The organism is Rhodococcus sp. 14-1411-2a, assembly GCF_002259485.1.
GTDB lineage: Bacteria > Actinomycetota > Actinomycetes > Mycobacteriales > Mycobacteriaceae > Rhodococcoides.
Genome location: NZ_NPGA01000019.1, coordinates 230,686 through 345,726, shown reverse-complemented (window position 1 = coordinate 345,726; position 115,041 = coordinate 230,686). Strand labels below are relative to the sequence as shown.

Below are 115,041 nucleotides of genomic sequence, written 5' to 3'. Positions count from 1 at the left end.
GGTGGATCGGTGCGAAGCAAAAGCCGATGCCGACCTGCTCGACGCTCGACGCGACTGCGTCGGCCCCGAGGGTCACTCGGACCCCCAATGCTTCGAGCACGTCGGTCGTGCCGCTCTTCGACGACGCTGCGCGGTTGCCGTGCTTGACGACTCGGATCCCGCTGGCAGCGACGACGACGGCTGCCATGGTGGAGATGTTGACGGTGTCCGCTCCGTCTCCTCCGGTCCCCACGACGTCGACGGCGTCGGTGTCGGTGTGCACCAGCACTGCGTGCGCCAGCATCGATTCGGCGAGTCCGTTGACCTCCGCCGGCGTCGGACCTTTCATCTTCAGCGCTACTCCGAAGGCTGCGATCTGCGCGGCTGTCGCGTTGTCGGCCATGATCTCGTCCATGACCCAGCCGGTGTCGGCGCTGGACAGGTCGGTGTGGTTCGTCAACGCGCCGAGGATTCGACGCCAGGTTCGCGGCTGTTCGTCGCTGATCGCTGCGGTCATGGTGGTTCTGCCGTGCCCTTCTGCCGTCGATGCACTCGGTGCGGTGGAAGCTTAGCCAGACGCTGCGTCGGGCTGCGCGGGCTGCAGTGCGTCCCACCCCAGTACTGCTCCCCCTCGACGCTGAGCAAGGCCGGCCATGCGAGAACGCTCCTGCGAGCAGTGCAGAGCGTCGAGTACCTGAACACGTTGCAGAACCAGCGGCACGCCGCCTTCCACCCGAGGGCGGTAGCCGGTGCTCTCCGGTAGTTCGGCGGCCGGCCCCACTTCGTAGTCGTCCTGAGCCGCAACCGCTGCTGCGTCCTCCACTTGGTCGGAAGGCAACACGAGATGATGCCGTAGCACCACCTCCGCCGATTCCGTCCACAGCGGTCGGGTCCTCGCTGCTTCGTCGAGCACGGCCGAGCATGCCTGTGCATCGTCGAAGCAACTCGCCACTGTCACGAGGTCCTCGCGAGTGGGGTCCAGACGTTCGGCCGTCGATCGCGAGAACAGTCTCCGAAACCATCCACCTTCGGTGCGCTTTGCCATGAGGCCAGCCTTGCACGACTGGACCCTACCGGCCCGTACAGAGGCTCTGACCAGCACGGGAACAAGGACGTACGCGGATTCGTTCCGACACGACGCGCCAAGAGCGGACCCGGATATGCCTTCCGTACTACGACGGGTCATACTTCTCTTTGTGACGAGCGCTGTAGGGACTCAAGGATCGGCAATCACCCAACGCGTGCACTCGCTGAACCGTCCCAATATGGTCAGCGTCGGCACGATCGTGTGGCTGTCTAGTGAACTCATGTTCTTCGCCGGGCTGTTTGCGATGTACTTCGTCGCACGCGCCCAGGCGAATGGAATCTGGCCGCCGGAGCCGACGGAGCTGAACCTCGCTCTCGCTGTGCCGGTGACCGCGGTGCTGATCGCATCGTCGTTCACCTGCCAGCTGGGCGTGTTCGCCGCCGAGCGAGGTGACGTCTTCGGACTGCGCCGCTGGTACATCATCACTCTGGTGATGGGCGCGTTCTTCGTGGCCGGCCAGGCGTACGAGTACTACCACATGGTGCACGAGGGCACGACGCTCTCGAGCAGCGTGTACGGCTCGGTCTTCTACATCACGACCGGTTTCCACGGATTGCACGTCATCGGCGGACTCATCGCCTTCGTCTTCCTGATCACCAGAACGCTGGTCAGTAAGTTCACGCCCGCGCAGGCCACCGCGGCCATCGTCGTTTCGTACTACTGGCACTTCGTCGACATCGTCTGGATTGCCCTCTTCGCAACGATCTACTTCATCCGCTAGTGACAGTCAGCACACCAAAGATAACGAGCGAACGGAATCAGCCCCCGACGTTCGGTCCGTCCCGACACGACAAGGGATAGAAGATGAGTACATCTCCCCCAGCAGCATCCGACGACAACGCCGCCTCCAAGACGAGACGGCAGCGTAGGACGCGCCGACGCATCACCGGTGCTCTCGTTCTGATGATGGGCCTCCTGAGCGCAGGGTTCCTCGCCTCGGCCCTGACGCCGGCTCCTCAGGTCGCGACTGCCGATACCGATTCGGCAGCGCTCATCCGCGAGGGCAAGCAGCTCTACGACACGTCCTGCGTCACGTGCCACGGTGCCAACCTGCAGGGTGTTCAGGATCGCGGACCGAGCCTCATCGGCGTCGGCGAAGCAGCCGTGTACTTCCAGGTGTCGAGCGGTCGTATGCCCGCTGTTCGCAACGAGGCACAGGCGATGCGCAAGCCGCCGAAGTTCAACGACAAGCAGATCGACGCCCTCGGTGCCTTCATCAACGCCAACGGCGGCGGACCGACGGTCATCCGCGACGAGAACGGTGAGATCGCTCAGGAGTCCCTGCGCGGTGGCGACATCGGACGCGGCAGTGAACTGTTCCGACTCAACTGCGCTTCCTGCCACAACTTCACCGGTGAAGGCGGCGCTCTGTCCTCGGGCAAGTTCGCACCGTCCCTCGGCCCTGCCAACGAGCAGGAGATCTACACCGCGATGGTCACCGGCCCGCAGAACATGCCGAAGTTCTCCGATCGTCAGCTGACGATCGAGGAGAAGTCCGACATCATCGCGTACGTCAAGTCGGCCCAGGAAACCCTTCCCGCAGGCGGTTGGAGCATCGGAAGTTTCGGTCCCGGTACCGAGATGATCGCTATCTGGACGGTCGGCATCATCGCCGTCGTCGGAGCAACTTTGTGGATCGGAGCTAGATCATGACCGACGGCGATTCCGGCCGTAAGGACGCGGGCAACGACGACGAATCCGGACGCAAGGATGCGCCCGGTGCCGACGGCGTGAACGCGGACAAGAAGTACACCGACGAGGAACTCGCCGCGATGAGCCGCGACGAACTGGTCGAGCTCGGCACCAACCTCGACGGTGTCGATGTCGCTTTCCGCCGCAACCGTTGGGCTGTGGAAGGTACCCGCGCCGAAAAGCGTGCCGAGCGCAGCGTCGCGATCTGGTTCGCGATCGCCGGCCTCGCCGCTGTCGCATTCATCGGCATCTACCTGTTCTGGCCGTGGCAGTACTCCGGTATCGGCGAAGAGAACTACCTGGCCTACTCGCTGTACACCCCGCTCATCGGCGGCACGATGGGCCTGGCGATCCTCGCGGTCGGTATCGGCGCGGTGCAGTTCACCAAGAAGTTCATCCCCGAAGAGGTCTCCATCCAGGACCGTCACGACGGCGGCTCGTCCGAGCTGGACCGCAAGACTCTCGTGGCAGAGCTGGGCGATTCGCTCGACACGTCGACCATCGGTCGCCGCAAGGTGATCAAGCGTTCGCTCGTCTTCGGTGGTGGCGCGCTCGGCGTCATGGCGCTGCTCCCCCTCGGTGGACTGATCAAGAATCCCTGGGCCAAGGGCGAAGATTCGCCGTTGTGGGTATCCGGCTGGACTCCTCGCTACGATGGAGAGACCATCTACCTCCGACGAGACACCGGGCGACCGGAAGATGTCGTTCTCGTTCGGCCCGAGGACTTGGACGCTGGTGCCATGGAGACCGTCTTCCCGTTCCGCGAAGCGGACCGCGAGAGCGAGCACGATCTGCTCGTCTCGCTGCGTGGAGTTCGCAACTCGGTCATGCTCATTCGCCTTCGCCCGGATGCCGCCAGCACCGTCATCAAGCGCAAGGGTCAAGAAAGCTTCAACTACGGCGACTACTTCGCCTACTCGAAGATCTGTACGCACCTGGGTTGCCCGACATCGTTGTACGAGCAGCAGACCAACCGAATTCTGTGCCCTTGCCACCAGTCGCAGTTCAACGCGCTCGAGTACGGCAAGCCGATCTTCGGACCGGCTGCGCGTGCGCTGCCCCAACTTCCCATCACTGTCAACGAAGAGGGATTCCTCGTCGCTTCGGGAGATTTCACCGAAGCTCTGGGGCCCGCCTTCTGGGAACGTCGTCCGGAGCGTGACTCATGAGTACATTGCAAACCCTCGCCGCCAAGCAGGCCGACGGCGTAGACAGTCGTTACCACCTGGCGCCGGGATTGCGTCGCCAGATCAACAAGGTCTTCCCCACGCACTGGTCGTTCCTGCTCGGTGAGATCGCGCTGTACAGCTTCGTCATCCTGCTGATCTCGGGCGTGTTCCTCACCCTGTTCTTCGATCCGTCGCTCAGCGAGGTCGTGTACGACGGTGCGTACACCCCCCTCAACGGTGTGACGATGTCCAGGGCATACGCCACCGCTCTCGACATCACGTTCGAGGTTCGTGGCGGTCTGTTCATGCGGCAGATTCACCACTGGGCGGCCCTGATGTTCGCCGCCTCGATCATCGTGCACATGATGCGCATCTTCTTCACCGGTGCGTTCCGTCGCCCGCGCGAGGCCAACTGGGTCATCGGTTGTTTGCTGCTCATCCTGGCGATGTTCGAGGGCTTCTTCGGCTACTCGCTCCCCGACGATCTGCTTTCCGGCACCGGCCTCCGCGCCGCTCTCGGTGGCATCACGATGAGTATCCCGATCATCGGCACGTGGATGCATTGGCTCATCTTCGACGGCGACTTCCCCGGCACGATCATCATTCCGCGCCTGTACGTCGCTCACGTTCTTCTTCTACCGGCCATCATCCTGGCGCTGATCGCAGCCCACCTGGCCCTGGTCTGGTACCAGAAGCACACGCAGTTCCCCGGCCCCGGCCGCACGGAGCAGAACGTCGTCGGCGTTCGTATTCTTCCGGTCTTCGCGGTCAAGTCCGGTGCTTTCTTCGCCGTCACCTTCGGTGTGCTGGCAGCAATGGGCGGACTCATCCAGATCAACCCGATCTGGAATCTCGGACCGTACAACCCGTCGCAAGTGTCGGCAGGCGTGCAGCCCGACTTCTACCTGATGTGGACCGACGGCATGGCACGACTGTGGCCTGCCTGGGAGATATACATCGCCGGGCGCTACACCATCCCGGCAGTGTTCTGGGTGGCAGTGATCATGGGTCTCGTCTTCACCGTGATGATCGCGTACCCGTGGATCGAGAAGCGTCTGACCGGAGACACTGCGCATCACAACCTGCTTCAGCGTCCCCGTGACGTTCCGGTGCGTACTGCGATCGGCGCGATGGCCCTCACGTTCTACGTGATCCTCACGCTCTCGTGCATCAACGACCTCATCGCCTACAAGTTCGACATCTCGCTCAACGCGATGACGTGGATCGGTCGTATCGGAATTCTCACCATGCCTCCGCTCGCGTACTTCATCGCGTACCGATTCTGCATCGGACTGCAGCGCAGCGATCGGGCAGTTCTCGAGCACGGCATCGAAACCGGAATCATCAAGCGACTCCCGCACGGCCAGTACGTGGAAATCCACCAGCCGCTCGGACCGGTCGACGATCACGGACACCCGATTCCCCTCGATTACCAGGGCGCAGCCGTTCCGAAGAAGATGAACAAGCTCGGCTCGGCCGGAAAGCCCGGCTCGGGATCGCTGTTCAGTCCGGATCCGGTGGCACAGAGCAAGGCTCTCGAAGATGCCCTTCACAAGGGTGAACACGAGCAGCTGACGATGCTCCGCAACTACCAGGCGGGCATCCACGGCAACGGCCACTCGAACGGCAACGGCCATGCCAATGGCAACGGGCACTCGAACGGCAACGGCCACTCCAATGGCAACGGCCACTCGAACGGCAACGGCCATGGACTCCACTCGGATGAGGACACCGCTATGGCTTCGGGTCGAAGCGACAACGACAGAGAACACTGACATCTGACAGAGTCTCGAAAAGGGCGACACCGGCAACGGTGTCGCCCTTTTTGTTGTCTGCGAACACGATCCGGGCTGGAACACTTCGCATCACCCTCCGAGGCAGCACGGCCGGCTGCTCGTCGTCGGGAGATCCGATAGCCCTCCCCTCCCCCACCGTCGGATGACCCATCCATATCCCAGGTACATCGACCGGTCTCAGCTCCGGGGTTCGCGACGACCGGTATTACTATCGGTGTCATGGTCCGTGTTCCACTCACCCCCGGCGAACTCGCCCGCGGTGCCAGGCTCGGCTCCGCTCTCCGTCATGCCCGCGGTGGCCGAACCATGACCGACGTCGCCGATACAGCAGGCATCTCGGTCGAAACTCTGCGCAAGATCGAGACCGGCCGAATTCCGACGCCGGCGTTCTTCACCGTCGCCGCGTTGTGCGGCGCGCTGAACATCTCCCTCGATTCGCTTGCCGATCAGGTGCCCCGTGCCGTTCGGTCCCACTCGGAGGCCGACGTTTCCTGAGGGTGCGTGCCACCTCGTTCACCGCAGCGCGCTCGACCTCCACACGCTCGCTCTCCGTGTCACCTCACAGCGCCATGAGCGGACCATCCTGTTCGGCCGGTATGCGGACAGCAGAAAAGGGCCCCGGTCGCTCGTGAGAACAACCGGGGCCCTTTTCGGGTGGAGCAGATGGAGTTAGTGGCGCTCGGCACCGACGTGGTACTCGAACACCAAACCTGCGGCCGCAGCGATGACGCTCACCACGCCGAGGGCGATGAGCCACGGCTGGAAGAAGGCGAATCCGATGGCGGTGATGGACGCGGCGCCTGCGAGCACGATCGGCCAGAAGCTACCGGGGCTGAAGAAGCCCAGGTCTCCTGCGCCGTCGCTGACCTCGGCGTCGTCGAAGTCCTCGGGTCGGGTGTCGAGGCGTCGTGCGACGAATCGGAAGTAGGTTCCGACGATCAACGTCAGACCGACCGACAAGAAGATCGCGGTGACTCCGGCCCACTCGACTCCTGTGCGGCTCAGGCCCGTGAACAACGCGTACACGATGCCGACCAGGAGAAAGAAGACAGTGAGGATTTCGAAGATCTTGGCTTCGATTTTCATATCAGCATGCTTCCTTGGTCAGTTGCCTTCAGCGACAGCGGCTGTGCGGAGGGTGCGGTCGGTCGAGAACGGAGCGGTGCTCGTTGCGAGAGGGCTTTCGCCGATGGCTTCGAGTGCCTGCGCGTTGGTCAGCGCATCTCCACCTTCGGACAGAGGCTTGCGAAGCTCGATGTACTGCTCGAACCGCTCGGGAGACACGGCACGAACCTCGAAGTTCATCATCGAGTGGAAGGTGCCGCACATTTCGGTGCACCGTCCGACAAAGGAGCCTTCGCGTTCGATTTCGCTGATCTGGAAGACGTTGTCGGAGTGGTTCTCCTCGGGGTTCGGGAGAACGTCACGCTTGAACAGGAATTCCGGAACCCAGAATCCGTGGATGACGTCCGAGGACGCGAGCACGAATTCGATGCGCTTACCGGTCGGCAGAACCAGGACCGGGATCTCTTCGCTCGAGCCGACCGTTTCGATCTTGTTGTAGTGCAGGTACGACAGATCCTGCGTGGATGCTCCGTTGATCGGTCCCGGAACGAACTCGCCGTCCTCGCTGCCCTCGGCACCTTCGCCCGGAGTGGCAGCGGCCTCGGCGGCAGCCTGCTCCTCCTCGTCGGTGCCCTCGTACTTGGCGGCACCGTCCTTGAGGTCGATGGTGCGGTAGCCGAACTTCCAGTTCCACTGGTAAGCCGTGACATCCACCTGGACGTCGGGATCGGCCTGCTTCTCGTCGACGTAGTTCTGCACCACGACGGTGAAGTAGAACAGGACGGCGATGATCACGAACGGGACCGCCGTGTAGAACAACTCGAGCGGAACGTTGTAGGCCGTCTGGCGAGGGAACTCCGGTGAGCTCTTCTTCTTACGGTGGAACAGCACCACCCAGAAGATCAGAACCCACACGATGATGCCCATGACCAGGGCGGCAATGACCGACCACGTCCACAGGTCGCCGATGCGTCGCCCCTGCGGGGTGACGCCCGAGGCGAAACCGAAATTGAGTACGTTGTCGCTGCTGATGGAACAGCCCGACAGCATCAACGCGGCTACACCGAGAAATGCTGTCAGCCCCGCTCGCCGAAGGATCCGACTATGCGCCACGTTCACGCCTTCCTGATTGCCCACCACTGAAGAATAAGGGCTTCCACATGGAGATGCCCGAGTACTACGCAGCGTAGACCAAAGCTGACGCGGAGCCACCCTTGGGTCGTTACCTAGGTTCGAGCGTGTCTGCGGCATACTCGGTTGCTGATCGACCGTCCCGCTGACGACACGCGGAGATCCGGCCCCCGGCATTGTCCCCAACTGCGAGAAGAGGTAGCAGACGCTGTGTGTGGACTGCTCGGAGTACTGACATCTCACGGAACGACCGCCGCCGGCGTCGAGCTGGTGAGCTCGGCGACTCACTGCATGCGCCATCGTGGCCCGGACGAGCCCGGTGGCACCTGGCACGACGACGACGTCGTATACGGCTTCAATCGACTCTCGTTCATCGACATCGAACACTCGCACCAGCCGATGCGGTGGGGTCCGCCCGAGTCGCCGAACCGGTACGCACTGGTGTTCAACGGTGAGATCTACAACTACCTCGAGTTGCGTGCCGAGCTCGCGCGCGATCACGGGGCAGAATTCGCCACCGAAGGTGACAGCGAGTCGATCGTTGCGGCGTTCCACTACTGGGGCGCTGCCGCCGTGCAGCGTCTGCGAGGAATGTTCGCCTTCGCCATCTGGGACACCGAGACGCGCGAGATGTTCGTTGCACGCGATCCCTTCGGCATCAAGCCACTGTTCCTGGCCACCGGTCCCGGAGGCACCGCGTTCGGTAGCGAGAAGAAGAGCGTGCTCGAGCTGATGGATCTGCTCGGCGTCGGCACCGATCTCGATCCGCGTGCCATCGAGCACTACACGGTGCTGCAGTACGTCCCCGAGCCCGAAACCCTGCACGCAGGCGTTCGGCGGCTCGAATCCGGTTGCTACGCCACGCTGTCACCGGGCACGCCGCCGAAGGTCACTCGCTACTTCGCCCCGAAGTTCCCGGTTCAGCCATTCGCACCCGGCAGCGAGAAGGCGCGGTACCAGGAAATCGCCGAGGCACTCGAAGACTCGGTTGCCAAACATATGCGCGCCGACGTCACGGTCGGCTCCTTTCTCTCGGGCGGAATCGATTCGACGGCCATCGCAGCTCTGGCGATCCGTCACAACCCCGACCTGATCACGTTCACCACCGGATTCGAGCGCGAGGGCTACTCCGAGGTGGACGTGGCAGCGGAGTCGGCCGCGGCAATCGGTGCTCGGCACATCGTGAAGGTCGTCGGACCCGAGGAGTTCGCGGCGTCCATCCCCGAGATCGTCTGGTATCTGGACGATCCAGTGGCCGACCCCGCGTTGGTGCCGCTGTACTTCGTCGCCAAGGAAGCCCGCAAGCACGTGAAGGTCGTGCTCTCCGGCGAAGGTGCGGACGAGTTGTTCGGCGGTTACACCATCTACCGCGAACCGCTGTCGTTGAAGCCGTTCGAGTCGCTTCCCGCATTCCTTCGACGTGCGGCCGGCTCGTTGAGCGAGCGAATCCCCGAGGGCACTCGCGGCAAGAGCCTGCTCAACCGCGGATCCATGACTCTCGAAGAGCGGTACTACGGCAACGCACGCAGTTTCAACGACGCGCAGTTGCGGTCGGTGCTGCGCGAGTTCCGATCCGAGTGGACCCATCAGGACGTCACCGCGCCGATATACGCGCAGTCGCAGGGATGGGATCCGGTGGCTCGCATGCAGCATCTGGATCTGTTCACTTGGTTGCGCGGCGACATTCTGGTGAAGGCCGACAAGATCACCATGGCCAACTCACTCGAGTTGCGCGTTCCGTTCCTCGACTCCGAGGTCTACAAGGTCGCCGAGAAGCTCCCGCTCGACCAGAAGATCACCAAGAGCACCACCAAGTACGCTCTGCGTCAGGCGCTGGAGGGAATCGTTCCCGGTCATGTACTGCATCGCGCCAAGCTGGGATTCCCTGTGCCACTGCGCCATTGGCTGCGCGGACCGGAACTCTTCGATTGGGCCCACCAGCAGATCGCCGACTCGCAGACCGATCACCTGCTCAACAAGGCCGCCGTCGTGGCGATGCTCGACGATCACCGCGCCGGCAAGTCCGATCACAGCCGTCGACTGTGGACGCTGCTGATCTTCATGGTGTGGCACGGCATCTTCGTCGAGAAGCGCATCGTGCCGCAGATCGCCGAACCGGAGTATCCGGTCAACATCTGACCTGGCCGACCGTCCCCGCCGGATCAATGCGACTTTCGGTCGCTCGGAGTGCAACGAAGCCACATTGATCCGGTGGGCGAACGAACAACCTCGATCAGGCGGGGAGCAATGCCCCGATTTCCTCGCCCGCTTCTTCACCGTAGGCAGAGGTCAGACGCTTGATCGCGTCGTCGCGGTTGAGATCCCACTCCTGCGTGCCGGTGGTCTCGAGCACCAGCACGGCCACGAGCGAACCCAGTTGCGCTGCACGTTCGATGCTGGCTCCGGCCATGTGGGCGGTGAGGAAACCTGCTCGGAAGCCGTCGCCGACACCGGTCGGATCGACCTTGCTCGTCTCTGGCACGACACCGACATGGGTGTGCACACCACCCTTTTCGACGATGTCCACGCCACGCTTGCCCAGGGTGGTGACGCGCAGATCCACCTTGTCGGCGATGTCAGCGTCGGACATGCCGGTCTTCTGCTTGAGGAGCGCCCATTCGTACTCGTTGGTGAACAGGTACGCGGCACCGTCGATCAAGTCGGTTGCCTGCGCGGCGTCGAGCCGAGCGAGCTGCTGCGACGGGTCGGCCGCGAACGGGATGCCTGCAGCGCGGCACTGCGCCGTGTGCGCCGTCATCGCGTCGGGGTCGTTGGCACCGATCAGAACCAGGTCCATCGCGTGCTGCGCCGCGAGTGCCTCGATGGAGATGTCCCGGGCCTCGCTCATCGCTCCGGGGTAGAACGACGCGATCTGCGCCATGTCCTCGTCCGTGGTGCAGACGAAGCGAGCAGTGTGTGCGGTAGCGGACACGCTCACACCACTGCAGTCGACACCGTGCTCTTCGAGCCAGGTCCGGTACTCGGCGAAGTCCGGTCCCACGGCCCCGACGAGCAGCGGCGCGCCGCCGAGAACTCCGAGTGCGTACGCGATGTTTCCGCCGACGCCTCCCTTGCGAATGACCAGATCGTCCACCAGAAAGCTCAACGAGATGTTCGAGAGCTGATCGGCGACGATCTGCTCGGCGAACCGTCCGGAGAATCGCATCAGATGGTCGGTCGCTATCGAGCCGGATACCGCGAGTGTCACGAAGGAAGGCCTTTCGGTTCGTAGATGCTGTGGAGTCGACGGGCAGACACGACTGTGACCGGTACACGCATGCGTGTACCGGTCACAGTCGAGTACGAGTCAGCTCAGTTGAACGAGTCGCCGCACGCGCACGATCCCGTGGCGTTCGGGTTGTCGATCGTGAAACCCTGCTTCTCGATCGTGTCCACGAAGTCGATGGATGCACCCTCCACGTAGGGAGCGCTCATCCGGTCCACTGCGAGGGTGACGCCGTTGAAGTCGACCGCGAGGTCGCCGTCGAGGCTTCGGTCGTCGAAGAAGAGCTGGTAGCGCAGTCCTGCGCAACCACCCGGCTGCACGGCGATGCGCAGCGCGAGGTCGTCACGGCCTTCTTGATCCAGCAGCGCCTTGGCCTTGGTCGACGCGGTCTCCGTCATGGTGACCTTGTGTGCCGTGGTTTCGGTCGTTGCGGTCTCATTCGAAACGGTCATGGGTTCTCCCTATCAGTCGTACAACCCGTGAATGACTCAACCGTACTCCCGGTAGCTCTATTCCTCACGCTCGCCGCCTCCCTTGCACACCGGTGTCGACCACGTCGGCCGCGACGCGCGCGGCCAACTGTTCGAGCTGATTCGCCGCATCCGACATCGCCAGCTCGACCGAACCCGCGAACTCACTGATCGAGTGCGCAGCCGAGATGCCCGCCGACTCCAGTTCGTCCTTCGACAACGTGACCTGCCCCGCGAGCACGATCGTGTCGATGCCCGTCGCGCCGCCCGCGGCAGCGATTCTGGTCACCAGCTTGCCGCGCAGCGATTGCGAGTCGAATTTGCCCTCACCGGTCAGCACCAGGTCGACAGAGTCGAGCAGTTCCTGCTGGCCGGTTCGTTCGGCCACCACGACGGCACCGGGTAGCTGCCTGCCGCCGAGTGCGAACAGTGCCGCCCCCAGACCTCCTGCGGCTCCGGCTCCCGGTCGGTCTGCCACGTCGTAGCCGGCGGCAGACAGCACTGCAGCCCAATCGGTGTTCGACTCCTCCAGCCGAGCGACGGTGTCTGCGTCGGCACCTTTCTGTGGACCGAACACGCGGGCCGCACCGGCGTCGCCCAGCAGCGGGTTCTCCACGTCCGACGCGGCGACGAGGTCGATGCCCGACAATCGCGCGACCGCCGATCCGAGTCCGCCCAGCGCACGAATCATCGCGCGCCCGCCGTCGCTGCAGCTGCTTCCGCCGAGCCCGACGAACACCGTTCGCGCCCCGGCGTCGAGAGCGGCGTCGAGCAGCTGACCGACGCCGTAGCTGCTCGCCTTCAGTGCTGACAGTGGAGTGGGCGGGCCGTCGAGAAGATGCAGTCCGCAGGCCTGAGCCGATTCGATGTACGCCGCCGTACCGTCGAGCAGCCAGTGGGCTCGGACCGGGTTGCCGAGGGGCCCGTCCACGTCTGCGGTCTGCACGGTGCCGATGCGCGAGGCCAGGACCTCGACGAACCCTGGGCCGCCGTCGGATTGGGGCGCGAGTTCGAGTTCGTCGGTCTCACGAACCGAGGCCCATCCCCTGGCGATGGCGTCGGCCGCGGCCGCGGCAGTCAAGGTGTCTCCGAACGAATCCGGCGCAATCATCACTCGCATCGTCGGAAGTCTAGGGCTGCAGCGCCGGAACGGCATCCGCTGTTTCGCCGCTGACCTGGCCGGTGTTCGTCGGCAACGGGCCATCCCATACTCTGAGTGCGTGAAGCTGCTACGCCGTGGAAACTCTGACAATTCGGACGGAAACGACTCGAACGAATCCGAGTCGACGACGGCCGGGAGCGACGCAACCCCTTCGGTGTCTCTCGGCAAGGGCCGACCGACCCCCAAGCGCCGTGATGCCGAAGCTCGGCGTCGCGGACCGGTTGCTCCTGCTCCTCTGACGAGCAAAGAGGCACGCGAGCGCCGCAAGGCGAACAAGGGCAGCAAGGAAGACCGCAAGGCCGCCTCCAACGAGCGACGTGCCGCCGCAGCCGAACGACGCGCACGGATGCTGGCGGGCGAAGACAAGTATCTGCTCCCCCGCGACAAGGGTCCGGTGCGTGCATACGTACGCGACATCGTCGATGCACGACGCAACCTCGTCGGCCTGTTCATGCCGCTGGCGTTGATCCTGATCTTTGCGCTGTTCCTGCAGCCTCAGGTACAGCAGTACGTCACCCTCGGCATGTTCGTGATGATGCTCTTCATGGTCGGCGAGGGCATCTACCTCGGCAAGATGATCAACAACAAGATCCGGGTGCGGTTCCCCGAGACCACCGACGGCGGTTTCAGGATCGGGTGGTACGCCTTCGTCCGTGCGTCCCAGATCCGCAAGATGCGCGCACCCAAGCCGCGAGTCAGCGCCGGCGAGGCCGTCTGACGTCGGTGGGCGAACCGAGACGAACCCTCGTGCTCGGTGGAGCCAGATCCGGCAAGTCCGGGCACGCGGAATCGCTTGCCGTTCTCGAGCCGGTTCGCTATCTCGCGACCGGTCGGCGGGACGCCACCGACGAGGACTGGCAGCTTCGTATCGAGCGTCACCGTGCGTCGAGACCGAGACACTGGTCCACCGTCGAAACCGTCACGTCACTGTCCGGTGTCGTCTCGCAGCCCTGGGACGGCACCACCGTCGTCGACGATCTGGGAACGTGGCTGACGGGAATGCTCGACGATGCACAGGCCTGGGAGCTCCCCCGCGGCACGATCGCACCGGCTGTCGACGACCTGGTTCGGGCAGTCGCGGACTGCCCGTCCCGCCTTCTGCTCGTCAGCCCCGAAGTCGGCTTGTCCGTGGTGCCAGAATCCCGTTCCGGTCGCCTCTTCCGAGACGAGCTGGGATTACTCAATTCTCGGCTCGCGGCAGTATGTGACAGGGTTCTGCTGGTCGTCGCAGGACTCGCGCTGACCCTCAAGGACCCTCCGGCGGACTTCATCACCGCGAAAGGCACAGTGTGACAATTCTTTCGGAAGAGGCTTCGGCGTCGTCGCCGTTTCGTCCGGTGACAGCTCCGTCGGACTCGGCTCGATCGGCCGCCGCCGACCGGCAACAGGAATTGACCAAGCCTGCCGGAAGCCTCGGTCGCCTCGAGGCGCTCGGTGAGTGGATCGCCGCCTGCCAGGACGCCTGCCCGCCGCGGTCTCTCGAACGAGTGCGTGTCGTCGTCTTCGCCGGCGATCACGGCGTGGCCGCACACGGGGTCTCTGCCTACCCTCCCGAGGTGACGGCTCAGATGGTCGCGAACATCCGCGCCGGCGGCGCAGCGGTCAACGTACTCGCGGCCATAGCCGGTGCCGCGGTTCGGGTTGTCGACATCGCGGTCGACGCCGATACGGATTCTTCGGTGTCCGCGTTCAAGATTCGACGGTCCAGTGGATCGATCGACCGCGAGGATGCACTCACCGAGGACGAGGTTCAGGCCGCGATCGCTGCCGGAGCCGCCATCGCCGACGAAGAGGTCGACGGCGGCGCGGATCTTCTCATCGCAGGCGATATGGGTATCGGAAACACCACTCCTGCAACGGTATTGATCGCCACCCTGACCGACACCGAGCCGGTCGCCGCTGTCGGTCGCGGCACCGGAATCGACGATGCGGGATGGATCAGGAAGACCGCAGCGATCCGGGACGCGATGCGTCGAGCCCGGCCGGTCGCGAAGAACCCCACCGATCTGCTGCGAGTCGCGGGCGGTGCCGACATCGCGGCCCTCGCCGGCTTTCTGGCACAGGCAGCGCATCGGCGAACCCCGGTGATTCTGGACGGCCTGGTGGTGACCGCGGCCGCATTGGTGGCCGAGGACGCGGCGGCCGGGGCACGCAACTGGTGGGTTGCCGGGCATCGCTCGGCAGAGCCTGCCCATTCACTTGCGTTGCGGCACTTGCGTCTCGAACCGATCGTGGAGCTCGGGATGCGACTGGGCGAAGGTTCGGGAGCGCTGGCGGCGTTGCCTCTGGTTCGTGCGGGTGTCGGCACCCTCAATTCGATGGCAACCTTCGCCGACTCCGGTGTCAGTACCGGCGACAGCGAAGCCCGCAGCACTGCCGAAGACCGCAGCACCGCCGAAGACCACTGACTGTGCGCAGCCCAGCCGACTCACTGGTGCTCGCGTTCTCCTGGCTGACGGTGCTTCCCGTGCGCGGCCCCGACGAGGTCGACAGGGACTCCGCCGGGCGCGCGATAGCGCTCGCTCCAGTCGTCGGTATCGCCCTCGGCAGCATCAGCGCGATCGTTCTGTGGGTGTCGATCACTGCGGGCCTGACGCCTCTCCTCGGCGGACTGCTCGCCGTCGCGGCCTCGGCATTGCTCACTCGCGGCATGCATCTGGACGGCTTGGCCGACACCGCGGACGGACTGGGCTGCTACGGACCTCCCGAGCGCGCGCGAGAAGTCATGAAGTCCGGCAGTGCGGGGCCGTTCGGAGTTGCGACCATCGCACTCGTTCTGGCAGTACAGGCCGCGAGCCTGGGCCAGCTCGCGCACCAACAGCTGTGGTGGGCCATTGCAGTTCTGCCGGTGATCAGCCGGGTGTCGGTGGTCCTGGCCTGCCGCCGGGGTACGGACGCGTCGTCGCCGAACGGTTTCGGCGCTCTCGTCGCGGGCACGCAGTCGAACATGGCACCAGCGCTGTGGGTGGTTGTCGCAGTGGCGATCTCGGTGTTCGCACATCCCGACCGCCCGTGGCAGGGCCCCCTGGTGGTCATCGCCGTACTCGCCCTCGCGATGGTTCTCACTCGCCACTGCGTGCGACGCTTCGGCGGGCTCTCCGGCGACGTGCTCGGAGCCGGAATCGAGGCCACCACCGCGCTGGCCGCGGTCGGCCTGCTTCTGGGAAGCTAGCGGAGCGTGGTCATCCAGCCGTGCGTATCGGCGAACGTTCCTCGCTGAATACCGGTGAGCGTGTCGCGCAGTGCGAGCGTGATCTCGCCGGGCTCGCCGCCTGCGATCTCGAACGCCCCCTCGGTGGACTTGACGCTACCCACCGGTGTGATGACCGCTGCTGTGCCGCAAGCGAACACCTCGGTGATCTCGCCGGAGTCGGCCCCCTTGCGCCACTCCTCGGTGGAGATCCGACGCTCTTCGACGGGGATGCCTGCGTCGGTCGCCAGGGCCAGCAGCGAGTCACGAGTGATGCCGGGGAGCAGTGACCCGGACAGCGACGGCGTCACCAGTCGTGCGTCGGAGCCCGAGCCGAAGACGAAGAACAGGTTCATCCCGCCCATCTCCTCGACGTACCGGCGCTCGATGGCATCGAGCCAGACCACCTGATCGCATCCTTCGTCGCTGGCCTGTGCCTGCGCCAGCAGAGATGCGGCGTAGTTGCCCGCGAACTTCGCGTCTCCGGTGCCGCCCGGTGCGGCCCGGACGTATTCGGTCGACAGCCAGACGCTCACCGGCTTGACGCCTCTGGGGAAGTACGCACCTGCGGGAGAGGCGATCAACATGTAGCGGTACGAGTCGGCCGGGCGGACACCGAGTCCGGCTTCGGTGGAGAACATGTACGGCCGGACGTAGAGCGCGTCCTCGCCGCCTGCCGCGGGGACCCAGTCGTGGTCGAGTTCGAGCAGCTTCTCGATCGATCCGATGAACAGCTCGTCAGGCAACTCCGGCATCGCCAGACGGCGAGCCGAGGAGCGGAAGCGCTCGGCGTTGGAGTGCACCCGGAAGGTCGAGAGGTCGCCGTTCGGCTGACGGTAGATCTTGAGTCCCTCGAAGATGGCCTGGCCGTAGTGCAGGACCATCGCGGCGGGGTCGAGCTCGATCGGACCGTACGGCGCGATCGTGGCATCGTGCCATCCGCCGTCACGGGTGTAGTCGATGTACACCATGTGATCGGTGAAATGTTTTCCGAAACCGGGTGCAGCGAGCACCGCGTCGCGCACGGCGGGCGTAGCGGGCGAGGGATGCTGCACGTACGTGAATTCGGAGACACCTGTCATGCCCGAGATCCTATCGTCACGGCCACCGAGCTCTCGCGCGGTCACCTGGTCTTCACTGCGACGAAGGGCGGCGCGACCACTTCGCAGCGCAACGCTCGCCCACGAACGTCGACTTCGACCTCCGAGCCCACCGCAGGAGCGGCCTCCGCGTCGAGCAGGGCGAGGGCGATTCCGATCTTCAGCGACGGCGAGAACGTGCCGGACGTCGTCGTTCCGATCTGCTGTCCCGATGCCTTGACGGCAAGGCCCGGGCGCAGGACACCGCGATCGAGAGCCCTCAGTCCACGCAGCACACGCGCCGGTCCGCTCTCCTTCTCCGAGGACAAGGCTTCCTTGCCCCAGAACGCATCCTTCTTCCACCCGATAGCCCAGCCGCAGCGCGCCTCGAGAGGCGAGATGTCCAGTGCCAGTTCGTGTCCGTGCAACGGGTAACCCATCTCGGTGCGCAGTGTGTCGCGCGCTCCGAGCCCGCACACCTGTCCCCCACGAGACCGCACTGCTGCCATCAGCGCCCGGAAGAGCGGTTCCACGTCGCCCGCGGGTGGAACCAGTTCGTAGCCGTGCTCGCCGGTGTATCCGGTTCGGCAGACTCGCACCGCAACCGAATTCCAGGTGGCGTCCTCGAACGCCATGTAGTCCATGTCGGTCGGCAGGCCCAGTTCCTGAAGAACCTCGGTCGATTTCGGTCCCTGCACGGCCAGGACTCCGAACTCACGGTGCTGGTTCACCACCGAAATCCCGTCGGGTGCCTGCTCGGCCATCGCCGCGACGACGGCCGCCGTGTTCGCCGCGTTCGGCACCAGAAAGACATCCTCGTCCGAGACGTAGTATGCGATCAGGTCGTCGACGACGCCGCCGGATTCGGTGCAGCACAGCGTGTACTGCGCCTTGCCCGGTTCTATTCGGTTCAGATCGTTGGTGAGAACGGAGTTCACGAACGCAGCGGCTCCGGGTCCGGTCACCGACGCCTTGCCGAGATGCCCGACATCGAACAGACCCACGGCCTCTCGCACTGCCGTGTGTTCGACGACGACCCCGGCGTACGACACCGGCATGGTCCAGCCGCCGAAAGGTGCGAATGTCGCACCCAATTCGGTGTGCACGGCGTGAAGTGGTCCCTCGATCAGCTCGGTGTCGGTCATGGCGGTCACGCTAGCTCACATCGCGGCCGTCGCGGGCCCGGCAGACCGACTGCGTCCCTCGACGAGTCGTCATTAGGATCGAGGTACGTACACGTCAACCCCTACAGGAGCAGCCACGTGCCTTCACCCTCGACGCCTTCCCGCACTCTCGGACCCGACCTGGTCCTCGCGGGCAAGCTCGGTAAGAAAGTCGACGTTCTCGTCGTCGCGCTGAGTACCAGCGACGACGGCCTCGAGCTCGCCATCACCGACGACATCTCCGACGACGCCGTCGCTGCTGCGCTGCTCGATTCCTTCGAGTCCGTCGGTGCCACCGGCAAGGCCGATGAACTGGTGCGCATTCCGGCACCGGCCGGCCTGTCCGTGGACAGCGTCCTGGCGGTCGGCCTCGGTAGCGCAGCCGACATCGACAGCGAGCGCATCCGGCAGTCCGCCGGAACCGCGGCTCGTGCACTGAAGGGCGTCGATACGGTGGCGACCACGTTGTCGGCACTCGATCTCGGTGCGACCGCGGAGGGGTTCTTCCTCGGCGCGTATCAGTTCACCGCGTTCAAGTCCTCGCTCTCGGCCCCGAAGGCGGACGGTCTTCCCCTCGCCCGCGTCGAGTTGCTCGTGCCCGACACGCGCTCGAAGGAAGCGAAGAACGAGCTGGCACGCTCGATCGCCATTGCCGAATCCGTTGCTGTAGCACGTGATTTCGTCAATACTCCGCCGAGTCACCTCTACCCTGAGGAGTTCGCGGCGCAGGCGAAGGCGCTGGGTACGGCTGCAGGCCTGAAGGTCGAGATCCTCGACGACAAGACACTGGAGAAGGACGGCTACGGCGGCATCTACGGCGTCGGCAAGGGTTCTTCACGCCTGCCCCGACTGGTTCGCCTGACTCACTCGGGCGGCAAGCGGGGCGCGAAGAAGGTCGCCCTGGTGGGCAAAGGCATCACGTTCGACACCGGCGGCATCTCCATCAAACCCGCTGCGGGCATGGAGAACATGACCTCGGACATGGGCGGTGCGGCTGCGGTCATCGCGACGGTGATCCTGGCCGCGAAGGTCGATCTGCCGCTCGACGTCGTCGCGACGGTGCCGATGGCCGAGAACATGCCGTCGGGCACAGCGCAGCGTCCGGGCGACGTACTGACCCAGTACGGCGGCATCACCGTGGAGGTCATCAACACCGACGCCGAAGGCCGCTTGGTGTTGGCCGACGCGATCGTGCGTGCCTGCGAGGACGATCCGGATTACCTCATCGACACCGCGACACTGACCGGGGCCCAGGTGGTCGCGCTCGGCAATCGGACGCCAGGAGTCATGGGCACCGAGGACTTCCGCGACCGCGTCGCCGAAATCTCTCAGGCCATCGGCGAGAACGCGTGGCCGATGCCGTTGCCGAAAGAGATCCGACGTGAACTCGATTCCAAGGTGGCCGATCTGGCGAACGTCACCAACGGCCGCGCCGGTGGAATGCTGGCCGCTGCGCTGTTCTTGAAGGAGTTCGTCCCCGAGGGCGTCGAATGGGCTCACATCGACGTCGCGGGACCGGCGTACAACACCGGCGGGCCCTTCGGGTACACCGGCAAGGGCGGCACCGGCGTTCCCGTACGGACGATGTTCGCGGTCCTCGAGGACATCGTCGAGAACGGCTGATGGCACAGTCCGTGCGTACGGATCCGAATCTGCACGCACGGATTTCGGTCAGAGATCGCGCTGCTGCTGTTCGCGCTTCTTGATGATCTTCTGGCGAGCGTCGTGATCGCGCATGCGCTGGGGGTAGCCGGTCTTGCGCACGTCGTAGACCGGCATCTTCAGGTCGCGTCCGATCTTTCGTGCATATTTTTCATCCAGCGGCCGACGGGTCCACTCGCCGTCGTTCGCGACGAGCACCACCGTCAGCGGGGTCACCGTCGTCTTCGGCTCGACGTAGGCCTCGACACCGATTCGAGCGGCCGTCCAATCGGCCAGGTACTGGGCAACCGACCCCTCGGGGCCACGTTTCGCGGACCCGCCGCTTCGTTTGAGTCGATCGAACAATCCCACGAGAACATCCTTTTCGTACGGCCGATGGATCACCGGTTCGGGTGCCGGAATGTTGTTACCCGCCAGTTTGCCAGGCGTGTTGAACGCCCTAGGGGAACGGCGAGGCGATAACAATGGAAGGATGACATTAGAGGGTTCAGCTCTCTTGATAGTGAACCAAGGCTCGTGAAGTGAGTAAGTGAATTGCCGAGAGGGAGTGTCTACGTGGGCGCTGTGTCGAGCCGAACACGCTCGATCGGTGTCTTGTGCACCGGCGCCTCCGTCGAACCGAATCACGCAACTCTCGTCCATGAACCCTGTTCCGCCAGCACAATGGTCTGCGACCACGAGTCGTCGAACCACATCACCCGCACACAACTGTCGAGGAGTCAACAGACATGGCCTTCTCCGTCCAGATGCCAGCTCTTGGTGAGAGCGTCACCGAGGGAACTGTCACGAGGTGGCTCAAACAAGAAGGCGACACCGTCGAAGTCGACGAGCCATTGCTCGAAGTCTCCACGGACAAGGTCGATACCGAGATCCCGTCGCCTGCAGCCGGTGTTCTGACCAAGATCGTCGCTCAGGAAGACGACACCGTCGAGATCGGTGGCGAGCTCGCCCAGATCGGTGACGCAGGCGAGGCTCCCTCGTCCGACGCGCCGGCCGAGGAAGCTGCGCCCGCCGAGGAGTCGGCACCCGAGGAAGCTGCCGAGGAGCCCACTCCCGCAGCCGAGCCCGAGGCACAGGCCGAGGAGGAGGCACCCGCAGCGAGTGCATCGTCCGACTCGTCCGGATCAGGCACCCCGGTGACGATGCCCGAGTTGGGCGAGTCCGTCACCGAGGGCACCGTGACCCGTTGGCTCAAGGCCGTCGGCGACGAGGTTGCTGTCGACGAACCACTGCTCGAGGTCTCCACCGACAAGGTCGACACCGAGATCCCGTCTCCGGTCGCCGGAACTCTGCTCGAGATCTCCGCCGAGGAAGACGACACGGTCGCCGTCGGTGGCCAGCTCGCCGTCATCGGATCGGGATCGCCGGCCGAGAAGGCCCCCGAGCCCGAGGCCACCCCGGAGCCCGAAGCCCCCAAGGCCGAAGAGCCGAAGAAGGAAGAGCCCAAGAAGGAGGCTCCGAAGGCTGCTCCCGCCAAGGAGTCGGCACCGTCGGGTGATTCCAGCCCGTACGTCACGCCGTTGGTTCGGAAGCTGGCGTCGGACAACGATGTCGACCTGTCGACGGTCAAGGGCACCGGTGTCGGTGGACGCATCCGCAAGCAGGATGTGCTCGCTGCTGCCGAGGCCAAGAAGGCTCCGGCTGCTCCGCCCGCCGAGGCTGCGCCCGCCGCGGCCGCCAAGCCCGCTGCGCCGGCCACGGCCGGTGTTCGTCCCGAGCTCGCGCATCTTCGTGGCACCACGCAGAAGATCAACCGGATCCGGCAGATCACCGCGAAGAAGACGCGTGAGTCGCTGCAGACCTCTGCACAGCTCACCCAGACCTTCGAGGTGGACGTCACCAAGATCGCCGGTCTGCGGACGAAGGCGAAGGCGAAGTTCGCCGAGAACGAGGGCGTCAACCTGACGTACCTGCCGTTCTTCGCGAAGGCCGTCGTCGAAGCTCTGAAGGCGCACCCCAACGTCAACGCGAGCATCAACGAGGAAGCCAAGGAGATCACGTACCACGCCGATGTCCACCTCGGTATCGCCGTGGACACCGAGCAGGGTCTGCTCTCCCCCGTCATCCACAATGCGGGCGACCTGTCGCTCGCCGGGCTGGCTCGGGCGATCAACGACATCGCCACCCGTGCACGCTCGGGTGGGCTCAAGCCCGACGAGCTGTCCGGTGGCACGTTCACGATCACCAACATCGGCAGCCAGGGTGCATTGTTCGACACCCCGATCCTGGTTCCGCCGCAGGCCGCCATGCTGGGCACGGGCGCAATCGTCAAGCGTCCGGTCGTCGTCAAGGACGACTCGGGCAACGAGTCGATCGGTGTTCGCTCGATGTGCTACCTGCCGCTCACCTACGACCACCGCCTGGTGGACGGAGCCGATGCGGGACGCTTCCTCACGACGATCAAGCAGCGTCTCGAAGTAGCGTCGTTCGAGGCCGATCTCGGCCTGTAGGCAACCGGCGAATCACGACTCTCACGTATTCTGGTGAGAGCGCGAAACATTCGCATCGGAGTCTCGAAAAGAGGGGCACGAACCGTGCATCCGGGGCATCATTCGTTCGCGAATGATGCCCCGTTTGCGTCAAGGAGGCTTTCGTTCACATGCGCGTAGTCATTGCAGGTTCATCAGGTTTGATCGGCACGGCCCTGGTCGCAGCGCTGCGGGGCCGTAGCCACGACGTCACCCGCCTGGTTAGGAGATCACCGGCCGGACCCGACGAGTCGCAGTGGGATCCATCGCGCGGAAGCGTCGATGCGGCCGCGCTCGACGGAGCCGACGCGATCGTCAACCTCTGTGGTGTCGGAATCGGTGACAAGAGATGGTCCGGTGCGTACAAGCAGTTGGTGCGGGACAGCCGCATCGCTCCCACCGAAGTACTCGCCGGGGCTGCCGCCGACGCGGGTGTGCCCACTCTGATCAACGCGAGTGGCGTCAACTTCTACGGCGACACGGGCGATCGGGTGGTCGACGAGACAGCCCCGGTCGGTGAGGGGTTCCTGGCCGAGGTCTGTCGTGATTGGGAGAACGCCACGTCTGCGGCGTCGGACGCGGGTGTTCGCACGATCATGCTGCGCAGCGGTGTCGTGCTGTCGCAGCGCGGCGGCATGTTGGGCAAGCTTCGGCCGCTGTATCTGTTCGCGCTCGGCGGGCGGCTCGGCAGTGGCCGCCAGTACTTCCCGTGGATCTCTCTCGAGGACGAGATCGGCGCCATCGTCCACGGCATCGAGAACGACTCCCTGCGTGGCCCGGTCAACATGGTCGGTCCCACTCCGGTGACCAACGCGCAGTTCAACAGTGCGATGTCGCGCGCGGTGCACCGTCCGGCCCCCTGGGTCGTCCCCGGCTTCGCACTGAAGGCGGTGATCGGAGAATTTGCCGAGGAGGCCATTCTCACCGGGCCACGGGCAATTCCGAAGGCTCTCGAGGACGCGGGCTACACCTTCGAGCACAACACCGTGGGAGAGGCACTGCGGGTGGCCGTCGGCTCCTGACGCGGCGTACCGTTCCGATTCATGAGTGATGCGAACTCTTCGTCGGCCGTAGTGTCGGCGCGCGCGAGCTCCGAACCGATGGTGGTCCGCGAGTTGGGCACCGTCGAGTACACCGAGGCCTGGGCACTGCAGCGCGAGCTGGCCGGTGCCCGGGCGGACGGCGTCGGATCCGATACGCTGCTGCTGCTCGAGCATCCGTCCGTCTACACGGCAGGGCGGCGCACTGCCGAGGAAGACATGCCGCGGGACGGCACTCCCGTCGTCGAGGTCGATCGTGGCGGCAAGATCACCTGGCACGGTCCGGGCCAACTGGTGGGTTATCCCATCGTGAAGCTCGAGCAGCCGATCGACGTCGTCAAGTACGTGCGCCGGATCGAGGAAGCTCTGATCTCCGTCGTGTCCGGGTACGGCATCGCCTGCGGACGCGTCGACGGCCGATCGGGAGTGTGGTTGGCAGCCGAGATGCGCGACGGCGCGTGGCTTCCCGAACGCAAGATCGCCGCCATCGGAGTACGCGTTCAGCGTGGGGTGACGCTGCACGGATTCTCACTGAACTGCAACGCCGCCATGACCGGCTTCGATGCGATCGTCCCGTGTGGCATCGCCGATGCGGGTGTGACGTCGCTGTCGCTGGAGCTGGGCCGAGACGTCACCGTCGGCGAGGTAACCGCTGCTGTCACCGAGGCCGTTCTGGCCGCGCTGGACGGGTCGATGCCCGTGCGGGATCACGAGATCGAACATCCGGCCGTCACTAGTGCGTCGATCAACCCGCAGTTCACCACGGTCCGCTTCGGCGCGTAGCATCGACTCTGTGACTGTGGCCCCAGAAGGACGCAAGCTGCTCCGCCTCGAGATCCGAAACGCGGAGACCCCCATCGAACGCAAACCCAACTGGATCAAGACCAAAGCGAAGATGGGCCCGGAATACACCGAGCTCAAGGGTCTTGTGAAGCGTGAAGGTCTGCACACGGTGTGCGAGGAAGCCGGCTGCCCCAATATCTACGAATGCTGGGAAGATCGCGAAGCGACCTTCCTCATCGGCGGTGAGCAATGCACCCGCCGTTGCGATTTCTGTCAGATCGACACCGGCAAGCCGGAGGACCTCGATCGAGACGAGCCGCGCCGGGTGGCGGAGAGCGTGCAGGCCATGGGTCTGCGCTACTCCACGATCACCGGCGTCGCTCGGGACGATCTCGAGGACGGCGGCGCGTGGCTGTACGCCGAGACGGTGCGGTACATCAAGAAGCTGAACCCCAACACCGGCGTCGAGCTGTTGATCCCGGATTTCAACGCCAAGCCGGATCAGCTGGCCGAGGTGTTCTCCTCCCGTCCCGAGGTGTTGGCGCACAACGTCGAGACGGTGCCGCGCATCTTCAAGCGCATCCGCCCCGCCTTCCGGTACCAGCGGTCGATGGACGTCATCACCGCGGCCCGCGACGACGGTCTGGTCACCAAGTCGAATCTGATCCTCGGCATGGGTGAGACCCCGGAAGAGGTGCAGGAAGCCATTCGTGACCTGCACGAGGCCGGTTGCGACATCCTGACCATCACCCAGTACCTGCGCCCGTCGCCGCGCCACCACCCGGTCGAGCGTTGGGTCAAGCCGGAAGAGTTCGTCGAGCACTCCGATTACGCCACCGAGATCGGGTTCGCCGGTGTGCTGGCCGGTCCGTTGGTCCGCTCCTCGTACCGCGCCGGACGCCTCTACGCACAGGCCATGGCGCATCACGGCCGTGAATTGCCCGAGAGCATGAGCCACCTGACCGATGGTGGCGAGGCCTCTCAGGAGGCCAGCTCGTTGATGGCTCGTCTGGCCGCGCGCTGATCGTCGTTCCCAATCCGGAGCGGTGCGAGTGAGCGTCGGCACAGGACGTATCCTGTGAGGTATGGCGAACGGCAGTAAGGCTGGCAAAGCAGCAAAGCCCAGCAAGGAAGCAAAAGCGGCTGCCAAGGCGGCGCGCAAGCAGGCATCGAGGGAACGGCGCAAGCAGCTCTGGCAGGCGTTTCAGATGCAGCGCAAGGACGACAAGGTTCTCCTGCCGCTGATGATCGGGTCGGTGGTCGGGCTGGGGCTCCTCGGATTCCTCATCGGCCTGGCCTTCGGTTTCCAGTGGTTCCTGCTCCCCATCGGACTGCTCCTGGGAGTCCTGGTTGCGTTCATCATCTTCGGTCGCCGCGTGCAGAAGTCGGTGTACAAGAAGGCCGACGGCCAGGCCGGAGCGGCCGCGTGGGCCCTGGACAATCTGCAGGGGTCGTGGCGGGTGACCAACGCGATCGCCGGAACCACCCACCTCGACGCCGTGCATCGTGTGATCGGCAAGCCCGGTGTCATCCTCGTGGCCGAGGGTGCTCCGCACCGCGTGAAGTCGTTGTTGGCTCAGGAGAAGAAGAAGACCGCCCGCTTGGTGGGCGACACTCCGATCTACGACATCATCGTCGGCAACGAGGAGAACCAGATTCCGCTGTCGGGTCTGCAGAAGTACCTGTCGAAGTTGCCGAAGAACATCGACGGCAAGCGCATGGACACCATCGAGTCGCGGCTGTCCGCACTCGGCACCAAGGGAGGCCCGGCGATGCCGAAGGGACCCATTCCCGGCGGAGCCAAGATGAAGGGCGTTCAGCGGACCATGAAGCGCCGCTAGCACTCACGACCACTCGAAACAGCCCTGGTGCGACGACCCCTCAGCGGGTCCGCAGCAGGGCTGTTCCCGTTGCGCGGTCGTGCATTCCTCGGCCGTCCATGTCGGTCACGACGGCCGGGACGACGAACAGCAGAATCAACTGGCGCACCAGGGCGCGGACGAAGCCGACCCGCGCGTTGGCGTCGATGCGTGCCACCTGAACACCGACGACGAACTGCCCCGGGGTGAACGAGAACAGTGAGACGCTCACCAGTCCCACTCCGAACCACACGGCCAGCACGATCGTCGAGATCAGGCCACTGGTGGTGTATCCGCCGAGAATCAGCGACGCCACGCCGGTGGCCATCGTCCAATCCAGCACCAGCGCGAGGACTCTGCGTCCGGTACCTGCCAGCGATCCGACGCCCTGCTGCGGCAGACCCAACTCCTCCCCACGGAAGTTCTGGGGTTCACGTGGGTTCGCCGAGGCCGGTCCGGACAACCAGGACCCTGTCATTCGTGCCATGATTTCAAGGATAGGCGCGGTCGGGCACACGGGAAAACACCTGGACGTACTGTTGTCCGTGCCAGTCGTGAGCCAGGACGTGTAACACGGGCGAAACACGAGCTTGACGGGCGGGCAACACCAAGTCCATACCGTCAGGTCGACGGACTCAACAAAGGAGCAAAAGCGTGGCGTTTTCCACGGCCCAAGAGGTCATCAAGTTCATCGCAGATGAAGGAATCGAATACGTCGACATCCGGTTCACGGATTTGCCGGGTGCACAGCAGCACTTCTCGATCGCCGCCAAGGCGTTCACGGCAGACACACTGGAAGACGGCCTCGCGTTCGACGGCTCGTCCGTCCGCGGCTTCCAGTCCATTCACGAGTCCGACATGATTCTGCTTCCGGACTACGCCACCGCTCAGGTCGATCCCTTCCGCAATGCGAAGACGCTGAACATCGACTTCTTCGTTCACGACCCGTTCACGCGTGAGGCCTACAGCCGCGACCCGCGCAACGTCGCACGTAAGGCCGAGGAGTACTTGGCGAGCACCGGCATCGCCGACACCGCTTACTTCGGTGCCGAGGCCGAGTTCTACATCTTCGATTCCGTGCGCTTCGATTCGCAGGCGAACGGCGCGTTCTACGAGGTCGACTCGTCCTCGGGTTGGTGGAATACCGGAGCCGAGACCGAGGCCGACGGCAGCCCGAACCTCGGTTACAAGGTGCGTTTCAAGGGTGGCTACTTCCCCGTCGCTCCGTACGACCACTACGTCGACCTGCGCGACCAGATCTCGACCAACCTGCAGAACGCTGGCTTCGAGCTCGAGCGTGCGCACCACGAGGTCGGCACCGGCGGCCAGCAGGAGATCAACTACAAGTTCAACACGCTGCTTCGCGCAGCGGACGACCTGCAGCTGTTCAAGTACATCGTCAAGAACACCGCATGGCAGAACGGCAAGTCCGCGACGTTCATGCCGAAGCCGCTGTTCGGCGACAACGGCTCGGGTATGCACGTGCACCAGTCCCTGTGGAAGGACGGCAAGCCTCTCTTCCACGACGAGGCCGGATACGCCGGACTGTCGGATCTCGCTCGCCACTACATCGGCGGCATCCTGCACCACGCGCCGTCGCTGCTGGCGTTCACCAACCCGACGATCAACTCGTACCACCGTCTGGTGCCGGGCTACGAGGCCCCCATCAACCTGGTCTACAGCCAGCGCAACCGCTCCGCTGCGGTGCGTATCCCGATCACCGGCAACAACCCGAAGGCCAAGCGCCTCGAGTTCCGTGCGCCGGACTCCTCGGGTAACCCGTACCTGAACTTCGCCGCTCAGATGATGGCGGGTCTGGACGGAATCAAGAACAAGATCGAGCCGATGGCTCCGGTCGACAAGGATCTCTACGAGTTGCCGCCCGAGGAAGCCAAGAACATTCCTCAGGCACCTACCTCGCTGAATGCCGTGATCGACCGGCTCGAGGCCGATCACGACTACCTCACCGAGGGTGGCGTCTTCACCACCGACCTGATCGAGACCTGGATCTCGCTCAAGCGCGAGCAGGAAATCGCTCCGGTGAACCTGCGTCCGCACCCGTACGAGTTCTCGCTGTACTACGACGTGTGATCGTCTGATTTCACGCTGACAACGCCCGGCCGAATCCTTTCGGCCGGGCGTTGTTGCGTTCCCGGGCAGTAACCGATCGGCAACGCTTACGGCAATCGACGAAGAATTCAGACCGGTCGGCGTTTGATTGTCGGTACGCGGGGTAAAGGTATTTATCCGCTACGGGCGAACAGAGGACGCAACTGCATGGATGCACTGTGGGAATTCATCGTCGGACGGCGAAGGCAGTTGGCGATCGACTCCTATTTGCACGTCTCGGCCGTCGTTCAGTGCGTCGTCATCGCCACCGTCATCGGTGTCGCGATCGGTGTTCTGGTCTACCGCAGCCCCGCTGGGTCGGCGATCGCGACGGCTCTCGCGAGCACGATCCTGACGATCCCCTCGTTCGCGCTGCTGGGAGTTCTCATCCCCATCATGGGATTGGGCGTTCGGCCGACGGTGACCGCGTTGGTTCTGTATTCGCTGCTGCCGATCATTCGCAACACCGTGGTGGGTCTCGCTGCAGTCGATCCGGCTGTCGCCGACGCCGCCCGCGGTATCGGAATGAGTCGCACGCTGGTGCTGCGACGCATAGAAATCCCTCTCGCCTGGCCGTCGATTCTGACCGGGATGCGGATCAGCACACAGATGGCCATGGGCATCCTGGCCATCGCTGCGTACGCGAAAGGCCCTGGCCTGGGCAACCTGTTGTTCTCCGGGCTCGCTCGCGTAGGAAGCCCCACAGCCCTACCGCAGGCCCTCACCGGCACTGTCCTGATCGTCCTGCTGGCGTTGATCCTGGACGGGATCTACGTGTTGATCGGCAAACTGACCACCTCGAGGGGTATCCGTGAGTGACTCGACCCGTACATCCAACGTCTCCGGCGCGGAAATCGTGCTCGAGAACGTGACCAAGAGCTACCCGGGGCAGAAGCTCGCCGCGGTGGACAACGTGTCCATGACGATTCCTGCCGGCGAGGTCGTCGTTCTGGTCGGGCCCTCGGGCTGCGGCAAGACGACGACGATGCGCATGATCAATCGGCTCATCGAACCGACGTCGGGCCGCATCACGATCGGTGGAAAGGATGCGCTCTCGATCGACCCCAACGAGTTGCGTCGCACCATCGGCTATTCCATCCAGCAGGCGGGTCTGTTCCCGCACATGACGATCGCGCAGAACGTCGGCATGGTGCCCGGGCTCATCGGATGGAACAAGAAACGCATCGACGATCGCACCGACGAGATGCTCGATCTCGTGGGGCTCGACCCTGCCGTGTACCGCCAGCGCTATCCGCGTCAGCTCTCCGGTGGCCAGCAGCAGCGTGTCGGTGTCGCCCGCGCTCTCGCCGCCGATCCCCCGGTGCTGTTGATGGATGAGCCCTTCGGCGCGGTCGATCCGATCACGCGAGGACTGTTGCAGGACGAGTTGATGCGGCTGCAGGCGGAGCTGGGCAAGACCATCGTGTTCGTGACCCACGATTTCGACGAGGCCGTCAAGCTCGGCGATCGAATCGCGGTGCTCGGAAACCAATCGACGATTCTCCAGTACGACACCCCCGAGGCCGTTCTCGCCAACCCCGCCGACGACACCGTCGCCGGATTCGTCGGGGCCGGGGCCGCGTTGAAGCAGCTGACCCTGATGCGCGTACGCGACATCGAACTGTCCGACGTTCCAGTCTTCGGCGAGGACGATTCGGTGGAGACGATGAACACCGCTCTCGGCTCCGATCCGGAGGCGTGGGGAATCATCCTCGACGCGCGCAAGCGGCCGCTTCGCTGGACCGATCGCCGCCACCTCGTGGGGGTCGGCAGCCTGCGCGACGTCGGTGTGCCGATGGGCGAGATGGTCTCGACGCAGTCCACCCTTCAGGACGCCCTCGAAGCTCTTCTCTCCGAGGGCAATGCGACGGCCACCGTGACCGGCAACCGCGGCGAGTACGTCGGCACCGTGACGATCGACGTGTTGATCGACACCATCAAATCCCTGCGGTCTCAGCACGCCAACGATCACGACGAGGCGCGCAGCGACGTCGGGACGCCGTCGTGACCGCACTCGCCGACGCCGGCGAAACCACGAAGGACACCGCGCGCGCCGCCAAGCGGGCCGAGCGACTCCGGCTACTCATCCAGCCCGTGGTCATCCTCGTCATAGTGGCCGTGCTCTTGGTCTACACGTTCAGCCGGGACCTGACCGCCACCCAGTCGGGCACCCTCAACGCCGGCAGCATCACCACCGCCGTCCGCGAGCACGTGGCGATCACGTTCGTCGTGACGGCACTCGTACTCGCCATCGCGGTGCCGCTCGGAATTCTGCTGACGCGGCCCGGGTATCGGAAGCTGGCTCCGTTGTTCATCGGTATCGCCAACATCGGTCAGGCAGCGCCGGCCGTCGGACTGCTCGTTCTGTTGTTCCTGGCCACCGGATGGACCGGATTCACTGCCGGCGTTCTGCCCATCGCGTTCTACTCGCTGCTCCCGGTTCTGCGGAACACCATGCTGGGCTTCCAGACGGTGGACCCGAACTACATCGATGCCGCACGCGGACAGGGCATGTCGAACATGGGCATCCTGCGGCGCATCGAGTTTCCCCTCGCGGTTCCGTTCATTCTCGCGGGTCTGCGGACCTCGCTGGTGTTGGCTGTGGGCACCGCGACCCTGAGTTTCCTCGTCGGAGCGGGCGGTTTGGGCGTGTTGATCGATACCGGCTACAAGCTCAACCAGCCGATCATTCTGGTGGTGGGAGCAGTTCTTGCTGTTGCTCTCGCACTGCTGGTCGACTGGCTGGGCGCACTCGCCGAGGCATTCCTCGGACCGAAAGGACTCCGCTGATGCGGCGCACCACTCGACGACTCGCGGCCCTGTGCGCCGCGGCAACCCTGGCGCTCTCGGGATGCGGATTGCAATCCGGCGGTGCCATGCCGTTGTCGGTCGAGCCGGGAAGCATCACCCCGCTCCCCGGCCTCGAAGGTGCCCAGTTCACCGTGGGATCCAAGGACTTCACCGAGCAGATCATCCTCGGCTACATCCTCGAATTCGCGTTGAGCGCGGCCGGAGCCGACGTACGGGATCTGACCAACATCGCCGGATCGCAAAGTGTGCGTCTGGCCATGCAGAGCGGTCAGGTGGACGTCGCCTACGAGTACACCGGTACCGGATGGATCAACTTCCTGGGCAACGAAACCCCCATTCCCGACGCCACCGAGCAATTCGAGGCCGTGCGCGACGCCGACAAGGCCAATGGCATCGACTGGGTCAATCCGGCCCCGATGGACAACACGTACGCGCTGGCGATGAATCAACAGGTGGCGCAGGAGACCGGAGTCCGCACCCTGTCCGACTACGCGGCGCTGGTGAACAGCGACCCCGCCGCGGCAGCACTGTGTGTGGAGACCGAGTTCAACAGTCGTCAGGACGGGTTGCCAGGCCTCGCCGCCACCTACGGGTTCGACGCCAGCACGTTGCCGGTGCAGATTCTGCAGACCGGCGTCATCTATCAGGCCACGGCCGAGGGCGCTCAGTGCCGATTCGGTGAGGTGTTCACCACCGACGGACGTATCAAGGGCCTGAATCTGACGGTCGTCGAAGACGACAAGTCGTTCTTCCCGCGCTACAACGCGACCGTCATCATCCGCCAGGAGGTCGCCGATCAGTACCCCGAGATCGCCGAGGTGACCGCACCGATCTCGGCCGCGTTGACCAACGAGGCCATTTCCGAGCTGAACAAGCAGGTCGACATCGACGGACGCGAGCCTGCGGACGTCGCACGGGACTGGATGGTTCAGCAGGGATTCGTCACCGTCGGAAGTGATTAGAGGCAGACGGGGACTAGTTCCCGCCGAACGTCCTCTCCACCACTGCCTTTGCTCGACGCGTCACTCGTAGGTAGTTGTCGAGGAACGCTCCGGCATCGCCGTTCTCCCAACCCGCTACCTGCGCGACTGCGGACAGCACAGCTCCCGGTCGCGGCAGCTGATCGGTGGGCTTACCGCGCACCAGGACCAGCGCGTTGCGGGCCTTGGTTGCGAGAATCCACGCCTCCCTGAGCAATTCGACGTCGGTTTCGCTCATGAGCTCGGCTGCGCCGATGGCGTCGAGTGACTGCAGAGTCGAGGTGTTGTGCAGCGTCAGGACCTTGTGCGCGTATCTGAGCTGGATGAGCTGGACGGTCCACTCGATGTCTGCCAGTCCCCCACGTCCGAGCTTGGTGTGGGTGGAGGGGTCGGCCCCCTTGGGTAGACGCTCGGAGTCGATGCGCGCCTTGATGCGTCGGATTTCGCGGACCGCATCGGCGGACACGCCGCCCTCGGGGTAGCGCACCTTGTCGGCCATCAGCAGGAATCGGATTCCGAGATCCTGGTCGCCGGCCACCTGGTGTGCGCGCAGCAGAGCCTGCACTTCCCAGGCCTGAGCCCACTGCGAGTAGTACGCGGCGTACGACGACAGGGTGCGCACCACCGGTCCGCTTCGCCCTTCCGGTCGCAGACCGGTGTCGACCTCGAGGGGCGGGTCGGTGCTGGGCGCGCCGAGCAGTTTGCGGATGCGATCGGCAATGGTGTTCGCCCACTTGACCGCAACGGTCTCGTCGGCACCGTCGACCGGATCGCAGACGAACAGCACGTCGGCGTCGCTGCCGTAGCCGAGCTCACCGCCGCCGAGGCGACCCATGCCGATGACGGCCAGAGTTGCCGGTGCCGGTTCCCCGCGCTCGATCTCGCTGGCTCTGATGGCAGCGGCCAGGGCGGCATTGATGACGGCGGCCCAGACCGAGGACAAGGCCCGGCACACCTGAGGGACGTCCAGCATGCCGAGGATGTCGGCCGACGCCACCCTTGCGAGCTCGTGCCGTCGAAGTGCCCTGGCTGCGTTGATGGCTCGAACCGGGTCCTCGTAGCGCGCCGAGGATGCCAGGATCGCACGGTAGGTCTCTTCGGGTTCGGCGTCCAGCAGCCGCGGGCCGGTGGGTCCGTCGGCGAACAACCGAATGACCTCGGGGGCCTTGATCAGCAAGTCCGGGACATAGGCCGAGGAGCCGAGCACGATCATCAGGCGCTGTGCCACTGCGCCTTCGTCGCGCAGCACGCGCAGGAACCACGTCTGCTCCCCCGCCGATTCGGACAGCCTGCGGTAGTTGAGCAGTCCGGCGTCGGGGTCGGGGGTATCGGCAAGCCATTCGAGCAGCGTAGGAAGCAGCACGGCCTGAATCTGACCGCGCCGGGTGCCGGAGCCGACGAGCGCACGCAGATGGCCCAACGCATTCTGCGGTGTCGCGTAGCCGAGCGCAGCGAGCTGACGCGTCGCGGCGTCGGGCGTCAGACGCACCGTCTCGGAGTCGAACTTGACCACCGAGTCGAGCAACGGCCGGTAGAAGAGCTTGGCGTGCAACCGGCGGATGCGCTGCGCATTGCGCTTGATCTCGGCGTTCAGCACGCCGAGAGCGTCGCGGTTGCCGTCGGGTCGCATGTGCGCCGAACGGGCCAGCCACCGCAGGGCTTCCTCGTCGTCCTGAGGAGGCAGGGTGTGTGTGCGACGCATTCGCTGCATCTGCAGGCGGTGCTCGATCAGCCGGAGAAACTCGTAGGAGGCCGTCAGGTTCGCGGCATCGTCGCGGCCCACGTAGCCGCCCTCGGTGAGTGCGGTCAGTGCATCGGTCGTGCCGAGAACGCGCAGCGACTCGTCGGTTCGACCGTGCACCAATTGCAGGAGCTGGACGGCGAATTCGACGTCCCGCAGGCTGCCGCGTCCGAGTTTGATCTCGCGCTCGCGGAGCTCCGGCGGCACCATTTCCTCGACGCGACGCCGCATCGCGCGCACCTCGGGCACGAAGTCCTCGCGCTGGCTGGCCAACCACACCATCGGGTTGACCGCGTCGACGTAATCGTTGCCGAGCGCGATGTCGCCGGTCATCGGGCGGGCTTTGAGCAGAGCCTGGAACTCCCAGGTCTTGGCCCAGCGCTTGTAGTAGGCAACATGCGAATCCAAGGTGCGGACCAGCTCGCCGCGTTTGCCCTCCGGCCGCAGCGCCGCGTCCACCTCGAAGAACGCCGAGGATCCGATGCGCATCATCTCACCGGCGATGCGGCTCGCCTGCGAGTCGGCGGGCTCGGCGACGAACACGACATCGACGTCGGAGACGTAATTGAGTTCGCGCGCACCGCATTTGCCCATCGCGACGACGGCCAGACGCGTCGGACACGGAGCGTCCGGGCACACGGTGGCCACCGCCACCGCCAGTGCAGCGGTGAGCGCAGCGTCGGCCATGTCGGACAGTTGCGACCCGACCACCGTGTACGGCAGGACGGGTTCGTTCTCGACGGTCGCGGCGAGGTCGTATGCCGCCAGCACCATGATCTGGTCGCGGTACTTCTTGCGCAGCGCGATCACCGCGGGCGGTCCTGTGACGGTCGCGCGGTACAGGTCCGGTGCGGCATTGGGGCCGGTCTCGGGTTCGGCCCCGACGGCCTCGAGCAGTTCCGCGACCAGGGTGGCTTTGGTGGGTAACTCGATCTTCGCCGAGACTCCGCTGCTCTGACCTTCCTTGGTCAGCAGCAGACGCCAGGTGCTGTCGTCGGCAACCAGATGATCGGCGAGCGCACTCGAAGCCCCGACGAGACCGAGGATGCGTCCGCGGAAGCCCTTGTCGGTGCGCAGTGCAGAGTCGAACTCGGCCCACCCGGCACCGAGCACTTCGTACATCCGCACCAGGGTCCGCAGTGCGAGGTCCGCGTTGGGCGCACGGGAGAGCGACCACAGCAGCTCGAGGCTTTCCTCCCCCGTCCAACCGAGGGTGCGCAGGTCGGACGGCGCAGTTTCTTCGACGAGGCCGAGACGGCCCGGTCCGGGAACGACGGATCTGGAGGTCGGAGGACGCACCATCTACAATCCACCTCGGGATGCCACAGAATTACCTCGTCGTCAGTACACAGCGGCGCGAGGGTGCTCGCGTCGGCATCGGAACTACCATTGAAGGATCGAGTAGAACGTAGCCCATGACGACGCCGTGCTGTTAAAGACCCAGGTAGGCCTTCAGCTCGTACGGCGTGACGTGACTGCGGTATTCCTCCCACTCGCGACGCTTGTTGCGGAGGAAGAAGTCGAAGACGTGCTCGCCCAGTGCTTCGGCGACCAGTTCGGAGCCTTCCATCGCGTTCAAGGCCTGATCGAGGTTGCCCGGTAGCTCCTTGTACCCCATGGCGCGACGCTCGGCGGAGGTCAACGCCCACACGTCTTCCTCGGCCTCGGGCGGCAGGGTGTAGCCCTTCTCGATTCCGCGAAGACCGGCCGCGAGCAGCACCGCGAATGCCAGGTACGGGTTGCAGGCCGAGTCCGGGCTACGGATCTCGACGCGCCGCGAGGATGCCTTGTTCGGGGTGTACATCGGCACGCGGATCAGTGCCGAGCGGTTCGCCGGTCCCCAGGATGCAGCGGTCGGTGCTTCGCCGCCGCGCACGAGTCGCTTGTAGGAGTTGACCCACTGGTTGGTCACGGCGCTGATCTCGTTGGCGTGTTCGAGGATGCCGGCGATGAACGACTTGCCGGTCTCCGAGAGCTGCATCGGATCGTCCGGGTTGTGGAACGCGTTGGCATCGCCCTCGAACAGGCTCATGTGCGTGTGCATCGCCGAGCCGGCCTGGTCGCTGAACGGCTTGGGCATGAACGTCGCGCGCACACCCTCTTCGATGGCAACCTCCTTGACCACGTAGCGGAAGGTCATGATGTTGTCGGCCATCGACAGTGCGTCGGCGTAGCGGAGGTCGATCTCCTGCTGGCCGGGTGCGGCCTCGTGGTGGCTGAACTCGACCGAGATTCCCATCGATTCGAGCGCGTCGATGGCGTGCCTGCGGAAGTTCGGAGCCGAGTCGTGGACGGCCTGGTCGAAGTAACCGCCGTTGTCGGCCGGGGTCGGCGGTGAGCCGTCCTGCGGGGCGTCCTTGAGCAGGAAGAATTCGATCTCGGGGTGCACGTAGCAGCTGAACCCGAGGTCCGCGGCCTTGCTCAACTGGCGACGCAGCACGTGGCGCGAGTCGGCCCAGGACGGCGAGCCGTCGGGCATGGCGATGTCGCAGAACATCCGCGCCGAGTGCTGGTGGCCCTTGCTGGTGGACCACGGCAGAATCTGGAACGTCGACGGATCGGGCTTGGCCACGGTGTCGGCCTCGGACACGCGAGCGAATCCTTCGATGGCGCTACCGTCGAAACCGATTCCCTCGTCGAAAGCCCCTTCGAGCTCGGCGGGGGCGATGGCCACCGACTTGAGGTACCCGAGGACGTCGGTGAACCAGAGGCGGACGAAACGAATGTCGCGCTCTTCGAGGGTCCGGAGCACGAATTCCTTTTGACGATCCATGAACGCGAGAGTAAGCAAACGGAGTTAAATCTGTGTTACATCGTGAATTCGGTCTCACTTCGTGAAACTCTCAGCAGACTTTCCAGGTGGTGAGGTAGCACGTCAGCACCGCAATCCGTCCCCCGGCGGAACCAGATCGACAAGATAGTTCACCAACGGATCGTCGATGCACTCGACGCCCGAGAAGGCGACCGTGTGCTGGGTGCCCTCGTAGGTCACCAGATCGCCGCGCAGCTGAGCAGCCAACTCCACACCTGCCTGGTACGGCGTGGCCGGATCGTCGGTCGTCGAGACCACCACCAGGGTCGGCAGTCCCTCGACGTCGACGATGTGCGGTTCGCTCGTGTTCGGCACCGGCCAGAAGGCGCACAGGTCGAGCGGCGCGTTGCCCGTCGCCCGGCCGTCGTCCAGATACGGCGCGGCGGCGCGGAACCTGACGTCCGCCGCGTCGGCCTCGGCGCGATCGGTGGTCGGCGGGCCGTCGACGCAGCGAACAGCGTTGAACGCGTCGTCGATGTTGGTGTAGCTGCCGTCTTCGAGCCGTCCGGAGTAGGTGTCGGCGAGCCGGAGCAGGGTGTCGCCCCTGCCGTCGCGCAGTTCGTTCAATCCGGCCCGCAGCAGACGCCACAGCTGCTGCGAGTACAGCGCCTGCTGGGCACCGGTGATCGCGTCGTCGTAGCTGAGACCGCGAGGGTCGGTCGTCTCGGCCGGCTGGTCTATCAGCGGGTCGACCAGCGATCGGAACTGCTCGACGGCCTGGGCCGGATCGGTTCCGAGCGGGCAGGTGTCGGTCTGTGCACAGTCGGCGGCGAACTGATCGAACGCGGTCTGGAATGCCGCGCCCTGGGCGACGGCTTCGTCGACGGGTGACTGGTCCGGATCGAGCGCACCGTCGAGCACCATTGCGCGCACGTTGGACGGGAACTCCTCGGCGTACGCGGTCCCGATTCGGGTGCCGTAGGAGTAACCGATGTAGGTCAGTTTCTCGTCGCCGAGAACCGCACGGATGACGTCCATGTCGCGCACCACTTCCCGGGTGCCGACGTGTTCGAGCACGTCCGCCCCGGTGCGCTCGACGCACTGCGCGGCGTAGTCCCGATGTTCGGCCTCGGTCGCCGCGATGCCCTCGGGGCTGACGTCCACATCGGGTTCGCGACGTTCCTCGTCGACCTCCTCGGATGTCAGGCATCGCACCTCCGGATCGGATGCTCCGATCCCGCGCGGGTCGAAGCCGATCCGATCGAAGCGATCGGCGACGGCGGTGCCTTCCGCCTGCCCGGCGAGGTAGAGCCCCGACGACCCGGGCCCGCCCGGGTTCATCAGTACCGACCCGATCTTCTCGCCCGTCGCCTCCGTTCGCGAGATGGCGACCTCGATCGTCTTGCCCTCGGGGTCTGCATAATCCAACGGCACAGTCACCATCGCGCACTCGACGGCTCTTCCCAGTTCACTGCCGTCGGTGTTGTAGCTGTCGCAGGACTCCCACTCCAGCGTCTGCGTGTAGAACGCCTCGAGCCCCGAGGGAATCGGGCCGGCGACCGATGCCGGCGACGAGGCGTCGGGCACCGCGGAGTTCTCCGGTGTGGCGGTGGGCTCGGGGCCGGAGCAGCCTGCGAGCACCACGGCCACGGCCGACATCGCCACGGCCGACTTCCTGGTGCGCGTTCTCATGGACACGATCGTGCCAGGTCTTTCGAGCGCGCCGCTCTCGCTGCCCGGCGGGGACGTCGTGCGAGCACTAGCGTGGGCGCAGTGCAGGCACTTCGACTCGCCCTCGCCCAGATCAACTCCGTCGTCGGCGATCTTGCGGCGAACTCCGCAGCCATCGTCGAGTGGACGGTCCGCGCGGCCCACGACGGTGCCAACGTGGTGGTGTTCCCGGAGATGGCGCTGACCGGATACCCCGTCGAGGATCTGGCTCTGCGACCGTCGTTCGCCGCCGCATCGGCTCGCGCCCTCACCGAGCTGGCTGCCGCCTTGGACAGTGCCGGGTGCGGCGACCGCATCGTGGTGGTCGGTTACCTCGATCGCGACGCCGAGGGCTCGCGGAACAGCGCGGCAGTGATCACCGATGGACGGGTTGCCACTCGATACGACAAGCACTCGCTCCCCACCTACCGGGTGTTCGACGAGGCCCGCTACTTCGCTCCGGGATCCGGCCTGAGCATCACGACGGTGAACGGCCTGCGGCTCGGTGTCGTTGTCTGCGAGGACATCTGGCAGCCGGGCGGGCCGGTGCCGGCCTACGGGGCAGCCGGAGTCGACATGTTGCTCTGCCTCAACGCCAGCCCTTTCGAGCAAGGAAAGGACGAGGTGCGCCGCTCCATCGCCGCGCGCCGAGCCACCGAGATCGGTGCCCCGATCGCCTACGTCAACGTGGTCGGTGGACAGGACGAGCTGGTGTTCGACGGGGCGAGCTTCGTCGTCGGGCCGGACGGTTCCACCTGGGGCCGCTCCCCGCAGTTCGTCGAGCATCTGTTGATCGTCGACGTCGATGCGCCCGCCGATCCGGGTCCGGACGCCGCGGCGGTACCCGGCTGGAGCATCGACCGGATACCGCTGCCCGACGTCGCGATCACCGGCTGGCAGCGAGCCGAGCCGTACCTCGCAGAGATAGCGAGCACCGAGGAACAAGTGTGGGGCGCACTGGTGACCGGACTACGAGACTATGTGCACAAGAACGGTTTTCGTTCGGTGGCTCTCGGATTGTCCGGCGGGATAGATTCTGCGGTGGTCGCCGCCATCGCAGTCGACGCCCTCGGCCACGACGCGGTACACGGAGTGTCGATGCCCTCGACGTACTCGTCGGGTCACTCCCGCACCGACGCAGAGGATTTCGCGTCGCGCACCGGTATCCATTTCCGCGTCGAGCCCATTGCGAACATGGTGGCCTGCTACGTCGACCAGCTGCATCTGACCGGCTTGGCCGAGGAGAACATTCAGGCCCGCTGCCGGGGCATGGTGTTGATGGCACTGTCGAACAGCTTCGGCCATCTGGTGCTCGCCACCGGTAACAAATCCGAGCTGGCCGTGGGCTATTCGACGATCTACGGGGATGCCGTCGGCGGCTTCGCTCCGATCAAGGACGTGCCGAAGTCGCTCGTGTGGGATCTGGCGCGGTGGCGAAACAAGTCCGCTGCCGACCGTGGTGACATCCCTCCGATACCGGAGTCGAGCATCGACAAGCCGCCGTCCGCCGAGCTCCGGCCGGGCCAGCTCGATACCGACTCGTTGCCCGACTACGACGAACTGGACGCCATCGTGTTTCGCTACGTCGATCACGACCAAGGGTTTGCGGACATCGTGGCGGCCGGGTTCGACGCGGCGGTGGTCGCGGACATTCTGCGCAAGGTCGATGCGTCGGAATACAAGCGGCGCCAGTACCCGATCGGTACCAAGGTCACCTCTCGTGCGTTCGGTCGCGATCGCCGCATGCCGATCACCAACGGCTGGCGGGACCACGCGACGCTCGACGAGGTGTGACGAATTGCACTGCCGGTAGCTTCCCGGCAGTTCGCGCGCAGTGGCAGACTCGAGCACGTCATCACACCCCATCCCGGGGACCCGCCGAGCGGGCCTCGAGGACCAGAAAGGGACAAAGATGTCCGAAACTGCTGTGTACGGCGGATCTGCCCAGGAAGCACCCTCCACCGCGTTGACCCGCAAGACCCGCACCCACCACCTTCTGCAGATGAAAGCCGACGGTGAGCGCTGGGGAATGCTCACCGCATACGACTACTCCAGCGCCCGCATCTTCGAGGAAGCCGGCGTACCTGTTCTCCTCGTCGGCGATTCGGCGGCAAACGTCGTCTACGGCTACGACACCACCGTGCCGATCACCGTGGACGAGCTTCTTCCGTTGGTTCGCGGAGTGGTCCGCGGCGCACCGCACGCCCTCGTCGTGGCAGATCTGCCCTTCGGCACGTACGAGGCCTCGCCGCAGCAGGCCCTCGAGACCGCAGTTCGGTTCATGAAGGAAGGGCTCGCAGGCGCAGTCAAGCTCGAAGGCGGCGAGCGCGTGGCCGCCCAGATCGCTGCGATCACCGCCGCGGGCATCCCGGTGATGGCCCACGTCGGCTTCACCCCGCAGAGCGTCAACACCCTCGGCGGTTTCCGCGTCCAGGGTCGCGGAGATGCGTCCGAGCAGCTCGTGGCCGACGCCATCGCAGTCCAAGAGGCGGGAGCATTCGCCGTCGTCATGGAGATGGTTCCCGCCGACATCGCCGGCCAGGTGACCCGCAAGCTGACCATTCCGACGGTCGGTATCGGCGCGGGCAACGAATGCGACGCGCAGGTACTGGTGTGGCAGGACATGGCCGGATACACCAATGGCAAGACCGCGAAGTTCGTGAAGAAGTTCGCCGACGTCGGCGATTCACTGCGGACCGCGGCAACGACGTACATGTCCGAGGTGCGATCGGGAGTCTTCCCCGGTCCCGAACACAGCTACTGATCGTTCTCGCCTCGCCGGAGTTCGGGTGGCACACTCGGGGCCATGACAATCAGACGGGGTACGACGTCCATTGCAGGAAGAAGCGCAGTCGCATTGGCAGGCGCGGCTGCGCTTCTCGTCGTAGCGACTGCATGCAGCACCGACACCACCAACACCGGTTCGTCGTCCACCACGACGGTCGCACCGACCCCGACGGTCACCGCACCGCCTGCGGGCGCAGCGATCACCGACGCGCAGAAGCAGCAGCTGTGCACCGATCTCGAAGCGCAGCTGTCCAATTGGCGCGTCCAAGGGCCCACCCTTGGTCGCGGCGGGCTCAACATTCTCGTGCAGACCTGGGCGGCGCAGAGCGGCGTCATCAATCTTCAGGTGGTGCAGGACCGAGCGATCATCGACGACATCACGACGGAAACCTGTTCGGACGTACGAGACGAGGCCATCCGATCGCTCGACATTCCGGACCTCGCGTCCGGTCTGGTGGGCTTCTGAGATGCGGACCCTCTACCCCGAAATCGATCCGGCGGAGACCGGCCACCTCGATGTCGGCGACGGCCAACAGATCTACTGGGAGGTCTCCGGCAATCCCGACGGTGCGCCGGTGGTGTTCGTGCACGGCGGTCCGGGCGGTGCCACCAATCCGTTGCAGCGCAGGTATTTCGACCCGCAGGCCTATCGAATCGTGTTGTTCGATCAGCGCGGCTGCGGGCAGTCGACCCCGCACATTGCCGACGGTGCAGATCTGTCGGTCAACACCACCGACCGGTTGATCTCGGACATGGAGAAGCTCCGCGAGCACCTGGGTATCGACACGTGGTTTGTGTTCGGCGGTTCGTGGGGCTCGACGCTGTCCCTGGCGTACGCGCAGTCGCACCGTGATCGTGTGCGTGGGCTCGTACTACGGGGAATCTTTCTCGTGCGTCCGTCGGAGATCGCCTGGTACTACGGCGGCGGGGCAGGCCACATCTTCCCCGATCTGTGGGAGAAGTTTCTCGAACCCATTCCGGAAGACGAGCGCGACGGCAATCTCGTCGAGGCGTATCACCGGCAGCTGATGTCCGAGGACCACGAAGCCGCGACGCGAGCTGCGGTGGCATGGTCCACCTGGGAGGCAGCGACGAGTTACCTGCTGCCCAAACCGGATGCAGTGCAGTCCAATTCGGATGCACGGTTCGCACTGGCGTTCGCTGGTATCGAGAACCACTACTTCCGGAACAACTGCTTTCTCGAAGAGAATCAACTGCTGCGCGACGCCCACCTGCTCGACGGCATTCCCGGTGTCATCGTGCAGGGCCGCTACGACGTCGTGTGCCCGGCAACGAGCGCGTGGGCACTGCACAAGGCCTGGCCCTCAGCAGATCTGGTGATCGTCGACGATGCCGGTCATTCTGCGGCCGAGCCCGGCATCGTGCATCACCTCGTCGAGGCGACGGATCGTTTCAGGCCGTGACCGCCGAGTAGTCGAATCGTACTGCGCGCGAGTCGGTGTCGGCCCGGATCAACCGGACCTTCACCGACTCCCCCGCGGGCGGTTCCCCGTCGCACTTGCCGAGGACGATCGGTTCGGACACCAACACCTCGGCATCCCGCTTGCCCTCGGCACCGCGCAGTACGACCGCTGAGAATTGCTCGCCCACTCGGTCTTTGAGTACGTGCGCTTCGGTGAGGTCGATGCAGGCGCGGTCCACTTTCGATGCCGCGGAATCCGATCCGCGCATGATTGCAGGCAGCTCCGGCAATGCCTGCGCGGCCCAGTCCGGTATCGGAGTTCCGGCGACGACCGCCAGGCACACCTCGGTGGCGAATCGATCGGACAGCCGCCGCAGTGGTGCCGTCACGTGGGCGTACGGGGCACCGATTCCAGAATGTTCCACCGATTCGTCGCTGTCGGCAGGGGTGGTGGTGCGATCGAACGCGCGGTAGTCCGCACCACGCAGCAAACCGGTCGCCTGGGTCATCATCGCCAGTGTCGACGGCTCACCGGTTGGCAAACCGGCCAGCACTGCGCCGGCCGATGCCCCTGCCGGCCAGTCGATTCCGAGCGCGGTTGCTGTCTTCTTCAACGTCTCCACGGCCTCGGCGGGCGCGGGTGGGAGTGTGCGGACGAGGCCGATTCCGGCGTCGAGCATGATTCTGGCGGCGCACATCCCCGTCAAGAGCGACACCTCGGCGTTCCACCCGTCCACTGCCGTGCGGGGCTGCAGATCGATGCGCCACCCTTTTCCGTGCGGCGTCACTTCCTGCTCGGGCAGTGTGATGTCGATTGCCCCGCGCCGCCTGGCTGCGGCCGCGCGCTGTGCCCCGAACTCCGCCAATGCCGCGATGGAGGGGTGCGGTGTGCCTGTTTCGACGTCAGCCTGCACCGCGGCGTAGTCGAGCCGTGCAACAGAGCGCACCAGGGCGCGGGTGACGGTCCACGCGGCCGCCTCGCCGACGTCGTCGAGTTCGATGGTCCACAGCGCGGCGCAGCGAGTCTGCCCCTCCAGCAGGCTGCCCGAACCTTCCGACAGCTCTCGTGGATGCAACGGCACGGATCCGTCGGGGAGGTAGAACGTCTGGCCGCGTCGACGGGTTTCGGCATCGAGCGCTCCCCCGGGCGTCACCAGTGCGCCCACATCGGCGATCGCGTAGTGCACCACCAGCCCGTTGGACGTCTTCTCGATGTGTACGGCTTGGTCGAGGTCCTTCGAGCCGGGTGGGTCGATGGTGACGAACGGAATGTCGGTGCGGTCGATTCTGCTGTCGGCGTGCAGGTCTCGTGCTTCGATCGCCTCGCGCATCACGTCTGCGTCGAAAGTTTCGGTGAGCGCGAACTCGGATCTGATGGCCTCGAAGTCGAAGCCCGGAGCCCTCAGCCGGGTGAGCAGCACCGTCAGTTGTTCCAGTCGTCGTCGGAATCGGCGGCCTTGTTGCGCGCCGCGGCTATCTTCAGCGCCTGCTCCGCGGTGGCCTTGTCCGGATAGGGGCCCATGCGGTCGAGGGCGTTGGTCTGCTTGCCCTGTACGACCTGCTTGGTGGTGATGTCGTAGTACCAGGAGGTGTCGTCGTCGGTCATGACTTCCAGTGTGCCCCATGGAGCGACGCCGCAGGCGAACTGCGGGAGAAATGGTGAGTGCGAACGAGTCGGCCTGTAAGCCGGATCCTGTCTGCCGTTCCTGCTCTCGCAGGTCCGACGTCGACGACCATCCATCTGGGCACACCGTTGCCGGGTACCTCGAGCAGTCCACCCGCAGGCTCGGGCGAGCAGCCCTCGAGCACCTGCGCAGCTGCACCCCTTGCGCGATGCAGCCTTCGACCTTGCTCCGGGCGGGGTTTACCTAGCCATCCCAGTCACCTGGGATGCTGGTGCGCTCTTACCGCACCGTTTCACCCTGACCTGCAGTTCGACTCCGAAGAACCGATCCGCAGGCGGTCTGTTTTCTGTGGCACTGTCCCGCGAGTCACCTCGGGTTGCCGTTAACAACCGCCCTGCTCTGTGGAGTCCGGACTTTCCTCGGCCCGAAGCGCGACGACACTCGTTCGCCGGTCCTCCGAGCCGCAGCCGTCCGGCCAACTCGTTCGCGGTTGCACACTCTACTCGGCGAGCCGCGCCAGCCGGGAACCGAACTACAGTTCCTCCCATGAGTGAGTGGGTCGTGTTGCTCCGCGGCATCAACGTCGGTGGCATCAACATCAAGATGGCCGATCTCCGTGAGGCCCTGACATCGGCCGGCTTCACCGATGTCCGCACCGTTCTGGCGACTGGCAATGTTCTGCTGGGCTCCTCGCTGCGCGTCGACGCCGTCAAGGCACAGGCGGAGAGCACGCTCGCCCAGGCGTTCGGCTACCAGGCCTGGGTTGTCGTCCTGGACGTGCCGACGCTTCGAGCGATAGTGGAGTCCTACCCGTTCGACGCCGAACGGGAAGGCTGGCATTCTTATGTGGTGTTCGGTAGCGATGACAGCCATTTGACCGAATTGTCCGCTCTTGCAGAAGAACTCGACCCTGAACTCGAAAGGATTGCCGAGGGGAACAGCGTGCTCTATTGGGAGGTGCGCAAGGGCAACACCACCGACAGCACGTTTGGCAAAGCCACCGCCAAAGCGAAGTACAAGGCCACGACCACCACCCGAAACGTGCGCACACTGGTGAAGATTCTCGCGTGACCGTTCTCGCCGCGGCACTGGTGGCCGCCGTTCTCGTCTTCGCCATCGTGCGCCCGCGCGGTCTCCCGGAGATCGTTGCCGCACTTCCAGCCGCGGCGGTCGTTCTGCTCGTCGGCCTCGTCAGCCTCGACGCCGCACGCGAGCAAGTACTCGAACTCGCTCCGACCGTGGTCTTTCTGGCGTTCATCCTGATCCTGGCGCACCTCTCGGACGCCCTCGGAGTGTTCACGTGGATAGCCGCGAAGCTCCGCCGAGGATCCAAGGGCAGTCCCCGCCGGTTGCTCACCCTTGTGTTCGCTGCAGCGGCATCGACCACCGCGGTACTGAGCCTCGACGCCACCGTGGTTCTGCTGACGCCGGCCATCATCGGCGCTGCGCGGATTCTGGGGATGTCGCCGCGTCCGCACAGTTACGCCACTGCACACCTGTCCAATTCGGCGTCGACGCTGCTGCCGGTGTCGAACCTGACCAACCTTCTTGCCTTCGCCGCGACCGGACTCACCTTCCTGCATTTCACCGCTCTGATGGCACTGCCGTGGATTTTCGCGGTGGCCATCGAGTTGGCGGTGTTCCTGATCTTCTTCCGCAAGGATCTGAGCCGCACCGCCGCACCGCCGGAGAAGTCGACTCAGCAGAGCGCCGAGGACGTCCCCGCACCGCGAACCACGCTGGCCATCCTCGGCACAACACTCATCGGCTTCGCGGTGGCAGGCCTGTTCGACGTCGAACCGTTCTGGGTGGCCGCGATGGGATCGGTGGCATTGGCCGTCCCCGCACTCCGGGGCCGGCACACCAGTGCTCGCGCCATTCTGCGCGGTGCCGATCTACCGTTCTGCGGCTTCGTCTTTCTGCTCGGCATCGTCGTTCTCGGCGTCACGACAGGGCCGATCGGCGACTGGCTGGCGCGAATCCTGCCGTCCGACACCACGTTCGCGTCGCTCCTGGCAGCCGCAGCCATCGCGGCGGTGGCGTCGAACATCGTCAACAACCTGCCTGCGACGCTGCTGCTACTGGCCGCCTTCGGAGCCGACGCTCCCCCGGCGTTGCTGTTGGCCATGGTGATCGGCGTGAACCTCGGACCCAACCTGACCTACGTCGGGTCGCTGGCGATCATGCTGTGGCGACGCGTCGCATCGGCCAACGACGAACCGGCAGATCTGCGCACCTTCACTCCTCTGGGCGCAATCACGACGCCGCTGACCATCGTCGGGGCCGTCGCGGGCCTGTGGCTTGCGCTGCAGATCTGACCGGCGTGTCGCTGTAGCGACGGCGAGCACGCCTACGGGTGCTGGTTCCGACTTACAGTCGGGTCCCACAATCCCCCGATATTGCCGGTACGCAACCTCTGTTCGTAGACATCGGTCTTCCACGCGATTGTGTCGCGGGCCTGTTCCAGCTCAGCGATTTGAGCGTCGATTCGGGCACGATGCGTGCTGAGCAGCGCGAGACGGTCGGCCTCGTTACCTGCCCCATCTCGCACAAGCACGGCAAACCGCTCGAGATCCGCCAACGGCATACGGGACTCCCTCAACCGGGTACACACCCGAAGCCAGTCGATGTCGATCTGGCTGTATCGCCTGCGTCCACTGGCAGTACGTTCTACCGACCCGAGGAGCAAACCTTTGCGCTCGTAGAACCGCAGCGCATGCTCACTGAGCCCGACCGCTTTCGCGACCTCTCCGATGGTGTACTCGGACATCTGCCACCTCCCGCAGCTTGACCTAGAGCGAACTCTAGAACATAGCGTGCTGTTCATGACCTCACGATTCGAAGGAAAACGAATACTGATCACCGGAGCGACCAACGGAATAGGACTGGCCGGCGCGCGACTTCTGGCGCGCGAAGGAGCACAGTTGATTCTGACTGGGACGAACAATGAACGCCTGGCAGCTCTGGCTGACGAAGTCAGTTCGGCCACCGTCTTGTTCAATGATGCATCGCTCCCGGACACGGGACACACACTCGCCGAGCAATTGGACGAGCTCGTCATCGACGGACTGTGGTTCAATGCCGGTTACGCTGGCATCGCCCCGATTACCGACGTCAGCACTCCCTTCTTCGACACGATGATGGCAACCAATGTGCGTGGCCCCCTGCTTCAGCTTGCCGCGCTGAGTGATCAACTGAGCGACGCCGCCTCCGTAGTCGTCACCTCATCGACGTCGACCTACGAAGGGGCTCCGCTGACCGCCGTGTACGCGGCAACAAAAGCGGCACTCATTGCCGCTGCGCGCACCTGGGCCACAGAACTTGCCCCTCGGAAAATTCGGGTCAACACTCTGGTTCCAGGTGCAATCGAAACAGGTTTCCGAAGCTTCATGGATACCGAGACCCGCCAGGACTTCGAGGCAGGCGTCCTCGGCCGAGTGCCGCTCGGCCGAATCGGGACGGCTACGGAAGCTGCTGCGGTTGCGCTGTTTCTGCTTTCCGAGGAGTCGAGCTACGTCACTGCCAGCCAATACTCGGTCGACGGTGGACTGGGCCACCGCTGACTACTTCCGACATCGGCCCTGTGTGAGATGAGTTGCACGGCGCTCGATTTCCGATTCGACGCCCAGAACACGCGGCGGATCTTCTAGCGCTCCACGAGCCCATCCATGTTGCCGAAATACGAATGAGATCGACTGTGGTGCAGTGATTTCGATGAACGCGGGCTGCCGACTGGGAGCGGAACGCAAATTAGGTACCACTTGACTATGGACAGTCGTGTCAGCTCAACGCAGCGTCGAGATCGATCGTCAGTGGCACTGGAGATTCGATGACGCATCGACCTCGACGAACCTGCTCGACATATCCGTGCGGACTCAGATCCAGCGTTGTGAGCGTGGCTGCATCCGGATCGACAATCCAGTAATGGGGAATCCTCGCGTCGGCGTACTCGCTGCGTTTTGTCACCACATCAGTACCACGAGACCCAGGCGAGATCGCCTCGACAACCAATACGACGTCTTCGTCGTGCAGCGCCTCGGGTGAGTCGAGTGCGCACACAACCACGTCGGGTACCCGCACCGTCGCTGGCGTTACCGAATCGACGACAACCTCGACCTCCGGTAACGCCTCCAGACCGCCCTGCAACTGGTCGTCGAGCTGTGCGCACAGTCGAAACAGAATTCGGGCGTGGGCTTTCGACGGTCGCGGTGACGCGATCAGCACACCCTCCTGGATCTCGGCGTGAAAATCGTCTTCACCCAGCGCGCGCCACTGCTCGACAGACAGCAGTTCGGGATGCGCTCTGGCGACGGTCACTCGTGCAGTTTGTCCGCGGTCACTGCGGCACCACCGACTATGACGGCGCTACCTGCCCAGTCGTCAACGTGCAGTTACCCGCGCCATCCGGCCGTCAGGTCAGTCGCGCCAAATGCGAGGTGTCGTTCACCAATCGCACCGAGGCCCCGCCGTCGGGGTAGAACTCGGCGATGCTCAGCGACGCGAGGTCGAGGTGCAGTCGATACAGCAGCGACGGGCCGACGTCGAGGGCGAGTTGCAGCAGCATCTTGATCGGTGTCACGTGTGTGACCACCAGAAGGGTCTTCCCGGCGTACTCGGTGAGCAACTGGTCGCGGGTTGCTTCGATGCGCATGCGCACCGCGTCGAAGCTCTCCCCGTTCGGTGGTGCGACGGAGGTGTCGCCGCGCCACGCCTTGTGCGCGTCGGGGTGACGTTCCATGGCCTCGGTGAACGTGAGGCCTTCCCAGTCGCCGAAGTCGGTCTCGATGAGACCGTCGACGGTGGTGACGGGCAATCCCAAGCGGTCGGCTGTCGCCGAGGCGGTCTGTTGCGCGCGCCCCAGTGGCGAGGCAACGATGGCGTCGATATCGGTGCGCGACCCCAGAACCGTTGCGGCAGAATCGGCTTGACGTCGACCCAATTCGGTCAGATCGGGGTTGCCGCGACCGGAGTAGCGCCGGTCCACCGACATGGGGGTCTGGCCGTGACGCAGCAACAGCAGGCGAGTCGGCTCCCCCATGGCACCGGTCCAGCCGGGCGACTCGGCCTTCTTCGCCACCGGCTCGGCATCGGGCAATTCCGATAGGTCCGCACCCTCGGCCGCGGCGTCCATAGCCTCGTTCGCCAGTGCGTCGGCGTGCGAGTTCTGCGAACGCGGAATCCACTCGTAGGTCACGGAATCGAAGTGGCGGGCCAGGTCGGCCGCTGTGCGCTGAAGCGGAATCATGTCCGGGTGCTTCACTTTCCAGCGCCCGGACATCTGTTCGACGACGAGTTTGGAGTCCATGCGGACCGCGACCTCACGGGCCCCGACATCACGAGCCGCGCTCAGTGCTGCAATCAGTCCGTTGTACTCGGCGACGTTGTTCGTGGCCACGCCGAGCGATGCCCGACGCTCGGCCAGAACCTGCGAGCGATCGGCACTGAACACCACTGCGCCGTACCCGGCCGGGCCGGGGTTGCCACGCGATCCACCGTCGGCCTCGGCGACGACCCTCGACACCTGACTCAAATCCCGGATTCCTTGGTGCGCACCAGGATTGCATTGCACTCCGAGCAACGAATGAGAGCATCCGCGGGCTTGTTGGCGATGCTTGCGATCTCGTTGCGATCGAGTTCGATGCGACACGCTCCGCAACGGCGAGCCTGCAGCAGTGCCGCACCGCGGCCGGTGAGCGCTCGCTGCTTCTCGTAGAGCGCAAGCAGATCCGCGGGCAATCCCGAGGCCAACGATTCGCGGCGCTCGGCGCTGCGCTTCTCAGCGACGTCGAGGTCTGCGACGGCGTCGTCGCGACGACGGCCGGCATCGACGAGTTCGTCTTCGATCTGCGTCAGCTGCGCACCGGCGTGCTCGTAGTCCCGCTCACTGGCCTCGCGCTGCTCCATGACCTCGAGCAGCTCCTCCTCGAGGATGCCCTGGCGACGTTCGAGGCTGCCGAGTTCGTGCTGCAGTTCGGTCATCTGCTTCGGGGCGATCGTGCCGCTCTCGAGCATCTTCTTGTCGCGAGCCTCGCGTTGCCGGACTGCGTCGACCTCGCCTTCGAGTTTGCGGATGTCCCGATCGAGGTCGTCCATCGAGATCTGCACCGTCACCGCGGCATCCTTGCGGGTGGTTCGCTCGGTCTCGAGCTTGTCCACCTCCTGCTGCTCGGGGAGGCTCTTGCGGCGGTGGGCGATCTGCGAGAGTTCGGTATCCACACCGGCCAATTCGAGCAGCGAGGCCTGGACTTTGGGATCGACGTTCACGCTTGATGACTCCTGCGACTATGGAAGTTGATAAGAGATCACCCTACCGGCTACCCGAAACCCAGACAGCCGGATCCACCTCACCGCCGGTCGCTGGGCTCGATGGTCACAGCGTCCACGGGTCGGTCCGCACGTCGGTGACGCGGCTGCTCCAACGGTCGGTGTCGCCGAACGCAGCGTCGACGACGCCTCTCGCCTGTTCGCACCACGGAAACTCCGAGGCCCAGTGCGCGGTGTCGATCACGGCGGGGCCGCCGGCGCGCAGATGCTCGTCGACGGGGTGGTGCCGCAGATCCGAGGTGACGTACACATCGGCGTCGGTGCGCGCCACCGCGGACAGGAACGAGTCACCCGCTCCCCCACACATCGCAACCACCGAGACCGTGGCCTCAGGATTTCCTGCCGCACGTACTCCCCACGTCGTGGCAGGCAACGCCTCGCGGACGACCTCGGTGAACTCGGCGAGGGTCATCGGATTCGGTAGCTTTCCGATGCGCCCCAAACCGGTGCACGACGGTAGAGCCGCGGACTCGAAGACGTCGAACGCGGGCTCCTCGTACGGGTGTGCCCGACTCATTGCCGAAAGCACCTCAGCACGTAGTCCTTTCGGAGCAACGACTTCGATTCGATCCTCCGCCTCGGTGTGCACCTCTCCGGCAACACCGAGGGTCGGGTGTGCGTTCGGACCCGGACGGAACTGGCCGAGACCCGCGCTCTGCCAGCTGGCTTCGCTGTAATCGCCGATCTGTCCGGCTCCGGCATCGAACATTGCCTGTCGCACCGCAGCGGAGTCGGAGGTCGGCACGAAGACCACCCACTTGTCATGTGCGGGAGCAGGAATGGGATCGAGAGGTCTGGTGTCGATCACGCCGAGGGCGGACGCGAGCGCGTCGGAGACACCGGGATCGGCGGAGTCGGCGTTGGTGTGGGCGGTGAACAACGCGCAGTCGGCCTTGATCAGGCGATGGATCACCGAGCCCTTCGCGGTGTCGGCCGCGACGGTGTCGACGCCTTTGAGCAGTAAGGGATGGTGGGCGACGATGAGATCGGCACCCCGAGCGATGGCGTCGTCGACCACGGCGTCGGTGACGTCGACGGTGTACACGACCTGCTGCACAACAGCTTCGGGATCTCCGCACACCAGGCCCACCGAGTCCCAGCTCTCCGCCAGACGGGGTGGGTACGCGTCGTCGAGTACCTCGATGACGTCCGCCAGTGTCACTGCCATGGTCGATGCTCTCCTCACAGAACGGTGTTCAACGCGTCCACCAGTATGTCGACCTGCTGCGAGTCCCGTATCGCGACGCGCAGGTAGTGACGGTCGAGCCCCGGGAACGTGTCTGCGCGCCGCACCGCGATACCCATCGTGCGCAGGCGTTCTCGGACCGAATCGGCTCCGTCGACGCGCAGCAGCAGGAACGGGGCGCGGGCGGGTCCGGTGACGTCGAGGCCCAGAGCCTCGAGTCGCGGGATCATCGCAGTTCGTTCGCGGTGGATTCGCTCGGACTCGGCGCGTGCCCGATCGACGGCGAACGGTTCGGTGCAGGCGCGGATCGCTTCGAGCTGCAGACTCCCCAGAGGCCAGTGCGCGCGGCCGTACTGCAGCCGTGCGAGGACGTCGGGGTGGCCCAGCGCATATCCGCATCGCAATCCCGCCAGCGCCCACGTCTTCGTCAGGCTCCGCAGGACCAGCACGTCGGGAAGGCTCTGTGAGGCGACCGATTCCCCCGACCCGAGAACTGCGTCGGCGAAGGCCTCGTCGATCACCAGCGTGCGTCCGGATCCGCGCAGACTCAGTACCGCCTCACGGGGATGCAAGACCGACGTGGGGTTGGTCGGGTTGCCGAGGATCACCATGTCGGCGGCATCGGGCACGAGCGTCGGATCGAGCTCGAAGGGCGGCGGCAGGATCACTCGGTGCACTGGAATGCCCGCCTGCTCGAGCACCCAGTCGGGCTCGGTGAACGACGGGTGGATCGTCGCCACCAGCTGGGGCTCGAGCCGCGGCAGCATCGAGAACCCCTCGGCCCCGCCGCTGAGCAGCAGCACCTCGTCCGGTGAGCGGCCGTGGTGTTCGGCCACCTGTTCTCGTGCGGCCTTGTCGGCGGCCGTGCTCGGGTACGAACCCAACGAACTCAATGCCGCGGCCAGCCGATCGCGAAGCCATGCCGGCGGTCCGTCACCGCGCACGTTGACGGCGAAGTCGACGAAGCCGGAATCGACCTCGACGTCGCCGTGGTGACGGAGTAGCGCATCGGGATCGGCAGCTGTGTCGGACATCGCGACGAGCGTAGCCGCGCCGTCACCGAACGGCCCGCACCGATAGGCTCGGATCATGTCTGTCGATGCTCCCGCGTCCGTTGTCCTGTTCGATCTCGATGGGACGTTGACCGATTCCGCACCGGGAATTCATGCCGGTTTTCGTCATGCGTTGGCGTCGGTCGAGGCTCCCGAACCGACCGAGGAACAGCTGTCGATGGTCGTCGGACCACCTCTGATCGACACGTTGCGCGGGCTCGGCCTGGACGAGGATGCAGCGCAGCGCGCACTGGCGGCGTACTTCCAACGCTACGACGAGCGCGGCTGGGCCGAGAACACCGCGTTCGACGGCATCGAGACGGTGTTGACGCGATTGCAGGAACGCGGCGTGCGCCTCGGCGTTGCGACGTCGAAGTCGGAGCGATTCGCCGTCCGGATTCTGGACCACTTCGGTCTGTCGCGGTACTTCGAGTTCATCGGCGGGGCCAGCAACGACGGCACCCGACGGGCGAAGTCCGATGTGATCGCACATTCGCTGACCAACCTCGGCATCGATCCGGTGGAGTCCGCGGACGGCGGCACAGCCGGGGTGATCATGATCGGTGATCGTGATCACGACGTGCACGGTGCCGCTCGATTCGGCATTCCCACGGTGTACGTGGAGTGGGGCTACGGCGTCGACGGCGAGGGCGACGACGCCGCGTTCACCGCGTCGAGCATGGACGAACTGGCCACCGTGCTGGAGCAGAACACGGCGGCCGTGCAGTGAACGAGCCACTGCATGTGACCTTCGTGTGCACCGGCAACATCTGCCGATCACCGATGGCCGAGAAGGTCTTCGCAGGGCATCTGCGCGACGCCGGTCTGGGCGACGCGGTGCGCGTCTCGAGTGCCGGGACCGGCGGTTGGCACGTGGGCGACGGCGCAGATCCACGCACCGTCGCCGAGCTCGATGCCCACGGATACGACAGCGAGCACGAGGCAGCGCAGGTAGGACCGGATCACCTGGCGGCAGATCTGATCGTCGCCCTCGACTCCGGCCACGCCCGCGCCCTGCTGCAGCTCGGCGCTCCGGCAGATCGCGTCGCCTTGCTGCGGTCGTTCGATCCCGATGCCGACGACTCCTCGGTGGCCGATCCGTACTACTCCTCCGATTCGGCGTTCACCGAGGTGCGCGAGCAAATCGAAAGTGCCGTTCCCGGCATGCTGGACTGGGCACGGTCTCGACTCTCTCGCTGACCCGGCTACCGTGGTGGAGTGCGAAAGTTAGCGTTCTTGCTGCGACCCAAATGGTTGGTGCTGGCTGCGGTGGTGCTGGCCTTCGCGTTCCTGTGCTTCAGCGTGCTCGCTCCGTGGCAGTTGGGGAAGAACACCTCGACGTCCGCGCGCAACGATCTGATCACCCGATCCGTCGACGCGGATCCGGTGCCGATCTCCGACGTTCTCACCGCAAACGGGTTTCCGGCCGAGGACGAGTGGCGTCGGGTCATCGCCTCCGGGGCCTATGTCACCGATTCCGACGTGCTGGTGCGACTGCGCAGCATCCGCGATCAGCCCGCATACGAGGTCATCACCCCGTTCGTGATCGACGGCGGGCCCACTGTGCTCGTCAATCGCGGGTACGTGTTGCCGGTGGAGGGAACCAGAGCGCCCGAGTTCGAGGCGGCACCCGCCGGTGAAGTGACGCTGAACGCACGGGTACGCCAAGCCGAGGGCACCTCGCGCGAGCCCGTCGAGGACGACGGCCGGCTGCAGGTCTACAACATCAATCCGGAACAGATCGGCGCGGCGGTCGGAGTCGACGCCATCGACGGATACCTACAGCTCGACGACGCTCAGCCGGGCGGTCTCGGCTTGATCGAGCTACCGCAGACCGACGCGGGCCCCTATCTGTCCTACGGTCTGCAATGGCTGGCGTTCGGCATCATGGCACCGCTGGGTCTGGCGTATTTCGCTCGGGCGGAGATACGCGAACGCCGCAATTCGCGTGCCGAGCTCGCGAATGCGATGTCCGGCGAGCCGGAGACCGAGCCCGAGCCGGAGGACAAGGCCGGACCGGACGAGGAAGAAGAATTCACGCTGCCCACCCGCCGCGAGAAGCGGGCAAAGGCGCGCGCGGCGTCACGCCCGACGACGCCGTCGGATCCTCGCTTGGCCGATCGCTACGGCAAGAATCGCTGACGCGACCGCGGACAGTTCCTGCACTCGGCTCGACAGTGCCACCGATCGACGAAGATCGCGTGCGGTCGGCGAGTGGCCGTCACCGAGTGTCGGCCTGATCTCGATGCCGTGACGGTACTGCGTTCTGCCGCCGAGCTGCAGCCCCAGTGCCCCGGCAGCCGACGCCTCCGCAACACCGGCGTTGGGGCTGGGGTGCTGCGCGGCGTCGCGTCGCCACATCTTCAGGGCTCGGGCGGGCGATCCCTGCACCGAGGGCGCTGCGACAACCGTCGCCACACCGGTGACGCGAGCCGGTAGCAGGTTCAGAACGTCGTCGATTCGCGCTGCGGCCCAACCGAAACGCAGATACTTCGGAGACCGGTAGCCGACCATCGCGTCGAGCGTGTTGCTCGCTCGGTAGGCCAGAATTCCCGGGACCCCGGCCAGTGCTCCCCACACCAGCACTCCGACGGTCGCGTCGGAGGTGTTCTCCGCGATGGACTCCAGTGCGGCGCGCGCGAGGCCGTCGGAGTCGAGTGGTTCCGGATCCCGACCGCACAGTGACGGCAGCAGTGCGCGTGCGCTCGCGAGGTCGTTGTTGTCGAGGTGGTCCGCCATCTGCCGACCCACCTTCGACAGGGACGTGCCACCGAGGGCGGCCCAGGTAGCGGCCGCGACCAGAGCGACCTCGGCGGGTGCACCCACACGAACGGCCACGCGGTTCGACCCGACGCCGAGTGCGGTCACCGAGCCGATCAGCGCGACTGCGTGGACGACGCCGAGGGCCCGACTATCGCGATAGAGGACGTGTTCGACGCGCAGCGCCGTGGTGCCGAATCCTGCCACCGGGTGCCAGCGTCGTGGGTCTGCGAACACTCGATCGAGGCCGTAGCCGACCAGTAAGCCGATCGCTCGGGGGTGTGTCCACATCCCACGAATCTTGCCAACTGTGCACCCGGCGCAGGAATTCGGTATGCCGGACTCAGCGCTGGCGGTACGCGCCCGCCAACTGGCGGCCACGGAAATTCATGTCGCTTCCGTCGTTGAGCAGTGCGATTGCCATACCGACGAAGCCGACCGTTGCCATTACGAACAGTGTCATGATTCCCCCAGAATCTCGAGTGGATCCGCGTCCGCGGATGTGTCTGTAACAGATTGTTACCCCTATCTTCACTGTTTCCCACTTCTTTGAGGTCGGCGTCACGTGTGTCCGTCATCACGAGACGCGCGTCTCATCGAAACGTCCAAATATCAACGGCCACCGGCACTCTCGGACTGTGCACTTCTCGCGTCGTTACTGCGACACAGGAAAGAGATGTTGTTCGTCGGTCACGACCGACCGCAGGAATTCGTCGACGGCCTTCACCCGCGCCAGACCGGTCAGCTCTCGCGGCACCACCGTCCAATACGTCCGCTCGACCGAGACGACGCCGGGCAACACCGACGCGAGGGCCTCGTCGGGCTCACCGATGTAGCTGGGCAAGGGCGCAATTCCCACCCCGGATCTCGCCGCGATCCACTGCCCGGTGATGTTGTTGGTCTGAATCTGCGCGCGGCCCTCCGGCAGAATCGCATCCAGGATTCGCAGCGGTGCCACATCGAGCAACGCGTCGACGTACGAGATCAGCGTGTGTTCTCGTAGATCGTCGACGGTGTCGATGGGCGACGTCGCGGCGAGATACTCGGCGGCAGCGTAGAGCCCGAGGGAGTACGTGGCCAACCTGCGAGTCACCACGAATCGCGGCGACGGCCGCTCCAACGTGATTGCGATGTCGAATTCCCTGGTGGCCAACGAGTTGTGCTCGGTGGCGGTGACCAATTCGATGTCGAGGTCGGGGTGCTTGTCTCTGAGCAGCCCCAGTTTCGGTGTCAGAACGAACGCTCCAAACCCGTCCGGGGCTGCGATGCGAACGGTCCCTCGCAGTGTGCCGGTGTCGGAGGTCTGATCCTCGAAGGCGGCGATGAGTGTCGATTCGACGGTCTCGGCATATCCGACGAGGCGTCGACCCGCCTCGGTGAGCCGCCAACCCGTCGGCGTTCTGTCGAACAGGCGTTGACCGGCCGATTTCTCGAGCGCGGTGATGCGCCGACCGACGGTGGTGTGGTCCACACCGAGAGTGTGCGCGGCGTCGGTCAAACGCCCGGTCCTCGACACTTCGAGGAAGTAGCGGAGGTGGTCTGCGTTGAACACCCACCGAGACTATCGCCGGTGTGCATTTCTGCACAGCGATCTGCGGTTTTGGCCTTTGACATGTGCATCCTTACAAGTGAGACTCGGAACACACCGATGGAAGGATCGAACGTTGACCGACGTCATTGCGCACTGGCTCGATGGAAAGACCTATTACGGCACCTCCGACCGAACCGCGCCCGTCACGAACCCCGCGACCGGTGAGGTCACCGGCGCGCTCACCCTGGCCGATCAGGGCGACGCCCGGGCGGTCATCGACGCCGCTGCAGCCGCATTCCCGGCGTGGCGTGACACCTCCCTCGCCAAACGCACATCGATCCTGTTCTCGTTTCGAGAATTGTTGAACGCGAGGAAGAACGAGCTCGCCGAGATCATCACCTCCGAGCACGGAAAGGTGCTCTCCGACGCCCTCGGTGAGATCTCTCGTGGCCAGGAAGTCGTCGAATTCGCCTGCGGCATGGCGCATCTGCTCAAGGGCGGATACACCGAGAATGCCTCGACCGGCGTGGATGTCTACTCCATCCGCCAGCCGCTCGGACCGGTCGGCATCATTTCCCCCTTCAACTTTCCGGCCATGGTCCCGATGTGGTTCTTCCCCATCGCCATCGCGGCCGGCAACACCGTGGTACTCAAGCCCTCGGAGAAAGACCCGAGCGCGAGTATCTGGCTCGCCCGGCTCTGGGCCGAGGCCGGTCTGCCCGACGGGGTGTTCAACGTCCTCCAAGGCGACAAGGTTGCCGTCGACGAACTCCTCGAGAACAAGAAGATCAAGTCGATCTCCTTCGTCGGCTCCACCCCCATCGCCCAGTACGTCTACTCCACCGGCACCGCACACGGAAAGCGCGTCCAAGCCCTCGGCGGTGCCAAGAACCACGCCGTCGTACTCCCCGATGCAGATCTCGACCTCGCCGCCGACGCCATGGTCAACGCAGGCTTCGGCTCCGCAGGCGAACGCTGTATGGCCATCTCCGCACTCGTGGCCGTCGGGAACGTCGCCGACGAACTGGTCGCGAAGATCGCCGAACGCACCACCCCGCTGGTCACCGGCGACGGCACCCGAGGGGCAGACATGGGTCCACTCGTCACCAAGGCCCACCGTGACAAGGTCGCCTCGTACGTCGATGCAGGCGAAGCAGCCGGAGCCACCCTCGTCGTCGACGGACGCACCGTCCAGCCCGACGGTGGCACCGACGGTTTCTGGCTCGGCCCCACCCTCATCGACAACGTGACTCCCGACATGAGCGTCTACACCGACGAGATCTTCGGACCGGTCCTCTCGGTCGTCCGCGTCGAGACCTACGACGACGCGCTTCGACTGATCAACGAGAACCCGTACGGCAACGGCACCGCCATCTTCACCAACGACGGTGGGGCTGCCCGTCGCTTCCAGAACGAGGTGGAGGTCGGCATGGTCGGCATCAACGTGCCCATCCCGGTTCCCATGGCGTACTACAGCTTCGGTGGCTGGAAGAACTCCCTCTTCGGCGACAGCCACGCCCACGGCACCGAGGGTGTCCACTTCTTCACCCGCGGCAAAGCTGTCACCAGTCGCTGGCTCGACCCCAGCCACGGCGGCATCAACCTCGGCTTCCCCGAAAACAGCTGAGCCCAGAAACAGAGCTGACGCATGTGCACGGAACTTCGTAGCAGGTTACGAATTTCCGCTCACATGGGTCCACAGCGCTAAGGAGCACACCCATGGTTGCCAATATTTCGTTTCCTCGGTTTCTCAAGCTGGGCGGCGGTGCCGTCGAGGAGCTGGGGACGGTTCTGACCGACCTCGACGTGTCACGGCCGTTGCTCGTCACCGATGCGTTCATGGCCGGCAACGGCTCGGCGGATCGTTTGATGAAGATCATGACCGAGGCCGGTAAGACGCCTGCCTTGTTCTCGGGCACCGTTCCGGATCCGACGACCGATTCGTTGGTGGCCGGTCTCGACGCGGTGCAGCAGCATTCGGCCGATTCGATCATCGGGTTCGGCGGTGGCAGTCCGATGGACACGGCCAAGGCGTTGGCCATCCTCGCGGTGCAGGGCGGCACGATGCGGGACTTCAAAGCTCCCGTGCTGTCGACCGGCCCGGCACTTCCGATCATCGCAATCCCCACCACGGCCGGAAGTGGTTCGGAGGCAACTCAGTTCACCATCATCACCGACGTCGCCTCGGACGAAAAGATGTTGTGCCCCGGGCTGTCGTTTCTGCCGATCGCCTCGATCATCGACTTCGAGTTGACGATGTCGATGCCGGCGCGCCTGACGGCCGACACCGGTGTCGATGCTCTCACCCACGCCATCGAGGCGTACGTCAGCAAGAAGGCCAACCCCATTTCCGACGGTTTGGCGCTCAGTGCGATTCGCACGATCGGGACGTCATTGCTGCGGGCGTATCGGGACGGCGACGACCGGCAGGCGCGCGAGGCCATGATGCATGCCTCGACGCAGGCCGGAATGGCCTTCTCCAATGCGAGCGTCTGCCTGGTGCACGGGATGAGTCGTCCCATCGGGGCGCATTTCCATGTTGCACATGGGCTTTCCAACGCGATGCTGTTGCCTGCCGTCACCGCATTCTCGATCGACGGGGCACAGGCGCGCTACGCCGACTGCGCACGCGCTCTGGGCGCGGCGTCGGAAAGCGATTCCGATCAGCTTGCCGGTGGCAAGTTGCAGGATGCGATCGTCACACTGTGCCGTGAGGTGGAGGTGCCGACGCCGGAGACCTTCGGTATCGACAAGGCGAAATGGGACGACCTGTTGCCGCTCATGGCCGAGCAGGCACTCGCGTCCGGCAGCCCGGGCAACAATCCGGTCGTGCCGACCGCCGAACAGATCGTCGATCTGTACCGGCAGGTGTACGCGGGAATCTAGTCGCACTCACTCCGATGCGCGGGCGGCAACAGTGTCGCGCCGCGTATTTCGGCGTTGCACCACTATTCCGCCGATCACGGTCACTGCGGCGAGGACGGCCGAGAGCAGGATCGACGACCGCTGCTCCGGCCGGACCACCATCATCACCAGGACGAAGACGATGAATCCGATGGCCAGGTAGGTCAACCACGGGTAGAGCCACATCCGAACGGCAGGGCGTTCGTCGTCGCGGTCGAGTTGACGTCGCAGCACCAGCTGGCTGCTGGCGATGGCAAGGTAGACGAACAGGGCGACGGCACCGGTGGTCGCCAGCAGGTAGGTGAAGAGCTTCTCGGGCAGGATGTAGTTTCCGATCACGGCGAGGAAGCCGAGAACCATCGAGGCGATCACCGCGATCCACGGCACCCCGTTCGTGGTGATCTTCTTGACCGCCCGGGGTGCGTCGCCTCGGTCGCCGAGCGAATACAGCATGCGCGACGCGGTGTAGAGCGCAGAGTTCAGGCAGGACGCGACGGCAGTCAGGATGACGATGTCCATGATGGTCTCGGCGTGCGGAATTCCCATCTTGGACAGCACGAATTGGTACGAGCCCGTATTGGGGTCCAGCTCGTTCCAGGGCACCAAAGCGACGATGACGAAGATGGAACCGAAGTAGAAGATCGAGATTCGCCAGATCACCGAGTTGGTGGCGCGGGTGATTCCCTTTGCCGGGTCCTTGGATTCGGCAGCAGCGATGGTGACGATTTCCGAGCCCATGAACGAGAACATCGTCGTCAGCATGGCCGCGATCACCGCGCCGAACCCGAGAGGCATGAATCCTCCCGAGGCCCAGAGTTGGTCCACACCACTGACTTCCGAATCGGGTAGCCATCCCAGGATGGCCGCGATCCCGAGGCCGATGAACGCGATGATTGCCACAACCTTCACCAGCGCGAACCAGAACTCGAATTCGCCGTAGTTACCGACGCTGATCAGGTTGGTCGCGGTGAGGGCAATGACGATGAGCAGTGCCCACATCCACTGGGCTCCGCCGAGCCAGTTGGTGAGAATCGACGCTGCCGCGGTGGCTTCCACCGGTATCACCAACACCCAGAACCACCAGTAGAGCCATCCGACCGAGAACCCGGCCCAATGTCCGAGTGCGCGTGTGGCATACGTGGAGAACGAGCCGGTGTCGGGATTGGCCGTCGCCATCTCCCCCAGCATGCGCATCACCAGAATCACGAGTGTTCCCGCGAACAGGTACGCCAGCAGCACCGCCGGGCCTGCCGTCGCGATCGCGTTGGCCGAACCCACGAACAATCCCGCGCCGATGACTCCGGCTATCGAAATCATCGTCACGTGCCGTGGTTTCAGGCTGGTACCGAGTCCGTTCTCGCCGGTGTCCGGCTTCTCCGTAATGGCCATCCCTGTAGTCGAACACAATGTGAACGCCGACGCAGCGGGTGACCGTTATGTCCAGACAGGCGGTGGTACAGAGATATTCGCGCGAATCCGGGCATACTGGACGCATGAACTCCCAAGCGGACAGCATCACCGATCCGGTCACCATCGTCGGTGCCGGCATAGCCGGTGCGGCCTGCGCGCGGGTTCTTCGCGACGCAGACGTGCCGTTCCGCATCGTCGACCGAGGCCGAGCTCCGGGTGGGCGGATGTCATCGCCGGAGTTGCACGGCCGTCGCGTCGACCTGGGCGCCGGTTACTTCACCGTTCGTGATCAGGAATTCTCGACCGTGGTTGCCGATTGGGAGTCGGCTGGGTTGGCGCGCCAGTGGGCCAACACGTTCGGCATCCTCAAGCCCGCAACAGCCCCGTGCACAACGACCGGACCCGTTCGCTGGGCTACCCCGAACGGGCTGCGTTCGCTGGTACGAAACATGCTCGAGGGCTTCGACATCGAGCATTCCACCGAGCTGACCGAATTGCCCGACGGCCATGTCGTAGTCGCGATGCCGGATCCGCAGGCGGCGCGACTGATCGCCGTCCCCGATGCCGTCGATTACGTTCCTGTCATCGCGGTGGCGTGTGGGTTCGACGGGCTCGACATCCCCTTCCGCGATGCGGCGTTCGTCAACGATCATCCTGATATCGATTTTGTCGTCGACGACGGTGCACGCCGCGGCGACGGCGCGCCGGTTCTGGTTGCGCACACCACGTCGGAACGAGCTCAGCAGCATCTCGACGATCCCGATGGTGCGATCGCCCCGGTTCTCGACGCCCTGCGCGAATTGTCCGTCGTCTCGGCGGCACCCGCGTGGAGTCACGCTCATCGATGGACATTCGCCAAGCCTGCGACGCAGCACGATTCGAACTTCGCGTTGCAGCAACAGGACGGACGCTTCGTCGGTTTGGCGGGCGATCAATGGTGCGAAGCCGGAGTGCCCAGGGTGGAGAGCGCCTGGCGTTCGGGGACGGATGTGGCGCGTGCGCTGATCGACGCGCTCCGGCACTGAACCTCGCGGCGCGACTGCTCCACTCCCTTGTGCGCTCGGGTTCCCTCGTGGCGGTAGCGCAATCGGCGTGGACCGTTGCCGTGTTCATGCCCGCTGATGCCACCGAAAACAGTGCGCGCGAACATCTCTCAACCGGATCGCCGGCAGCCACGTCGTCCGCGCGATAGTTACTTTAATTCTTGTTCACTATTTCGAAGTATGTACACATTTAACCGGTTAAGGTGTGACGACACGTGCAGATCTCGCCCCCTCGTCGCCGTCGCACACAGAATCGGAGCAGTCCGTGGCCACCATTCGCACCCCTGAGCAGACCAGACGCCGTGGCGTACTCGCTGCCACGGTCGGCACCATCGTCGAGTACTACGACCTCACCGTCTACGCCTACCTCGCGGTCGTCGTCAGCCCATTGTTCTTCCCCGGCGACGACCCGACTGCGTCGTTGCTCGCGAGTCTGGCCGTCTTCGCATCTGCCTACCTGATGCGTCCGATCGGCGGAATCTTCTTCGGCCGCCTCGGTGACAGACACGGCCGCAAGCGCGCCTTGTTGTTCTCTGTTCTGCTTATGGGCGTCGGCAGTGCACTGATGGCCTTCCTCCCCACCTACGAGAACGCGGGGGTTCTCGCGCCGATCCTGTTGGTCATCGCCCGTCTGGTCCAGGGCTTCTCGGCCGGTGGCGAACTCGGAGGCGCGCTCACATACGTCTACGAGACGGTCGGCGAAAAACGCAAGGGGCTCGGCGCATCTTTCGTCGCATTGGGTAGCAACAGCGGTTTCGCACTCGCGGCCATCGCTGTGGCCGTCACCTCCACTCTCACCACCGATGCACAAATGACCAGCTGGGGCTGGCGAATTCCGTTCCTGCTCGGCATCCCACTGGTGCTGTTCTGCCTCTGGACCCGAACTCGAATCGAAGACACCCCGCAGTTCGTCAACGCAGTCGCGGAAAACGAAGTCGCGAAGGCACCGTTGACCGAACTGCTTCGCACTCACCCCAAGCAGGTTTTGCAGGTCTTCGGACTGGGTGTGGCTCAGAACGCGACCGGATACATGGTGCTCACCTACATCGGCATCCATTTGGTGCGCGAAGGTGGATTCAGTCAGAGTTCGGTCACCTGGACTGCGGCCGGTGTGATCGTGCTCGTCGCGGCGTCCATGCCGCTCGCCGGGTTGCTGGTAGATCGGTTCGGCAGCGTGCGTGTGCTGGCCAGCGGATTGCTCGCCTCGGCACTGCTCGCGTACCCGGCAATGTCGATGATGAGTGGTCACGGGTTGTTCGTTGCTGCAATTGCTTTCATGTTCTTCGCGGTAGGCACACCCTTGATCCAGACGGCAACCGCTCCCCTGTTCCCGTCGTTGTTCGACTCGCGAGTTCGATTGACCGGCGTCGCTCTCGGCTTCAACATTGCGACGATCGCGACCGGTGGGACCGCTGCCTACATTGCGACGTGGCTGATCGACCGCACCGGAAGCTCGGTTTCACCCGCCTACTTCGTCATAGGCTCGGCCGTGATCGGCATGATCACCCTCGCGACCATCCGGCAGAAGACCTACGGCGGATTGCGGACCGGCAGCCGAGTCGCCGACGGACTGCCGTCGCAGTCGGGAGCGCTCGACGATGTCAGCTCCCGACGAACGTGACCGTCTCGTCCAAAGGAGCTCGGCTGGTACGGAATCCATTGATCGAGTGTGTCTCGTCCGGGTAGCCGAAGGAGATGCCGGCCACCACTTTTCGAGTGTCCGGGATGTCGAACCACTCGTGCAGAAACGGTGAGTACGCGGCCAGGGCTGCTTGTGCGATCGCTCCGACACCGAGACTCTGCGCGGCCAGCAGAAAAGTCTGCAGATACAAACCGCAATCGACCGCGCCGTACACACCCAGATCGGCGTCGGTGGTGATGATGGCCGCGTGCGGGGCGTCGAACAGCTCGTAATTGCGAATGAATTGACGCGTCGTCGCCTCGGTGTCGGACTTGACCACGCCGATGCTTTCGTACAGCGCGCCACCGCATTCACGTCGCCGTGCACGGTGCAGAGCGTTGTAGTTCGCCGGGAACGGGAAGTCCGGTTGCGGCACACCGGACGCCACGTGCTCCACCAAAGCGTCGGAGAACTTCCGGGTGGCATTGCCTTCGGTCACGATGATCTGCCACGACTGGGTGTTGGACCAAGAAGGTGTGCGCCGGGCGGCAGACAGTAACTGTTCGAGTACCTCACGCGAGACCTGCTTCGGCAGGAACTGCCGGCACGAATACCTCTCGTCGAGAAGTTCTGTCAGTGCGTCGTACCGGGTCACATCGTCCGCCTCGTGTCGGTGTCGTCGGGTGCGGGTCGAACGTAACACCACGGCTGAACCCAGCCACACACTCTTCGGCGCGGATGAACGGCTGCCAGAGGAGCATCGGGCGCGTTGTGCGGGGTCCCGGCGAGCCGCGTATTGGAAGACGGTGGGCGCAGAGGGGTTCGAACCCCCGACCGCTGGTGTGTAAATTACCGGTTCTGCGACTTCGACGGCAACGTGTCGTGATCTTGCTTTACCGACCACTACCGTCTTTAACAGGCACTACGTGCATTATTCCTACCGGTATCTCCCCCGCGCTACCGCTGTCAGAATCGAGTTCTGCGGACCAGTTGCGGACTGGCTGCGGACTGAGAACGTGCCGGACAATCGGCGGGCGCTGCCGCCGGCGCTGGAGATACCCGCCACGCTGCGCAGCCACTAGGCCGCACGTCCGCGCGTGGCGCGGTAGCGCCGGTACGCGCGCGCTTCGCGCCAGGCGTCGAGCCCGAGCTGCTCGACTTCCTGCCGGTCGGCCTCGGTCGGCAATTCGTCAGGGTCGAGATAGTCGCGCCAGGTGGTTTCGAGTCGGTTCTGCGTGACGCCAACGGTGGCACTCAGTGCGGCGACGGCGGTCGGGTCCCGATAGGTCATGCTTCTGTTCCGTTTCTTGTCGGTCTTGTCCGGGGTTGCGTCGCGGTCGGAGAACTGCCTACCGCTGCCGAAGCGCACGCGACGGTGCCACCCGCTGGTGCTGTTCCATCCGTGCTGTCGCGCGAAGCACTCGGCGCGAAGTATTTCGGCGGGTGCGGGTTCACCCGTGTGCGCGGTGTAGCAATCTGCTCGGACGCAGGGAACGCACCGCCAGGCTGTCGCGTCGAGACGTCGGCTGGTCTTCGTGTGTTGGACGACCCGAACGTCCAGGGTGACGGTGCGGGGCTCCAGGACGTGTCCGCGCGGACACGTCGCAGGTACGATCAGAGAGACGTCGGCGGTGGTCACTGCGCGGCCCTCCAGTCGTCGCGGGCACGCCATTGCAGCTGTGCGGCCACTTCTTCGCGCCACCAATCGACCGGCGTCGGGAGGGCGTAGGCCCGCTTCTCGGCCGTCGAGCCGAACGGGTTCGCGGTCCAGCCGTCCGGGTAGGCGATGTCCTTCTCGAACTCCGTCGTCGGCTCGTCGTGGACCTCGGACAGCCACTCGCGCCAGGCGTCGGGCCGAAGGTCGGCCGGTAGCTCGTCGCCGGCCCTGCTGGTGTCCGGCTTCACCGGTACGGCGATCGGGCGGGCCATCTCATGCCCTCCGAGCGGCCGTGCGGCTCTGCCGAGTCTCCCCGCGACGGTTGGCCCGCTCAGAGTCGCGGGTCTGGTTCTGACTGCCGTCGCCGGTGTACGTGCCTCGGATGCCTCTCGCGCCACCTTGCGCGGCTGCGACTCCGAGACGACGGTCAACGTCGGCCATCAACTTGGTTTGTGCGAGGCTCTGCGCGCGTTGCTCGGCCATCAACGAACGGGCACCTGTGGTGGAGAGTCCCGGCGTTGCGAGGTCACGCGCGCAGCGGTCGGCCGCATCGGCTGCCTGTTGCGCTCGGCGCACTACCTCCAGGTCGTCGGCGTCGAGCTGCATCCCCAACTCGGCGGCTTTGGCGGTGAAGATTTCTGCGAGGTCTACCCGCTCGGCGCTCACTTCAGCCCCGCGATGCCGAGGTGAAGCGACGCGAGCAGGGCATGGAAGTCGGGGGAAATCTCGTAAGACTTGTCGGCGAGACGGTACGCCTTCGCTAGAGCGGCCTCGGCGGCGGCGAGATGCTCGGTCTTGGTGCTGGCGCTTGGTGGAGTGATAGGCATGGCGCGCAATCCTTTTCGACGTCTTCGAGCACCCGATTAGACGCTCGGAACTACGGTATCCGCGCTGTCAAAAGTTCGCCCCGCTTGTGTTTCCCGCCGCTCGTTCGAGCGAAAGATGTTAAGCGAGAGCATGTTTCGCCCCGCTAGTGGCTGTAACGTCGCTCTACGGTCGGCTTGGAGGGGTACCAGAGGGGGTAAAACGCCAGCTCAGGCTACCGGGGCCGATACAGTTAGCACCGCAGCCCTGCCAGAGCGCAGTACGGGGCTGCCTTCCGTTTGAGGGGGTGGGGGGAGGTGGACCCCCTAGGGGTCGAGACGACGATGCCCCGACACTCCGCGATGGAATGCCGGGGCTGTACGCCACGCTGTGCGCCTACTGGTCGAGGTACTTCCCGAACCCTCGACCGGCGTTCTCGCGACGCTGAGCCGACTTGAGCGGCGACCCTCCATCAGAGGTATTACTCTCGGTGCCGGCGACCAGTTGCGACTTCACCTTGTCCGCCTCGGCGTCTCGCTCTGACTGCCGCTTCGATCGCTTGGCGGACATCTCGTTCTCGTGCGCGCGTCGTCGTTCATCCCGTTCCAGCTGAGCTTTCTTGGCTCTCAACACGGACGCAACGTGATGGTCGTCGGACAGGTAACGACCAACCCCTCGGTTCTTGGCGGTCACTGTGCTGCCTCCACTTCGTCCAGTGCCGCTACCCCTGCGGCCGGTGGCCTGCCATGTGCGAGCCACCAGACAAGGGCCATATGGGACCCCTCTACACGGACCCCTACCTCGGCTCCCACGAATTGCCGCTCCCACGAAATCCGTTCGGCGTCTGTGCCGTTCAGCAACTCCAGAGGCCGTTTCGGATCGAACCCGTTCGACAGCGCCACTGCGAGCCAACGGCGCGTCGACTGGACCTCGGTCCACCGGACCACGGCTTCCCGCCATGCTCGCCAGGCTGCCGAGACCGCCGGGTCGTCTTGCTCGATGATGTCTTCTGCGCTGGCGTCGACCGATAGGCCCGCTGCCTCAAGGGCGTCCGCTGCCGTACCGGCGCTATCGAGAATCGACAGTGTGCGAGAACTGAGCAGCTTTTCGATGCTCTCGAGGTTGTTGCGAACCCGCTCGGCGTTGCGTTCGGCGTGCTGCCGGCGGAGTCGAGTGCGCACGTCCACGGCGAAGCCTTCCGGCCGACCCACGGGCCGCTGGTGCTCGTTGTGCGCCATGAAGGGCGTGAGGATCGGCGGTACGGCCCTCTTCGACGCGCTGGCATCCCACCCTTCCGACAGAAAGCCGTCCAGTAGGGCATCCTCGGCCGCTTTGGCCTTCGCCGCCTCCAGTTCGCCGACCTCGGCGTTTACGCGGTGTTCGATGGCCGATGCCTGCCGTGCGATGTCATCGAGCCGTAGAAGCTCGCTCACGGCCTCGCCGGCCTCTCCGCGCAGTGCGGTCGAGATCGTCGGTCCACCGCGCTGTGCGTCGATCTGGGCGCGTGCACGTTCGGCTGTTGCTCGGTCTTCCGAGAGTCGGAAGTCGCGCTCTCGGGCTCCTGCCTGAGTCGTCCCGACGATCAACCGGGCTTCGCGCTCGGCGGCGTCGGTCATCGCCGCTCGGTTTCCTGCCTTCACGGCATCGGAACTGAGGACGTCGGGACTCTCGTCCTCACCGATTTCCTGGGCGATGTCGTCCGGGTTCGTCGGCGGCGTCGATGGATCGAACCGTGTGATGGTCATGTGATGCTCTCTTTCTTCCACTTAGGGTGTGCTTATTAGTTCTGGTCATGGTGGGTGAGGGGAAAAAGGGGATTTCAATGTGTAATTGCCCCACGCGTACACATGGGGGATTAGGTTTTCAATTCCCCTTTTTCCCCTCCGGGCATTTCCGGTTCAATCCTGGGAGGAGGAGAGGACCAGCTTTCGCTCCGGCAGTCGGTAGCCGAACACGTAGTTCTGCTTGCCGGTCGAAATCCGTACGGGCACGTTCCGGGCTTCCAGTGCCTCACGGAAAGCTTTCTTCGCCAGAGGCGGCTGCTCGTTCTTGGTGGCCCACATGGTCCACCGGCTGTAGACCGTCGACAGGAGGGCCTTCTCGTCGGCGTCGATTTCCATCACCTGGTCCAGGAACTGGCTCACTGCGTCCTGCGCGCGCCGATAACCTGCCGTGGCACCCTTCACGGCCTCGGGAGCTGCGAGGTCTCCACGGTCCAGGTAGTCGCGTCTGCCGGCCATCGTCCACGCGAGCACGGCGTCCGCGTCGAGTTCCAGGCTTGCCGGCAGGTCCTTCACTCGGTCGGCCTCGGGGATCACCACGCCGAACGGGACGACGCGCAGACGTGCCCATAGCGCCGGATCGTCGCCGCGCACCTTCGGTAGATGGTTCGTCACGAGAAACGGCGAGTGACTCGGCTCGAACTCCACGAAATCTCGGTGCATCCGACGAGCCTTGATCCTGTCTCCACCGACCAGTCGTTTCACCGTCGCAGCGGCGAGCTGGGCACCCTGTCCGGTCTCGGAGACGGTGACCAGTCGCAGTCCGCGTAAGTCCATCTCGCCGGTGGTGTGAGCGCCTCTGCGATCGAGGAACAACTCGGACTCGCCGATGCCGGCATACGATCCGAGAGCGTGATTCAGAGCGCCGTAGAAAACTCCCTTACCGTTGCGACCCTCTCCGTGCAGGATCGTCAGAATGTGTTCGGTCACTCGGCCACCGAGCGCGTAACCGGCGTATCGCTGTAGGAACGCGCGAACCTCGGCGTCGGGTAGCGAAGACTTCAGAAATCTCTCCCACGCCACGGAACGGGACTCGGGTCGATACGCCGCGCGTGTCACTTTCGTGATCCGGTCGGCCGGATCGTGATTTCGCAGAGCGCCGTCGAGGAGGTCGACGGTCCCGTTCGCCACATTGAGAACGTTCGGGTCGGCGTCGAGCTGGTCGACAGAACAATGCAGAGCTGGCAGCTTCGCCGCAATGCTGAGCACCCCGGCAAGCCCGCTCGCACGCTCGCAGGACGCAATTTCGGAGAGCGTGTCTTTGTCCACGAGTTCGTTCGATCGGGCCACCCGAAGGAGGGCGAGAAGTTTCTGCGTCGCCGAAGCACCGTCCGGGTCCTCGCTCCAGCGGGTCCCGTCATAGGCGAACCATCCGAGCCCGTGGACGAACATCAGGTCGTGAGCGTGGTTCTCGGCCAGGACGTAGGCCCACCGAGCTTGTCCAGTGTGCTGGCGCGAGAGCCTCAGCTCGGCCTCGGGCGTTGTGTCGGGCATCAGAATATCTCCGTAAGTTCGTTCCTGAATCGAGCCGTAAGCTCGGCGCGCAAGTTCTGGGGCATGAGGAACCGCGTCGGCAATCCGACCTCGGCCGCGACCTCGGCCCCGATGGCCAGCGGCACGATGACCGGGAGTCGACCCTCGGCGCGGTAGAACTCACGCAAGACGTCCACGGTGCTTTTCGGGAGCGCTTTCCGTGGGTCCCGTTTGTCTACGGCACGCATACGGTGAGTGCGATCGGTGACCGGCGCGCCAGCAGTCCTACGCGCCGGAATGGTGGTGTCGAGCTGCGTTTCGAGCGACGACGACGGCAAGGACTGCAAGCACCGAACTGCAAGGTCGATCAAGTCGTCCCCACCCTCGGCGAGTAGGCGGTTCTGCAACCGAATCGACCTAATGCCCATCGCTCGGAGCACGAGCCGGCGTTCGTCGGCGGCATAGCGTGAACCGTCGAAGCGTGAGCCGTGAGCATCACGGCAGACACGGCAGCTTTCGTCGTACTCGTGCGGCTCGCACTCGACAAATCGAATCATCGCGCACCCGCCAGGAACGAACCGAGCGCGACGACGTTGCAGAGCAACGCAACGCAACCCCATGAAACGGGGGACTCGAGAATGTCGGCCGCTCGCGCTAGAATCGCCTCGGGAGACGAGATCGGACTATCTGGCGGTAGGTCTATTTCGCGGAATGCCCTCGACTGCGGTCGGGGGCATTTCTGTGTTCTGGGGTCGATAATCATTGCAGGGGACCATCTTTCAACGTCGGCAGTTGTGGGCTGAGCCGGCCTTGGGATGGATGACGAGTAGAGGTCCCCGGTCACGCTCCGACGAGCGTTGCGGCTTTGCACTGCGCCACGTAGACGTCGAGGTCCCGCTGATCGAAGAACAGTTTCGCGCCGATCTTGTACGACGCGGGACCAGCGCCGGCCGAACGCAGGTTGTAGAGGGTCTGCCGGCTCACGCCGAGAAACGCTGCGGCCTCGGCGACATTGAGCCGTTCGGTCGATGGGTTCGTGCGCATGTCATCTCCAGGGGTTTGTATCGGCCGGCGACGTTCTGTCGACGCCGGTAACTCTCTGGACGAAAGAATGACACGAACCCATCCATCCGGCAAGCGAAACATGTTGTCAGGCAATGATTTTCGTGACAGACTCGCGCGTCAAAGCTGTTAGGTCCAGCGTCCACTCGCTGGTCAGAGTCGCGTCGTGTTTTTCACCGACACGCACCAATCCGACATCTCGTGTCGCAGGAGTGCACCCCCGACCGCTTAATGTTTTACGGACTGTTACTGTGCTCTCATGCCTAGCGAACCTCTCCCCCGCGTCGAGTCCCTACCCACCAAACGGGTGACCGGTGCGCGCGTCGAGAACAGGTGGAAACGCAAAGACGGCTCACCCTCGGCGCGAGCGGGTGCCGGCCTCCAGTGGCTCGCGCGGTACGTCGGTAGCGACGGCCGAGAGCACAGTAAAGCGTTCAAGACACAGAAGCTCGCAAACGCATGGTTACGTGAGCAGAGCGCAGCCGTGACGCGCGGCGATTGGGTCGATCCGACCAAAAGTGCGGCGACGGTCGGCGAAGTCGCGAAGTCCTGGACCGCCGGCAACGCGTCCAAGACGGCAGCGACCGCCGAGGGCTACGGCAGTGTGTGGCGGACGCATGTCGAGCCACGTTGGGGCTCGGTCCCCCTTCGCGACGTCGACCACGACGAGATCGTGGCATGGATCGGCGGACTCACAGACGGCACAGCCGAAACAACGGACGGACTCTCGGCGTCGAGCGTGCGGCACTGCCACGCAGTGCTGCACCAAATTCTCCAGCTAGCCGTGCGATCGAAGCGGCTCCGCTCCAATCCGGCGAAGGACGTCCCGCTGCCGAAGATGCGCGCAAGCGACAAGGTCTATCTGAGCGTCGCCGAGATCGAACGTCTCGCACATGCTGCCGACTACCGAGCGAGTACGACAGCCGAGCGCGTGAAAGCGGGTCGAGCGACCGAGCACAACGGCATTGTCCCGCCGGCCGAACTGAGCGAGAGCGGGCTTGCACTGCGGATACTCGGCGGTTGCGGCGTCCGGTTCGGCGAGCTGGCGGGGTTGCGCGTCTCTCGGGTCGACTTCGCCAAGCGGACGCTACGGATCGATACCGCCGTGAGCGAAGTTGCCGGCCGGCTCGTCGTCGGCGATCCGAAGAATCACAAGGAACGCACTGTTCCCATCCCCGCTCGACTTATTGCGCACTTGGGTCAGGTCTGCGACGGCCGAGGCGGAAACGAATATGTGTTCACGACGTCGGCCGGCGGTGCGCTCAGAAGGAACAACTTCGCCAAGCGCGTTCTAGGTCCCGCTGCCGAGCTTGCCGGCATCGATGACGCGGTAACACTGCACAGCTTGCGGCACAGCTTCGCGAGTATTTGCCTGTCGAACGGCGTTCCGCCGAAACAGGTACAGGAATGGATGGGGCACCACTCGCTGAAGCTGACGGCCGACCTCTACGGCCACCTGTTCGCAGACGAGACGGACCGCGCGCAGCTCTTGCTCGACGCGGCGTTCGAACCTGCCGAGTAACTCACGGTAGACAGCGGGTAGTTCTGCTACTGCGGACCAGTTGCGGACTGGCGCGATATTGCGGACTGGGGCGCTACTCGCTTAGGTCGCTTGACCTGGGTAAATCGTGGTGGGCGCAGAGGGGTTCGAACCCCCGACCGCTGGTGTGTAAAACCAGAGCTCTACCGCTGAGCTATACGCCCGAGTGCCGGTGGCCTGGGGACAACCCCGGGCCACCGGAACGCTTGGAGAAATTTATCGTGTCTGATCTCTAACTACAATTCCGCAGGTCAGCTCACTTGTGCGAGAGCCTCGGCCCACGAAGAACTGTCGCGAGCCTCGCCGGGTCCGTTCATTTCGGCGAACCTGATGATTCCGGATTTGTCGACCACGAACGTTCCACGATTGGCGAATCCGGCGCTGTCGTTGAACACGCCGTACGCCTGAGCAACCTCGCCGTGCGGCCAGAAGTCCGACAGCAGCGGAAAGGTGTAACCCTGTTCTGCAGCCCAGATCTTGTGGGTCGGAGGCGGACCCACCGAGATTGCCAGGATCGCAGTCTCGTCGTTCTCGAAGGTCGGTAGCTCGTCGCGCACTCTGCACAGCTCGCCCTGGCACGTGCCGGTGAAGGCCAGTGGATAGAACACGAGCAGAACGTTTTTCACGTTCCTGTACGACGACAACGTGACCAGTTGATTGTTCTGGTCTTTGAGGGTGAAGTCGGGCGCAACCGCGCCAACCTCGATCGGCATCTAGAACCGTCTTCCTGTATCGAGCATCTCCCCTACCGCTTGGTGGCAGGGGTCTTGGGCTGAACCAATCGACTTCCGATCCAGTCACCGAGGTTTGCCGCAGAGGTCTGCGTCAATCCTGCGGTCGGGGCGGACTCGGCGATCTCACTGGGTTCGACATGTCCGGACATGCCGGTCTTGGGGCTGAGGACCCACACGATGCCATCGTCCGAGAGCGGACCGATCGCATCCATGAGTGCATCGACCAGGTCACCGTCTCCGTCGCGCCACCACAGCAGTACAACGTCGATCACCTCGTCGGAATCCTCGTCGAGGGTCTCGCCACCGATCGCATCTTCTACGTCGGCGCGCAGATCATCGTCGGTGTCCTCGTCCCAGCCCAGCTCCTGTACGACCATGTCGCGAGTGATGCCAAGTTTCTGAGCGTAGTTCTGAGCGTCCGCCGCGGCGACCACGGTGGTGACCTCCTTGAATTGTGGGTGCAGTAGTCAAAGCGAACAGTGTCGAAGCCGTTCGCGCAAGCTGACCGCGCCGAAATTGCGTACATAAATTTCTACTGGTGGGTATCGGACCTCTGTACTACCAGAACCGACGAGATGCGGCAGGATTGGGGAGGAATCACGAGAACGAGGAAAGTAGACCGCCGTCACAGGGGCGGGACTACCGGGACCGGGCGCCACACCGAGCGTCCGCCACATTGAGGAGTGCACACGTTGTCCGAAGTGAACAGCGGCGAACGGCAGAACACATCGTCTGCAGGCAAGAAGGGCTCGGACGGCCGGGTCCGCGTCATCCGTGAGGGTGTCGCGTCGTACCTGCCCGATATCGACAACGACGAGACCAACGAATGGATCGAATCGTTCGACGGCTTGTTGGAGAGGTCCGGCCCCAACCGCGCTCGCTACCTGATGCTCAGGTTGCTCGAGCGCGCCGGCGAGCGCCGCGTCGCGTTGCCGTCGCTGACGTCGACGGATTACGTCAACACCATTCCCACCGAGAACGAGCCGTGGTTCCCCGGCGACGAGTCCATGGAACGCCGTTACCGCGCCTGGATCCGCTGGAACGCCGCGATCATGGTGCACCGCGCGCAGCGTCCCGGCGTCGGTGTCGGTGGCCACATCTCCACGTATGCCTCGTCGGCTGCGCTCTACGAGGTCGGCTTCAACCACTTCTTCCGCGGCAAGGACCACCCGGGCGGCGGCGACCACATCTTCATCCAGGGTCACGCCTCCCCCGGCATCTACGCCCGCGCGTTCCTCGAAGGACGTATCCCGGCAGAGCGCATGGACGGCTTCCGCCAGGAAGCGAGCCACGAGCAGGAGGGCGGCGGACTGCCGTCCTACCCCCACCCGCGCCTGATGCAGGACTTCTGGGAGTTCCCGACGGTATCGATGGGTCTCGGCCCGATGAACGCCATCTACCAGGCCCGCTTCAACCACTATCTCAACGACCGCGGCATCAAGGACACCACCGATCAGCACGTGTGGGCGTACCTCGGCGACGGCGAGATGGACGAGCCGGAATCGCGTGGACTCGCGCACGTGGCCGCTACCGAGGGCCTCGACAACCTCACGTTCGTCGTCAACTGCAACCTGCAGCGCCTCGACGGCCCGGTCCGCGGCAACGGCAAGATCATCCAGGAACTGGAGTCGTTCTTCCGCGGTGCCGGCTGGAACGTCATCAAGGTCGTGTGGGGCCGCGAGTGGGACTCGCTGCTGCACAAGGACCGCGACGGCGCACTGGTGAACCTCATGAACACCACGCCCGACGGCGACTTCCAGACCTACAAGGCCAACGACGGCGGCTACGTCCGCGATCACTTCTTCGGCCGCGATCCGCGCACCAAGGAGCTCGTCAAGGATCTGTCGGACGACGAGATCTGGAACCTCAAGCGCGGCGGCCACGACTACCGCAAGGTGCACGCTGCCTACGCGGCCGCGATGTCGCACAAGGGCCAGCCGACGGTCATCCTGGCGCACACCATCAAGGGCTACACCCTCGGCAAGCACTTCGAGGGCCGTAATGCCACGCACCAGATGAAGAAGCTGACGCTCGACGATCTCAAGACGTTCCGCGATCTCCAGCACATCCCGATCTCCGACGAGGAGCTCGAGAAGGATCCGTACATGCCGCCGTACTACCACCCCGGTGCGGACGCTCCCGAGATCCAGTACATGCTCGATCGTCGCAACAAGCTCGGTGGATTCGTCCCCGAGCGGCGAGTGGACGTCAAGCCGCTGCCGCAGCCGGGCGACGACACGTACAAGACGCTGCGCAAGGGCTCGGGCAAGCAGGAAGTCGCCACCACCATGGCGCTCGTGCGCGTCATGAAAGAGTTGTTGCGAGACAAGGAGATCGGCCACCGAATCGTGCCGATCATCCCCGACGAGGCCCGCACGTTCGGTATGGACTCGTGGTTCCCGTCGCTGAAGATCTACAACCGAAACGGCCAGCTGTACACCTCGGTGGACTCGGAGCTGATGCTCGCCTACAAGGAGAGCTCGGTCGGCCAGATCCTGCACGAGGGCATCAACGAGGCCGGTTCCACGTCCTCGTTCACCGCGGTCGGCACCTCGTACGCCACGCACGGCGAGGTCATGATCCCGCTGTACATCTTCTACTCGATGTTCGGATTCCAGCGCACCGGCGACGGTCTCTGGGCAGCGGCAGACCAGATGGCTCGCGGATTCGTCCTCGGTGCCACAGCGGGTCGCACCACGCTCACCGGTGAGGGTCTGCAGCACGCCGACGGTCACTCGCTACTCCTGGCGTCGACCAACCCGGCGGCCGTGGCCTACGACCCGGCGTTCTCGTACGAAATCGCACACATCGTCAAGGACGGTCTGCGACGGATGTACGGCGGCACCGAGGGCGTGGAAGGCTTCGGCGGCGAGAACATCTTCTACTACATCACCCTGTACAACGAGCCGTACGTACAGCCGGCCGAGCCGGAGAACCTCGACGTCGAGGGTCTGCTCAAGGGCATCTACCGGTTCGCAGCTCCGCAGGAGGGCGACGGACCCGAGGCGCAGCTGTTGGCGTCGGGTGTCGGCATTGTCTCGGCTCGCAGGGCCCGTGAGCTGCTGTTCGAGGAGTGGGGCGTGCGCTCGGCCGTGTGGTCGGTGACGTCCTGGGGCGAGCTGCGCCGCGACGGCGTAGACGCCGAGAAGGAGTCGCTGCGCAACCCCGGTGCCGACAAGCGGGTTCCGTTCGTCACCTCGGCGCTGGCCGACGCCAACGGCCCGGTCATCGCGTCCTCGGACTGGATGCGCGCTGTTCCGGACCAGATTCGCCAGTGGGTTCCGGGCGATTACGTCACCCTCGGCACCGACGGCTTCGGATTCTCCGATACCCGTCCGGCCGCCCGACGGGTGTTCAACGTCGACGCCGAGTCGATCGTCGTCGCCACGTTGTCCGCTCTCGCCGCGTCCGGTGAGATCGACAAGTCCAAAGCCGTCGAGGCAGCGGAGAAGTACAGGATCGACGACGTCACCGCAGCTCCGACGTCGTACGCCGATACCGGTTCGGCGTAGGTTCCACGCCTGTTCGGCCGACCCCCGTCCCACGTCGCGAAGCATGTCCGTCGCGATGGGGGCGGGGGTCGGGCGTAGGTTCTCCTTATGTCCGATGCGAAACCCGAATCACCGGGCAGCGCGTCATCACGCGATGTGTCCCGCCGCGACGCCTACCGTGAGGCGTTGCGTGAATCGTTGACCTCGGACAACGAAGTGCACCTTCCGGTCGCCTCACTGGCGCCCTCCCGCCAGAAACGCGATCCCCTGCCCGATGCCCTGCTGCGTCGCGTCAAACAGTTCTCCGGCCGACTCTCGACCGAGGCCGTCACCACGATGCAGGGCCAACTGCCGTTCTTCGGTGATCTCGACGCGGCCCAACGTGCCAGCGTCCAACTGTTGATTCAGACAGCCGTCGACAACTTCCTCGAATGGCTGAAGAACCCCAACAGCGATATTCGTTTCTCGCTGGACGCCTTCCAGGTCATTCCCCAGGACCTCGCCCGACGCCTCACTCTGCGCCAGACAGTGGACATGGTGCGGGTGGCGATGGAGTTCTTCGAGCAGTGGCTCCCGGCACTGGCCCGCAACGATCAGCAGTTGGTGGCCCTGACCGAGGCCGTGTTGCGATACGGGCGCGAGCTGGGTTTCGCGGCCGCGTCGGTCTACGCGAGCGCAGCCGAATCGCGCGGAGCCTGGGACACCCGCCTCGAAGCCCTCGTGGTCGACGCTGTCGTACGCGGAGACACCGGCTCGGACATGCTCTCGCGTGCCGCCACGTTGAACTGGGACGCCACGGCGCCCGCCACGGTGCTGGTGGGCACTCCTCCCGACGATCGAGGCGTCTCGGTCGTCGGAACCGTGCACGCCGTGGCGCAGAAGCACGGTCGCGCCGCACTGGCAGTGGTGCAGGGAACGCGGCTGGTGATGGTGGTCAGCGGTCAGCTCGACGACACTGCCACCCATCGCGCCTTCATCGACGACATGCTGCAGAACTTCTCGGACGGACCCGTCGTCATCGGGCCGACCACTCGCACCCTCGGTGCGGCGCACTCGAGCGCGGTGGAGGCATTCGCGGGGATGCAGGCCGTGGCGGGGTGGCGGGGTGCGCCGCGTCCGGTGCATGCGGGCGAGCTACTGCCCGAACGCGCACTGCTCAACGACGGTGCGGCGATATCGGCGTTGAACGATCACGTGGTCGTTCCGTTGGCCGCGGCAGGTTCGGGACTGGCCGACACCCTCGACGCCTATCTGGACTGTGGCGGAGCGGTGGAAACCTGCGCACGGCAGCTGTTTGTTCATCCAAATACCGTCCGGTATCGGCTCAAGCGCATCGCCGAGGTCACCGGTCGCGACCCGACGCATCCGCGCGACGCGTACGTACTCAGGGTTGCGGCAACGGTAGGTAGGTTGGCTCGAACGCATCACGAACCGCCCCATCCTGCCCCATATGTCACACAGGTCACATTCGGAGAAGTAGTCACGTAACGCCGGACCACCCTTCGGCGATAGCGGATCCCCACGAGGCAATTTGTAGGGTTCCCACAAATTGCTTGTCGAGAGTTCATCGAGCGCGACATCACTCATTCGGCATCCGACGGTGTTCTCTTAACCCTGTGATTGCGTTGCTTGCGCCCGGTCAGGGCTCCCAGACTCCCGGCATGCTGCTGCCTTGGCTCGAATTGCCGGGTGCGGCAGACCGACTCGCGTTGTGGTCGAAGGCCTCCGGTCTCGACCTCGTCCGCCTCGGCACCACAGCCACCGCCGAGGAAATCACCGACACCGCAGTGACCCAGCCTCTGGTCGTCGCGTCGGCGTTGCTCGCGTTCGAGGAGATCGCATCGCGCGGCCTGTTCCCCGAGGACGCCGTCGTCGCCGGACATTCGGTGGGCGAGCTCGCCGCCGCTGCGATCGCCGGCGTCATCTCCTCCGACGACGCCGTATCGCTCGCTGCCGTCCGCGGCGCAGCAATGGCCAAGGCCTGCGCACTCGAGCCGACCGGCATGTCCGCTGTGCTCGGAGGCGACGAAGCTGCCGTCCTGGCCCGCCTCGAAGAACTGGACCTCGCTCCGGCCAACGTCAACGCTGCAGGTCAGATCGTCGCAGCCGGGCTGCTCACCAAGCTTGCCGAGTTGGCCGAGAGCGCACCCGAGAAGGCTCGGGTTCGCGCACTACCGGTCGCAGGCGCATTCCACACCAAGTACATGGCGTCCGCGGGCGACACCGTTGCCGCAGCCGCAGCCGCCATCACCCCGTCGGAGCCGACGCGGACATTGCTGTCCAACTCGGACGGTCAGCCGGTCTCCTCGGGTGCCGACGCCCTGAACAAGCTCGCTGCCCAGGTCACTCGCCCCGTGCGATGGGATCTGTGCAACGCCTGCCTACGCACCGCGCAGGTCACCGGACTCGTCGAACTGCCCCCGGCAGGCGCACTTGTCGGTATCGCCAAACGAGAACTGCGCGGCGTCGCCAACCTCGGCCTGAAGACACCGGCGGACATTGCCGCAATGGCCGAGCTCGGTTAGCTCGTCCCACACACTTCGCAGTCACAGCACTGCGGCTCGCACTTCCACTCCCCGAGTGGCAGAAATGCACAATCGCGTCTCGAAGCACATGACTTCGGCGTTCTACACAGAAGAGAAGGGAGCCACAACAGTGGCCAGCCAGGAAGACCTCATCGCCGGACTTGCAGAGATCATCGAGGAGGTCACGGGCATCGAACCGTCCGAGGTGACCATCGAGAAGTCCTTCGTGGACGACCTCGACATCGACTCACTCTCCATGGTCGAGATCGCAGTGCAGACCGAGGACAAGTACGGCGTGAAGATCCCCGACGAGGACCTCGCAGGTCTGCGCACCGTCGGCGACGCCGTGAACTACATCCAGAAGCTCGAAGCGGAGAACCCCGAAGCCGCAGAAGCTATCAAGGCCAAGCTCGACGACTCCGCGAGCGAGTGACACGGCCCATGACCAACCCATCCACCGCCAACGGACGCTTCCCCAGTGTCGTCGTCACCAGCCTCGCTGCGACCACGTCACTCGCGGGTGACGTCGATGCCACGTGGAAGGGTCTGCTGAACGGCGACAGCGGAATCGCAACGCTGGAAGACGATTTCGTCGCCGAGTACGACCTGCCCGTGCGGATCGGCGGCCACCTCGCGGTGAACCCGCAGAGCCTGCTCTCGCGGGTCGAGATTCGTCGCCTGAGCTATGTGGAGCAGCTGGCCACCGTTCTCGGTCGTGAGGTCTGGAAGAACGCCGGGACTCCCGACGTCGATCCCCTCCGCCTCGGCGTATCTATCGGTACCGGCCTCGGTGGCGGCGATTCTCTGATCGACGCCAACGACAAGATGAAGGCCGGTGGTTACCGCAAGGTGTCTCCGCTCGCCGTTCAGATGGTCATGCCGAACGGCCCTGCAGCGGTCGTCGGACTCGAGCTCAAAGCACAGGCCGGTGTCATCACTCCCGTCTCCGCCTGCTCCTCGGGATCGGAAGCCATCGCACACGCGTGGCGGATGATCGTAATGGGCGACGCGGACATGGTCGTCACCGGCGGCGTCGAGGGTTACATCGACGCGGTTCCGATCGCCAGCTTCTCCATGATGCGGGCGATGAGCACCAACAACGACAACCCGAAGGGTGCGTCACGTCCGTTCGACAAGGATCGTGACGGCTTCGTCTTCGGTGAAGCGGGTGCGCTCATGGTCATCGAGACCGAGGAGCACGCCAAGGCACGCGGCGCAACGATCCACGCCCGCCTGCTCGGTGCCGGAATCACCTCCGACGGGTTCCACCTCGTGGCTCCCGACCCGGAGGGCACGGGTGCCGCGCGCGCCATGAAGCGTGCAATCGAGACCGCAGGACTGCAGAAGTCCGACATCACCCACGTGAACGCCCACGCAACGGCAACTCCCATCGGAGACACCGCCGAAGCGCTCGCGATCAACAAGGCCGTCGGAAATCACGCAGCCGTGTACGCACCGAAATCCGCTCTCGGCCACTCGATCGGTGCCGTCGGCGCTCTCGAGTCGGTTCTGACGGTGCTGGCAGTGCGTGAGGGAATCATCCCTCCCACACTGAATTTGGAGAATCAAGATCTCCAGATCGATCTCGACGTCGTCAAGGGCGAGCCCCGCGTCGGACAGATCGATTACGCGATCAACAACTCGTTCGGATTCGGTGGGCACAACGTAGCGCTCGCCTTCGGAAAGGCGTGATGCACTGAGTCGTTCTTTCGACTCAGCGAATCCCGCTCTCGCAGTGCATGATCCGGGCTGGGGCCGTTCCCAGTGAACGGCCCCGGTTCGGGCCTCGCCCCCCAGGGGCCCTGAAGAAGGACAAGCGATGACCATTCTGGCCCCCGTCACACGATCCGGTACCTCCACCGATCCCCGCGATCCACTCGCCCGCCTCGAGAATCTGTTCGACGCCGGAACCACTGTGCCCCTGCACGATCGGGACAAATCCGGCATCCTCGCAGCGTCCGGCGAGATCGACGGCGTCCACACCATCGCGTATTGCTCCGACGCCACCGTCATGGGCGGTGCCATGGGCGTCGACGGCTGCAAGCACATCGTCGCCGCCATCGACACGGCCATCGAGCAGCGCGCTCCGATCGTCGGCGTCTGGCATTCCGGCGGCGCGCGCCTCGCCGAGGGCGTCGAAGCCCTCCATGCCGTCGGGCTCGTCTTCGAGGCCATGGTTCGAGCATCCGGCCTCGTCCCCCAAGTTTCCGTCGTCCTCGGCTTCGCAGCCGGCGGCGCCGCCTACGGTCCTGCGCTGACCGACGTCGTCATCATGGCTCCCGAGGGACGCGTGTTCGTCACCGGTCCCGACGTCGTCCGCAGCGTCACCGGTGAGCAGGTCGACATGGCCTCGCTCGGCGGCCCCGACACCCACCACAAGAAGTCCGGCGTGTGCCACATCGTCGCCGACAGCGAGATGGACGCGTTCACCCGCGCCCGCCGTCTGGTGTCCATGTTCTGCGAGCAGGGCGAATTCGACATTGCCGCCGCCGAGCACGGCGACACCGACCTCCGAGCGCTGATGCCCGAATCCAACCGTCGCGCATACGATGTGCACCCGATCGTGCACGAGCTGCTGGACAACGTCGAAGGGGAATCGACCTTCGAGGAGTTCCAGGGCGGCTGGGCCCGCAGCATTGTCATCGGCCTCGGACGCATCAGCGGCCGCACCGTCGGCGTCATCGCCAACAACCCCATTCGTCTCGGCGGTTGCCTCAACTCCGAAAGTGCCGAGAAGGCAGCCCGTTTCGTGCGACTGTGCGACGCATTCGGCATCCCACTGATCGTGGTCGTCGACGTTCCCGGGTACCTCCCCGGCGTCAGCATGGAATGGGAGGGCGTTGTCCGTCGCGGAGCAAAGCTGTTGCACGCCTTCGCCGAAGCCACGGTCCCCCGCGTCACCCTGGTGACCCGCAAGATCTACGGCGGCGCGTACATCGCGATGAACGCCCGTGCACTCGGTGCTACCGCGGTCTACGCCTGGCCCGGCTCCGAGGTCGCCGTGATGGGCGCGAAGGCCGCCGTCGGCATCCTGCACAAGAAGGCACTCGCAGCCGCTCCAGAGGAGGAGCGTGAGGCATTGCATGATCGCCTCACCGTCGAGCACGAGAGCATCGCCGGTGGCGTCGAGCGCGCCGTCGCTATCGGAGTCGTCGACGAGGTCATCGAGCCGAGCAAGACCCGCAGCACGGTCGCCAAGGCTCTCGCGGCCGCCCCTGCGGCACGCGGCAACCACAAAAACATTCCGCTCTGATCGTCACGGGGTGCCCCGCCGCCTCGTGTGGTGTCACCCCCGGCCCCGGTTGGGATCAATGCGGCTCCGAGGCGCTCCGAGTGCAACAAAGCCACATTCATCCTGAACCGAACGGGCGTCACAACGGACAGGCGAACTCCAGCGTCAGCTCTCGATCCACTTGTGGTCGTGAGCCAGTCGCAGCATTGCCGATCGGATGTCGAGGATCTGCGCTGCGGTGACAGTTCCGTTGGCTTTCAGGAGTGCCTCGGTCACTTCGGCGGTGAAGTCCGCCTCGGAGAGCACGTCGCAGATGACGTCCTCGAGTTGCTCGCGTTCGCTGATCGGAACGTCGTGGAACGGCACGTCGGGCTTGCGCCGGGTGACCAGCGCGGTCGACGCGGGAGTGTCGATGATCTGCACCTGGGTGGCCTTGAGGCCTCGATCGCCCTCGACGGCAACGTATTCGACGCGAACCCCCGGTGCCAACAGTCGTTTGTCGAAGTCCAGATCGTTGACGTGAATGAACACGTCCTCGCCGCCCTCGTCCGGCGCTACGAATCCGTACCCCTTGAACTCGTCGAATCGAATCACTTTTCCGGTCGACAACATCGAACTCACCACTCCACGGTCGTTCCCTCATGCCTACCCCAGGCACGGACGCAAACTACCGCGAGCCAGAACCCCCAGCAACCCCTAGCCGACGTTGCGACTCAGCCATGTCACTTCGGCTCCGGCTCCGCCGGTTCGGTACGGCTCCAGGGCTGCGTCCCAGTCCGATCCGAGAGCCTGCTCGACGGCCGCGGTAAAGTTGCCCTGATTGTTCTCCATCAGGGCGCGCAGCCGCATCTCGCCGAGCATCACGTCTCCGTTCGCGCTCGTCGTTCCGCGCCACAGCCCCAAACCGGGCACGTGGGAGAACCGTTCGCCGTCCACGCCTTCGCTGGCGTCCTCGGTCACCTCGAACCGCAGCATCTGCCACGAGCGCAGGATGCCGGCCAGCTTTGCTCCGGTGCCGACGGGGCCGACCCAGTCGGTGGTGGCGCGCAGCTGCCCATCGGAGGCGGGCTGCGCAGACCACTTCAAGTTCGCACGGCAATCGAGGGCGTCGGTCAACGCCCATTCGACATGCGGGCACAACGCAGCGGGCGACGAGTGGATGTACACAACACCCGACGTCGCTTCTGCGAATTGATTCGATCCACGCATTGCACTACCTCCAGCTTCGACGAGGGACGTCTTCCCCAACGACCTCGACATGCTTCGGCTGGCTGCAGTGAATCAATGCGTCTGTGTACTAGTGTGCCCCGAGTTGCCCCTGTTGCGCCAGTGCAATCTGTGAACGATGGAGTTTCACCCGGCCAGCACTGCGTCGGAGAGCTCCGGCCACAGCGGTTTCGCCCAGTCTCCGAAGGCTCGATCGGTCAACACCACACACGCGGTCCGCACGGCCGGATCGACCCACAGGAACGTTCCGGCCTGCCCGAAGTGGCCGAACGTCGCGGACGAGTTCTTGCTTCCGGTCCAGTGCGGGCTCTTGCCGTCGCGCAGCTCGAACCCGAGTCCCCAGTCGCAGGGCTTGTGCGATCCGTATCCGGGCACGATCCCGTTCAGGCCGGGAAACTGCACTTCGGTCGCCGACGCGAGTGTCTGCGACGCCAGCAGCGTCGGTGCCAACAGTTCGGCGGCGAACCTCGTCAGATCGGCGAGGGTCGAGCTGGCCCCGTGGCCCGCCGATCCCGGCAACGACGTGTTCGTCATCTGCAGCGGCCGACACACGGCCTCGTCCAAGTAGTCGGGGAAGGCAATGCCTGCCTCGGTTTCGATCAGCTCGGCCAGCACCTCGAACCCGGCGCTCGAGTAGATCCGCTTGGTACCGGCCGGTGCCTGGACTGTGAGGTCGCCGAACGCCAGTCCCGACGCGTGTGCGAGGAGGTGTCGAACCGTCGACCCTTCCGGTCCTGCGGGCTGATCGAGCTCCACCGCACCTTCCTCGACGGCGACGAAAACTGCGTACGCACTGAGCAGCTTGGTGACCGAGGCCAGCTCGTAGACGCGATCGGTGTCCCCGACCTCCTCACGAACTCCGGAGTCGGTGACGACTGCTGCACTGACATGGTCGACGGGCCAGGAGGCCGTGAGATCGAGGGTGGTCACGACTCACGAGCCTAATTGTCGGTCGACGACGGTGCCCCGGTCCCCCGCCGGGCTACGCTCGCAGCACATGAGTGGGAGGAATGCGATGTCGGTTGTGTATGGATCGTGCAATCTGTGCGAGGCGATCTGTGGGCTCGAGTTCACGGTGGAGAACGACGCGGTGGTCTCGATCCGTGGTGACGAGAAGGATCCGCTCTCACGCGGCCACATCTGCCCCAAGGCGCTGTCGCTGATCGATCTGCACGCCGATACCGATCGGCTCACCACGCCGGTCAAACGTGTGGGTGAGAAATGGGAGAAGATCGGCTGGGACGAGGCATACGACCTCGTGATCGACGGTTTGGTCTCGACGCGTGAGAAGTACGGCCGCAACGCGGTCGGGATCTATCAGGGAAATCCCAACGTCCACTCGATGGGCGCGATGACCCACGGCATTCCGTTCACCTCGCTGCTGCGTACGCGCAACCGATACTCCGCCACCTCCCTGGATCAGTTGCCGCACCAACTCGTCGACCATCTTCTCTACGGGCATCAGTTGCTACTGCCGATCCCGGACATCGATCGAACCGACTTCTTCCTCGTCCTCGGCGGCAATCCGATGGCCTCGAACGGCAGCATGATGACCGTGCCCGATTTCGCAAAGAGGGCGCGGGCACTGCGCAAACGGGGCGGCCGCCTCGTCGTGGTCGATCCGCGCAAGACCGAGACCGCCGACATCGCAGACACCCACTTCTTCGTTCGGCCCGGCAGCGACGCACTGCTGCTGCTCGCGATGATTCACACGATCGTGGCCGACGGCACGGTGACCGTGGCCGACTACGTCGACGGTGCCGACCGACTCGCGGATCTCGTCGCGGAATTCGCACCGGAATCCGTCGCTCCGGTCGTCGGGATTGCTGCGGAAGAGATCTCGGCCCTGGCACGTGATTTCGCCTCGGCGAAGTCCGCGGTGGCATACGGCCGAATGGGGGTCTCGACTCAGCAGTTCGGCACCGTGTGCCAGTGGGCGATTCAGGTACTGAACATCATCACGGGCAATCTCGACCGCCCCGGCGGTGCCATGGTGACCGATCCCGCGATCGATCTGATCAAGCAGGGCATCGTCGGCCGCGGCCATTTCGACAAGTGGCGCAGTCGCGTTCGCGACCTGCCCGAGTTCGCAGGCGAATACCCCTGTTCGACGCTCGTCGACGAGATCACCACCGAGGGCAAGGACCAGATCCGTGCGATGGCGGTCCTGTCCGGCAATCCGGTGTTGTCGATGCCCGGCGGCACCACCCTGAACGACGCGTTCGCGGGTCTCGATTTCATGGTGTCGTTCGACTTCTACATCAACGAGACATCGCGTCACGCACACGTGATTCTGCCGCCGACGATGTCGCTCGAACGCGACCACTACGACCTGATCTTCAACTCCTTCGCCGTTCACAACACGGCGAAGTACATGCCTGCAGTGCTGCCCAAGCAAGCCGACGCCAAGCACGATTGGGAGATCTTCCGTGATCTGTCGCTGCGCTACAAGAGCCGTATGGCCGGTTCGACGGTCGGTCGGTTGAAGTCACGAGTGACTCCGAAGAACATCATCGGCGAAGCCCGGCTGCGCCTGTCCCCCGCCCGCACACTGGACATCCTGCTCCGGAGTCAACGAAAAGGACTGTCGCTGAAGAAACTTCGAGCCAACCCACACGGTGTCGATCTCGGAGCATTGCGTCCCGGCTTCCCACAGAAGTTGAAGACGCGGGACAAGCGGGTACAACTGATTCAGGACATCGTTGTTGCCGAGCTCCCCGCGTTGGTGGATCTGATGCATTCCAGCGCAGTTCCATCCGGCGATGAACTGCTGATGATCGGTCGGCGACACCTGCGCAGCAACAACTCGTGGATGCACAACACCGCCCGGCTCACCAAAGGTAAAGCGCGACATCAGCTTCTGGCGCATCCTGAGGATCTCGCGAATCGCGGTATCGAGGACGGTTCGATGGTGTCGGTCACCTCCGCCGCCGGAACCGTCGACATCGAGGTAGCGGCGTCGGAGAAGATGATGCCGGGCGTGGTGAGCATGCCGCACGGATTCGGACATCAGCGCCCCGGCGTGCAGTTGTCCGTTGCCACGACGGTGCAGGGGCCGAGCGTCAACGACATCACCGACCCCAATCGCGTCGACGCCGTCTCGGCCAACGCGATCCTCAACGGTGTCCCGGTGCAGGTCCGAGCGAAATAGCTGCCCCGATGCACCGTCGAGGCGACGCGATTCTGTACGATTCTGCAGGCTCGTACCTGGTACGGGCATGGGGCGGTAGCTCAGTCGGTTAGAGCCGTGGACTCATAATCCATTGGTCGCGGGTTCGAGCCCCGCCCGCCCCACACCCGATCGACCTCCCTGTCAGGTCGGTGAGCCCTGGCGATTGCGTACACACCCAGCCTGACCCTGCCCGAAGATACAGCGACACAGGGCGACTCGGACCCATCAGCAATTCTGGCGTGCACGCCGCGGCATCGAGGCTTTTGCACTGCATTGCCATTCCCAGTGGTTCGGATCACTGAATCGATGACGCCATGGGAATCACAGCTGCGTCGGTTCCGTGGCCAGCGATTTCGGTGCTGATCTCTGCTGATGATGCGACCGATGAAGGCTCGAAGGTGCAGACTTTCGACGGCCGATACGCCTCGATGACCATCGACACCCGTTCCCAACATCCCTCGAATTCAAAATTTCGCTCGACCAGACCAGTTCGCCGAGCAACTACCGAGGAGAAGACACCATGCGGTACCAACACCGAGGTTCGTCCCCGTCCGTGTCCGAGCATGCGTGGGTTGCGCCGACGGCAGTGTTGGTGGGCAACGTTGTCGTCGGCGCCGGGTCGCGGATTCTGCACGGTGCGATCCTGACGGCCGAGGATGGTCAGGTAAGTATCGGTGAGAATGTGGTCGTGATGGAGAACGCCGTCGTCAAGGGACGCGCGAAGTACCCCACGATCGTCGGTGACAGTGTGTTGATCGGCCCGCACGCGCACGTCAATGGCACCGTCATCGGTCGGGAGTCGTTCATCGCCACCGGTGCGTCGACGTTTCCCGGGTCGATCGTCGAGGCAGGGTCGGAGGTCCGAATCAACGCAGTGCTCCAGGTCGATTCGAGGCTTGCCGCCGGGTCGGTCCTCCCCATCGGGTGGGTTGCCGTGGGAGATCCGGCCAGCATGTTTCCGGCAAGCAGCCTTGACGAAATCTGGGCCATCCAGCAAACTCTGGACTTTCCGGGAACGGTGTACGACGCGTCGCACGGCGACGGTATGCAGGACATCATGCAGTCGCAGTCGTCCTTCTACGGCGAGCACGCCTCGGACTCCGTTGTTCCGGAGTGACGTTGTAGACCTGACTTCGGTGTACCCGACGCGCCCGCGTCCCGCGAGTCGTGTTCTTGTCGTGTGTGGCGTTGCTTACTGACCGGTAGTATTTCTGCTCTCGGCAATTCCCGTCGGTTTACCCTTGGCCAGGTGGACGCACGTGGAAGCGAGGGTGTGCCACGGATCGTTACTGCGCAGCAGATCGTCGCCGCTATCCCGCTTCCTGCGCTCGTTCACGACACCAGTTTTCACATCCTGGCCGTCAATACCGCGTGCCGAAAGTCGGCGAATTTATCCCGCACGTACAGCGACACCCGTGATGTCTTCGCCTTCGTGCACCCAACGGAGCATGCGGAGATCCGGGCCGTATCAGAGAATCTACTGACCGACTTCGCCCGAACAGGGGAATCGTCGCAGACACCGGTCGCCGCGATGCGACGGCTCCACCAAGACGACGACGTGTCGGTGTCGTGCTGGACGCACACCGGACTCGCGGTGTTCGACGGCGTGCCTCTCATCGTCGTTGCCCTGGATCTTGCGAATCCTATTGTCAGTGAGGCACGAACGTGGCGTGAGCGCGCAGAACGCGACGACCTGACCGGGCTGTACCGTCGCAACGTTGCGGTCTCGGTCATCGACGATTGGCTTGCAGCCGGCGACGAAGTAATGGTGATGTTCGCCGATGTCGATCACTTCAAGCAGGTCAACGACGGCTACGGCCACGCGGCCGGAGACGCAGTCCTGTCCGCGATCGCAGACCGACTTCACGCCCTGTCGCATGACGACAGAATCGTCTGCCGGTATGCGGGTGATGAGTTCCTGATCGCGTCCCGCCCATCCGTGTGGGCTCACGGAGGCTTCGTCTGGCAGTTCGACGAACAGCGTTATCTAGCCGACTACATCGCCGCGGCGGCGGGGGCAGCAACGCACCTCCTTGGAATCGATGGGCATGAGCGTGTATCGATCAGCACAGGTGCAGCAAGGCGACGACCCGCCGATTCGGCCGCGACGCTGATTCATCGGGCCGATACCGCGATGTATCGGAACAAGGCACATCGCGTGCGGGAGCGATGAGTTCGGCGATCGGGCAGCTCAGATGATGCGCGAACCGAAGTGGGTGCCGACGCAGTAGCGCAACGTTGCGGCTACCGACACGCCGCCTTCGAGTGTCCGGTCGCACGAGTCATCGGCTTCCCACCCGACGGTACAACCGTGACGAATACACCAGCAGCACAGCAGCATTCGCGCCGAACCACACCCACGTGAGAAACGCCGCCACCACGCCGGTGACGAAGAAGCCCAGTACCAGTGCCACGACCCAGGCGAGGACGAAGGCAACAATCGTGACGACTGCCGCGACTGCGCACCGCCCCGGGGACTGCCGGACAGTCGCCGTCGCAGCGCGGAACGGATGTCGTTGCCCGTCGGCCACGGCCGGAAGCACCAGCAGCGCAACCAGAATCACGACAATCGGAAGCAGCGGGAACAGAATCGCCAGCGCGACGGCCACCAGAGTCGAGACCACACACCACACCAGGACGCGCGGCCGCCGCCATGCCCGAGCCAGCGCACCGCGGATGTTGCCGTCCACCACATCGAGTGCCGTCGATGCGGTGATCCACAGGGCGACCACCAGTGCCGCGGCAGACGCCGCAACCAACCCACCGAATCCCACGGAGGATTCTGGAACGGGATCGCCCAGGACTGTCACCGCCTGAATCAGCGCAGACACGAGCACAACGGCAGCGAGCACCGCACTCCCCCTCACGGCGCACCGACCGTCGAATTGCGGTCGAGCACGTCCTGCACAGACCCCGAGTAGAGAACCTCCGTGCCGACCTTCACCTCGACGGTGCTCGCGTCGTCCGACGTGGCCGAGCCGGTGATCGCCTCGTTGTCGGTTGTCTCCCCGACACATTCGATGTCTGCTCCGGTACCGGAGCAGACCGGCGCAACCAGTATCTCGATTCCCTTCTCGAACAGAACGTCGTTCACTGCGTAGCGGAGGTCCCCGAGTTCGGCACCGCCGACCGGCGCGAGCGCAGCGGTCTGCGAACATCCCGCGCACGCCACCACGGCGGCGACCAGGAGAATCTTCCTGCACACTCCGTTCATCGACCCTGCCTCGTCTCGTAGGCGATCAGTCTCGCGTGCTCGTCCAGATGTTGCTGCTCGAGCGCGGCGTCGGTGATGGCACTCAGATCGAACGGTGCAGGCAACAGCAATTCGGTGTTGCGATCCAGGCGCGACCCTCGACGCATCAGCGGATTCTCGGCCCAGTCGTTGGCCGCCAATTCGCGGCTGCGCGACGCCAGATCCAGGTAGCTTCCGCTGTTTCCGGGTGTGATCGGCGACGCGTGATCGAGCACCGTGGTGAACAGCGACAGAGTTCCGTCGCGGTTGTCGACGATCTCGACCACCTGCTGCTGCTGCGGGAAATCGATGCACGACGCGGTGGTGATCTCCCAGAATCCGCGTCCGCCGCTCGAATGCGCCAAAATCTGGTTCTGATGGGTGTGGCCGTTGAGCCAGCCGATCACGACGGGATACTTCAACAGCAGATCGATGAATTCGTCTGCGCCGTAGAGCTTCCCCGATTCTCCCGGACGCTGCGCTCGGTTCTCCAGCGTGAGACTGTTGTGATGGCTGTAGATCAGCACGAGCTTGCGCTCGGCCTGCGCTTTCTCCAATTGCTCGGTGAGCCAGTCGAATTGGTTCTCGGGCACCGCACCGTCGGGGCCGGCGACGGCGTTGCAGGTGTCGAGTCCGAACGTTCGGATGTTCGGGGTGGGGTCTGCCGCCCACCACGTCTCACCGGAGTCGAGATTGTGCTGGGTGAAGCCGTGTCCGATCGGTCCCGGTGTCGGGGTGGTCTCGAAGTGCTCCTGCATGAACTCGCGTTGCTCGAACAGGTACCGTGCCGGGTCGGCCGACACTGCGCGAAACCCCGGTCGCGCACCGGATCCGACGCCCAGCGCATCGACCATTCTCTGCAGCGGACTGGCCGTCGACGCGTAGCCGGCCAGGGCGGAGGTGGCCGTCGCCTCGAGGGTGTACGCCTTGCGGCCCCCGATGGCGAGCGCGTGCAGCTGCGAGGACAGGTCGAAGGTGCCGAGCAACAAAGTGTCGTGGTTGCCGTAGACCGAGTACCACGGCACGGGCAGACCCACCGATTCGACGGTTCCCGACATCGCTTGGGTGAGAAGGTCGGGAAGCGTCGGGAATCCGTAATCGCCGAACGACCCTCCCGAAGGATCACCGGGTCGGTAGGCCCACTGCGCCTCCGGCCAGGCCTGAACACCCTCGAAGATGTCCGCGGCCCCACTCGTCGGCCGAACCGGTACGCCGTCGAGAACGTCGATGTACCAGCGCAATTCGAGGTGCGAATGCATGTCGGCACTGTCCCCGGTGACCACGGCAGCCCCCATCGGTGCGCCGGTGACCGGGCTGATCCGCGCGTCCGCGAACGCTTTCACCATCGCCGCGGTGACGTGCACGGTCAGCGGGTCCTGCGGATGGAACGCCGAACCCCATGCGGCGTGGTCGGAGACGATCATGGGCTCGATGCGGCCGGGAGATTGGGCGTCGATGACGTGCATGTCCGAGAGGTGCCCGAGGTAGAGCAGCGACCGTCGCGACTGCGCCCTCGACGGGTTCGGCGCTCGTCCGAGAACGTCGAGGCGTGCAACGTACGGCTCCCCCGGACCGGCATCGAGCACGCGGTACTTCCCCGGCCCTGTCGAGGATCGCAGGATCGTCTGCGCGAGTGTTCCGGTTGCGCCCACGTTCACGGGCTGGGCGTTCGCCGCAAGAGCCTGACCCAGCACGTGGGGTGCGATACCCCACACCGCCGCGAGTGTCCCCACTCTCGCCACGAATTGTCTACGCGACAGCCCGGTCATGGAACTCCTCGGATCCGAAAACGGCACCACGTGCGCCTCGCATCCGACGAGGTGACTGCCTATTTTTACAGGGCAGACGGCAGATCGGCTCGATTTCGCTCCGTTCAGGGCACGACGGTCACCGGCCACCGTCCCGCTTTGACCAATCGCACCGCCACCGAGCCGGCGATTCGATGTCCGGCAGTCTCGGACGCCCCCACCACGACGGCGTCGGTACGCAATTGCTCTGCCACGGCGATCAGCCCGTTGTACGGGTCACCCTGTGCGGTTCGGAACTCCCACCGCACGTGCTCCCGATCCCCGAACCGGGCGGCCGACGTTCTGATGTAGTCGAGCAGTTCGTCGGCTATCTGTTGACCGGTTTCGACGAGTGAGATGCCTGCCTGGCCCCACGAGGCCGTCGCAATGGGTTGCACGTACACCAATACCAGCAGCGACCGCTGCCTACGGGCGAGCCCTGCCGCATAGGCCGCGGCGCGCCAGGACGAATCGGACCCGTCGACGCCCACCACGATCGATTTCGGTCCGTCGTGGCCGTACTCGAACCCGGTGGACTCCTGCGCATCGCTCACGACCTGAGGCTACTGCCGAGACCCGACTGTTCGTACCCCCAGCCGCCTGGCGGTACGGTAAGTAGCGCCTACGCCCGGTTATCGGGGAGACGGTTCCATACGCGACGGGAGAAGCAATGAACGACGACCGACAGTTCGACGCCCCGTCCACCGACCCGGCTACTGTGTTCGCGGCCCTGGCCGACATCGTGTACCGAGGTACAACCGCCGAAGAGGTCTACACCGCACTGTGCAATGCGGCCACGCTGTTGGTTCCGCATTGTGACCACGCCAGCTTGATGTTGATGCGCCACGGGAAGGCTGTCACGGTCGCAGCCTCGGACGACATCGCGCGTGTCGTCGACGATATCGAGCGCGCTACCGGCGAAGGACCGTGCCTGGACGCGATCACCAGCGAGGCAGCCCAGCTCGAAGCCGACTTCCGCACTCCCACCCAGTGGCCGGCGATGGCTCGCGGTGTGTTGAACCGGACGCCGGTACGAGGCGCGATGGGATTTCGGCTCAAGGTCGACGATCAGAAGGTGGGGGCTCTCAACCTGTTCACCGATCGTCCCGGCGTCTTCGGCTCGGACAGTGTGGACAAAGCAGTCATCCTGACGGCCTTCACCTCGATCACCGTCGCCGCCGTCATGAACGGCGAAGAAGCGTCGACGCTGCGCGCCGGCCTCGAGAGCAACCGTGAGATCGGCAAGGCGATCGGATTGATCATGGCCCTGCACGACGTGAACGGCGACGAGGCGTTCGCGTTGTTGCGCAAGTCTTCCCAGGATCTGAACGTCAAGATCGCCGATCTCGCGTCCACCGTGGTCGCGCGACACAGCAAAGGTCTGAAGGGCTGATCGGCAGCGCTCAGTGTGCGCCCTGCACCTTCTTGGGAAGCGCGAAGACCAACGCCAGCGCAATCACACTGAACGCCGCGCTGACAGCCATTGCCATGGCTGCTCCGTGTAGAAAGCCCGACCCGACGGTGTCCGGCCCAGTGATCTCGAGCGACCCGAACAGCACGCTGCCGATCACTGCGATGCCGATCGCCGAGCCGACGCGCTGCATCGTGGAAATGACGCCGCTCGCGGCTCCCGCATCGTCGCGATCGACGGTCGCGACGATGAACTGCGCGTTGGGTGCGATGAACGCACCGTTGCCGAGACCCGCGATGAACAGTGGCACCGTCAGCGTCCAGTGCGAGATCGTGTCGGCGGAGCTGGTCGCGAGAATGATCCACAACCAGATGAGCCCGATCGAGACGAGGGACGCGCCGAGTATCAGAACGGTACGCCCGAGTTTGATCGTCAGCCTGTTGCTCTGCGAGGCGGCGATGATGCTGCCGATCGCGAAGGGTATGGACACCAGGCCCGATGCCAGTGCCGTGTTGCCGAGTCCGGTCTGCCACAGCAGCGAGATGGTGAAGAAGATGCTCGTGAAGGCAGCGAAGTAGACGAGCGCGAGGATCACGCCTCCGGTGAACGCCGGACGGGTGAACAATCGAGGTGGTACCAACGGATTCTGTCCGCGGCCCGTCCGAATCACTTCCCACCAGCCGAACAACGCGATCAGACCGAGTCCCGCTGCGATCGTCAGGTAGGTCCACAGGGGCCAGCCCAGTTCCTGGCCCTCGATCAGCGGAACGAGCAGCGCGATGAGACCTGCGGAGATGAGCACCAGTCCGAGCCAGTCGATTCCGGGGCGCGCAGCCGGTTCGGTATCGGTCTTGCCCGGAAGTAGCACCGCAGCAGCGACGAGACCGACGATTCCGATCGGCAGGTTGACCCAGAAGACGAGCCGCCAGCCGTTCTCGTCGCCGAAAGCCTGGATGATCAGGCCGCCGGCGATGGGACCGAGCGCGGTCGACACGCCGATGACGGCACCCATGATGGCGAATGCCTTGCCTCGCACCGGCCCTGGGAACAACAGCTGGATGAACGCGGTGACAGCGGGAACGAACATGCCGCCCGCCAAGCCCTGAACGACTCGCGCGACGACCAGTTGCAGATCGTCCTGAGCCAGCCCGCACGCGAAGCTCGCGAGAGTGAACAGTGCCAGACCGGTGAAGAAGACCCACTTGTGACCCATGCGGTCGCCCACCTTGCCCGCCGGGATGAGAGCCAACCCGAAGGCAAGTGCGTACCCCGAGATGATCCACGACAGAACCGATTCCGACGCTTCCAAGGTGGTGCTGATCGTCGGCAACGCCACGTTGACGATGGTGGTGTCCAGCAACGCCATGAACATCCCCAGCAGCAGAACCACGAGCGCTTTCCAGGCGCGTGCGGGCACCTCCGTCGAGGGTGGTGTTGCTGAGGCAATGCTGTCGGTCACAGTGCTGTCCTTCGTCGTTGTCGCCGAGCAGTTTCGGCCGACCGATCCTCGGTCACTATCCGATCATTGCCGACGCGACGAAGACCCACGACAGTCCTGTGGCCAGAACCACGAACCCCGATGCCACTATCCGGCCGCCCCATACTGTCTCCACGAGAGCAGTCTCCGCGTGAGCGGTCACGCCTGCCGTACCCGTAGGTGTCATGATCTGTTTCCCACCCTGCATCCGCGACCCTCGCCATTTCCGGCCGGTGGATACCCCGGGAACCCGCGCCGAAACTACGGTGCTGCGACAACCGCCTCCACCGCGTCCAGAAAGGGGTGCTGGGAGGCGAGCAGCTTCGTCCTCGCCTGCGCCAGCGGAAACCATTCGACGCGATCGACCTCGGGAAACGACTTCATGAGACCGGATTTCGGCGGCCACTCGATCTCGAATGTGTTGCTCACCGCATTCGAGACATCCAGATCGGCCTCGACGCCGAACGCGATGACGATCTTCCCGCCGCGTTGCCTGACGGTGCCGAGTTCGATGTGTTCTCCGGCCGGCACATCGACACCGACTTCCTCTCGGAATTCCCGTCGGGCCGCCGTCCAGGGGTCTTCACCATCGGTGATCAGCCCCTTGACGATGGACCAGGCCCCGTCGTCCTTGCGCGTCCAGAACGGTCCTCCGGGGTGAGCGATCAGGACTTGCGGACCGTCGACACCGACGCGATACAACAGAATTCCTGCACTGGTGTGGACCATCGCCTCAGCCTGCCATCGATTCGCAGGGAGAAGTCCTTCGCGCCGTCGTGCCGCGAACCCGGGTAACAGTTATTGTCTACCGATGCAGGAGCGTGCAGCGTCCACCAGGCAGGCCGTACTCCAAGGGGCCGCCGCCAGTTTCGAGAAGTTCGGTTACGGCACAGCAAGTTTGAGCACCATCATCGCCCATGCCGGTGTCAGCAAAGGCGCGATGTACTTTCATTTCTCGTCCAAGGAAGATTTGGCGCAGGCAGTTATCGACGCGCAACTGTCCATGGCGGCGAGCGCGAGTGCCCTCATCATGGAGCGGACGCCCAAGGCCTTGGATGCCTTGATCCTGGTGAGCAAGGAATTGGGACGCCAACTGCAGACCGAATCCATCGCCCGCGGGGGTATGCGGTTGACGCTGGAGTCGGCCATCGCCGACAGCCCCAATGCGCACGCGTTCGAGGACTGGATCGGCAAGATGGGTGATCTCGCCGCACGTGCTCAGGCCGAGGGCGACATAGTCGACGGTATCGACGCGCACACGCTCGGTCGATACATCGTCGCCTCGTTCACCGGCGTACAGACGGTGTCGGAGATGTTGACCGGACGCGCCGATCTACAGCAGCGGCTGACCGAGATGTGGCAGATGTTGCTGCCCGCGGTGGTGCCGCGCCGACGCCTCGCGCGCGTGATGGCAGTCGCCGAAGACGCCCTTATCGACTGGAGCGATCGGTAGGGGCCAACCACGGTTCGGACGTCACCGTGACGGACATCGCAGACAGCACCTCGCCGTCGTGCTCGAACTGAATGCGAAAGACGCCGTCGGTGGAGTCCGTGTCGACGATCACCGTGCACGGGTTGGTCCATTCGGCGAATCCCATGAATCTCACCTCGCAGGAGGTGAAATCCAACGTCGGTGTTTCGGTCGCCAGACGCAGAGCCTGACGGGCCGCTTCGAGCATCGTCACTCCCGGCAGATACTCGACCCAATGGTCGAACATCGCCAGGTTTCGCGGATCCGGCGCGACGACGATGGTGCCGTCGGATGTGTGCCGTGCCAGCACTACGTCGGAGGGATCGAGACGTCCGACGGAGGACGCCGAGACCACCTCGGTTCCGGCAGGCAGGAAACGGAAGTGGGGGTCGGCAACGGTCGACTTGCGGAACTGCGAATACACCTCGGGTCCGATGGTCCGCACCGACGCCGTCCCCGACGCGACGAGGTGGGTGCCGTTCAGGAGTCGGGCGGACAGCTTCATGTTGTCGAGCGACTCGTTCTCGAACGTCACGTCGGTCGTGATCGACTCTGCGACAAGCGAATCGTCGATGTCGTCGACCGAGAGCGGGTCCAGGATCTCGAAGCGGGAGTGCTCGATGAACACCACGTGATCGAGTGGCACCCCGTGGTTGACGTGGCAGAAGAGGCTGATCGCTTGGCGCAGAGCCTCGGCCACCATCAACGAGTCGTGGGTTCGGCGCACCGGCGCGAACATGCGATGCGACGTGGGGAACTGAACGGCCGCCCGATGGGTGCCCTCGACGGTCTCGTAATCGGTCAACAGAACGTCGCCCGGCGACCTCCGATGCACGAGGTGCCGTGGAACTGTTGCTGCGTAACTCAAACTCATGAAGCCCCTTAAAACCGACCGACCCGGCTTTTTATAGCACTGTTGAGCCACCGGGATCGCTCGTTCAGTATGTCGCGAGAGACCGACAAAACTGGCATCGGTCGAAGGGATTCATTCAATCGATATACAGAAATATCCGTCACGATCTGTTAACTGACTAGAACTCTCGGTACCACTTGTTTCGGTACGTTCACGGGCAGTGCCGGACGGCTCGTGCGGCTCACTCCGGACAGCAAAAATCCCCGCCCAGGCGAACCGAACGGGGACTGCGCTCCCCCACCTGGACTCGAACCAGGAACCCTTCGATTAACAGTCGAATGCTCTGCCAATTGAGCTATGGGGGATTACCTCGCGGCGTCACACTCTCGTGCGAGCCGTTGGAAACAATAGCGCACACCCCCTGCCGAGTACCAAATCGCCCTGCTCGAGGTTCGTCGGGCAAGATGGAAGAACAGCCGCACGCTCTATGGAAGGACCTACTGATGATTCGTTTGGTACTGGCGGCTGGAGCTGCTTATGTGCTCGGCGCCAAGGCAGGACGGGGCCGGTACGAGCAGATTCGCAAGACTGCGAACGCCGTTGCGTCGAGCCCCGCCACCAAGAAGGCGATCGAGGTCGGCCGTCAGAAGCTGTCCGATTCCCTGAACACGCAACCGCGGCTCGAGCCGATGCAGCCGATCGACGACGAGACCCAGGTCTTCGTTCCCCGCGATCAGCTGCGGCGCTAACCGACCTCGGCCACACTTCCGACGGCGAGCTCGAGCAGACTGCGGCGGTACTGCTCGAGGGCGATGAGGTCGCCGAACAGCGCGTTGTAGTCGTCGGGCTTCTCCACCGGTGACATGCGCTGCAGTTTCGATTTCAGTTCGGCCACCTGTTGGCCGACCCACACCTCCTGCAGCCGTGCGAGTACGCCCGAGATGTAGCGGGTGAGGGCGTCGTCGGCCACGCGCATCGGGTCGACGGCCAACTCGGTGACCAACGACACGACAACGGCGTCCTTGGCCTGTTTGGCCACTGCGTCGACCCACTCCCCTCCGCCCAGGCCTGCAGCGGTGCCGCCGGCAGCGGCCACCGCGTCGCGGACGGCCGAATACGCCGGATGGTGGAAGCTCTCCGGCGGGAGCGAATCGAAGACCGTGCCCGCCACGGCAGGCATCTGCAGCACCGCCTTGAGTGCTTCTCGCTGCGGCCACAGAGTCGGATCGGTGGGGTTGGGACGCGGAGGACCCGTGGGGGCCGGTGCCGGAGCGGCCTGACGCTTCTCGAACGGGACACGTTTGCCGCTCGTGTCGCCCCTGGCACCCTTCTTCGCCTCGTCGCGGACTCGGGCGAGCACCATCGCGGTGTCGTCCCAGCCGGTCCACCCGGCCAACTGCCGGGCGTACTCGTCCCGCAACGACGCGTCCTTGATGCGGGCGACCACCGGGACGGTTCGCTTCAACGCCTCGACGCGTCCCTCGGGCGTGTCCAGATCATGTTCTCGCAGAAGTGATTTGACCACGAAGGCGAACATCGGGGTACGCCTGGCGACCAGATCGCGAACGGCGTTGTCGCCGGACTTCAGCCGTAGGTCGCACGGGTCCATTCCGTCCGGGGCGACGGCGACGAACGTCTGACCGGCGATCTTCTGATCACCCTCGAACGCCTTCATCGCGGCGGCCTGGCCGGCTTCGTCGCCGTCGAAGGTGTAGATCACTTCCCCGCGAAAGTAGCTGTCGTCCATCATCAGTCGGCGCAGCATCGCCAGGTGGTCCTCGCCGAACGCGGTTCCGCAGGACGCCACCGCAGTCTTGACGCCTGCCAGATGCATCGCCATCACGTCGGTGTAGCCCTCGACGATGACGGCCTGATGGGACTTCGCGATTTCCTTGCGCGCCAGATCGAGGCCGAACAACACCTGAGACTTCTTGTACAGCATGGTTTCCGGGGTGTTGATGTACTTACCCGGCATCGTGTCGTCGTCGAACAACTTGCGCGCACCGAAGCCGATGACGTCGCCGCTCTGGCTGCGAATGGGCCACACCAGCCGGCGCCGGAAGCGGTCGATGGGCGTTCCGCGCTTGCCGGGTGTCGCCAGCCCTGCGTCGACGATCTCCTTGGCCTCGAACCCCTTGCCCAGCAGGTGTTTGGTGAGGGTGTCCCAGCCGTCGGGTGCATACCCACAGCCGTAGGCCAACGCCGCATGGCCGTCGAAATTGCGTTCGGTCAGGTAGTCCCGCGCGGCCTGGGCGTCGGGACCGCTGAGCCTGCCTGCGTAGAACTCCTGCGCTGCTGCGTTGGCGGCGATCAGTCGCGCACGGGTGCCGCGGTCGCGCTGAACCGACGGGCCTCCGCCCTCGTAGGAGATCGAATAGTTCAGCCGGTCGGCCAGTTGCTCGACGGCCTCGACGAACGAGATGTGCTCTATCTTCTGCAGGAAGGAGTAGGCGTCACCGCCCTCGCCGCAGCCGAAGCAGTGATAGTGACCGTGATTGGGGCGAACGTGGAACGACGGGGATTTCTCGTCGTGGAAGGGGCACAGCCCCTTCATGGAGTCGCCGCCCGCGCGCTTGAGCGAGACGTAGTCGCCGACTATGTCCTCGATCCGTGTGCGTTCGCGAATGGCGGCGATGTCGCGTTCAGGAATTCGGCCGGCCACGAAGGGCAGTCTAGTCCCGATCCGGACCTACCCACATTCGGTCGGCGGAGCGATCAGCCCCAGCTGGCCTGAGCCCCGAGTGACCGCTTGTCGATCAATTCGAGGCGACTTTCGGTGTACGAGGCGATCTGGTCGACGACCACACGAGTGCGTTCCGCATCGCTGTCGGCCCGCTGCCACGCGGGCACCAGAATGGGGTCCAGTTCGCCAGGAGCAGAGCGCATCAACCACTCGGCGACGCGGTGGATACGGTCGCGTTGGCGCTCCTGGCGGATCTTGTGTCCGGCATCGGACATCACGTACCGCAACGCCATCGTCTTGAGCAGTGCAACTTCCGAGCCGACGATCGACGGCACCACCAGGTCGGCGTCGTATCGGCTCAGCGGCGCAGTGCCGTACTTCTCGTGGGTGCCCTCGATCGCGGCGGTGGCGAAGCGGCCTACCAGTTCACTGGTCATGTGCTTGAGCGCAACGGATGCGGCGAGAGTGCCGTCGTAGCGTCCGACCGCGACCACGACGGGCATCCTGGACAGTCGATCTGCGGCCTCGATCAGTTCCTCCACATCGAGTCCGCGAAATTCCGAGACGCCGAGCTCGGCGAGGGCGCGTCGCTCGATCGGATCGGAAAGCGCCCTTAGGTCGATTCGGGCGTCGATCACACCGTCCTCGACATCGTGGACCGAATACGCGACGTCGTCGGACCAGTCCATACTCTGCGCTTCGAGGCACTTGTGCTTGTCCGGAGCGCCGTCACGTACCCAGCCCAAGATGGCGGAGTCGTCGTCGTAGGCACCGAACTTCGCTCCGGGGGCTGGCCTGATCCATGGGTACTTGGTTGCGGCATCGAGCGACGCCCGGGTCAGGTTGAGTCCTGCGCTGCGGCCGTCGGAGTCGAGGATTTTCGGCTCGAGCCCGGTCAGGATGCGCAGGTTCTGCGCGTTGCCTTCGAACCCACCGCAATCCTGAGCCACTTCGTCGAGGGCGCGTTCGCCGTTGTGTCCGTACGGCGGGTGGCCGATGTCGTGCGCCAGCCCGGCGAGGTCCACCAGATCCGGATCGCTGCCGAGCCCCTCGGCGATGCTGCGGCCGATCTGCGCAACTTCGAGCGAGTGCGTCAATCGTGTGCGCGGGGTGTCTCCGTCTCGAGGACCGGTGACCTGAGTCTTGTCGGCGAGCCTGCGCAACGCGGCGCAATGCAACACGCGCGCTCGATCGCGTGCGAATGCGCTTCGATGCGAGGCGTTGTCTGCCCCGGCCCGCAGTCCTGCGGTCTTCGGGGGTTCGGTGACGAATCGTTCGACGTCGTGCGCCGAGTACGTGCCGCTCATCTACTGGCCCGCCGTGTAGGAGAAGTCCGCGGTGAAGTGGGTCAGCTGATACCACAGCAGAGCGCCTGTCTCCCTGGCGATTCCGTGCGCCTGGGATTCTCTGGTGTAGACCGCGGGCCCGGTGCGCGTGGGCGAAGTCCAGGCATCGAGGCCGGCGTCGCGCGCCATGGTTCGGGTGCGCAGTGAATGCCACGGATCGCTGACCAACACCACCGACGACCTGCCCTGCTCACGCAGTGTGTTGCTCACCGCCTCGATGCTCTCGAGGGTGTCCGAGCCGGTCTCGACGGCGATGATGGCGTCGGCAGGAACTCCCTGATCGATCAGATAGTTGCGGCCCGACGCGGCCTCGGTGAACAGGTCGCCCTCCTGCTTGCCACCGACGGTGACGATCTCGGGGGCGATTCCCTGCTCGTACAGCGACGCGGCCTGGGACAGTCGTGCCTCGAACACCGTCGAGGGTGTGCCGCTGTACTGAGCAGCGCCGAGTACGACGATGGCGTCGGCCTTGGAGTAGTCGTCGATGCGCGCCACCTGCCATACCCGCACCGCTGTTCCCGCGACCAGCACCAACGACATCAGTACCACTCCCGCGACCAGCCGACCGGTCCAGCGTCCGAGCGTTCCGAAGAAGCCGAGGCGCTCGGGACCGGGGTCCGGGGCATACCGGTCGTCGTACGGATCGCCGTACGAATCTCGGTCGAGAGTTGAATTCACTCCTCGAGTTTGCCAGGCCCTGGCATCGGAACCGTCACGGCGCGCCTCGAACGACCTACAGCCACCCTCGATCCTCGGCCACCCGGACCGCCTCGGCCCTGGTGCTCGTGCCAGTTTTTCCGATCGCCGACGACAGATGATTGCGCACCGTGCCCTCGGAGAGGTGGACCTGAGCAGCGATGGCCCCAGCGGTTCCGCCCCTGGCAGCCGCGCGGAGAACCTCCTGCTCTCGGGCCGTCAGCGGAGAGACACCATCGGTGAGGGTTTCGGTCGCCAGCGTCGGATCGACGACGCGAAGCCCCATGTGTACGCGCCGAACGGCGTCGGCCAGCTGCTTGGCGGGAGTGTCCTTGACCACGAAACCCGACGCACCCGCATCGATGGCGCGTCGCAGGTATCCCGGTCGCCCGAACGTGGTGACGATCAGCACCCTCGACTGCGGGGCGACGAGCGCCAGTTCGGCGGTGACCTCGATACCGTTCTTGCCGGGCATCTCGACGTCGAGCAGGACGACGTCGGGTCGATGTTCGAGAACGGCGGCGGCAACCTCGTCTCCACGTCCCACTTCGGCGACGACCTCGAGATCGTGTTCGAGCCCCAGCAGGGCCGCAAGTGCGCCGCGCACCAGGGCCTGATCGTCGGCCAACAACAACGTGATGGTCATCGCGCCTGCGTCCTATTCACCGTGTACCTCCACCCTGAACCCACCGGTCGGCACCCGGGCGATCGTCAGTGAACCACCCGCTGCCGTCACCCGTTCACCGAGACCGCGCAGACCGTTGCCACCGGACTGCTGGTCTGCCGGTCCCACCCCGTCGTCGACGATGGAGATGCTCGACGCCGTCAGCGTCACCCGGCACTGCCGTGCACGCGAGTGTCGAACCACGTTGGTCACTGCTTCGCGGAGCACCCAGCCGAAGAGTTCTCGATGCCGCAGCGGCACAACGTCGGCGTCACAGGGCAGATCTGCTTCGATCCCCGCCGCGGTCAAAGCCGTTCGTGCACTGGCCAACTCGGATCCGACGTCGACCTGGCGCATGCCCCCGACGGTACTGCGCACGTCGGCGAGTGCTTGCCGAGCAAGGGTTTCCAGTTCCGCGATCTCCACGGCCGCGCGGGCCGGATCGATCTCGATGAGCCTGCCCGCCAATTCGCTCTTGACGGTGATGACGGTCAGCGAGTGGCCCAGAATGTCGTGCACGTCCCGGCTCATGCGCTCGCGTTCGGCCACGATGGCCAGATCGGCCAATTGTTGCCTGGCCACGGCCAATTCGTGATTGCGCTGGAAGACCTGCGTGATCCCCCATGCCGCGGCCGCGCTGATCAGCAGCTGAAATGCGAAGAAGGTGTCGGGCTCCCAGGACGAGATGAAGCGTGGCACCGCTTCGACGAGCGCAACCATCACCACCACCAACACCCACGCTTGCCTGACCGGCAGGGTCATCATGGCCAGTACTGCGATGTAGACGGTCGCGCCGAATGCGGTGGTTCCGATCCATACACTCATGAACACGGTCAGCGTGATCATGACTCCGAGCGCGATCCACGCCTGGGAGACCGGCAGCGGCTTTCCTCGGCGGTGTCCGTTACGAAAACGCCAGAAAGTGGACGTGAACACGGCACCGAAGGCAACGATCGTGACGACCCCGGCAACCTTCGCCGGCACGTATTCCAGAGCGAGGATGTCGTTCAACGGATAGATCAGGTACACCAGCCAGATGGCTCCGAACATCCAGCCGAACCGCCAGATCCGTCCCTCGGGAAGGTCGGCGGTGAACGTGGTCATGTCGCCCACGGTATCTCTGTGGACGACATGATCAGCGGTTTCGGTCTCACGCACGCTTGGTGTCTTTCCGGAACAGCAAGGACGCTCCGGCGACGAAGATCGCGGCCCACACCACCAGGTTCACCACGGCGATCACCAGGGTGCCGGTGTCGGCCGAGGTGAACGGTGCCCGGGACACGGTCGCCAGGCCGTAGAGCGGGGTGAACTGGGCCAGCATCGGAAACCAGCCGCTGTCACCGAGCGGGACGAACAGTCCGCCGGCCAACGCCAGGAAGGCCAGCACCGGTCCGAGGATCTGCATGACGTTCTCCGAGGGCAGCAGGTAGCCCATGAACAGCCCGAACGCGGCGAACACTGCAGAGCCGAGCCACGCGATCACTCCGCACGCGAGCCACACCCAGATCGGCATGTCGGCTCCGAAGAACTTCGCGACGACGAACACCACGACGATCGCGGCTGCACCCATCGTCATGGCCACGAGAACCTTGGTGACGATGTAGGCGACGGGCTTCAGCGGAGTCAACCGCAACTGGCGGCTCCACCCCTGCGCCCGTTCGACCGAGACCATCGCTCCCCCGCTCGTGGTCGCGAGCATCGCGCCGTAGACGGCCATGCTGATGGCGATGTAGCCGGTGACGTTGCCGTGCGCGAACGGGTAGTCGGTCCGGTAATCCGACTGCGTGCCGAAGATGACGAAGAACACCGGCGGCATCACCAACGTGAAGATCAGAGTTCGCTTGTTCCGGAAGAGCCTGCGGATCTCGAGTCCGAGGAAGGTCGGCGAGAACCCGCCCCAGGCAACGGCTCTGGCAGAGGTGCGGGTGGCTGCGGAGTGTGCTGTCGTGGTCATCGGATGCTCCCGGCGAGGTTGTTTTCAGAATCGGTGGTCAGGGCGAGGAATGCGTCTTCGAGGTTGCGCGAGACGATTTCCAGATCGGTCGCGTGTGCATCGTTGAGTAGGTATCGGGCCACGGCGTCGGAGTCGCGTCCGTGCACGATCACCCGATCGCCACGTGTGTCGACGCGGTCCACCCCCGGCAGAGCCAGCAACACCGACTGGTCGACTCCGGGCAGCGTGGCGGTGACGGTGCGTCCTGCCGCCAGGTTCTTCACCTCGGCGGCGCTACCGTCGGCGACGATCTTGCCGTGCCGCACCAGCACGATGCGGTCTGCGTACGCGTCGGCCTCGTCCAGATAGTGCGTTGCGAACAGTACCGTGCGGCCGGTGCTGGCGTCCTGGCGAATGGCGTTCCAGAAGTCGCGACGCCCCTCGACGTCCATGCCGGTGGTCGGCTCGTCCAGCACCAGCAGATCCGGATCGGGCAGCAGAGCGAGCGCGAACCGAAGCCTTTGCTGCTGACCGCCGGAGCATTTCGCCACTCGACGGTCTCCGATATCGGCGATGCCGGCCCTGTTCAGTACCTCGTTCACCGAGCGGGTGTGGGCGAACAGTGCCGAGGTCAGCTCGACGGTTTCGCGGACGGTCAGATCGCGAAGCAGACCGCCGGTCTGCATGACGGCCGAGATGCGCCCCTGGGCGATGGCGTCGGCGGGCGTTCCCCCGAACACCGAGACCGTCCCGGTGGTGGGTGTCGCCAGGCCGAGCATCATGTCGATGGTGGTCGTCTTTCCCGCTCCGTTCGGTCCGAGGAATGCGACGACCTCGCCCGGTTCGATGGACAGGCTCAGCCCGTCGACCGCCCGGACCGAGCCGTAGGTCTTGGTGACGCTGCGCAGTTCGACTGCTTTCGTTGTGGTCATGGGAATCACTCTGCTGCGGCCGAGCAGCTCCGACCTCGTTCGGGCGTCACGATTGCGAGGTGACAACTGTCATGCATCCGGATCGACCTGCTCGATCTCACGGGCGCATAGCCGGTAGATTTCAGGCCATGGCAGTCCAGCACCGGCGGCACACCAGCGCCCCAGTCGTTCGAGAAGCAATCCATCGATTTCGTCGTCTCGCCGCCGTGGGTGCTCTGACCCTCTTCGCCGCAGTCCTGCTCGCGCCGGGAGTTGCATCCGCCGAGGCTCCGTCGCGACTGGCCACACAGATCACCGACAACGTCCAGGCCCTCGACCCGGATGCACTCGCCGAGGTGCAGACCTCGATCGACGATCTCTACGGCAGCAGCCAGGTTCGGTTGTGGGTCACCTATGTCGCGGACTTCGACAACATGTCGGCGGCGAACTGGGCCGAGCAGACGTACCAGAGAAGTGACCTCGGCCAGCGCGACGTTCTGCTCGCCGTGGCCACCGTGGACCGTTCGTACTACCTCGCGGTGAACACCGGCCTGTCTCAGATCACCACCTCCGAACAAGATTCGATCCGTGTCGACGATGTCGAACCTGCACTGCGCGAGGAAGATTGGTCCGGTGCAGCCATTGCGGCAGCCGGCGCACTCGGCGACGCGTACGCCTCGAGCGGCAGCGGTGGCTCGTCGGCACCCCTGCTGATCGGAGTCGGCGCACTGGCCGTGGCAGGCGGCGGAGCCGTCGTCTACTCGTCGCGCCGCAAGAAGGCCCGAGTCGCCGCCGAGGTCGAGGCCGTGGCGAAGATCGACCCGAGCGACCCGGCCGCACTGGCCGCCTTCCCCATCGACGTCCTCGACACGCGGGCCAAGGAAATTCTGATCGAGACCGACAACGCGGTGCGCGCCAGCGAAGAGGAACTGAACCTCGCCCGTGGAGAATTCGGAGATTCCGCGGCCGCGCCGTTCATCACCGCCTACGACAACGCCAAGAAAGCCCTGGCCTCGGCGTTCGAGATTCGTCAACGCCTCGACGACGCCATTCCGGAAACTCCGGATCAGCGACGGGCGATGCTCGTCGAGATCATCTCCTCGTGTGGCCAGGCCGATCGCGAACTCGATTCGCGGGTGGAGGAATTCGACGGGTTCCGCGATCTCGTGATGAACGCCGACGCCCACCTCGACGAGCTCACCCAGGCTGTCGTCGGCTTGACGGTGAGAATTCCGCAGTCCGAATCGGTTCTTGCTCAGCTGCATTCGGACTTCTCCGAATCGGCGCTGAACTCGATTACCGACAACGTCACGATGGCCAAGGAGCGCATGGCGCTGGCCGAGGAGAACATCGAGGCCGGACGCTCGGCGGCGGCACTTCCGCCCGGCAAGCAGGGGCCGGCGGTCACCGCGATTCGCACGGCCGAGCGAGCCGTCGACCAGGCCAAGACCCTGCTCGATGGCGTCGACCATGCCCGTGACGACATCAGGCATGCCATCGCAACCCTGCCCGACGCCATCGCGGACGTGCGACGCGACATCGAGCAGGCTCGTGGATTGGCCGAACACGGCGGGGCCGAACTGCAGGCAGCCATGACAGCCGCCCAGACGGCATTGAAGAACGCGGAGACGGCGCAGTCCTCGGACCCTCTCGGCAGCTACACCGCCCTCGCCGAAGCCGATGCCGAACTCGAGAAGATCGTCGACGAGGCGTCGGCGGACAAGGCGGCCGAGGACCAACTTCGGGCCCGCCTGGATCGCGATATCGCGGCCGCTCAGGCGCAGATCACCGCCGCTGCGGACTACATCTCGACGCGCCGCGGCGGAGTGGATGCAGACGCCAGAACGCGCCTGTCCGAGGCCGAACGGCACCTCGGTGCGGCGCGTCAGCTCGAACCCGAGAACCCGGACGAGGCCCTCAAGCACGCGCACGCTGCGAGCCAATTGGCCTCGCGCGCATCGCAGATCGCCCAGTCCGACGTGCAGAACTGGGAGAATCGCCACGGTCCACGCGGTGGCAGTAGCGGCGGCAACATCGCCGGTGCGGTCCTCGGCGGCATCCTGATCAACAGTGTGCTGCGCGGCGGGGGTGGCGGCGGCTTCGGTGGCGGATTCGGCGGTGGCGGCGGCCGCTTCTAGTTTCTCGACAGACATACGACAGGGCCCGATCTCATCGCGAGATCGGGCCCTGTCGTGTATGTGAGGTTCCTACGCGCCGATCAGACGAGACGCGATGTAGCCCTCGACCTGATCGAGTGCCACACGCTCCTGCGCCATGGTGTCGCGCTCGCGGATGGTGACGGCGTGATCGTCGAGAGTCTCGAAGTCGACGGTGATGCAGAACGGGGTGCCGATCTCGTCCTGACGACGGTAGCGGCGACCAATTGCTCCGGCGTCGTCGAATTCGACGTTCCAGTACTGACGCAGTTGCTGCGCAAGATCTTTCGCCTTGGGCGTCAGATCAGCGTTACGCGAGAGCGGGAGCACCGCGACCTTCACCGGGGCCAGCCGACGGTCGAGCTTGAGCACGACGCGCTTGTCGACGCCGCCCTTGGCGTTGGGTGCCTCGTCCTCGGTGTACGCGTCGACGAGGAACGCCATCAGCGAACGCGTCAGACCGGCCGCAGGCTCGATGACGTACGGGGTGTAGCGGGTGTCGGTGGCCTGCTCGTAGTAGCTCAGATCCTGGCCCGACGCCTTCGAGTGCACCGAGAGGTCGTAATCCGTGCGGTTCGCGACGCCCTCGAGCTCACCCCACGCGCTGCCCTGGAAGCCGAACTTGTACTCGATGTCCACGGTGCGCTTGGAGTAGTGCGACAGCTTCTCCTTGGCGTGCTCGTAGAGCCGCAGGTTCTCCGGATCGATACCGAGGTCGGTGTACCACTTCATGCGGTAGTCGATCCAGTACTGATGCCATTCGTCGTCCTCGCCCGGCTTGACGAAGAACTCCATCTCCATCTGCTCGAACTCACGGGTGCGGAAGATGAAGTTGCCGGGCGTGATCTCGTTACGGAAGCTCTTGCCGATCTGGCCGATGCCGAACGGCGGCTTCTTGCGTGAGGTCGTCAGCACGTTGGCGAAGTTGACGAAGATGCCCTGCGCGGTCTCGGGACGCAGGTAGTGCAGGCCCTCTTCGTTGTCGACCGGGCCGAGGAAGGTCTTGAGCAGGCCCGAGAATGCACGCGGTTCGGTCCAGGAGCCGGGCTCACCGGTTTCGGGATCGCGAATGTCGGCGAGGCCGTTCTCCGGCGGGTGGCCGTGCTTTTCCTCGTAGGCCTCGATGAGGTGGTCGGCGCGATACCGCTTGTGCGTGTGCAGCGACTCCACCAGCGGGTCGGAGAACGTCTCGACGTGGCCCGACGCCTCCCACACCTCGCGCGGCAAAATCACCGAGGAGTCCAGCCCGACGGTGTCGTCACGGCTGGTGATCATGTTGCGCCACCACTGCTTCTTGATGTTCTCCTTGAGCTCGACGCCCAACGGACCGTAATCCCAGGCCGACCTGGTACCGCCGTAGATCTCGCCGCACGGGTAGACGAGGCCTCTGCGCTTGGCGAGGTTGGCGACGGTTTCGACTTTGGACTTGGGTGCCACTGGCGGAGCTCTCCATCTTCGGTTACATCGTGTAAGAGGTGACGTGGGCGTTTTCGCCCTGATCAGACTATCTGGCTCGGCGGTCGAATCCGAACAGCGGTCAGGTGCGGAAGTTGACATGCGCACTTGTGCATATCACAATGAATACGATTTGCAATAACAACTACTGCACTAACCTGGTGCCATGACGTCGATCGTGCAGGGAGAGTCCGCCGGCAACGAACCGGCGGCCGAAGGAGCCGCAACCGTGTCCACGGACTCGACAGTGGAAGCAAGTTCGCCCCACCGGCAAGACCCCGAGCATCCATTGCACTCCGGCGATCCGTTCGCCGACGCTCCCCCGGCTCATATTCCGCCGAAGGAAACTCTGGCTGCGGCAGGCGACATCCTGCGGGCACTGGCGGCCCCGGTACGCATCGCCATCGTGCTGCAGCTGCGCGAGTCCGAGCGGTGCGTCCACGAACTCGTCGTCGCCCTCGGTGTCACGCAACCGTTGATCAGCCAACACCTTCGGGTACTCAAGGCAGCGGGTGTGGTGCGCGGAGAACGCAACGGACGCGAGGTCCTGTACCGGTTGGTCGACGATCACCTCTCCCACATCGTCGTCGACGCCGTGGCCCACGCCGAGGAAGGCCGGAACCTGTGACCGACAAGTCCACCGACACCGCCACCCCCAGACGACCCGTCGTCGTCGGGGTGCGAGCCACCAAGCAGCGCAGCGCGATCTCGGACCTGCTCGACACCATCGAAGAGTTCAAGTCAGCACAGGATCTGCACGACGAATTACGCAAGCGCGGTGAGGGTATCGGCCTCACCACGGTGTATCGCACACTTCAGACCCTGGCGGACGCCGGGACGGTCGACGTACTGCGCACCGACAACGGGGAGTCCGTCTACCGGCGCTGCTCCTCGGGACATCATCATCACCTGGTGTGCCGCTCGTGCGGTTTCACCGTTGAGGTGGAAGGTCCCACTGTCGAGAAGTGGTCGCAGAGCGTCGCCGAATCCAACGGTTTCAGCGACGTCAGCCACACGATCGAGATATTCGGCACCTGCAGTCAGTGCAGCGCTGCCGCTCGCTGAATCCGCTCAGGCGACGGCGTCGGCCACGCGAGGCACCACCGCGTCGATGGCGAACGGAATCGACAGCACCGAGTTGTACGTGATCGCTCCACGCTGATCGATGGACAACGGAACGATCGCATCGTTTCGGGCGGCTGTCAGCGTTCCGAAGATCGGGTTCTCGGCCACGACGTCGATGTCCTCGCTGGTGCCGAGGTAGAGAACCACGTCGGCGTCGAGCTGCGAGATGTTCTCTGCCGAGACCGGAACGAAGAAGTTGGTGCCGTCGTCCTGGGCCAGAATCGGTTCCGGAATCTCGAAGCCCAGCGACGTGACGAACGTGCCGCGGGCATCACCGGGCAGATATGCACCGAATTGGCCGTCGTACGGAAGCACCACGGCTGCAGTCTTACCCGAGAACTCCGGATGTGCGGCTCGCACCTGTTCGAGCGAAGCGGTGGTCTGCGCGTTCAACTCCTCGCCGCGTTCTGATTCGCCCATCGCGCGAGCGATCGTGTCGGTCGCCACCTCGCGGTCCACGGCATAGGCAGCCGATCCGGCCGGTCGAGCGACCGTCGGGGCGATATCACTGAGCCTGGCGTACGTGGCCTCGTCGAAGCCCGCGTTGAGCCCGGTGATCAGATCCGGTGCCAGCGAGGCGATCAGCTCGAAGTTCGGCTCGGACTCGGAGCCCAGCAACGTCAATGGTGCATCACCGACCAACTCGTCGGTCCACGGACCCAGTCCGGTCTCGTAGAACGTGTACCCGGCGTTGCCGACGGGAACTGTGCCGAGCGCGATGACGGCATCGGCGTCGGACACCCCGAGTGTGACGATGCGCGTGGGCTTCTCGGCGATGGTCGTGCTGCCGTAGATGTGATCGATGACGACCGGAAATACACCGTCCGCCGATTGCGTCGCCGTGTCGCCGTTGTCGGCAGTCGAACAAGCTGTCCCGGCCACACCGAGGGCGATCACCGCCACCACCGCCGTGAGCATTCGGGTCCACCGCACAGTCATCGCATCCGCCTCTACTGGGAAGTAAGTACAGGCAAACCTTAGCTGACCGATCAGGGCAGTAGGCCCTCACGCGCCTTCTCGACTCCGGCGAGCACCAGGATGAGCATCGTCAGCATGGCCTCGTCGTCCAGACCGTTCGCAGGAAAGGTGTAGCGCAACAGCACATCCGCGAGCTTGTCGTGGGTGTTGACCGAGATCGCGCCGAACTGCGAATCCGCATTTCGGTCGGCGACTTTCTTGTGCAGAGCCGGCTTCAACGGCCGGTCCCACGCCAGGACTGCAGTGAGCGAGAGAACCTCGAGCTCGGGCGAGAGTCGCACGGCACGCAGCGAACACAGAGCACCCGCATAGTCGAACCCGAGAGAACCCTCGTCACCGAGTGTGACCGTCGCGAACTGCGAGAGCGCCAACTGGGCACGGGCCTGCAACGAAAGCCCCTCGTCCGGCGTCCCGTTCGCGGTGTCACTCATACTTGACTCCACCGAATCGTCGGTCCCGCGAGGCGTATTCGATACACGCCTCCCACAGATCCCGACGGTCGAAATCCGGGAAGAGCTTCTTCTGGAAGACGAACTCCGCGTACGCGGACTGCCAGAGCAGAAAGTTCGACGTCCGCTGCTCCCCCGACGGACGCAGGAACAGATCCACGTCGGGCATATCCGATTCGTCGAGGTACTTGGCGACGGTGGCCTCGGTGATCTTCTCGGGGTTCAGCTTGCCCGCAGCCACCTGTCGAGCAATTTCCCTTGTGGCATCGGCAATCTCGGCCCGACCACCGTAGTTGACGCACATCGTCAATGTCATCACGGTGTTGTGCTTGGTCAACTCCTCGGCGACTTCGAGTTCCTTGATGACACTGCCCCACAACCTCGGTCGACGGCCGGCCCAGCGAACCCGGACGCCCATCTCGTTCATCTCGTCGCGCCGCCGACGAATGACGTCACGATTGAAGCCCATCAGGAACTTGACCTCGTCGGGACTGCGCTTCCAGTTCTCCGTCGAGAAGGCGTACGCGGACAGCCACTGCACCCCGATCTCGATGCACCCGCAGACGGTGTCCATGAGCACCGCTTCACCCTGCTCGTGTCCTGCGGTGCGCGGCAGACCGCGATCCTGTGCCCACCGACCGTTGCCGTCCATCACCAGTGCGACGTGGCGAGGAATCAGTTCCGGCTGCAGGATGGGCGGACGAGCGCCCGACGGATGCGGATCGGGAGGGCGCACCGTCGACTGTTCGTCAGGCCGAGGCCCCTGCTCTCGTCGTCGAATCACGGTCCCCATCCTGCCCGACGGTGTCGGCGAACACGGAGTCAGGTTGCGCCAGCGGTACCTGATGCGGGTGCGAACGTTCGATGAGCGGAAGCGTGCGCAACTGTCGTTCCAGATGCCATTGCAGATGAGCCGCCACCAGTCCACTGGCCTGCTTGCGGACGGCATCGGAGGTGGTGACGGTGTAGTCCCATTCCCCGCGCTCGAGCGCAACCATCAGATCGAGAACCCCGGTCGACGGCGTCGCCGATCCCGGCGGTCGGCAATGCACACACACGGCTCCACCGGCCGCGACATGGAACGCTCGATGTGGGCCCACCGCTGCGCACCGCGCGCAGTCGGTCAGTGCGGGAGCCCATCCGGCGAAACCCATCGCGCGCAGCAGGTACGCGTCGAGCACCAGCTCGGGAGGCCTGACGTGCTGCGCGAGAGCACGCAGGGCACCGACGGTCAACTGATGCAGCCGCTGCGCGGGTGCATGCTCCTCGCCCGCCAGCCGTTCGGCAGTTTCCAGGACCGCGCAACCGGTGGTGTAGCGACCGTAGTCGGCCACGATGTCTCCGCCGAACGCGTCGACCGTGTGCACCTGGGTGACGATGTCGAGGTTGCGTCCCGGATAGAGCAGAACGTCGATGTGCGCAAACGGTTCCAGCCGCGCACCGAACTTGGATTTGGTGCGGCGAACTCCCTTGGCAACGGCCCGCACGATTCCGTTCTCCCTGGTCAACAACGTGACGATGCGATCGGCCTCACCCAGCTTGTGCTGGCGCAGGACGACTGCGTTGTCACGGTATGGCCTCACGTCATCCAGTGTCCCACGCGGGCTGCGGCGGTGACCGTTCCCGCGCTGACGAGGAGTCGATACTGTGCAGGCGTGGATTTCCATCGGTCGACTCTCGTTGCTCAGGCTGCCGCTCTCGCGTCGGGTCGCATCACGTCGGTACAGGCGGTTTCCGAATCACTCGATCGCATCGAGAAGAGCCAACCCACGCTCAACGCGTTCCGCATCGTGCGCCGCGATGCAGCCCTCGCCGAGGCGGCCGAAGCGGATCGTCTGCGGGCCGCCGGCACCACCGCTCCCCTGCTCGGCGTTCCCGTTGCCGTCAAGGACGACGTGGACGTCACCGGGGAACCGACCGCCTTCGGATGCGCGGGCGACTTTCCACCTGCTACCGCGGATTCGGAGGTGGTACGCAGACTGCGTGCAGCCGGAGCCGTCATCGTCGGAAAGACCAACAGCCCGGAACTCGGCCAGTGGCCGTTCACCGGCGGCACCTTCGGGCACACCCGTAATCCGTGGGACCGTGCGCGCACCCCGGGCGGCTCCTCGGGTGGCAGTTCTGCCGCGGTGGCTGCCGAATTGGTCTCTGCCGCTCTGGGTTCCGACGGTGCCGGCTCGGTGCGGATTCCAGCCTCGTGGACCAATCTCGTGGGGATCAAGCCGCAACGCGGACGCATATCGTCGTGGCCGGAGCCCGAGGCGTTCAACGGCATCACCGTCATCGGCCCGCTCGCGCGAACCGTGGCCGACGCGGCACTGCTCCTCGACGTGGTCTCGGGCAGTCACGACGGAGATCTGCATCGTCCGACGCCGCTGACCGTCTCCGATGCCGTCGGACGCAACCCCGGTTCGCTGCGGATCGCGCTGAGCCTGCGTAAGCCGTTCATTCCGACGCCTGCCCCGCTGGACCCGGAGATCGCCGGTGCCGCATATCAGATGGCCGCGGTACTGCGCCTACTCGGGCACCGAGTGGTCGTCGACGATCCGGCATACGGAATGTTGTTGGGGCTCAACTTCTTACCCCGCTCGCTGGCGGGTGTGGCCACCTGGCTCGACCGTCTCCCCGATCCGTCTCTCGCCGACCCACGCACCCGAGCCAACGCCAAGAGCGGCCGGGCTCTGGCCGGGGCACCGCTGCGCGCAGCACGCGCCGCCGAACCTCGCATCGGGCGTCGTGTCGGCCGGTTCTTCGACGAGTACGACATCGTGCTCGCCCCGACGACCGCCACCCCGCCGCCCCGGATCGAGGCCATCGACGGCATCTCCAACGCCGACACCGATCGGGTCATCACCGAGCACTGCCCCTACACGTGGCCGTGGAACGTGCTGGGGTGGCCGAGCGTCAACGTGCCCGCGGGATTCACCGCCGCGGGCCTGCCCATCGGCCTGCAGTTGATGGGCCACGAATCCTCCGAGCCACTGCTCGTTTCCGTTGCCGCTCAACTCGAGAACGTGCTGCAGTGGCACCGCAATCGCCCCGATCCCTGGTGGACCCAGGTGAGCGAAACCTCGTAGCCTGCTACGAATTGCCGTGCACATGCGGCGAAGCCGCTCCGGATCAGAACCCGAGCTTGCCCATTTGCTTCGGGTCGGTCTGCCAGTCCTTGGCGATTTTGACGTGCAGGTCCAGGTAGATCCTGGTACCGAGTAGCTTCTCGATCTGCAGTCGCGACGCGGTGCCGACCTCTTTGAGTCGCGAGCCACCCTTGCCGATGATGATGGCCTTCTGACTCGATCGCTCGACGTAGAGGATGGCGTGCACGTCGAGCATGTTGTCGTGGCCTTCACGGGGCAAGACCTCGTCGATGACGACGGCAAGGGAGTGCGGCAGCTCGTCGCGGACGCCTTCGAGCGCGGCCTCACGGATGAGTTCGGCCATGAGGACTTCCTCGGGCTCGTCGGTGAGCTCACCGTCGGGGTAGAACGCCGGGCCCGGTGGCAGTTCCGACGCCAACAGGTCGACGAGCTTCTCGATCTGCTCGCCCGATTCGGCGGAAACCGGGATGACGTGAGAATTCTCGCCGAGCAGCTTCGACAGCGACATCAGCTGCTGTACGACGCGTTCCTTCTTGACCTTGTCGATCTTGGTGATGATTCCGATGAGCGTCGTCTTGGGCGCGATGTGCCGCACCTGTTCGAGGATCCACCGGTCGCCGGGCCCGATCTTCTCGTCCGCGGGGATGCAGAGTCCGATGACGTCGACCTCGGAGTAGGTGTCCTGCACCAGGTCGTTGAGGCGTTGCCCCAGTAGCGTTCTCGGTCGGTGCAGGCCGGGGGTGTCGACCAGGATCAGCTGCGCGTGCTCTCGGTGCACGATCCCGCGAATGGTGTGCCGCGTCGTCTGGGGACGCGAGGACGTGATGG

113 protein-coding genes, 3 tRNA genes and 1 other RNA gene (2 of these 117 cut by a window edge) are annotated in these 115,041 nt (G+C 64.7%); 53 read left to right on the top strand and 64 right to left on the bottom strand.

Annotated elements, in window-relative coordinates:
• Window positions 1-496, bottom strand: the start of a protein-coding gene (trpD, locus tag CH291_RS20305) for an anthranilate phosphoribosyltransferase (protein WP_094688462.1). The gene continues 566 nt to the left of window position 1, outside the view; the window shows 496 of its 1,062 coding nt (coding positions 1-496); the start codon lies at window positions 494-496; the stop codon falls past the left edge of the window.
• A 51-nt stretch (window positions 497-547) separates the two neighbouring features.
• The gene (locus tag CH291_RS20300) at window positions 548-1,024 is read right to left on the bottom strand and encodes a hypothetical protein (protein WP_068052095.1); all 477 of its coding nucleotides are present in this window, start codon (window positions 1,022-1,024) and stop codon (window positions 548-550) included.
• Window positions 1,025-1,175: 151 nt separating this feature from the next.
• On the opposite strand from CH291_RS20300, the gene ctaE reads away from it, so the two are divergent.
• The 5 genes from ctaE to CH291_RS20275 all read left to right on the top strand — a co-directional run bounded on the left by ctaE (window position 1,176) and on the right by CH291_RS20275 (window position 6,218).
• Entirely contained in the window at window positions 1,176-1,787 is a 612-nt protein-coding gene (ctaE, locus tag CH291_RS20295; RefSeq protein ID WP_037192869.1) for an aa3-type cytochrome oxidase subunit III, read from the top strand.
• Window positions 1,788-1,870: 83 nt separating this feature from the next.
• The gene (qcrC, locus tag CH291_RS20290) at window positions 1,871-2,719 is read left to right on the top strand and encodes a cytochrome bc1 complex diheme cytochrome c subunit (RefSeq protein WP_094640137.1); all 849 of its coding nucleotides are present in this window, start codon (window positions 1,871-1,873) and stop codon (window positions 2,717-2,719) included.
• Window positions 2,716-3,927, top strand: coding sequence for a cytochrome bc1 complex Rieske iron-sulfur subunit (gene qcrA, locus CH291_RS20285; protein WP_256980917.1), 1,212 nt, complete (start codon window positions 2,716-2,718; stop codon window positions 3,925-3,927). Before qcrC ends, qcrA begins: the two co-directional genes overlap by 4 nt.
• A complete protein-coding gene (gene qcrB / locus CH291_RS20280; protein ID WP_094688461.1) occupies window positions 3,924-5,702 on the top strand; it encodes a cytochrome bc1 complex cytochrome b subunit in 1,779 nt (592 codons plus the stop codon). Before qcrA ends, qcrB begins: the two co-directional genes overlap by 4 nt.
• A 240-nt stretch (window positions 5,703-5,942) precedes the next feature.
• A complete protein-coding gene (locus CH291_RS20275) occupies window positions 5,943-6,218 on the top strand; it encodes a helix-turn-helix domain-containing protein (RefSeq protein WP_068052101.1) in 276 nt (91 codons plus the stop codon).
• 174 nt (window positions 6,219-6,392) lie between these two features.
• Here the strand turns inward: CH291_RS20275 and CH291_RS20270 are convergent, their stop codons facing one another.
• Both CH291_RS20270 and ctaC read right to left on the bottom strand, forming a co-directional pair.
• Window positions 6,393-6,809: a cytochrome c oxidase subunit 4 gene (locus CH291_RS20270; protein ID WP_068052104.1), complete on the bottom strand. Its 417-nt coding sequence runs from the start codon at window positions 6,807-6,809 to the stop codon at window positions 6,393-6,395.
• An 18-nt stretch (window positions 6,810-6,827) separates the two neighbouring features.
• On the bottom strand, window positions 6,828-7,907 hold the full coding sequence (gene ctaC / locus CH291_RS20265; RefSeq protein WP_068052110.1) for an aa3-type cytochrome oxidase subunit II: 1,080 nt from the start codon (window positions 7,905-7,907) through the stop codon (window positions 6,828-6,830).
• A 222-nt stretch (window positions 7,908-8,129) separates the two neighbouring features.
• Here ctaC and asnB point away from each other — a divergent pair, with 222 nt between their 5' ends.
• Window positions 8,130-10,058, top strand: coding sequence for an asparagine synthase (glutamine-hydrolyzing) (gene asnB / locus CH291_RS20260; protein ID WP_094688460.1), 1,929 nt, complete (start codon window positions 8,130-8,132; stop codon window positions 10,056-10,058).
• Window positions 10,059-10,152: 94 nt separating this feature from the next.
• On the opposite strand, the gene CH291_RS20255 is transcribed toward asnB, so the two are convergent.
• The 3 genes from CH291_RS20255 to CH291_RS20245 form a co-directional block, all read right to left on the bottom strand.
• A complete protein-coding gene (locus CH291_RS20255) occupies window positions 10,153-11,127 on the bottom strand; it encodes a carbohydrate kinase family protein (protein ID WP_094688459.1) in 975 nt (324 codons plus the stop codon).
• A gap of 104 nt (window positions 11,128-11,231) precedes the next feature.
• Window positions 11,232-11,597, bottom strand: coding sequence for a HesB/IscA family protein (locus CH291_RS20250; RefSeq protein ID WP_068052114.1), 366 nt, complete (start codon window positions 11,595-11,597; stop codon window positions 11,232-11,234).
• A gap of 64 nt (window positions 11,598-11,661) precedes the next feature.
• On the bottom strand, window positions 11,662-12,735 hold the full coding sequence (locus CH291_RS20245; protein WP_094640141.1) for a glycerate kinase family protein: 1,074 nt from the start codon (window positions 12,733-12,735) through the stop codon (window positions 11,662-11,664).
• A gap of 100 nt (window positions 12,736-12,835) precedes the next feature.
• On the opposite strand from CH291_RS20245, the gene CH291_RS20240 reads away from it, so the two are divergent.
• Genes CH291_RS20240 through CH291_RS20225 form a run of 4 tightly spaced genes read left to right on the top strand, consistent with a single transcriptional unit; the run spans window position 12,836 to window position 15,949 of the window.
• Window positions 12,836-13,495, top strand: coding sequence for a DUF3043 domain-containing protein (locus tag CH291_RS20240; protein ID WP_068052118.1), 660 nt, complete (start codon window positions 12,836-12,838; stop codon window positions 13,493-13,495).
• Window positions 13,496-13,500: 5 nt separating this feature from the next.
• Window positions 13,501-14,070 (top strand): bifunctional adenosylcobinamide kinase/adenosylcobinamide-phosphate guanylyltransferase, encoded by a 570-nt coding sequence (gene cobU, locus CH291_RS20235; protein WP_094688458.1) that lies wholly within the window; start codon window positions 13,501-13,503, stop codon window positions 14,068-14,070.
• Window positions 14,067-15,185, top strand: coding sequence for a nicotinate-nucleotide--dimethylbenzimidazole phosphoribosyltransferase (gene cobT, locus CH291_RS20230; RefSeq protein WP_094688457.1), 1,119 nt, complete (start codon window positions 14,067-14,069; stop codon window positions 15,183-15,185). Before cobU ends, cobT begins: the two co-directional genes overlap by 4 nt.
• Before the next feature lie 2 nt (window positions 15,186-15,187).
• On the top strand, window positions 15,188-15,949 hold the full coding sequence (locus CH291_RS20225) for an adenosylcobinamide-GDP ribazoletransferase (RefSeq protein WP_094688456.1): 762 nt from the start codon (window positions 15,188-15,190) through the stop codon (window positions 15,947-15,949).
• On the opposite strand, the gene CH291_RS20220 is transcribed toward CH291_RS20225, so the two are convergent.
• Complete coding sequence (locus tag CH291_RS20220; protein ID WP_094640402.1) at window positions 15,946-17,049, bottom strand: branched-chain amino acid aminotransferase; 1,104 nt, start codon at window positions 17,047-17,049, stop codon at window positions 15,946-15,948. The genes CH291_RS20225 and CH291_RS20220 overlap by 4 nt on opposite strands.
• Before the next feature lie 41 nt (window positions 17,050-17,090).
• Window positions 17,091-18,191, bottom strand: coding sequence for a glycine cleavage system aminomethyltransferase GcvT (gene gcvT, locus CH291_RS20215; protein ID WP_094640403.1), 1,101 nt, complete (start codon window positions 18,189-18,191; stop codon window positions 17,091-17,093).
• A 117-nt stretch (window positions 18,192-18,308) separates the two neighbouring features.
• Here gcvT and CH291_RS20210 point away from each other — a divergent pair, with 117 nt between their 5' ends.
• Window positions 18,309-19,832: a leucyl aminopeptidase gene (locus tag CH291_RS20210; protein WP_094669849.1), complete on the top strand. Its 1,524-nt coding sequence runs from the start codon at window positions 18,309-18,311 to the stop codon at window positions 19,830-19,832.
• Window positions 19,833-19,880: 48 nt separating this feature from the next.
• On the opposite strand, the gene CH291_RS20205 is transcribed toward CH291_RS20210, so the two are convergent.
• Window positions 19,881-20,222: an oxidoreductase gene (locus CH291_RS20205; RefSeq protein ID WP_094688555.1), complete on the bottom strand. Its 342-nt coding sequence runs from the start codon at window positions 20,220-20,222 to the stop codon at window positions 19,881-19,883.
• A 377-nt stretch (window positions 20,223-20,599) separates the two neighbouring features.
• On the opposite strand from CH291_RS20205, the gene sucB reads away from it, so the two are divergent.
• The 5 genes from sucB (at window position 20,600) to CH291_RS20180 (ending at window position 26,003) form a co-directional block, all read left to right on the top strand.
• Window positions 20,600-22,321 carry a 2-oxoglutarate dehydrogenase, E2 component, dihydrolipoamide succinyltransferase gene (gene sucB, locus CH291_RS20200; protein ID WP_094688455.1) on the top strand — a complete coding sequence of 574 codons (1,722 nt, stop codon included), beginning with the start codon at window positions 20,600-20,602 and terminating at the stop codon, window positions 22,319-22,321.
• A gap of 149 nt (window positions 22,322-22,470) precedes the next feature.
• A complete protein-coding gene (locus CH291_RS20195; protein ID WP_068052143.1) occupies window positions 22,471-23,361 on the top strand; it encodes a TIGR01777 family oxidoreductase in 891 nt (296 codons plus the stop codon).
• A gap of 21 nt (window positions 23,362-23,382) precedes the next feature.
• Window positions 23,383-24,162, top strand: a complete 780-nt coding sequence (gene lipB / locus CH291_RS20190) for a lipoyl(octanoyl) transferase LipB (protein ID WP_094688454.1) — start codon at window positions 23,383-23,385, stop codon at window positions 24,160-24,162.
• A 10-nt stretch (window positions 24,163-24,172) separates the two neighbouring features.
• Complete coding sequence (lipA, locus tag CH291_RS20185; protein WP_176459221.1) at window positions 24,173-25,186, top strand: lipoyl synthase; 1,014 nt, start codon at window positions 24,173-24,175, stop codon at window positions 25,184-25,186.
• Window positions 25,187-25,247: 61 nt separating this feature from the next.
• Complete coding sequence (locus CH291_RS20180) at window positions 25,248-26,003, top strand: DUF4191 domain-containing protein (RefSeq protein ID WP_094640148.1); 756 nt, start codon at window positions 25,248-25,250, stop codon at window positions 26,001-26,003.
• A gap of 40 nt (window positions 26,004-26,043) precedes the next feature.
• On the opposite strand, the gene CH291_RS20175 is transcribed toward CH291_RS20180, so the two are convergent.
• Window positions 26,044-26,508 (bottom strand): RDD family protein, encoded by a 465-nt coding sequence (locus CH291_RS20175; protein ID WP_068052146.1) that lies wholly within the window; start codon window positions 26,506-26,508, stop codon window positions 26,044-26,046.
• Between the two features lie 167 nt (window positions 26,509-26,675).
• Here CH291_RS20175 and glnA (CH291_RS20170) point away from each other — a divergent pair, with 167 nt between their 5' ends.
• The 5 genes from glnA (CH291_RS20170) to CH291_RS20150 all read left to right on the top strand — a co-directional run bounded on the left by glnA (CH291_RS20170) (window position 26,676) and on the right by CH291_RS20150 (window position 31,903).
• Window positions 26,676-28,112, top strand: coding sequence for a type I glutamate--ammonia ligase (gene glnA / locus CH291_RS20170; RefSeq protein ID WP_032368128.1), 1,437 nt, complete (start codon window positions 26,676-26,678; stop codon window positions 28,110-28,112).
• Window positions 28,113-28,298: 186 nt separating this feature from the next.
• On the top strand, window positions 28,299-28,949 hold the full coding sequence (locus CH291_RS20165) for an ABC transporter permease (protein WP_037192916.1): 651 nt from the start codon (window positions 28,299-28,301) through the stop codon (window positions 28,947-28,949).
• Complete coding sequence (locus CH291_RS20160) at window positions 28,942-30,138, top strand: ABC transporter ATP-binding protein (RefSeq protein WP_037192918.1); 1,197 nt, start codon at window positions 28,942-28,944, stop codon at window positions 30,136-30,138. Before CH291_RS20165 ends, CH291_RS20160 begins: the two co-directional genes overlap by 8 nt.
• Entirely contained in the window at window positions 30,135-30,920 is a 786-nt protein-coding gene (locus tag CH291_RS20155; RefSeq protein WP_094640150.1) for an ABC transporter permease, read from the top strand. Before CH291_RS20160 ends, CH291_RS20155 begins: the two co-directional genes overlap by 4 nt.
• The gene (locus CH291_RS20150) at window positions 30,920-31,903 is read left to right on the top strand and encodes a glycine betaine ABC transporter substrate-binding protein (protein ID WP_094688453.1); all 984 of its coding nucleotides are present in this window, start codon (window positions 30,920-30,922) and stop codon (window positions 31,901-31,903) included. The genes CH291_RS20155 and CH291_RS20150 overlap by 1 nt, the downstream gene beginning before the upstream one ends.
• A gap of 13 nt (window positions 31,904-31,916) precedes the next feature.
• On the opposite strand, the gene CH291_RS20145 is transcribed toward CH291_RS20150, so the two are convergent.
• The 3 genes from CH291_RS20145 to CH291_RS20135 all read right to left on the bottom strand — a co-directional run bounded on the left by CH291_RS20145 (window position 31,917) and on the right by CH291_RS20135 (window position 38,106).
• Window positions 31,917-34,964 (bottom strand): bifunctional [glutamine synthetase] adenylyltransferase/[glutamine synthetase]-adenylyl-L-tyrosine phosphorylase, encoded by a 3,048-nt coding sequence (locus tag CH291_RS20145; RefSeq protein WP_094688452.1) that lies wholly within the window; start codon window positions 34,962-34,964, stop codon window positions 31,917-31,919.
• Between the two features lie 130 nt (window positions 34,965-35,094).
• A complete protein-coding gene (gene glnA, locus CH291_RS20140; protein ID WP_032379097.1) occupies window positions 35,095-36,435 on the bottom strand; it encodes a type I glutamate--ammonia ligase in 1,341 nt (446 codons plus the stop codon).
• Between the two features lie 102 nt (window positions 36,436-36,537).
• Window positions 36,538-38,106, bottom strand: a complete 1,569-nt coding sequence (locus CH291_RS20135) for an alpha/beta hydrolase (RefSeq protein ID WP_094688451.1) — start codon at window positions 38,104-38,106, stop codon at window positions 36,538-36,540.
• An 81-nt stretch (window positions 38,107-38,187) separates the two neighbouring features.
• Here CH291_RS20135 and CH291_RS20130 point away from each other — a divergent pair, with 81 nt between their 5' ends.
• The 4 genes from CH291_RS20130 (at window position 38,188) to pip (ending at window position 42,335) form a co-directional block, all read left to right on the top strand.
• Window positions 38,188-39,918 (top strand): NAD+ synthase, encoded by a 1,731-nt coding sequence (locus tag CH291_RS20130; protein ID WP_094640405.1) that lies wholly within the window; start codon window positions 38,188-38,190, stop codon window positions 39,916-39,918.
• Between the two features lie 118 nt (window positions 39,919-40,036).
• Window positions 40,037-40,888, top strand: coding sequence for a 3-methyl-2-oxobutanoate hydroxymethyltransferase (gene panB, locus CH291_RS20125; RefSeq protein ID WP_068052164.1), 852 nt, complete (start codon window positions 40,037-40,039; stop codon window positions 40,886-40,888).
• 42 nt (window positions 40,889-40,930) lie between these two features.
• A complete protein-coding gene (locus CH291_RS20120) occupies window positions 40,931-41,377 on the top strand; it encodes a hypothetical protein (protein WP_176460269.1) in 447 nt (148 codons plus the stop codon).
• A gap of 1 nt (window position 41,378) precedes the next feature.
• Complete coding sequence (gene pip / locus CH291_RS20115) at window positions 41,379-42,335, top strand: prolyl aminopeptidase (protein WP_094640153.1); 957 nt, start codon at window positions 41,379-41,381, stop codon at window positions 42,333-42,335.
• On the opposite strand, the gene CH291_RS20110 is transcribed toward pip, so the two are convergent.
• The 3 genes from CH291_RS20110 to rnpB all read right to left on the bottom strand — a co-directional run bounded on the left by CH291_RS20110 (window position 42,325) and on the right by rnpB (window position 44,442).
• Window positions 42,325-43,755: an RNB domain-containing ribonuclease gene (locus tag CH291_RS20110; RefSeq protein ID WP_094688450.1), complete on the bottom strand. Its 1,431-nt coding sequence runs from the start codon at window positions 43,753-43,755 to the stop codon at window positions 42,325-42,327. The genes pip and CH291_RS20110 overlap by 11 nt on opposite strands.
• A 2-nt stretch (window positions 43,756-43,757) precedes the next feature.
• Complete coding sequence (locus tag CH291_RS20105) at window positions 43,758-43,940, bottom strand: hypothetical protein (RefSeq protein ID WP_094688449.1); 183 nt, start codon at window positions 43,938-43,940, stop codon at window positions 43,758-43,760.
• Between the two features lie 60 nt (window positions 43,941-44,000).
• Window positions 44,001-44,442: RNase P RNA component class A (rnpB, locus tag CH291_RS20100), an RNA gene on the bottom strand.
• 63 nt (window positions 44,443-44,505) lie between these two features.
• On the opposite strand from rnpB, the gene CH291_RS20095 reads away from it, so the two are divergent.
• Together CH291_RS20095 and CH291_RS20090 are read left to right on the top strand one after the other, a co-directional pair.
• Complete coding sequence (locus tag CH291_RS20095; RefSeq protein WP_094688448.1) at window positions 44,506-45,030, top strand: DUF1697 domain-containing protein; 525 nt, start codon at window positions 44,506-44,508, stop codon at window positions 45,028-45,030.
• Window positions 45,027-46,277, top strand: coding sequence for an SLC13 family permease (locus tag CH291_RS20090; protein WP_094688447.1), 1,251 nt, complete (start codon window positions 45,027-45,029; stop codon window positions 46,275-46,277). Before CH291_RS20095 ends, CH291_RS20090 begins: the two co-directional genes overlap by 4 nt.
• A 32-nt stretch (window positions 46,278-46,309) precedes the next feature.
• On the opposite strand, the gene CH291_RS20085 is transcribed toward CH291_RS20090, so the two are convergent.
• The gene (locus CH291_RS20085) at window positions 46,310-46,729 is read right to left on the bottom strand and encodes a MerR family transcriptional regulator (protein WP_094688446.1); all 420 of its coding nucleotides are present in this window, start codon (window positions 46,727-46,729) and stop codon (window positions 46,310-46,312) included.
• A 55-nt stretch (window positions 46,730-46,784) separates the two neighbouring features.
• Here CH291_RS20085 and CH291_RS20080 point away from each other — a divergent pair, with 55 nt between their 5' ends.
• On the top strand, window positions 46,785-47,522 hold the full coding sequence (locus CH291_RS20080) for an SDR family oxidoreductase (RefSeq protein ID WP_094688554.1): 738 nt from the start codon (window positions 46,785-46,787) through the stop codon (window positions 47,520-47,522).
• Between the two features lie 217 nt (window positions 47,523-47,739).
• Here CH291_RS20080 and CH291_RS20075 read toward each other — a convergent pair whose 3' ends face one another.
• From CH291_RS20075 to cobC, 5 genes are all read right to left on the bottom strand, one after another.
• Entirely contained in the window at window positions 47,740-48,276 is a 537-nt protein-coding gene (locus CH291_RS20075; protein WP_094688445.1) for a Uma2 family endonuclease, read from the bottom strand.
• A 94-nt stretch (window positions 48,277-48,370) separates the two neighbouring features.
• Window positions 48,371-49,480: a bifunctional RNase H/acid phosphatase gene (locus tag CH291_RS20070; RefSeq protein ID WP_094688444.1), complete on the bottom strand. Its 1,110-nt coding sequence runs from the start codon at window positions 49,478-49,480 to the stop codon at window positions 48,371-48,373.
• A 5-nt stretch (window positions 49,481-49,485) separates the two neighbouring features.
• A complete protein-coding gene (locus tag CH291_RS20065) occupies window positions 49,486-50,223 on the bottom strand; it encodes a zinc ribbon domain-containing protein (protein WP_032394446.1) in 738 nt (245 codons plus the stop codon).
• Window positions 50,224-50,329: 106 nt separating this feature from the next.
• Window positions 50,330-51,451: a Nif3-like dinuclear metal center hexameric protein gene (locus tag CH291_RS20060; RefSeq protein ID WP_094688443.1), complete on the bottom strand. Its 1,122-nt coding sequence runs from the start codon at window positions 51,449-51,451 to the stop codon at window positions 50,330-50,332.
• 14 nt (window positions 51,452-51,465) lie between these two features.
• Window positions 51,466-52,503 (bottom strand): Rv2231c family pyridoxal phosphate-dependent protein CobC, encoded by a 1,038-nt coding sequence (cobC, locus tag CH291_RS20055; protein WP_094688553.1) that lies wholly within the window; start codon window positions 52,501-52,503, stop codon window positions 51,466-51,468.
• Between the two features lie 55 nt (window positions 52,504-52,558).
• On the opposite strand from cobC, the gene CH291_RS20050 reads away from it, so the two are divergent.
• From CH291_RS20050 to CH291_RS20040, 3 genes are read left to right on the top strand one after another with little or no spacing between them, the layout of a single operon-like run.
• Window positions 52,559-53,251, top strand: coding sequence for an HAD-IA family hydrolase (locus tag CH291_RS20050; RefSeq protein ID WP_094688442.1), 693 nt, complete (start codon window positions 52,559-52,561; stop codon window positions 53,249-53,251).
• Window positions 53,248-53,721 (top strand): low molecular weight protein-tyrosine-phosphatase, encoded by a 474-nt coding sequence (locus CH291_RS20045; protein ID WP_179272133.1) that lies wholly within the window; start codon window positions 53,248-53,250, stop codon window positions 53,719-53,721. Before CH291_RS20050 ends, CH291_RS20045 begins: the two co-directional genes overlap by 4 nt.
• An 18-nt stretch (window positions 53,722-53,739) precedes the next feature.
• The gene (locus tag CH291_RS20040) at window positions 53,740-54,663 is read left to right on the top strand and encodes an SURF1 family cytochrome oxidase biogenesis protein (protein ID WP_068052193.1); all 924 of its coding nucleotides are present in this window, start codon (window positions 53,740-53,742) and stop codon (window positions 54,661-54,663) included.
• Here CH291_RS20040 and CH291_RS20035 read toward each other — a convergent pair.
• Entirely contained in the window at window positions 54,604-55,572 is a 969-nt protein-coding gene (locus CH291_RS20035; RefSeq protein ID WP_094688441.1) for a cobalamin biosynthesis protein, read from the bottom strand. The genes CH291_RS20040 and CH291_RS20035 overlap by 60 nt on opposite strands.
• A 364-nt stretch (window positions 55,573-55,936) precedes the next feature.
• On the bottom strand, window positions 55,937-56,833 hold the full coding sequence (locus CH291_RS20030) for a LysR family transcriptional regulator (protein WP_094670128.1): 897 nt from the start codon (window positions 56,831-56,833) through the stop codon (window positions 55,937-55,939).
• Window positions 56,834-56,945: 112 nt separating this feature from the next.
• Here CH291_RS20030 and CH291_RS20025 point away from each other — a divergent pair, with 112 nt between their 5' ends.
• Together CH291_RS20025 and CH291_RS20020 are read left to right on the top strand one after the other, a co-directional pair.
• On the top strand, window positions 56,946-58,439 hold the full coding sequence (locus CH291_RS20025) for a CoA-acylating methylmalonate-semialdehyde dehydrogenase (protein WP_094688440.1): 1,494 nt from the start codon (window positions 56,946-56,948) through the stop codon (window positions 58,437-58,439).
• Between the two features lie 92 nt (window positions 58,440-58,531).
• Window positions 58,532-59,698 (top strand): iron-containing alcohol dehydrogenase, encoded by a 1,167-nt coding sequence (locus CH291_RS20020; protein ID WP_094688439.1) that lies wholly within the window; start codon window positions 58,532-58,534, stop codon window positions 59,696-59,698.
• Between the two features lie 6 nt (window positions 59,699-59,704).
• On the opposite strand, the gene CH291_RS20015 is transcribed toward CH291_RS20020, so the two are convergent.
• Window positions 59,705-61,105 (bottom strand): amino acid permease, encoded by a 1,401-nt coding sequence (locus tag CH291_RS20015; RefSeq protein WP_094640163.1) that lies wholly within the window; start codon window positions 61,103-61,105, stop codon window positions 59,705-59,707.
• A gap of 104 nt (window positions 61,106-61,209) precedes the next feature.
• On the opposite strand from CH291_RS20015, the gene CH291_RS20010 reads away from it, so the two are divergent.
• Window positions 61,210-62,151, top strand: a complete 942-nt coding sequence (locus CH291_RS20010) for an NAD(P)/FAD-dependent oxidoreductase (RefSeq protein WP_094688438.1) — start codon at window positions 61,210-61,212, stop codon at window positions 62,149-62,151.
• A 283-nt stretch (window positions 62,152-62,434) separates the two neighbouring features.
• Window positions 62,435-63,790 (top strand): MFS transporter, encoded by a 1,356-nt coding sequence (locus tag CH291_RS20005; RefSeq protein WP_094640410.1) that lies wholly within the window; start codon window positions 62,435-62,437, stop codon window positions 63,788-63,790.
• Here the strand turns inward: CH291_RS20005 and CH291_RS20000 are convergent.
• From CH291_RS20000 to CH291_RS19960, 10 genes are all read right to left on the bottom strand, one after another.
• Window positions 63,771-64,445, bottom strand: a complete 675-nt coding sequence (locus CH291_RS20000) for a nitroreductase (RefSeq protein ID WP_094688437.1) — start codon at window positions 64,443-64,445, stop codon at window positions 63,771-63,773. The two genes, CH291_RS20005 and CH291_RS20000, sit on opposite strands and share 20 nt — an antisense overlap.
• 423 nt (window positions 64,446-64,868) lie before the next feature.
• Complete coding sequence (locus CH291_RS26590; protein WP_143545959.1) at window positions 64,869-65,081, bottom strand: hypothetical protein; 213 nt, start codon at window positions 65,079-65,081, stop codon at window positions 64,869-64,871.
• A 344-nt stretch (window positions 65,082-65,425) separates the two neighbouring features.
• The gene (locus CH291_RS19990) at window positions 65,426-65,719 is read right to left on the bottom strand and encodes a hypothetical protein (protein ID WP_094688435.1); all 294 of its coding nucleotides are present in this window, start codon (window positions 65,717-65,719) and stop codon (window positions 65,426-65,428) included.
• 1 nt (window position 65,720) lies between these two features.
• Entirely contained in the window at window positions 65,721-66,113 is a 393-nt protein-coding gene (locus CH291_RS19985) for a hypothetical protein (RefSeq protein ID WP_094688434.1), read from the bottom strand.
• Window positions 66,110-66,274 carry a hypothetical protein gene (locus tag CH291_RS26900; RefSeq protein WP_179276619.1) on the bottom strand — a complete coding sequence of 55 codons (165 nt, stop codon included), beginning with the start codon at window positions 66,272-66,274 and terminating at the stop codon, window positions 66,110-66,112. Before CH291_RS26900 ends, CH291_RS19985 begins: the two co-directional genes overlap by 4 nt.
• Before the next feature lie 373 nt (window positions 66,275-66,647).
• Window positions 66,648-66,944: a hypothetical protein gene (locus CH291_RS19980; protein WP_094688433.1), complete on the bottom strand. Its 297-nt coding sequence runs from the start codon at window positions 66,942-66,944 to the stop codon at window positions 66,648-66,650.
• Window positions 66,941-67,996, bottom strand: coding sequence for a hypothetical protein (locus CH291_RS19975; protein WP_094688432.1), 1,056 nt, complete (start codon window positions 67,994-67,996; stop codon window positions 66,941-66,943). The genes CH291_RS19980 and CH291_RS19975 overlap by 4 nt, the downstream gene beginning before the upstream one ends.
• Before the next feature lie 153 nt (window positions 67,997-68,149).
• A complete protein-coding gene (locus tag CH291_RS19970) occupies window positions 68,150-69,526 on the bottom strand; it encodes a DNA primase family protein (protein WP_094688431.1) in 1,377 nt (458 codons plus the stop codon).
• Window positions 69,526-69,693 (bottom strand): hypothetical protein, encoded by a 168-nt coding sequence (locus CH291_RS26895; RefSeq protein WP_179276618.1) that lies wholly within the window; start codon window positions 69,691-69,693, stop codon window positions 69,526-69,528. The genes CH291_RS19970 and CH291_RS26895 overlap by 1 nt, the downstream gene beginning before the upstream one ends.
• 652 nt (window positions 69,694-70,345) lie before the next feature.
• The gene (locus tag CH291_RS19960) at window positions 70,346-70,549 is read right to left on the bottom strand and encodes a helix-turn-helix transcriptional regulator (RefSeq protein ID WP_179276617.1); all 204 of its coding nucleotides are present in this window, start codon (window positions 70,547-70,549) and stop codon (window positions 70,346-70,348) included.
• A gap of 277 nt (window positions 70,550-70,826) precedes the next feature.
• Between CH291_RS19960 and CH291_RS19955 the strand changes: the two genes are divergently transcribed.
• Complete coding sequence (locus CH291_RS19955) at window positions 70,827-72,089, top strand: tyrosine-type recombinase/integrase (RefSeq protein WP_094688428.1); 1,263 nt, start codon at window positions 70,827-70,829, stop codon at window positions 72,087-72,089.
• A gap of 107 nt (window positions 72,090-72,196) precedes the next feature.
• Here the strand turns inward: CH291_RS19955 and CH291_RS19950 are convergent.
• The 3 genes from CH291_RS19950 to CH291_RS19940 form a co-directional block, all read right to left on the bottom strand.
• Window positions 72,197-72,271, bottom strand: a tRNA-Val gene (locus CH291_RS19950).
• A gap of 87 nt (window positions 72,272-72,358) precedes the next feature.
• Entirely contained in the window at window positions 72,359-72,820 is a 462-nt protein-coding gene (locus CH291_RS19945) for a peroxiredoxin (RefSeq protein ID WP_094640166.1), read from the bottom strand.
• Between the two features lie 32 nt (window positions 72,821-72,852).
• Window positions 72,853-73,275, bottom strand: a complete 423-nt coding sequence (locus tag CH291_RS19940) for a DUF3052 domain-containing protein (RefSeq protein ID WP_032379129.1) — start codon at window positions 73,273-73,275, stop codon at window positions 72,853-72,855.
• A 258-nt stretch (window positions 73,276-73,533) separates the two neighbouring features.
• On the opposite strand from CH291_RS19940, the gene aceE reads away from it, so the two are divergent.
• From aceE to CH291_RS19910, 6 genes are all read left to right on the top strand, one after another.
• Window positions 73,534-76,353, top strand: coding sequence for a pyruvate dehydrogenase (acetyl-transferring), homodimeric type (aceE, locus tag CH291_RS19935; RefSeq protein ID WP_094688552.1), 2,820 nt, complete (start codon window positions 73,534-73,536; stop codon window positions 76,351-76,353).
• Between the two features lie 87 nt (window positions 76,354-76,440).
• Window positions 76,441-77,820 (top strand): PucR family transcriptional regulator, encoded by a 1,380-nt coding sequence (locus tag CH291_RS19930; protein ID WP_256980916.1) that lies wholly within the window; start codon window positions 76,441-76,443, stop codon window positions 77,818-77,820.
• A 128-nt stretch (window positions 77,821-77,948) separates the two neighbouring features.
• Window positions 77,949-78,857 carry an ACP S-malonyltransferase gene (locus CH291_RS19925; protein ID WP_094688427.1) on the top strand — a complete coding sequence of 303 codons (909 nt, stop codon included), beginning with the start codon at window positions 77,949-77,951 and terminating at the stop codon, window positions 78,855-78,857.
• Between the two features lie 88 nt (window positions 78,858-78,945).
• The gene (acpM, locus tag CH291_RS19920; protein WP_045199610.1) at window positions 78,946-79,290 is read left to right on the top strand and encodes a meromycolate extension acyl carrier protein AcpM; all 345 of its coding nucleotides are present in this window, start codon (window positions 78,946-78,948) and stop codon (window positions 79,288-79,290) included.
• Between the two features lie 8 nt (window positions 79,291-79,298).
• Entirely contained in the window at window positions 79,299-80,549 is a 1,251-nt protein-coding gene (locus tag CH291_RS19915) for a KasA/KasB family beta-ketoacyl-ACP synthase (RefSeq protein WP_094688426.1), read from the top strand.
• Between the two features lie 127 nt (window positions 80,550-80,676).
• The gene (locus CH291_RS19910; RefSeq protein WP_068052252.1) at window positions 80,677-82,110 is read left to right on the top strand and encodes an acyl-CoA carboxylase subunit beta; all 1,434 of its coding nucleotides are present in this window, start codon (window positions 80,677-80,679) and stop codon (window positions 82,108-82,110) included.
• A 144-nt stretch (window positions 82,111-82,254) separates the two neighbouring features.
• On the opposite strand, the gene CH291_RS19905 is transcribed toward CH291_RS19910, so the two are convergent.
• The 3 genes from CH291_RS19905 to CH291_RS19895 form a co-directional block, all read right to left on the bottom strand.
• Window positions 82,255-82,701, bottom strand: coding sequence for a cold-shock protein (locus CH291_RS19905; protein ID WP_094688551.1), 447 nt, complete (start codon window positions 82,699-82,701; stop codon window positions 82,255-82,257).
• Between the two features lie 84 nt (window positions 82,702-82,785).
• Window positions 82,786-83,298 carry a DUF3145 domain-containing protein gene (locus tag CH291_RS19900; RefSeq protein WP_068052258.1) on the bottom strand — a complete coding sequence of 171 codons (513 nt, stop codon included), beginning with the start codon at window positions 83,296-83,298 and terminating at the stop codon, window positions 82,786-82,788.
• Window positions 83,299-83,442: 144 nt separating this feature from the next.
• Window positions 83,443-84,246: a serine hydrolase domain-containing protein gene (locus tag CH291_RS19895; RefSeq protein ID WP_094640169.1), complete on the bottom strand. Its 804-nt coding sequence runs from the start codon at window positions 84,244-84,246 to the stop codon at window positions 83,443-83,445.
• An 85-nt stretch (window positions 84,247-84,331) separates the two neighbouring features.
• Between CH291_RS19895 and CH291_RS19890 the strand changes: the two genes are divergently transcribed.
• From CH291_RS19890 to CH291_RS19875, 4 genes are all read left to right on the top strand, one after another.
• Window positions 84,332-86,467 carry a molybdopterin-dependent oxidoreductase gene (locus CH291_RS19890; RefSeq protein ID WP_094688425.1) on the top strand — a complete coding sequence of 712 codons (2,136 nt, stop codon included), beginning with the start codon at window positions 84,332-84,334 and terminating at the stop codon, window positions 86,465-86,467.
• A gap of 69 nt (window positions 86,468-86,536) precedes the next feature.
• Window positions 86,537-86,610: transfer RNA gene (locus tag CH291_RS19885), tRNA-Ile, on the top strand.
• A 431-nt stretch (window positions 86,611-87,041) separates the two neighbouring features.
• On the top strand, window positions 87,042-87,605 hold the full coding sequence (locus CH291_RS19880) for a gamma carbonic anhydrase family protein (RefSeq protein WP_218829047.1): 564 nt from the start codon (window positions 87,042-87,044) through the stop codon (window positions 87,603-87,605).
• 132 nt (window positions 87,606-87,737) lie between these two features.
• Window positions 87,738-88,661, top strand: a complete 924-nt coding sequence (locus CH291_RS19875) for a sensor domain-containing diguanylate cyclase (RefSeq protein ID WP_094640172.1) — start codon at window positions 87,738-87,740, stop codon at window positions 88,659-88,661.
• A 109-nt stretch (window positions 88,662-88,770) separates the two neighbouring features.
• Here CH291_RS19875 and CH291_RS19870 read toward each other — a convergent pair whose 3' ends face one another.
• The 4 genes from CH291_RS19870 to CH291_RS19855 form a co-directional block, all read right to left on the bottom strand.
• On the bottom strand, window positions 88,771-89,340 hold the full coding sequence (locus CH291_RS19870) for a hypothetical protein (RefSeq protein ID WP_094688423.1): 570 nt from the start codon (window positions 89,338-89,340) through the stop codon (window positions 88,771-88,773).
• Window positions 89,341-89,351: 11 nt separating this feature from the next.
• Window positions 89,352-89,702, bottom strand: coding sequence for a hypothetical protein (locus CH291_RS19865; protein ID WP_094670118.1), 351 nt, complete (start codon window positions 89,700-89,702; stop codon window positions 89,352-89,354).
• A complete protein-coding gene (locus tag CH291_RS19860; protein WP_094688422.1) occupies window positions 89,699-91,489 on the bottom strand; it encodes a TIGR03767 family metallophosphoesterase in 1,791 nt (596 codons plus the stop codon). The genes CH291_RS19865 and CH291_RS19860 overlap by 4 nt, the downstream gene beginning before the upstream one ends.
• A gap of 104 nt (window positions 91,490-91,593) precedes the next feature.
• On the bottom strand, window positions 91,594-92,061 hold the full coding sequence (locus CH291_RS19855) for a universal stress protein (protein WP_068052281.1): 468 nt from the start codon (window positions 92,059-92,061) through the stop codon (window positions 91,594-91,596).
• 116 nt (window positions 92,062-92,177) lie between these two features.
• Here CH291_RS19855 and CH291_RS19850 point away from each other — a divergent pair, with 116 nt between their 5' ends.
• Window positions 92,178-92,900: a GAF and ANTAR domain-containing protein gene (locus CH291_RS19850; RefSeq protein ID WP_068052282.1), complete on the top strand. Its 723-nt coding sequence runs from the start codon at window positions 92,178-92,180 to the stop codon at window positions 92,898-92,900.
• A gap of 10 nt (window positions 92,901-92,910) precedes the next feature.
• On the opposite strand, the gene CH291_RS19845 is transcribed toward CH291_RS19850, so the two are convergent.
• The 3 genes from CH291_RS19845 to CH291_RS19840 form a co-directional block, all read right to left on the bottom strand.
• Complete coding sequence (locus CH291_RS19845; RefSeq protein ID WP_094688421.1) at window positions 92,911-94,377, bottom strand: DHA2 family efflux MFS transporter permease subunit; 1,467 nt, start codon at window positions 94,375-94,377, stop codon at window positions 92,911-92,913.
• Window positions 94,378-94,432: 55 nt separating this feature from the next.
• Window positions 94,433-94,582 (bottom strand): hypothetical protein, encoded by a 150-nt coding sequence (locus CH291_RS26890; RefSeq protein WP_179276616.1) that lies wholly within the window; start codon window positions 94,580-94,582, stop codon window positions 94,433-94,435.
• 74 nt (window positions 94,583-94,656) lie between these two features.
• The gene (locus tag CH291_RS19840; protein ID WP_094688420.1) at window positions 94,657-95,124 is read right to left on the bottom strand and encodes an NUDIX domain-containing protein; all 468 of its coding nucleotides are present in this window, start codon (window positions 95,122-95,124) and stop codon (window positions 94,657-94,659) included.
• A gap of 82 nt (window positions 95,125-95,206) precedes the next feature.
• Between CH291_RS19840 and CH291_RS19835 the strand changes: the two genes are divergently transcribed.
• The gene (locus tag CH291_RS19835) at window positions 95,207-95,848 is read left to right on the top strand and encodes a ScbR family autoregulator-binding transcription factor (protein WP_094688419.1); all 642 of its coding nucleotides are present in this window, start codon (window positions 95,207-95,209) and stop codon (window positions 95,846-95,848) included.
• Here the strand turns inward: CH291_RS19835 and CH291_RS19830 are convergent.
• Together CH291_RS19830 and CH291_RS19825 are read right to left on the bottom strand one after the other, a co-directional pair.
• The gene (locus tag CH291_RS19830; protein WP_094688418.1) at window positions 95,826-96,740 is read right to left on the bottom strand and encodes an AfsA-related hotdog domain-containing protein; all 915 of its coding nucleotides are present in this window, start codon (window positions 96,738-96,740) and stop codon (window positions 95,826-95,828) included. The genes CH291_RS19835 and CH291_RS19830 overlap by 23 nt on opposite strands.
• Window positions 96,741-97,011: 271 nt before the next feature.
• Window positions 97,012-97,084, bottom strand: a tRNA-Asn gene (locus CH291_RS19825).
• A 138-nt stretch (window positions 97,085-97,222) separates the two neighbouring features.
• Here CH291_RS19825 and CH291_RS19820 point away from each other — a divergent pair.
• Window positions 97,223-97,468, top strand: a complete 246-nt coding sequence (locus tag CH291_RS19820; protein ID WP_068052299.1) for a hypothetical protein — start codon at window positions 97,223-97,225, stop codon at window positions 97,466-97,468.
• On the opposite strand, the gene dnaG is transcribed toward CH291_RS19820, so the two are convergent.
• From dnaG to CH291_RS19785, 7 genes are read right to left on the bottom strand one after another with little or no spacing between them, the layout of a single operon-like run.
• Window positions 97,465-99,381: a DNA primase gene (gene dnaG / locus CH291_RS19815; protein WP_094640181.1), complete on the bottom strand. Its 1,917-nt coding sequence runs from the start codon at window positions 99,379-99,381 to the stop codon at window positions 97,465-97,467. The genes CH291_RS19820 and dnaG overlap by 4 nt on opposite strands.
• A 53-nt stretch (window positions 99,382-99,434) precedes the next feature.
• Window positions 99,435-100,709 (bottom strand): deoxyguanosinetriphosphate triphosphohydrolase, encoded by a 1,275-nt coding sequence (locus CH291_RS19810; protein WP_068052304.1) that lies wholly within the window; start codon window positions 100,707-100,709, stop codon window positions 99,435-99,437.
• Window positions 100,710-101,426 (bottom strand): YdcF family protein, encoded by a 717-nt coding sequence (locus tag CH291_RS19805; protein WP_068052310.1) that lies wholly within the window; start codon window positions 101,424-101,426, stop codon window positions 100,710-100,712.
• A gap of 55 nt (window positions 101,427-101,481) precedes the next feature.
• Window positions 101,482-102,090 carry a response regulator transcription factor gene (locus CH291_RS19800; protein ID WP_068052311.1) on the bottom strand — a complete coding sequence of 203 codons (609 nt, stop codon included), beginning with the start codon at window positions 102,088-102,090 and terminating at the stop codon, window positions 101,482-101,484.
• Between the two features lie 12 nt (window positions 102,091-102,102).
• The gene (locus CH291_RS19795) at window positions 102,103-103,212 is read right to left on the bottom strand and encodes a sensor histidine kinase (RefSeq protein WP_094640412.1); all 1,110 of its coding nucleotides are present in this window, start codon (window positions 103,210-103,212) and stop codon (window positions 102,103-102,105) included.
• Window positions 103,213-103,258: 46 nt separating this feature from the next.
• On the bottom strand, window positions 103,259-104,062 hold the full coding sequence (locus tag CH291_RS19790; RefSeq protein WP_094688417.1) for an ABC transporter permease: 804 nt from the start codon (window positions 104,060-104,062) through the stop codon (window positions 103,259-103,261).
• Window positions 104,059-104,973 (bottom strand): ABC transporter ATP-binding protein, encoded by a 915-nt coding sequence (locus CH291_RS19785; RefSeq protein ID WP_094688416.1) that lies wholly within the window; start codon window positions 104,971-104,973, stop codon window positions 104,059-104,061. The genes CH291_RS19790 and CH291_RS19785 overlap by 4 nt, the downstream gene beginning before the upstream one ends.
• Window positions 104,974-105,101: 128 nt before the next feature.
• On the opposite strand from CH291_RS19785, the gene CH291_RS19780 reads away from it, so the two are divergent.
• A complete protein-coding gene (locus CH291_RS19780; protein ID WP_256980915.1) occupies window positions 105,102-107,090 on the top strand; it encodes a TPM domain-containing protein in 1,989 nt (662 codons plus the stop codon).
• A gap of 69 nt (window positions 107,091-107,159) precedes the next feature.
• On the opposite strand, the gene CH291_RS19775 is transcribed toward CH291_RS19780, so the two are convergent.
• Window positions 107,160-108,545, bottom strand: coding sequence for a glycine--tRNA ligase (locus CH291_RS19775; protein ID WP_094640185.1), 1,386 nt, complete (start codon window positions 108,543-108,545; stop codon window positions 107,160-107,162).
• 184 nt (window positions 108,546-108,729) lie between these two features.
• On the opposite strand from CH291_RS19775, the gene CH291_RS19770 reads away from it, so the two are divergent.
• Both CH291_RS19770 and CH291_RS19765 read left to right on the top strand, forming a co-directional pair.
• On the top strand, window positions 108,730-109,191 hold the full coding sequence (locus CH291_RS19770; RefSeq protein WP_306437454.1) for an ArsR/SmtB family transcription factor: 462 nt from the start codon (window positions 108,730-108,732) through the stop codon (window positions 109,189-109,191).
• Window positions 109,188-109,628, top strand: a complete 441-nt coding sequence (locus CH291_RS19765) for a Fur family transcriptional regulator (RefSeq protein ID WP_037193030.1) — start codon at window positions 109,188-109,190, stop codon at window positions 109,626-109,628. Before CH291_RS19770 ends, CH291_RS19765 begins: the two co-directional genes overlap by 4 nt.
• A 6-nt stretch (window positions 109,629-109,634) precedes the next feature.
• Here CH291_RS19765 and CH291_RS19760 read toward each other — a convergent pair whose 3' ends face one another.
• Genes CH291_RS19760 through recO form a run of 4 tightly spaced genes read right to left on the bottom strand, consistent with a single transcriptional unit; the run spans window position 109,635 to window position 112,698 of the window.
• A complete protein-coding gene (locus CH291_RS19760) occupies window positions 109,635-110,627 on the bottom strand; it encodes an iron-siderophore ABC transporter substrate-binding protein (protein WP_094688415.1) in 993 nt (330 codons plus the stop codon).
• 50 nt (window positions 110,628-110,677) lie between these two features.
• Window positions 110,678-111,097, bottom strand: a complete 420-nt coding sequence (locus CH291_RS19755; protein WP_068052323.1) for a hypothetical protein — start codon at window positions 111,095-111,097, stop codon at window positions 110,678-110,680.
• Window positions 111,090-111,908 (bottom strand): isoprenyl transferase, encoded by an 819-nt coding sequence (locus CH291_RS19750; RefSeq protein WP_068052326.1) that lies wholly within the window; start codon window positions 111,906-111,908, stop codon window positions 111,090-111,092. The genes CH291_RS19755 and CH291_RS19750 overlap by 8 nt, the downstream gene beginning before the upstream one ends.
• A complete protein-coding gene (gene recO / locus CH291_RS19745; RefSeq protein ID WP_068052329.1) occupies window positions 111,865-112,698 on the bottom strand; it encodes a DNA repair protein RecO in 834 nt (277 codons plus the stop codon). The genes CH291_RS19750 and recO overlap by 44 nt, the downstream gene beginning before the upstream one ends.
• Before the next feature lie 72 nt (window positions 112,699-112,770).
• On the opposite strand from recO, the gene CH291_RS19740 reads away from it, so the two are divergent.
• Window positions 112,771-114,192: an amidase gene (locus tag CH291_RS19740; protein ID WP_094669149.1), complete on the top strand. Its 1,422-nt coding sequence runs from the start codon at window positions 112,771-112,773 to the stop codon at window positions 114,190-114,192.
• Window positions 114,193-114,235: 43 nt separating this feature from the next.
• Here CH291_RS19740 and era read toward each other — a convergent pair whose 3' ends face one another.
• Window positions 114,236-115,041, bottom strand: partial view of a GTPase Era gene (era, locus tag CH291_RS19735; RefSeq protein WP_068052356.1) — the 3' portion only. Its footprint extends 109 nt past the window's final position; only the last 806 of its 915 coding nucleotides appear in the window; its start codon lies beyond the right edge, outside the window — the gene reads right to left on this strand; it ends in the stop codon at window positions 114,236-114,238.

Coding starts and splice junctions, on each gene's coding strand:
- CH291_RS20300 (WP_068052095.1), bottom strand. CDS start 1,024: ATGGCAAAGCGCACCGAAGGTGGATGGTTTCGGAGACTGTTCTCGCGA.
- qcrC (WP_094640137.1), top strand. CDS start 1,871: ATGAGTACATCTCCCCCAGCAGCATCCGACGACAACGCCGCCTCCAAG.
- qcrA (WP_256980917.1), top strand. CDS start 2,716: ATGACCGACGGCGATTCCGGCCGTAAGGACGCGGGCAACGACGACGAA.
- qcrB (WP_094688461.1), top strand. CDS start 3,924: ATGAGTACATTGCAAACCCTCGCCGCCAAGCAGGCCGACGGCGTAGAC.
- CH291_RS20275 (WP_068052101.1), top strand. CDS start 5,943: ATGGTCCGTGTTCCACTCACCCCCGGCGAACTCGCCCGCGGTGCCAGG.
- CH291_RS20270 (WP_068052104.1), bottom strand. CDS start 6,809: ATGAAAATCGAAGCCAAGATCTTCGAAATCCTCACTGTCTTCTTTCTC.
- CH291_RS20250 (WP_068052114.1), bottom strand. CDS start 11,597: ATGACCGTTTCGAATGAGACCGCAACGACCGAAACCACGGCACACAAG.
- CH291_RS20245 (WP_094640141.1), bottom strand. CDS start 12,735: ATGCGAGTGATGATTGCGCCGGATTCGTTCGGAGACACCTTGACTGCC.
- CH291_RS20220 (WP_094640402.1), bottom strand. CDS start 17,049: ATGACAGGTGTCTCCGAATTCACGTACGTGCAGCATCCCTCGCCCGCT.
- gcvT (WP_094640403.1), bottom strand. CDS start 18,191: ATGACCGACACCGAGCTGATCGAGGGACCACTTCACGCCGTGCACACC.
- sucB (WP_094688455.1), top strand. CDS start 20,600: ATGGCCTTCTCCGTCCAGATGCCAGCTCTTGGTGAGAGCGTCACCGAG.
- CH291_RS20195 (WP_068052143.1), top strand. CDS start 22,471: ATGCGCGTAGTCATTGCAGGTTCATCAGGTTTGATCGGCACGGCCCTG.
- lipB (WP_094688454.1), top strand. CDS start 23,383: ATGAGTGATGCGAACTCTTCGTCGGCCGTAGTGTCGGCGCGCGCGAGC.
- CH291_RS20180 (WP_094640148.1), top strand. CDS start 25,248: ATGGCGAACGGCAGTAAGGCTGGCAAAGCAGCAAAGCCCAGCAAGGAA.
- CH291_RS20175 (WP_068052146.1), bottom strand. CDS start 26,508: ATGGCACGAATGACAGGGTCCTGGTTGTCCGGACCGGCCTCGGCGAAC.
- CH291_RS20165 (WP_037192916.1), top strand. CDS start 28,299: ATGGATGCACTGTGGGAATTCATCGTCGGACGGCGAAGGCAGTTGGCG.
- CH291_RS20150 (WP_094688453.1), top strand. CDS start 30,920: ATGCGGCGCACCACTCGACGACTCGCGGCCCTGTGCGCCGCGGCAACC.
- CH291_RS20145 (WP_094688452.1), bottom strand. CDS start 34,964: ATGGTGCGTCCTCCGACCTCCAGATCCGTCGTTCCCGGACCGGGCCGT.
- glnA (WP_032379097.1), bottom strand. CDS start 36,435: ATGGATCGTCAAAAGGAATTCGTGCTCCGGACCCTCGAAGAGCGCGAC.
- CH291_RS20135 (WP_094688451.1), bottom strand. CDS start 38,106: ATGAGAACGCGCACCAGGAAGTCGGCCGTGGCGATGTCGGCCGTGGCC.
- panB (WP_068052164.1), top strand. CDS start 40,037: ATGTCCGAAACTGCTGTGTACGGCGGATCTGCCCAGGAAGCACCCTCC.
- CH291_RS20120 (WP_176460269.1), top strand. CDS start 40,931: ATGACAATCAGACGGGGTACGACGTCCATTGCAGGAAGAAGCGCAGTC.
- pip (WP_094640153.1), top strand. CDS start 41,379: ATGCGGACCCTCTACCCCGAAATCGATCCGGCGGAGACCGGCCACCTC.
- CH291_RS20105 (WP_094688449.1), bottom strand. CDS start 43,940: ATGACCGACGACGACACCTCCTGGTACTACGACATCACCACCAAGCAG.
- CH291_RS20095 (WP_094688448.1), top strand. CDS start 44,506: ATGAGTGAGTGGGTCGTGTTGCTCCGCGGCATCAACGTCGGTGGCATC.
- CH291_RS20085 (WP_094688446.1), bottom strand. CDS start 46,729: ATGTCCGAGTACACCATCGGAGAGGTCGCGAAAGCGGTCGGGCTCAGT.
- CH291_RS20080 (WP_094688554.1), top strand. CDS start 46,785: ATGACCTCACGATTCGAAGGAAAACGAATACTGATCACCGGAGCGACC.
- CH291_RS20060 (WP_094688443.1), bottom strand. CDS start 51,451: ATGGCAGTGACACTGGCGGACGTCATCGAGGTACTCGACGACGCGTAC.
- cobC (WP_094688553.1), bottom strand. CDS start 52,503: ATGTCCGACACAGCTGCCGATCCCGATGCGCTACTCCGTCACCACGGC.
- CH291_RS20050 (WP_094688442.1), top strand. CDS start 52,559: ATGTCTGTCGATGCTCCCGCGTCCGTTGTCCTGTTCGATCTCGATGGG.
- CH291_RS20035 (WP_094688441.1), bottom strand. CDS start 55,572: ATGTGGACACACCCCCGAGCGATCGGCTTACTGGTCGGCTACGGCCTC.
- CH291_RS20020 (WP_094688439.1), top strand. CDS start 58,532: ATGGTTGCCAATATTTCGTTTCCTCGGTTTCTCAAGCTGGGCGGCGGT.
- CH291_RS20015 (WP_094640163.1), bottom strand. CDS start 61,105: ATGGCCATTACGGAGAAGCCGGACACCGGCGAGAACGGACTCGGTACC.
- CH291_RS20010 (WP_094688438.1), top strand. CDS start 61,210: ATGAACTCCCAAGCGGACAGCATCACCGATCCGGTCACCATCGTCGGT.
- CH291_RS26590 (WP_143545959.1), bottom strand. CDS start 65,081: ATGACCTATCGGGACCCGACCGCCGTCGCCGCACTGAGTGCCACCGTT.
- CH291_RS19990 (WP_094688435.1), bottom strand. CDS start 65,719: ATGGCCCGCCCGATCGCCGTACCGGTGAAGCCGGACACCAGCAGGGCC.
- CH291_RS26900 (WP_179276619.1), bottom strand. CDS start 66,274: ATGCCTATCACTCCACCAAGCGCCAGCACCAAGACCGAGCATCTCGCC.
- CH291_RS19975 (WP_094688432.1), bottom strand. CDS start 67,996: ATGACCATCACACGGTTCGATCCATCGACGCCGCCGACGAACCCGGAC.
- CH291_RS19970 (WP_094688431.1), bottom strand. CDS start 69,526: ATGCCCGACACAACGCCCGAGGCCGAGCTGAGGCTCTCGCGCCAGCAC.
- CH291_RS19960 (WP_179276617.1), bottom strand. CDS start 70,549: ATGCGCACGAACCCATCGACCGAACGGCTCAATGTCGCCGAGGCCGCA.
- CH291_RS19955 (WP_094688428.1), top strand. CDS start 70,827: ATGCCTAGCGAACCTCTCCCCCGCGTCGAGTCCCTACCCACCAAACGG.
- CH291_RS19945 (WP_094640166.1), bottom strand. CDS start 72,820: ATGCCGATCGAGGTTGGCGCGGTTGCGCCCGACTTCACCCTCAAAGAC.
- CH291_RS19930 (WP_256980916.1), top strand. CDS start 76,441: ATGTCCGATGCGAAACCCGAATCACCGGGCAGCGCGTCATCACGCGAT.
- acpM (WP_045199610.1), top strand. CDS start 78,946: ATGACTTCGGCGTTCTACACAGAAGAGAAGGGAGCCACAACAGTGGCC.
- CH291_RS19915 (WP_094688426.1), top strand. CDS start 79,299: ATGACCAACCCATCCACCGCCAACGGACGCTTCCCCAGTGTCGTCGTC.
- CH291_RS19910 (WP_068052252.1), top strand. CDS start 80,677: ATGACCATTCTGGCCCCCGTCACACGATCCGGTACCTCCACCGATCCC.
- CH291_RS19905 (WP_094688551.1), bottom strand. CDS start 82,701: ATGTTGTCGACCGGAAAAGTGATTCGATTCGACGAGTTCAAGGGGTAC.
- CH291_RS19900 (WP_068052258.1), bottom strand. CDS start 83,298: ATGCGTGGATCGAATCAATTCGCAGAAGCGACGTCGGGTGTTGTGTAC.
- CH291_RS19890 (WP_094688425.1), top strand. CDS start 84,332: ATGTCGGTTGTGTATGGATCGTGCAATCTGTGCGAGGCGATCTGTGGG.
- CH291_RS19865 (WP_094670118.1), bottom strand. CDS start 89,702: ATGAACGGAGTGTGCAGGAAGATTCTCCTGGTCGCCGCCGTGGTGGCG.
- CH291_RS19860 (WP_094688422.1), bottom strand. CDS start 91,489: ATGACCGGGCTGTCGCGTAGACAATTCGTGGCGAGAGTGGGGACACTC.
- CH291_RS19850 (WP_068052282.1), top strand. CDS start 92,178: ATGAACGACGACCGACAGTTCGACGCCCCGTCCACCGACCCGGCTACT.
- CH291_RS26890 (WP_179276616.1), bottom strand. CDS start 94,582: ATGACACCTACGGGTACGGCAGGCGTGACCGCTCACGCGGAGACTGCT.
- CH291_RS19840 (WP_094688420.1), bottom strand. CDS start 95,124: ATGGTCCACACCAGTGCAGGAATTCTGTTGTATCGCGTCGGTGTCGAC.
- CH291_RS19835 (WP_094688419.1), top strand. CDS start 95,207: ATGCAGGAGCGTGCAGCGTCCACCAGGCAGGCCGTACTCCAAGGGGCC.
- CH291_RS19830 (WP_094688418.1), bottom strand. CDS start 96,740: ATGAGTTTGAGTTACGCAGCAACAGTTCCACGGCACCTCGTGCATCGG.
- CH291_RS19820 (WP_068052299.1), top strand. CDS start 97,223: ATGATTCGTTTGGTACTGGCGGCTGGAGCTGCTTATGTGCTCGGCGCC.
- CH291_RS19810 (WP_068052304.1), bottom strand. CDS start 100,709: ATGAGCGGCACGTACTCGGCGCACGACGTCGAACGATTCGTCACCGAA.
- CH291_RS19800 (WP_068052311.1), bottom strand. CDS start 102,090: ATGACCATCACGTTGTTGTTGGCCGACGATCAGGCCCTGGTGCGCGGC.
- CH291_RS19795 (WP_094640412.1), bottom strand. CDS start 103,212: ATGACCACGTTCACCGCCGACCTTCCCGAGGGACGGATCTGGCGGTTC.
- CH291_RS19790 (WP_094688417.1), bottom strand. CDS start 104,062: ATGACCACGACAGCACACTCCGCAGCCACCCGCACCTCTGCCAGAGCC.
- CH291_RS19785 (WP_094688416.1), bottom strand. CDS start 104,973: ATGACCACAACGAAAGCAGTCGAACTGCGCAGCGTCACCAAGACCTAC.
- CH291_RS19780 (WP_256980915.1), top strand. CDS start 105,102: ATGGCAGTCCAGCACCGGCGGCACACCAGCGCCCCAGTCGTTCGAGAA.
- CH291_RS19770 (WP_306437454.1), top strand. CDS start 108,730: ATGACGTCGATCGTGCAGGGAGAGTCCGCCGGCAACGAACCGGCGGCC.
- CH291_RS19760 (WP_094688415.1), bottom strand. CDS start 110,627: ATGACTGTGCGGTGGACCCGAATGCTCACGGCGGTGGTGGCGGTGATC.
- CH291_RS19755 (WP_068052323.1), bottom strand. CDS start 111,097: ATGAGTGACACCGCGAACGGGACGCCGGACGAGGGGCTTTCGTTGCAG.
- CH291_RS19750 (WP_068052326.1), bottom strand. CDS start 111,908: ATGGGGACCGTGATTCGACGACGAGAGCAGGGGCCTCGGCCTGACGAA.